This is a genomic window from Treponema socranskii subsp. buccale, assembly GCF_024181585.1.
In the GTDB taxonomy this organism is placed as follows: domain Bacteria; phylum Spirochaetota; class Spirochaetia; order Treponematales; family Treponemataceae; genus Treponema_D; species Treponema_D buccale.
Genome location: NZ_CP054258.1, coordinates 1,441,241 through 1,556,583, shown reverse-complemented (window position 1 = coordinate 1,556,583; position 115,343 = coordinate 1,441,241). Strand labels below are relative to the sequence as shown.

Here is a 115,343-nt window from a genome sequence, read left to right as displayed (position 1 = left end):
TACAACGAGGATCGACATACGGATTGGTCGGAGAATCGGGCTGCGGCAAAACGACGACGGCACGTCTTTTGGTCGGCATGTACTCACCGACATCGGGGGAAATACGCTATGCGCCGGAAGCGGGAGAAGCGCGGAACATCGCATCGTACACGAAAAGCGAAATGCGCGCTTACCGCGAAAAAGTAAAATATATTTTTCAGGATCCCGCACGTTCGCTCAATCCGCGCATGAACGTTTTTGAAATTATAACTTCTCCGCTTCGCTATTCGTCCGAATGGCGCGGAAAAGACGACGCAAAAGAAAGGGCGGTAAAAATTATTAAAGAAGTCGGCATGAGCGAAGCAGACCTTTTCCGCCGTCCGTCGGAATTTTCAGGCGGACAGCGGCAGCGCATTTCGATTGCGCGCGCACTTATCATGGAGCCCGAAGCGCTCATCTGCGACGAAGTGATTTCGGCGCTCGACGTTTCGATTCAGGGACAGATCATCAATCTGCTCGACGATCTTCGAAAAACGCGGAGTTTAAGTTTTTTATTCATCACGCACGATTTGAAAGCCGCTTCTTATTTTTGCGATGTGATCGGCGTCATGTACCGCGGCATCCTCGTCGAAGAAGCCCCTGCCGCCGATCTGTACGAAACGAAATTGCATCCGTATACGAAGCTTTTGTTCGACGGCGCGCTCGGAAAAGAAGCGGCATCGAACGCGGAAGTAAAGACGACGCTCGAAGCCGAAAAGGGCTGCCCCTTTGCGTACCGCTGTCCTCATGCGGAAAAGGCGTGCTGCCAAGCGCTTCCCGAATTGACGAAAACGGAAAGCGGTCACCGCGTGCGCTGCCTCCTCGTACAATAGAGGACGTTGCGCAATTTTACGCGCGCTGTACTAGGCAGGCGTCGTGCGATTTTGTGCGCCGGTATGTATGCGATGGGCTAAGCCGTCCGCCGATTTCCTATTTCATTTATTCGCTTTTTAATTTTTCGAGCATGCGGCGGAACGCGCTTCCGTCTTTGTGCAGTTCGCGCGATCCCCGCGTGATTTTGCACAGCGACATACCGAATCTTCTTGCGATTTCCCGCTGCGTCGTGCCCTTGTCGATTTCTTTGACGAGGAGCCACCTGTTTGCAAAATCCTTCCGTTCCGCAGGCGTAAAAAGACAGCCGAAAAAATCGCGGATAAAGCGCTCGTCGTCCGTTTCGGCGATGAGGCGGCAGAGCTCCAGAAAACTTTCTTCGAGCGCTTTTTGTGCCGCGCCTTTTTTTGTTTTTTTCACTGCCTGTGTGCTCATAACTCGTTTCCGCTCTGCATTGGAATCATACTATGGGGAACTTCTAAAAACTGCGGTTTTTAGAGATAACTTTGAAATGTATAGTATCACGAAAGCTTGTAAAAGTCCAATATCTTGTGTAGTATGTACCCATGACCGATGCTTTGACTTCTCTCGAGCGGCAGTACGACGAATGTTTTGAAGGCGAACTGCGTATGCTCGCCCGCCGTCGTGAACAGGATAAAGATTTGACGATCGAAACGCTCGAGATGACGCTCAAGGTGCTGTATGAAATCGACGGAAACAATTGGGAAGGGCGCAGCGCCGTCGTTCAGCGCGCCCTCGACGCGCAGATCGACGCATACGAAAAATTTATCAACGATTGGAAAAAAGAAAAAGATAGCGGGCAGGCTCATTCGGGGTAATGTGAATACAGCTTGTATTTGATTATATTTTCTTAAAGAAACATAATTCGAGTTTATTTTTGTGTTAAAATCATCTAATAAAATATATGTGCCCTTTATAATTATTTCTTAATTAGTATTATCCAATATTCTTTTTTGAAATCCTAAACCTCCCCCAAAAGCGATAATAGCGATTCCTAAATATATAATTAAATTATAAGTATATAATTAATGGATGATTTTCTATTTAATCTAACAACATTACCTTTATTAAACATTTTTTCCTCTTTTCTTATTATGTCATGTGTTAATGACGCATCCGCCTAACTGCCGCTTAACCTGCAACACGGCTTGACTGTGTTGTCAGCATTGAAGCGGGTGTCAGGTTTTATTCATAATGAGTCCACATTCTTAGAATACGAACGGTATTTTCTTTTTCGAAAACTTCATATACCAAACGGTGCCGTATATTAATTCTTCTTGAATATTTTCCTGTCAAATCACCGACTAACTTTTCGTAAGGCGGAGGATTTTCAAAAGGATTGTTCTTTATAATTTCAATTAAATGTTTTACCGTTTGTTTCAGATTTGCCTGTTTAATTTTTTTACTGTCTTTCGCCGCCTGTTTTGAATAAACTACAGTCCACATTACCAGTCAAGTTCCTTAATGCTCTCTTCCAATGGTTCGTTACTTGCTTCAATGATTGATTCTCTCATTCCCGGAATAGAGCACAAGTACAAGGTTTCTTGAATAGCATTCCAGTCGTCCTCTGAAATTAAAACCGCATTATTTCTTTTACCGGAAATTATAATCGGTTCATGACAATCTTTTGTTCTGTCAATTAAATTATAAAGGTTTGTTCTGGCTGCCGTCGCTGTTATTACTGCCATTTACATACCTCCCTCATAGTATAAACGTACGAATAATCGTACGTTATGTCAAGAAGCTGTCTCAAAAGTCGATTCCCTTTTCGGCAGCCCCTTATGCGTATGCTTCTATTTCCGCGACCGCTCTTTTGATTGCATAAATATATTATACTGATGCATATTTATACAATCAAAAAATTCGACAGAAATAGCGACGATCCCGTTAAAACAGGTCGATTTTCAGCGTTTTTTTACAAATTTACAAAAAAAATTATTAATTTTTGATGTTCGTAAAATTGCATAAATATGCATCCTACACTCGGCTTATAGGGTAAACGGTTTTTATCCTTAATACCTTGTATTTATCAAATTTGAAAACTGCGTTATGTGTTTTTACAATCAAATCTAATTTATGTCATCAGATACATAAATTGCTTTTCCTGAAACATTTTTTGCAGTAACGGGAATATACACACCGTAGCTTATAATACCACCGCTGTTTGAAGTACCGATATTTTCCAAAATTATCCCATTCGCCCCTATCTTTGCAGCTTGTTTCTTTAATTCCGCTATTGCATAATTTAAATCACCTTGTTCGGTCCATCCTAAATCGCTGGAAGCCGTCACAATTCCAATGACTTCATATTTTGGCGGTGCTTCCGTATAAATTACGACATTTTCAGGATTCGTTGCTGTTCTTTTGGTTCCGGTAATTAATGCGCTTCCGGTTGCACAAGAAAATAAAACCGTAACTGAAAAAATACAAAAAAATAAAACAATAAACATTTTTTTCATTTTTCTTTCCTATCGCTTTACGTTTTCCGCAGCTTTCAGTACGGCCGCCGCATCGTTTCGCTTCCAGCGGAGAGCCGTCATATACGGTGTTTCGCCTGAAATATTTTTTGCGTTTGCGTCGAGTCCGTATGCGAGGAGTTTTCGTATGGTGTCCGCCGATGCCGTGCGTGCCGCGTAGTGCAGGAGCGTATTGCCGTGTATGTCCGATTTAGTTCCGGCATATTTTGCTATATCGGCAAGTATGCGCTCTTCGCTTGCAAGCGCGATCGTCGCCGCGTTCCGCCCTTTTTTGTCGATCGATGAAAAAGGATTCGCGCCGTTTTGCAGTAAAATGCGCGCATAGTTTTCATCGTTGTTTTCGACCGCATAACCGAGCGGTGTCATGCCTTCGGCATTGCGCGTGTCGAGGGGATAGCCGAGAGAGGCGAGCAGGGAAAGAATTCGAAGCGGTCCCTTTGCCTGAACGATTATGTGAAAAGGCGTATTGCCGTCGCTGTCGGTTATCGTCTTGTCGTTTCCGAGTACGGTTTTTACGATGCCGTCGCTTTTGTCAAACGCAAGTGAAAAGGGCGTGGTTCCGTTTTTGTCGCGGGAGAGCGCTTTACCTCCTGCATCGCGCACTAAAGCGATGATGCGCGCGTCTCCTGTCAGCACCGCTTCGTGATACGCGTTCCGTCCGTTGATTTCCTGAATCTGGGGATTGGCTTTATTTGAAAGCAGCATCGCGATGACGTCGGCATTTCGGCTTCGAATCGCATCCATGAGAATCGTTCGTCCCGTGTTGTCGCTTGCGTTTATATCGGCTCCGGAATCGATTAATACTTTCGCCGTCGAAAGTTTTCCTGCAAGCACGGCTTCCGAAAGCGCGGATTTACCTGCGACGTTTTGTGCATTTACGTCGATGCCGAGGCGCACGAGCTCCCGCACGGACGCATCGGCATCCCAACGGACGGCGGTATGAAGCGGACTGCTTCCCAGATTATCCCTTGCTTTTATCGATGAACCGCCCTTTACAATGAGGGCTATCATAGCCGGATCGTTCGTCTTTACCGCGCTGAAAAGCGGTGTTTCTCCGTTCGCGTTTTTTGCTTCGGGGTTTGCACCCTTTTCGATGAGCGAAAGCGCGGCTTTTTTTAAATCCCATTCGACCGCATAATGCAGCGCCGTGTTGCCGCTTCCGTCGGTCGCACTGATTGTGCGCGATGTGATGAGCCAGCCTTGCGTATCGCCTCCTTTTTTCAGTGCAAGGTGGAGCGGCGAATCGTTGGCGTTGTTTGTCGAAAATATATCGGCATTTTTTGCAAGCAAAAGTTCGCCGATTTTTTTATTGTTCCTTTCGACTGCGAGATAGAGCGCGTTGTTGCCGTCGCTGTTTCGCGCGTTTATATCGTCGGTGAGACTTATGAGGTATCGGATCTGTTCGATCGATGCGTTGACGATAACCGCCGTGTGAAGCGGCGTGTTGCCGTTCGAATCGTGTGAAAGCGCATTCGTCCGGTTGACAAGCATTTCAAGCATGGCTTGTCCGTCTTTGAGCGCGAGTGAAAGGGGAGTGTTCCCCGCTTTATCGGCGGAATTGATATCGGCTCCGCGTTCGGCATAGAATTTGACGTGGCTTAAATTGCGTTTTTGCACCGCTATCAAAAGAGGTGAAACGCCGTCTTTATTGCGAGCGTTTACATCGGCTCCTCCCGCGACAAGCAGTTCGAGAATAGAGGGAGCAAGGGATGTCATCGTTGCCGTGTGCAGCACGGTATCGCCGTATGCGTCTTTTTTTGCGACATCGGCTGCGTGTTCGATGAGGAGGCTATACATCGCTTCGCGCTTATCTTCGGGTATGACGAGCATGACGGGCGTTTTTCCGAGATTGTCTTCGGCGTTTACATCGGCACCGCTTTCAAGCAGCGCTTTTGCGATATCGATATCGCCGTAGCGGACGGCTTCGTGAAGCGGAGTCGCTCCGGTTATGTCCTGAGCCGATGTGTGCGCACCGTTTGCAAGGAGATAGCGCGCGATGCTTTTGTGATGTTGTATCGCCGCTATGTGGAGCGGCGTCTGTCCGTCGCCGAATCGGTAATTGAAGTTCCGCTCAGAAACCGCCGTTTGAAAATACGAAAATTGACTATCGTTCGTTTCGGCTCCCGCCGTTATTAAATCGGCTGCGATTGCGACGGATTTTTCGTCGCCGGAATCTTCGAGCGCGATGTCGAGCGGCGTTTTTCCCGCATTGTTTTGTATGGAAACGGGAATGCCTTTTTTGATGCATTCGCGTACGGCGCCCTCGTTTTGCATACGGACGCAGTAATGGACGATCGTGTTGCCGTCCGAATCGCGTTCTCTTCCGGTATTTTGCGTGATAAGAGCCGCAACGTACGCATCGCTTTTTTCCAATCCCGCTTCGAGCGCCGTTTTTCCGTCAGCATTGCGTACGAAAACGCCGCTGCCGTTTTCCGCAAAAACGCGGACTGCACCGAAGTTGTCGTTTTTGATTGCAGCGTGCAGAGGTGTATCTCCGTCGGAATTGACTCTCGTGTCGTCGGCGCCTTTTATCAATAAAAAGTGCGCCACATCCGCATCGTCGACGAGCGCGGCTGCATGGAGCGGCGTATTTCCCGATGCGTCGGTTTCGTTTATATCGTATTTCGATTGGAAAAGGCTTTTCGCTTCGTTTCCTTTGCCGCTTAAAATCAATGTGATGACGGATCTTTCTTTCGGAGTCGATGCGCATCCGAATATAAAACAACAGAAGATAAACGCCGAAACGTATGTGATTGTCTTTTTAATCATTGTGTTTTCTCCCGAATTTGATTATCGGGAAAAAACGAGGGACGATTGAGCGAAATCGCCTCAGCGCTTTGCGCAGTCGCGGCAGATACCCCACATATTGGTCTGCATCTTTGTCATGACAAAACCTTCGGGAAGGGCGTTCGTGCTTTTGAGCGTGTAGTCGGCGATATTCGTATCGTCGAATACGTCGAACACTTTACCGCATTTTTCGCATTTAAAATGGATGTGCGGTCGTATGTCCGCATCGTAGCGCAGTTTATCGTCTTCGATTTTGAGAGAGTGTACGAGATTTTTTTCTTCGAATAATTTCAACGTATTGTATATGGTCGTCTTCGACAGCGTCGGATATTCGGGCGACAGGGAAGCGTAGAGCGTTTCCACTGTCGGATGTACGGGATGCTCGCACAGATAGGAGTAGACCGCAACGCGCTGTACCGAGGGTCTGACGCCGGCTTCGCTGAGTGTCGTATGGTAATTTTTCATAATTGCACCTCTTCCTGTTTTATATCCGGTTGATTTCTATATCTATTTAATTACTATAGCCGTTTTTAAAAAGAATGTACAGTCCCCGATTGTAAATATGGATTATCTGTAAATCGGTAACGAATATAATTTACGGCTGCTATGCGCGTTTTATAATCGATCGGCGAAGAAAAAATCGGTGCAATAAAAACGGATTCGAATTGAAGCGGAAGGCGGGTGTGCCGCGCGGTAACGGCGGCGTTTATTTCAGCTTTTCGGCGGCGTTTTCGGCACGGTAGCGGTTTGCATAGATCGTGACGGCGGAGTCGGGAAGCCAGCCGTCTTTAAATTTGTACCATGTGCCGCTTTCTTTTACGGCGGCTTTTCCCGTCACTTGTAAAATATCGCCTTTTCGGCAATAGCCCTCGGCGGCATCATCCCACGACGGGGAGTGCCGGTATGCGGCGTAGGGATCGAGCACGACAGCCCAACTGATGTCCGGTGCGAGAGCGAGAGGATCGGATACATCGAGCCGAATCGATTCCGAGGATTTTTTCGTACATGAAACAAAAGAAACGAAAGCTGCAAAAAGCAGCGCCGCACTTACAACGCGCATCGATATACCTAGAGCAAAAGCACGTCGGGAAAACTGAAGTGGAGAACGGCGGCCGCGATACACGCATAGCCGACGTACTTCCGCTTTTCGAGAAAACAAAAATCGATCCAATGAGGAAGGGCGAGTTCGGATGCGGAATTCGTTTTGTAGAATTCGACGAGGAGGCAAAAGCCTCCGAACAATCCTGCCGCCGCCGGAAGCAAATCTCCGACGACCGGCACGTCGGTGCGCACGACTGAAAGCAGTTTCATAATGCCGACGAAGACGGTCAAAATGCCGAGTACGAGACGGAAGTTTTTATCGTCGAAAAACGCATTTTCGCCGAGAATGCCCCGTGCTTTACTTTCGGGACTTTCGCCCGAGATGAGATTTTTACCGTAGACGAGGATGATTCCCGTAACGAGATTTAATAAAATCGATAAAAAATAAAACTGCAGCATAGCATATCCTTCCTTAAAGTGCGGCATTGCAGAAAATGTCAGTTTTCGAAAATGCCGCATCAGTGCGCGATCGCGCACAGGTATATGGGCGAGTTTTCCGCAAGAAAACTCGAAGTTAAAAGCGCCGCGCCATTTCAGCGGCGCTTTTAAACCTTCGGCGTTTTACTCGCGCACGACGCGCGCGACGAGCGTTTTCGTTTCTCCTCGAAACCGTATTTCCGCCCGTACCGCTACTATATCATAATCGGGAAACTTTGTCCGCACCGACAGTTCTTCTCCCGTATAATTTTGCACATCTTCGGACTCGCCGACAATCGCCTTTTGCACGTCGATCGACGAAAAGCGCACCGTAACCGTGCCGTGCTTTATCGCGTCAGCTTTATCGTTTCCGTTTCGGACGGTGAGGCTTGCGTAGATTTCATCCGCATACGAAAAAGCCGCAAGCGTCGCTTCTGCTCCTCCTACGGTTTTGCGGTAAGGCTTTTCGCTTACAAGCGAATAGACGTAAATAAACGCGCAAAAAATCGCGACGGCGAAAAGACCGAAGCGGTTCGCTTTCGTCGCAACGAGCGATTTTAAAATCCCTTTCGGGCTTTGAATTCCTTCTCCGCTGTAATAATCCCGCACGATTTTCGGCGCTCTCTTTATGCGCTCTTCGTGATTGAAGTAATAATGCAGCGCTTCTTTTCCGTCTTCGTGTCCTTCGTCCATATTGCTGAAATCCATCGTCCGATCCTTTTTTCGCCTTGCCTCTCGAGCGAGCGGAAATCCGCTTTTACGATTTTACGATCGCGGCTGTAAGCGAATCCGTCCGCCACCATACGACGCGCGCTTTTTCTTTTTCGATAAACAGTGCTGAAATGATGCCGCTGTCCGACAGCGAAAGCACGTAGTAGAGGATGTCGTCGTGCATCACAGTGAAATGCCGCTTGATAACCTTTTGACCGGAAGGCTGCACCATTTCGATACCGAAACCCGTATCCGTCGAAATGATAAAAAATAACCAGCCGCTGTTCGAAACGCCGAGGAAATCATAGGGCAGGCGGAACACGAGTTTGCCGTAATCGGCGGAAACCGTCTCTTCGTAGGGAGGGACTGCGACGGGGCTGCCGTATTTGCCGGTTTCCACGGTGAGCGGAAATATATAGGTTTTTACAAAATCGATGCCCGCTTCGGTTTTGGAATCTTCGTCGATGCGCGGCTCATAGTAATCGACTTTGACAAAAAGCTTCCTCGACGTACAGTCGGGTATGACGTCTTGCAAAACGGAAATACCGTTTGCGCCCGCTTTGGCGTCGGGCATCTTCGGCGCGTCTTTTGTTAAAATCGGAATTTGATACATGAGAAATCCCGCTTCGGAAAACCAATAGACGATCGTTCCTTCCGTGGTGAGGCAGACGACGACGAGTTCGTCGCTCGATGTCGTATAGATGTTTTTTATAAACGGAAAGGGAGTACCGCCGATGCCCTGCTGTCCGATATAATCTTCCGACGTACCGTCGCTTGCAAAGCGCAGGATGATTTGGCTGTACAAAAGCGTTCCTTTTTCGTTTTCTTCCTGCCGCTCTTTCGGCATCGTGCTTACGACGTACATGCGTTTTCGCGAGTCGACGGCGATCGCACCGGGATTGTTGAAAGGGTAGGCTATCGCTTTGCGTTTGCTCGCCGCACCCTCGTGAGTTCGGGGTTCGGATGCGTCTTCCGTTTCGTTGTAGTACAGCGTCAAAAGATCGCCGTACGAATTGAGCTCCATAATCTTTTGAGCTTCACCGTTTGCGATGTAAAAAAAACCGTCGCGCATCGTCATGCTCGTATGTACGTTTCCGATATCCGCAAGGTCGAACATATTGAGCTGGTCTTCAAAGCGTCCGTATGAAAGCGAAAAGAGTTCGTCTTCTTTTACCGATTCGACCGACGGCGAATTTTTGCAGGAAAAAAAGCAGACGGAAACGACGATCATACATGCGGCGATTTTTTTCATCATGCGTCCAGCATAAACATTGATTTTCGTCTTGTCAATGCACTGCAAAATATCGTATATTTATAGGTATGTTTATCGATAAGATCCTTACGTTTTTCTTCGGCTCTCAAAACGAACGAGATGTCAAAGCGCTCGCTCCGATCCTCGCAAAAGTGAACGAAAAAGAGAGCTGGGCAAAATCTCTTTCGGCGGAAGATTTTCCGAAACAGACCGCGATTTTTAAAGAGCGCCTTGCAAAAGGCGAAACGCTCGACGACATACTTCCCGAAGCTTTTGCGCTCGCGCGCGAAGCGTCGTTCCGCGTATTGGGCGAACGTCCCTACGACGTGCAGATCATGGGTGCGCTCGTGCTGCATTCGGGGCGCATTTCCGAAATGAAAACGGGCGAAGGCAAAACGCTTATGTGCGTCGCGGCCGCCTATTTGAACAGCCTTTCGGGAAAGGGCGTGCACATCGTTACGGTAAACGACTACCTCGCAGGGCGCGATGCCGAATGGATGCGGCCCGTGTACGCGTACATGGGGCAAACCGTCGGTACGATCCTTTCGGATATGGACAACGCTGCAAGGAAAGCGGCGTACGACTGCGACATCACCTACGGGACGAACAACGAACTCGGTTTCGATTATCTCCGCGACAATATGCAGATAGAGCTTTCGCAAAAAGTGCAGCGCGGATTCAGCTTTTGTATCGTCGACGAAATCGACTCGATTTTGATCGACGAAGCGCGCACGCCTCTTATCATCAGCGGGCAGGGTGAAGACGACACGTACAAGTATCACGAAGTCGATAAATATGTCGGGCAGCTTGTCGAAGTGGAAAAGGATCCCGTCACGGGGCTCTATCCCGACGAAGTGAACATGGAGCCTGAGCAGCGGAAAAATATCAAAGGCGATTACACGCTCGATGAAAAATCGAAGCGCGTGTCGTTTACCGACGCGGGTATGAACCACATCGATGCAATTCTCCATCAGCACAATTTGATAACGGGAACCGTCTTCGATGAAAATAATTTCGAATACGTGCACTATTTTACGCAGGCGGTACGGGCTCACCGCTTGTACAAAAACGACGTCGATTACCTTGTCAAAGACGGACAAGTGCAGATCGTCGACGAATTTACCGGCCGTATCCTCGAAGGCAGGCGCTACGGCGACGGGCTGCATCAGGCGATCGAAGCGAAAGAGCATTTGCGCATCGCACAGCGAAACCGAACGCTTGCGACGATCACCTTTCAGAATTTTTTCCGCATGTACGACAAGCTTTCCGGCATGACCGGAACGGCGGCGACGGAAGCGGTCGAATTCAATAAAATTTACAAACTCGACGTCGTTTCCATTCCGACGAATAAACCGGTTATCCGAAAAGACGAAAACGACGAAGTCTACCTCAACGAAAGCGACAAGTGGACGGCGATCTGCGACGAAATCGCCGCGGCTCACGCAAAGGGACAGCCCGTACTCGTAGGTACCGTTTCCGTAGAAAAATCGGAACACCTTTCGGCGATGCTCACGCGCAAAGGAGTCCGCCACGAAGTGTTGAACGCAAAAAATCACGCGCGGGAAGCGCTCATCATAGCCGAAGCGGGTGCAAAAGGCGCGGTGACGATCGCAACGAATATGGCCGGACGCGGTACCGATATCAAACTCGGAGGCAATCCCGAATTCCGCGCACAAAAAAGAGCCGGAACGAATGCAACGCCCGAACAATACGATGCCGCTTACAAAATCGAAAAAGAGCAGTGGAAAAAAGATTACGAAGACGTAAAAGCTTCGGGCGGATTGTACGTCATCGGCTCCGAACGTCACGAAAGCCGGCGTATCGACAATCAGCTGCGCGGCCGTTCCGGACGTCAGGGTGATCCCGGTCGCAGCAAATTCTTTATTTCGATGGACGACGATCTCATGCGATTGTTCGGCGGCGAGCGCATGAAAGTGATGATGAGCAGGATCGGCATGAAGCCCGGAGAGCCGATCGATCACCCGTGGCTGAACCGCGGCATTAAAAAAGCGCAGGAAAAAGTCGAAGACAGAAACTTTGAAATCCGCAAAAACCTGCTCGACTACGACGATGTTTTAAACGAACAGCGCGGCGTCGTCTACAAACAGCGAGACAGCATTCTCGCCGACGAAAACCTTTCCGTGCGCGTTATGAACAATGCAAAAGACGCCGTAAACGATATCTTCGACGAATACGAACTGCACACGAAAAAGCAAAAGGACGCCGCTTTGGCGGAGCTCAACGATCGCATCAGAAATATGTTCGGTATTCAATTGGCGTCCGAACAGCTTTCGCGCGAAACGCTCGAATCGATGCTGCAAAACGATTTGACGGAAAAGGAAACGCTCGCCGGCAAAGAAAACCTCAACATGTTTATCCGCTACCAGTACGTGCAGACGATCGACAAAAAATGGCTCGATCAGCTCGAAGAGCTCGAAAGTCTGCGCGATGCGGTGCACTTGCGCTCCTACGGCAGCAAAAATCCGCTTACCGAATATAAGATCGACGGTTTTAATATTTTCGACGAAATGATGGATTCGATCCGGACGACCGTTATGTCGCGCGTATTCAAAGTGCGCATCCAGCTTTCGCCGGCTGCAGCAGAAGCGCGAAGGAGGATGAGCTCTCGCGATATGAGCGCGCAGCATTCCGAAGCCGCGTCTTTTGCAGGAGGAGCGTCGGGCGAAGCGCAACGGGAAGCTTCCATGCAGATGAGCGGAGATGCCGCTCGGAGGGCCGCCGCAGGCGGTGCGATGCAAAAGCACACGCAGGGGCAATCGGTAACCGTTCGCCGCACGATGCCGAAAATCGGCCGAAACGATCCCTGTCCCTGCGGCTCCGGGAAGAAGTATAAAAATTGCCACGGGCGTAACGGATAGTAAAAGCACGGGGCAATTTTCATCAATTGATGCGCGCCGGCGCATCTCCTTTGCATGGGCGTAACTGATAACAGAGTCCGTGACAGTTCTCGTCAATGATGCGCGGCAGCGCATCTCCCTTGCACGGAAGAAACGGATAGTAAAAGCACGGGGCAATTTTCGTATATGATGCGCGGCGAGCGCATCTCCTTTGCATGGGCGTAACTGATAACAGAGTCCGTGACAGTTCTCGTCAATGATGCGCGGCAGCGCATCTCCGTCGATGAGTACTATCGTAACTATGACTTTAGATGAGATAAAAAAATTGCCTCCTTTGTCGGAAAAGAGAAAAAAAGAAATGGAAGATTTTAAAAATAAAGATTTTTCCGATTGTCCCAAGCTGACACGAGATGAACTCTCGGAATTCAAGCCGTGGTATACAATTCATCCCGAATGGGCGGAAACGGAAAAAGCCGATAGCGAAAATTTAAAGATATCCGTTCCGCGATAAAAAATCGCTTCTTAAATTTTCGGAACACTTTTACATGTGTACCGTCTAAGGACGCGCAATTCCTCGCTCACCGGCGGTACACGATGTCTTCCCAATCGACGCCTGCTCCAGCGCGGACGTCCCGTGAAAGGCGCGCGTTTACAATCGTTTCAAAGTATTCCGGAGAAATGCCGGGCGTGAGCGTTTTTTCGGTACGGAGGACTGCGATATCGTTTTCTTCGACGACGCTGCCGGCTTTCATCGCGTGCATAAAATGGAGCGAGCGGTTCGTCCTTCCGTAGTTTTCGATTTCCGACAGCGCAAGCGTTTTGATTCCCGTGCCGAGAACTTCACGTACTTTTTTTCTGCCGTATTGTTCGCGCATCTCTTTGAGTATGCGCGCCGCTCCGCGTTTATCGCCGTAGCGTCGTTTTGCCGCTTCACATTGGCGGAGTGCACGTACCATCAGGGCGAACTGTTCGGCTTCAAGCGCGACGGGGTCGTCGAGTCCGTCAGTCTTTTTGCTCAGCGTGATGTGCTTTTCGGTCATAACGCTTCCGTATGCGGCCGCCAGGACGGGAACGAGGACGGGATCGAGGGAGTGATCGCTGATGCCGCAGGGCACGCCGAATATATCGTGCAGCGTGGAAACGAGGCGCACGTTGTATTCGGTTTCGGGAGCGGGGTAGCTTGTGATGCAGTGTAGCAGCGTGACGTTTTCTTTTCCGACGATGTCGAGAGAGCGTTCGATGTCGGCGAGCTTTGAAACGCCGCTTGAAAGGATGACGGGGACGACGGCATCTCCGAGCGCTTTTTGCACCGTACGGAAATCCGACAAAGCTCTCAAAAGCGGGATGTGATTCAATTCGGGAGATGCGATTTTTACGGCGTCGGGTTTAAGCGCAAGCAGTTCGCGGAGGCTTTTGAGACCGAACGGCGAGCAGATGAAAAGGAGTTTTTTTTTGTGCGCATACGCCATCGCCGATTTAAAAAAATCGATCGGCACTTCGAGCGCTTTAAATCGATCGTAGAGCTTTATTTTTCCGCCCGGCAAATCGACCGTTCCCGTATCGGGGTGCAGGATTTCATCCGCATACACCCATTGAAATTTTACGGCATCGGCTCCTGCAAAAAAAGCCGCGTCGATGAGCTTTTTCGCCTTTGCAAGCGAGCCTCCGTGTGCCGTTCCTATTTCCGCGATGATCATACCGAAACTATAGCGATTATCGAAGCGGCTGTCGAGAATGAAAAAATATATGATGCACCGGTTTTTAGAGAATATAATTTCCGGTACCCCCTTTGCCTGCAAACGATTTTCATATCGTTGACAGACAGGTTCGTTTTATGCTATAGTTACAAAACAATCATTATTCAGTAATTTTTTTTCAGAGGAGTTCGATAAACCATGTCAGGACACAGTAAATGGTCAACGATTAAACATGCAAAGGGAATCGCCGACGCAAAACGCGGTCAAATGTTTACAAAATTCATTAAGGAAATTTCAATCGCTGCGCGCATGGGCGGCGGAGACCCGAACTCGAATCCCAGACTCCGCACCGCCATCTTAAAAGCGCGTGCGTCGAGTATGCCGAAAGACAATATCGAACGCGCGATCAAAAAAGGCACCGGCGAAACGGACGGAAAAACCTACGAAGAGCTCGTCTACGAAGGATACGGACCGGGCGGAGTTGCCGTCCTCGTCGAAACGCTTACCGACAATAAAAACCGCGCGGCAGCCGACGTGCGCAACATCTTCGACAAAAACGGCGGAAAGCTCGGCGTAACCGGTTCGGTTTCCCGTATGTTCGCACGCAAAGGCACGATCGAATACGACGCCGAAAAAGTATCGGAAGATACGGTTATGGAAGTCGGTCTCGAAGCAGGCGCCGACGATATCGTAAACGACGGCGGTATCATCACCGTAACGACCGATCCTTCCGCTTTCGACGGCGTGCTCGAAGCGCTTCAGGAAAAGGGACTCGAGTCGCTTTCCGCGCAAGTGGGCATGGTCGCCGATACGAACGCGCAAGTCGACGCGGCGACGGCCGAAAAAGTGCAAAAGCTCATCGACAAGCTTGAAGAAAACGACGACGTACAAAACGTGTATACGAACGTCGAATACCCCGAAGATTTTGAACCTGCAGAGTAAAATCGATTCGATTTTTGCCGCTTGCTTTTTCATCGCGAGCGGTATGCACGAACCTCTGAAAACCGTATCCGGTTTTCGGAGGTTTTTTTGTTAGGAAACGATTATGTTTTTGAAGCAGGAGATAGAGTTTGATAAAGTAGTTGCAGCACTTATTGTTCGGACTGAAGGAGTAATATGATGAAACAGCCATTATCGGTTGTTACAATTTTTTTATGTACATTTCAAATCATATTTGCACAAGCGCCCGAACTGAAAAACATGATGCCGAACAGTTGGCAAAAATTAACACGATTGAGCGAACAGGAAGAAAAAGAGTTTTTTGAAAAAGATGAAGTAAGAGAAGCAATTCTAAGTATTGATAATTATTTTTTCAGAAAAAAGAAAATTGAAGAAATGCACTATCAGGTCTTTACGGAGACAAATTGCGGATTGCAGTTTTACAGATTTTTGATCAGCGTCAGCCCATTGGAAAGTATTTATACTACAGAGTATAAAAATAAAACAATAAGTAAAGAAGAATGCTTCAAAATGCAGGGGGAAGAGAACTGTATTTGGCAGATTGTATTTTTAAAAAATAAGAATACTGTTCTACAAGAAATATTGATCCGCCCATATTCGCAGTATTGGGTTTCTCAGGGAGAATGGGAAGGCTATCTTTTTAATGATTTGATGATAAAACCTCTTAATAAAAACGGAATAGGATTTTTCATAACGGAAGTTAGCGTCGCTTTTATTGCAGACAGGAAAAAAATAAATGAAAACATTGTTCCTATAACGTATCATACCTGTAAAAAGCAAATAGATGCATCATCTTCTACATGGTTTTCAAAATATAATATAAACGACGATATCACAAGTGCTTGGAGTAAAGAAGGTATAAACATACAGGCTTCAGAATCTCTGTTTGACCCGAAATGTCCGCTCAAATACAGTATACAAAATGCTTTTGACGGAAATCCTGCAACAAGCTATGTAGAAAATACCGAAGATGATTTATTTTTAATTGAAATAGGTTTTTCTGGAAAATTTGAAAAACTCGCAATAATAAACGGTTATGCATTGAATACTTCCTTATACAAAGCAAATAATAGGGTAAAATGTTTAAGTGGCGATATTGAATTTTCAGATGATAATATGAATTATCAGATTATAAAATGCTTAGGCAATTATCTTCCGTTTGATGGAATATACAATGGCGAAAAATATAACGATACATGTATTGCAGAATTAAATTTATATGTAAATAAAAGTTGGCTTTTTGGAAAGATAAATGAGTGAAATATTTTATAAACGGAACTTAGCCGTTCCTTTTTTTACGCAACGAGATAATACGTATCAAGCCGCCGTCTTCGGTGACGGCATTTGACTTGATTCGTTTTCAAAATTCGCCGTTCATTGATGTATGATACGGTGCGTATATCGGGAAAATTTGCCGATATGATAGATATGGGTAAATCTCTTAGCCTCCTGCCGCTTTTTGTTTTTTTCTCCGCTTTTCTTTTTCCGCAGACGGAACTCGATGCGCGCACGATCGCCGCTATGTACGGCTGGGACTACGTGAGCGTTCCCGAACGGGAGACGGTAAACTTTCCCGTATTGCTCGAAGGCATTTGGACGGGCGGCGACCGCTACGTATTTTTTGTGCCGAACGGTTCAGACGAAACGGAGAAAGACGGCGAAAGAGCTGCTTTGCGGGGTGAAATTTCGACCGAGATCGCTCGTGGTGCACAAAGCTCGTCGAAAAATGCGAAAATTACGCCGACCGATATCGCCCTCATCTTAAAAACGTATTACGGCTGGTTTTACGACAGGGCTGCAGAGCCCGAGGCCTTTGCATCTCAGTCCGAACGATTTTTGTGTACGGCGACGACAAAAGAAGCCGAGCGCCTTACGGTGACGGCGGAAGACCTTTTAAATCGTCCCCCGCGCTACGATACGAACGGAAATGCCCTGCCTTACGAGAGCGGCGCGTGGGAACTCGTCGTCAAATACAACGGCAAAAAGAAATACGAAACGCGCATCCCCGTCGCCGTCATCGGAAACGAACTCTATCTCGATTTCGTGCTCCGTTTCGATTCGGAAGACCGTCCCGCCCCCTCCGGCGGCGAGCTTAGGGGCTATTGGCAGGGCGTGTGCAAGCGGGAGAGCATAGGTCTTGCACCCTATCCGAGGGCGCCTGAAATACGCTCGTACTATGTAAGCGATGACGGTATGTACGTGCTCCGCTTTTGGGAAACGACGATGCCGTACACGGACGCACTCGCGTCCTTCGACGACACGGATAAAACTTTTTCCGTCGCAAAGCATATCGTTTCGAGTGCGAGCGTTTTTACCTGCGTGACGGGACGAAGCAATCGCATCAGAAATATCGTAAAGACGCCGCTCGATTTCGGCGATTACAAGCTCGATGAAACGGGGACGATCTGTGTTTTCGGAAAACCGTATATGACGAAAGTGCTCGGCAAAGACAGCGCGCCGCACTTGATGCAAATCGTCGCCGAAGCGAACTCGCGCCGAAAAGATCCGCCGCCTCCGCTTTTTCCTCCGAGCGATTTGAATTGGCATTGGGATCTCATCGCCCTTCTTGAAAAAGACAATACGCTCGTGAAGGAAGTCCGCTTGAGGCAGCGCGCATTTGCCGAAACGAAAGGCGAGGGCGGGAAAATCGATGCGCTTGCGGCATCCATGTACGGCACGCATTTGAAGCTTCAGGAAGACGCGCTGAAAATTTCCGATGAAGCGCGAAAAAAGGCGCAAAAAGAAGCCGGACGGTGAGCTCTGAATACCGCGGGCGTGCGGCGATTTTTACTTCGTCCTTGTGAGCTCTTTTTTCCCCTGAAGCTTATTTTTTATCCCCAGCACGCTCCGCTTTGCGTTATACGATTCGACGCGCGCTTTTATATCGCGGTAATTTTCGGGATAATACGCATACTTACGGACGAGGCGGCGCACTCCGTCTTTTACGCCGTAAAGGCGCAGTTCGTCGAAAGGCGGGTCTGAAGCGAATACGCTCCCGTCGACGATCGACGAAAGACCGTTTATCGCTATCCAATTTTCTTTGAGCTTCCGCCCTTCGCGCATCGGAGCGTCGAGCGGCACGGCGATATAATCGCTTTCGCTTCGATAGGTTCTGTGATGCGATTTTGCGCGGTATCTTTCGAGGATGAGTTTTTCGTAGCCGAGTTTATCGAGCTTTTTTGCGCCTTCATACGTTTGAATATCCGCACGCCATTTGAGTTCCCGAACGTTGATGACGACCGAAGCGGCTGCGGCCGAAAAAACGAGAGAGGCGATAATGCCGAGCAGTACCGTCACGCTTCGAGTCCCGGAATCTTTTGCCTGAGCGATTTTAAAAACTTCGCGCCGTTTACCCCTTCGCGAAGACATGCAAAGAGACAATTGTCGCCTGCAACGGTGCCGAGTATATCGTCCAAGTCCATATTGTCGAGCGCGTTGCTGACCGTATTCGCGTGTCCCGGAAAAGTTTTAATGACGACGATATTGCCCGAACAGTCTATGCTGATATAACCGCGCAAAAAATCCTGAATGTAAATCTTTTCCGCTTCCGTGCGCTCTTCTTCTTTTTCGAGCGTGTAGATATAGCCGCCTTTTCCGTCGCTCATTTTTCCGACTTTGAGCAGTTTCAAATCGCGCGAAAGAGTCGCCTGCGTCACATCGTATCCCGCTTTTTGCAAGTGGGCGAGCAGCGATTCCTGACTTTCGATCCTGTTGTTTTTAATAAGTTTTTCTGTCGCGGCAAGCCGCGCACGCCTTTCTTTTACAGCCATCGTATATTGTATACCTCATTTTCGCCGAACATACAATCGGACAATTCAGGGCGACTTTTTGCGATTGCATCGCAAAAACCGGGCTTTGCGGGGTTCCGGCTTTCGCCTTCATTCCTCCTCTCGCCTCCGGCTCGCTTCGGAACTTTCGCCCCTCCAATCCCTGTCGCATTAAAACCCGCATTCGACCAATACTTTTTCAATGCAGTTCGACGTAGGTTTTTCCCGCTCCTCCGTCTTCGGGAGGTGCAAAACGGAACGCTTTTACGCCCGCACAGTGCGAAAGATAATTTTGCACCGCCTGCTGCAGCACGCCGTTTCCCTTTCCGTGTATGACGCTGAAGCGCTTAAAATCGTGAATTGTGCAGAGGTCGAGCTGCCGTTCGAGGGCGGCGATCGCTTCGGCTTCGCGGAGTCCCAAAAGACGCAGTTCGAAGGCCGGATGTTCGCCCGCATCTTCACGATTCGTTTCGACGGTGACAAGCGGTGCGGATGAAAGCGAGAGCGAAGCGGCGGGCGTCAAATCTTTTTGCTTCATTTCGATTTTTATCGAACCGAACTGTACGAGAAATCTTTCCTTGCCCGTGCGCGAAAGGATCGTGCCGCTCATACGTTTTTCACCTGCAATGACGGCAGTCCCCGGTTCAAAAGACGGCGCTTTGCTTTTCGTTTCGTTTGCATTGCCCGCGCTTCGGAGCGCGCGGAGCGCTTCGGCGTTTTTCACGCGGCGTTTTGTCGGTTTCGCGCTTTTCGGGTGCGGCATCGGAGTGATATTTTTAAATGCGTTTTGCGCATCGGAAAGTTTTTCGCCTTTTTCGTCGAGCTCTTTTTTTTGCGAGGCGACCGCTTCCGTCAATTCGTCGATATAGCGTTTTACCGCGAGCGTTTTTTCCCTCGTGATTTCGCCCTCTCTGATGACGCGAACGAGATTTTCAAGGCGTTTTCGGCTTTCCGAAAGAAAAGCTTCGGCTTTTTCGTGCGCCGCCTCTTGCAGTTCCTGCTCCTTTTGCCGGTTTTCGAGCTCTTTTGCATCGAGAACGTATTGTCTTTCCGCAAGTTCCGCTTCTTTCCGACGGCAGTCTTGCACGAGAGCATCGGCTTCGGCGTGCTTTGCCGTAAGCCCCGCGATAAGGGCGGAAATATCGGCCGTATTTCCCGCGATATACTCTCTCGCTTTTTCGACGACGGAAGGAGGGAGACCGCTTTTTTGCGCGATGTCGAGGGCGCGGCTTTCGCCCGGAACGCCCATGAGTATGCGATAAGTCGGCGCGAGGGTTTTCCCGTCGAACTCGGCCGACGCGTTGATGCAGCTTTCGTGCGTCCATCCGTAATTTTTGAGTACGCCCTGATGCGTCGTTACGAGCGTAAACGCTTTTTTTTCGATAAGCGCGTCGAGAACCGCCATGCCGATCGCAGCACCTTCCTGCGGATCGGTACCGCTTCCGAGTTCGTCGAGGAGGACGAGGCTTTTTTCGCCGCATTCGGCGATCGCGCGCGCGATGTTTTTCATGTGAGAGCCGAACGTCGAAAGCGACGAGTCGATCGATTGTCCGTCGCCTATGTCGGCAAACACTTTATCGAAGATCGCAAGACGTGAGCCTTCCGCTGCGGGAATCGGAAAGCCGCTTTGGTTCAAAAGCGAAAAGAGCGCTATCGTTTTGAGCGTAACCGTTTTGCCGCCGGTATTCGGCCCCGTAATTATTAAAACTCTTTTTCCGCTCATAAAGCGCACGTCTATCGGCACCGCTTTTTCTCCGAGCAGGGGATGGCGCGCTTGAAGCAGCGTGAGCGCATCTTTTTTTCCGCAGGGAAGCGCATAGGTCGCGTGGTGTTCGCCGCCCCATTTCGCCCTCGCATAAGCTTCGTCGATCGCGATCATAGAAGGAAGAGCCGCTTCAAATAGGGGCACATAAGGCGCAAGCGATGCGGTAAGCTTTTTCAAAATCGCTTTGACCGCGATCTGAAGATTCGCCTCTTCTTCGAGCAGTTCGTTTCCCGTCCGAACCGATTCTTCCGGTTCAATGTATACGGTTTGCCCCGATTGCGACACTTCGTGCACGATACCCGCAATGCGACTTCTGTGAGAAGCTTTGACCGCAAGCACTTGATGACCCGAACGGAGAGCGGGCACCGTCGATTCGAGGGCGGAGGAAAGCTTTTGATTTCCCGTATACGAACGCATGATGCTTTGAATTTTTTTATTGAGGTTTGCGATTTTGGTTTTTATTTCGCGGAGTTCGGGAAGATCTTTCAGCTCTCCGTCGGAAGCTACGACGCGTGCGATCTCGGACGCGGGCTTCGCTAAATCGGGAAGGCGTCGGACGGTTTCGGAAAGCGTTTCTATCGAAAGCTCTTTTTCGGCTCCCTCGATGGATGACGAAAGTTTTTTGACCGAAGCGCAAAAGAGCGAAAGCGTGTGAAACTCTTCGACGGAAAGAGAAGCGCCAGGAACGCTTATACGAGAAAAAAGAGGAGCGACCGGAGGCCACGAAAAAAGCGCGATTCCGAACGAAGATGAGTTGTATGCGCTCCAATCGCGGCTTATATTTTTCAGCGCTTCGATTTTCGCTTCGTCCGTAAGCGGAAGCCGCTGGCAAAAACTCTTTTTCCCCTCTTCGCTTACGCAGTAGACGGACGCTTCGTCTCTGATACGGAAATAGTCGAGCTCGGAAAGTGCTGATGCGTCCATGTTAATCTTCCCAGCTTTGCGATTTTATTTCATCCTTTATACGCATCCAGCTTTCATAGCGTTCTTCGGTGATGACGCCCGCGTACACGGCTTCGAGGATTTTGCAGCCGGGCTCCGCCGTATGCGTACAGCTCATGCCGAATGTACAGCTGCCGACGATCGGTTTGAACTCGCGAAAATAAAGCGCCAAATCTTCCGCTGCAATGTCGTGCAGCACAAAGCGGCGGATACCCGGCGTATCGATGATCGAAGCCTCATCTCCCTCTCGTCCGGTAAAGCGCTTATCGATGGCGATCGTATTGAGCGAACCCTTCGTCGTCGTATGAGCGCCGCGCTCGTATTTTCGGCTTAAATCTCCCGTGCGGAGCGCTTCGTTTCCCGCAAGCGCGTTTATAAGGCTCGACTTTCCGACGCCCGACTGCCCGACAAAGGCTGCAACGCGTCCTGAAAGAAAGCGCGCCAATGCATCGAGACCCGCACCCGTTTTTGCCGAAACATACAATACCGCATATCCGAGGTCTTCCCATATTTTCGCTCTCGCTTGAAAATCGATGTCGTCACCGGCTGCGAGGTCGCATTTATTACATACGATAATCGGTTCGAGATTTTGACATTCGGCTTGCGCGAGTTCGCGGTCGATAAAACGCGGGCGAAACGGCGGTTCGTCGGGCGTCGTCACCAAAACGATAAAATCGAGATTCGCCGCAAGAAGCTGCGGACATTTGCGTTTGACGTTCCAGCGCACAAACGAGTTTTTACGCGGCACGAGCGAGAGTATCTGCCCCTTCGAAGAATCGAGCTTATCGGTTTCGACTTCCACAATGTCGCCGGGAGCAAGCGGGTTGTAAAACCGGTCTTCGCTTTTTAATATCTTTCCTTTGAGCGAACACGAGCGCGGTTTTCCGTCAGTGCAGCGCACCGTAAAAAAATTATTCGTTCCGTCGACGACCGTTCCCTGCATAAAAATATCGTAATAAAAAGGACGCGATTTTGCAAGCGGGGTATATCGTTTTACCCGATCCGCCCGCAAAAAGCCGCCTGCACGGTAAAAGTCTTTTTTATATCCCCTCCGGTTTCCCGCCTGAACGAGCCGAAGCGATCGTCGCATTTCGTACAGTCGTCGCATATGACGACGTTTTCATCGAGTATGCCTGCTTTTTCGAGGAGAAAAAGATTCGCTTTTTCAAGCGAAAGCCGGTAGCGTTTTGTCCCGTCGTATTCGCTTACACAGTCTTCACAAAAGTTCTTTTTAAAATACGAAGCGCGTTCTTCGTCAACGATATAACAGCAGTTTCGTATATGAGGTCCGAGTGCGACCGAAATGCGGCGCGGATTTCCTTTGTATATCTTTTTTATCATGTTTATCGCTTCGCTGACGATGCCCGTTCCCTTCCATCCCGAATGAACGACGCCGAATACGCCGCATTCGCGTTCATAAAAAAATATCGGCATACAGTCCGCTGCCGTAACGACCGGCATGAGCAGTGCGTTTACCGTCAATATGCCGTCGCCCTGCAAGCCGTAAGTATCGCCTGCGGAAGAGACTGCGTATACGGTTTTTGAATGGATGAGTTCGAGCGGAACGATTTCGTACCGAACGTTTTCCTGAAAATCGCTTCGCTTTGAAACGATTTCTTTTAGAAGAGCATCGCGCGCTTCATTCGTTTCATCCCATCGGAATCGCATGCTTCCCGCCTTTTTGAGCGTCATGCCCCAGCGAAACGCATCACCGATAAGGGGGTTTCCGCCCGCATAAAAAGGTTGTATGGCGTAGCGATCCGGGCAGGCGAGGGTGATGTGTTTCATTGTCTGCCTGCCGTACCGGAAGATGCTTCACTCGGCAGATCGAAGGGTTCTATTTCCGCCAGAAGTTTGAACGCGTTTTGCAGCAGGTTTCGCACGTCGAGCATTTTATCCCGGAAATCCTGATTTTCCCGTCCTTGGATCGTCATAAGATTTTGCAAGGCATCGTATTCGCCGCTTTTACTTTCGTTAAAGATACCTGAAAAGATATTTTCGATAGTACGGCAGGACGAACAGAATGTACGTGCGAGGGTGCGGACTTCGCCTTCCATCCTGATCATGAGAGAATCGATGCGCGCCTGTCCCTGCAGCGAGCGCAGATGTTCCGCTGCCGTATCTTCGAATACGATTCCCCTTGTACCGCGCGGTGAAAGCGAGTCGGCAAACGCTTCGATTTTTTTGTTTACCGCCGAAAAATCGTTGACCGCTTCGGAAAACTCGATACGGTTTTCATTTTTTAAAAATATTCCTTCGAGCATCAACGTCGTAAGCGTCGGGATCGCATCCTGATATTTATGTGCGGCGAACCACGCTAAAAATCCCGCCGTTGTTTCGCAGCGGAAGGGAATGCCGCCCCACAACGAAGTCCACGGACGATAGGGCAGTTCGGGAAATTCTTTGAGATCGAAGTATGCCGTAAGCGTATCGAGAAGCTGATGTTTTTTTCTGTCCGCAAGCCATGCATTCCATCTCTCGTCAAAGGCCGCTTTCCACTGTCCGCGGAATTTTATCATCCAGTCTTCCGCTCCTCCGAATGCATCGGGAAACCACGTGCAGTTTCCGTATATGATGCGCCCGAGCGCAACGATGGGAACGGTTCCCATAAACATTCGTATTCCCGAAAGCATTGACGCAGATTTCGTTAAAAATTCCCGCAGTGCATTTTCCGCATCGATATCGAGTGAAATCGCTCTCATCGTTTTTTTTCGTACAAAGAAAAAGATGCATTGCAGGAGTTCGTTTGAAATCGGAACACCGTTCGAAAGTACACGGGCAAAAGCGGCGTAATCGACGAGGGCGTTCGCAAAGGGGCAGGTATGAGAGCTCGATGCAATTGCGGTAAATTGTGCGATAAAGTGGAGATAGGGCAGGGCGGTAAACTGCCTGAGCCATTCGGTACTGCGTACCGCTTCATACATTGCAGCTTTCGATTCTCTTGAAATATCGCGTACGACGGCGTCGAGTTTTCGCATGAGCGAAACGCGAAGTTCATTTGTCAGCGGACGGTCGAACGAAATCGTATACGGATCGGCTTCATTGTCGATGTGTTCGGCAATTTCGGGTGCGATAAAAGTGCTTAAAAACACATAAAATTCGCCGAGTGCATCGTAGACTACGGCGAGATGGGGTTTAAAAAAGGACGCGCAGTCGTGAAGGTCTTTAAGTTTTTCATAAAAGACCGATTCCAAAACGCTGTGAGAAAAATCGATGAGACCCGGATGTGCCCGTGCCGTTTTATGTGCCGTGTCCGCGATAAAATCTTTGTTGTAGAGCGTTTCCCGGCTTTGCGTTGTAAATAAAGATCGCAGCCACAACATAAAGCGATAAAAAAGCGGTTCGGTTTGTATGCGCGCTTCCAGCGTTCTCGTATCCGATATTTCGACTTCGACAGGTTCAAGCGTTTCGGGCGGTGCGGCAAGGTTTTCTTTTTTCAGCTTTTCAAGTAAAAACCGACGTTCTTCGGCGCTTATACCTGAAACGAGTTTATCAAAAGAATTGCCGAATGTTCCGTCTTTGAACATAACTTTGCCAGTGTACTTTATATTCGTTTAAATGTCGAGTTTTCGAAAGTGCCGTTTTGTAATTTGCAAGCGGCGGAAATGATGCGGGGAAGGGGGTACGGTTACCCGTATACCGTTTATATGCAGATATTTCCGGTGCCTTGCTTTGAAAATCGATATGTTCCGTTTACGTTTTTGCTTCGACGGGGGAGCGTATTGTAAGGCCGGCTTATCCTTTCGTACATGCGGTTTTTTGCGTACAGTTGTCGCAATGCGTCGCGCTGCCGCTTCCGACGGATTTGTTTTTGTCGAACATTTCCATCATCGTCCGCCAGCCGAGCACGGCGCATTTGACGCGCGCGGGCATTTTCGAAACGTCTTCGAGGGCGGCCGCTTCGTCGAGTTGTTCTATGTCGGATGTGCTCGCATCGCCTTTTATCATATTCATAAAGATGTTTGCGAGGCGGAGCGCTTCGGTTTTATTTTTTCCGATGACGAGATCGAGCATCATATCGACCGACGCTTGGGAGATGGCGCAGCCGCTTCCCGTAAAAGAGCCGTCGGTGATCGTTCCGTCATCATCGATCTGCAAACTGAGCGTGATATTGTCCCCGCAGCTCGGATTGATGCCGTTTAAAACGAGAGACGGGCGAGCCATCGGCTTTTTGTGCGCGGGATTTAAATTGTGTTCGTTGAGAATTTCACGATAGAGTTCTTTCGTTTCCATACCAATGCCGTCCTTGTGTATTCGCGTGTATGCGCCGTCTCTTTCGTCCGAGCTTTTTTGTTCCGCAGCCGAAAGCCTTTGCTGTCAGTCTTTAAATCCCATCCACGAACGGATGTTTTTTACTTTGCTTAAAAAAACGGCGGCTTCGTCTTCGGTGTTGTAAAAGTAGACGCTTGCGCGCGCCGTTGCGGGAACGCCGAGGTAGGCACCGAGCGGCTGAGCACAGTGGTGTCCCGCCCTGATCGCGATGCGTTCCGTGTCGAGCACGGTTGCGATGTCGTGCGGGTGCACGCCGTCTATCGTAAAGGTTACGATGCCGCAGTGCCGGTTTCCGTCGGGATTTCCGATAAGGTGCACGTGCGGAATCTCTTTTAGGCCTTCGATGAGGCACGAGGCGAGCGCGTTGTCGTGCTTCGTTATGTAATCGTAGCCGACCGATTCGATGTATTTGACGGCGGCTTCAAGACCTACCGCTCCGCCCGCATTTACCGTACCCGCTTCGAATTTTGCCGGGAGAGGCGCCCACGTCGCGTCTTCTCTCGTAACGTATTCGATCATCTCTCCGCCGCGCAAAAAGGGCGGCATATTTTCGAGGATCGATTTTTTTCCGTACAAAACGCCGCAGCCTGTGGGGCCGGTGAGTTTATGTGCGCTGAACGCGTAAAAGTCCGCATCGAGAGCGCGTACGTCGGTTTTGATGTGCGGTACGGCTTGCGCGCCGTCCGCGACGATGACGGCACCCGCTTTGTGAGCCGCCTTTGCAATCTTTTCGATATCGTTTGTGATACCGAGCACGTTGCTCACGTGTGCGACGGCGACGAGCTTTGTGCGGCTTCCGATCTTTGCCGCGATTTCTTCGTCGGAGATGACGCCGCTTCCCTTATCGCATTCCAAATACACGAGCTTTGCACCCTTCGCTTTTGCGACCATTTGCCACGGAAGGATATTCGAATGGTGTTCCATGATCGAAACGGCGATTTCGTCGCCTTTTCGTATATTCGCCATACCGTAGGTATAGGCGACGAGGTTCAGCGATTCGCTCGCGTTCCGCGTAAAGATCACTTCGGCATCTTCCGCCGCGTTGATAAAACGGGCGACGGTATGTCGGGCATTTTCGTAGGCTTCGGTTGCGCGCACGCTTAAATCGTAGAGGCCGCGAAGCGGATTCGCATTGTTTTCTTCGTAAAAATGCCTTATCGCATCGATGACTCGGCGCGGCCGCTGAGAGGTCGCCGCGTTGTCGAAATAGATGATGTCTTTATTTTTTTCATTAGAAAAAAACGGAAAATCGTTTCGAAAATCATTCATGTGAAAGCACCTCGTCCAAATACGCGTTGATTTTTTCGACCGTCGCTTCGTCGGGGATGTCTGAGGCGACACGTGCGATTTTTGCGCGTGCCATAAGCATTTCCGCTTCCCGTTTTGCGATGCCGCGCGACTGCATATAAAAGAGCGTATCGTCTCCGAGCTTTCCGATCGTCGAACCGTGTTCGCCTGCGATGTCTTCTTCGCCGCAGAGGATGAGCGGGATCGATTTATTGACGACGTAGGGAGAGAGCAAAAGCACTTCTTCGTATTCGTTTCCCGTAGAACCCTCCGAGCCCTTTATAAAATCGATCGAACCGCGGTAGGTTTTTACCGCTTTGTCCTGCAGCGTTCCCTGCGCGGTCATCCGACAGTCGGTTTTTTTGCCGATTTGGCGCACAATGTAATTCAAATCGAGTTTTTGCCCGCCTCGGCAAAAGTACGCCGTGTCGGCTTTGAACGAGCCGCCGAAAGCAGGAAGCGCTCCTGCAGCTCCCGTGTACGTTTCTTTTCCGCCGAGAATTACCTGCGTCACTTCGACGCGGCCGCCTTCTGCGCATATTGTGCCGATGTCATCGACCTGTACAAAACCGTCGCCTAAAAGCTGTACTTTTATCAAGTGAATGCACGCGTCTTTTTGCGCGTCGCAGATCGTGCGAAGAATTTGCGTGCCCGATGAAGCTCTCGCCGATTCGTATCTCATGATAACCGTTACGGCGGCTCCTTCTTCAGCTTTGATGATGTGGAATGCCTCTGTAGCGCTTTTATCGCCCAAATCGAAATCGATACGGACGGGCTCTGCAGCGTGCACGCCTTTTTTTACGGTGATGCGTGAAGCTTTCGCATCTTTAAAAAAATGCTCTCCGAGCGCTTTTCCGCAGCCCGTTTCGAGATCGCGATAGGCATCCGCATTTGCGTTTCGCTCGTATTCGACGCCGCGGGGCAGGGCGCTTATGCGGGGATCTCCGTCGCCTGAAAAGAGAGCATCGGTTGAAAAGGGTGTCGAATTTATTTTAAGCCAATTCCACGTGAGCGTCGGCAGATTGTTGATTGTCAATGTATCGGTCATACGCGGTCCTTACAGAGTGCCTTTCATTTCGAGGCGGATGAGATTGTTCATTTCTACGGCGTATTCGAGCGGCAATTCTTTGCTGACGGGATTTGCAAACCCGCTGACGATCATGCTTCTCGCTTCGTCTTCGGGAATACCGCGCGACATGAGGTAAAAAATCGCGTCGCCCGAAATACGTCCGATCTTCGCTTCGTGGCCGACGTCCGCGTCGTCGGTGTGAATTTCCATAGCGGGTACGGTATCGCTTCGCGAGTTCGGATCGAGCATGAGCGATTCGCACGAAACGGATGCTTTGCTGCCGTGCGCTTTTTTATCGATATAGATGGCCGAGCGGTATGTGCTTACGCCGCCGCCTTTTGAAATCGATTTTGTCGTAATGACGCTCGACGTATGCGGCGCGCTGTGCACCATCTTCGCACCCGTGTCGAGGTTTTGGCCGCTTCCCGCAAAGGTGACGCCCGTGAATTCGGCTCTCGCTCGTTCGCCGACCAAATCGCTTTCGGGGTAGAGATAGGAAATGTGTGAGCCGAAAGAACCGGATATCCATTCGACCGCGCCTCCTTCTTCGACCCGTGCGCGTTTCGTGTTTAGGTTGTACATGTTTTTCGACCAGTTTTCGATCGTCGAATAGCGCAGGTGCGCGTTTTTTGCGACGTAGAGTTCGACGGCTCCCGCGTGCAGGTTTGCGACATTGTATTTCGGCGCCGAACACCCTTCGATAAAGTGCAGATCGGCTCCTTCATCGACGATGATGAGCGTGTGTTCGAATTGGCCGGCTCCCTTCGCGTTTAAGCGGAAATACGACTGCAGCGGAAAGGAGAGGTGAACGCCTTTGGGCACGTACACGAACGAACCGCCCGACCACACCGCTCCGTGGAGGGCTGCGAATTTGTGTGCGCGCGGAGGAATCAGGCGCATAAAGTGCTCTTTAACGATGTCCGCGTATTCGCCCCTGAGCGCGCTTTCGAAATCTGAATAGACGACACCCTGCTTTGCAACTTCGTCGCGTATATTGTGGTAAACGAGTTCGCTGTCGTACTGTGCGCCGACGCCCGCAAGCGAAGTGCGCTCCGCTTCGGGGATGCCGAGCTTTTCGAAGGTTTCTTTTATGTCTTCGGGGACTTCTTCCCAATTGTTTTTCATCTTCGTATTCGGGCGCACGTAGGTCGCGATGTGTTCGATGTGCAAACCGCTTATGTCCGGCCCCCAGTTCGGCACGGGCATTTCGTTATAGATTTTAAGAGAGGCGAGACGGAAATCTCTCATCCACTCGGGATCGTTTTTGTCTTTTGAAAGTTTTAAAACGGTTTCTTCGGTCAAGCCCGGATCGTTTCGGTAAAAATCTTTTTCATCGTAGCGAAAATCGTACATCGACGTGTCGATATCGATTTTTGCGGCGGAATTTCTGTCTATGACTTCGCTCATTGTCCGCCGTCCTTTTCAAATCGTTCGAAGCCGTTTTTGTTGATTTCATCGACAAGAGACGCATCTCCCGTTTTGACGATCTTGCCTTTGACGAGCACGTGTGTAAAATCGACGGCAAGACTTTCGAGAATCTTCGTCGAATGCGTGATGATGAGCAGTGTGCCGCCGTTTTGCTTGTATTCTTCGATACCTTTCGATACCGTGCGCACGGCGTCCACGTCGAGTCCCGAATCGGTTTCGTCGAGTATGGCAAATTTGGGTTTCAGCATGAGCAGCTGCAGGATTTCGCTTTTTTTGCGCTCGCCGCCGGAAAAGCCGACATTCAAATCGCGCGAAGCGTAGGACGCGTCCATGTTTAACAATTTCATCGCAGCCTGCAAGTCTTTTTGAAATTGGAACAGTTTGACCCGCTCGCCCGTACGCTGCTGGAGCGCGCTTCTGATAAAAGTTTCGAGGGAAATACCCGGCACTTCGAGCGGATTTTGAAAAGATAAAAACATGCCTTCTTTTGCGCGCACGTCCGCCTTTTCTTCGGTTACGTCTTTGCCGTCGAATATGATCTTCCCTTCGGTCAGCGTGTAGACGGGATTTCCCATAAGCGTGTTGCCGAGCGTCGATTTACCCGCACCGTTCGGCCCCATAAATACGTGCGTTTCGCCTTTATTGATTTTCAAATCGATACCGTACAATACGGGCTTTTCATTTATATCGACCGAAACATGTCGGACGTCGAGCAGCAGATCACTCATAAATACCGGAACTCCTGATTGATACGGAATATAAAAAACTTAATTATCTACAAAACAAGTAGGTAATTATGCTCTCGTTCAATATAACGATATTATATCAAAAAAGCAAGCGTGCATACAGCGTCCGGGAGCATCGTTGAAATACGGTACGTGTGTGTATCGTCGTTATATGCGCGGAAAAGCGATACGTCGTTATACGGCAAATATATCGATTTTGAAAACGATATGTTCGGTTTTGCATTCAGGCGATGTTTAATACAGCTCTTTCATCCGGTAAAAATCGTCGTACATCTTTTGCCAGCGCGGATTGTTTTGATGCGGAACGCAGTCTTCCTGCCAGTACCACCAAAAGTATCCGCCGACATAGCGGTCGTTATACGGAGGCATGAGGTAATACGCATCGGCTTGTTTGTTAAAATCGTTTCCCGCCTTGTGCGGAGACGCAAAGCCGCATTCGCCGAAGGCGAGCAGCGAATCGGGAAAAAGCCGGTACAGGTTTTCGAATACGGTGTTCCAGTCTTCGTGTTCGCCGTCGTTGTCTTCGTCGTAATAGCTGACAAGCACGTAATCGAGCGCGGCTTTCATATCCGCGGGAACGTACTTTGCAAGCCACGCTTCCATCGTCATACTCTGATCGCCCGGCTTGAACATATATGCCGTAAGCGCCGTCTTATATCCGCGCGAATGCAAATATGCCCACGCCGCGTAGACTTTTTGCGCATTCAATGCGTTTGTACCGCCGAGCCATCCTTCACCGTTGATTTCGTTGCCGACTTCCCAAATATCGACATACGGAGCGAGGTGTAAAGCGCAGTCGGCAAAACGCGCGGTATACGCTTTGACGGTTTTATAGCGTTTCATATCTTCGGAATCGCAGGGACACAACATGATGTACGCGGCTTCGTGCAGGCGGGAAAGCAGCGGAATAAAATCAGCCGGCTTTGTATCGGCATCGATAACGACGCGCGCGGCGGGCTTTACGGGAAGCGCCCGTACGGCATCCGTAACGGCATCGATTGAAGAGGACGAAAGCGCATCGAGCGTTATACCGTACAACGGCGCGGATTTTTTTTGCAGCTTCTCTGCCGCAGTCGGATAAGCGCAAAGGCTCACCGCCGCGATAATCAAAAACAGCGTATGTCGCATCATAATTTTCCGCCTTAATTTAAAAAACTATACAGGTAAAAGATACAAGGGTCAATCATCGTCTTGACAGGATCGGCGGAAAAGCATATCGTTAGCAACTGCTAATTATCTTTTTTCTGCGAGGTATGTTCGTGAGAAGGATTGCAATTTACGGAAAAGGCGGTATCGGAAAATCGACGACAACGTCGAATCTGTCTGCCGCGCTGAGTACGATGGGATATAAAGTGATGCAGATCGGCTGCGATCCGAAATCCGATTCCGTAAAAAACCTTATGGGCGGGAAAAAGATCGTGACGGTACTCGATCGGCTGCGCGAAGATGAAGAAGCCGAACTGCACCTCGACGATATCGTATTTAAGGGCTTTAACGATATTTTGTGTGTGGAAGCGGGAGGACCCACTCCGGGCATCGGCTGTGCGGGACGCGGCATCATCACCGCATTCGATAAATTGGAAGAACTCGGCGCGTATACGACATACCGGCCGGATATCGTATTTTACGACGTTCTCGGAGATGTCGTATGCGGCGGCTTTGCGATGCCGATCCGAAACGGCTATGCGCGCGACGTGTTTATCGTTACCTCGGGCGAGATGATGTCGCTGTATGCGGCTTCGAACATCGCACACGCTATTTCGAATTTCGGCTCTCGCGGTTATGCGCGGTATTCCGGCGTCATCCTCAATTCGCGCAACGTTGAAAACGAACTCGAAACCGTAAATGAGGCGCTGAAAGAAATCGGCGGCAGTGTCGTTTCCGTCATTCCGCGCGACGGCGTCGTACAGCAAGCCGAAGATCAGGGCAAGACGGTGATCGAAGCCTTTCCGGAATCACATCAGGCCGATTGTTATCGTAAGCTCGCCGAAGCAATCCTTGCGAGAAGCGAAGACGTCGCTCTTGAAAACGGGGTTGCGTGATGGAGTGCCGTTCAGCCTGTTTTACGACGACGCTGCACTACGAATCCCCCGCTCACGGCGGCTGGGGCGTCATCCGCGTTGCCGCCCTCGTACCGGAAGTGTATATGCTTTTCGTTTCTCCCTTCGCCTGCGGCAGACACGGCGCGCTCGGAGGAATCATCAACGGCGTAAAGGATAAAGTATCCTATCTTTTTATCGGCGAAAAAGAGATCGTCTCCGGCGATTACGAAGCGCAGGTTTTCCGTGCAATCGAAGAACTCTTTGCGTTTTTGAAAAAAAAGCCGCGCGTGTTGTTTTTATTCGTGTCCTGCCTTGACGATATGCTCGGCACCGATCATGCGGCGCTCGATGAAAAACTTGAGCAAACATATCCGGACGTCCTTTTCCGTTCCTGCCACATGAATCCGATTCAATCGGATACGCCGCTTCCGCCGCTCGTGTCGCTGAATCGAAATATGTACAGTCTGCTCTCTTCTCCCGACGGAAAAGAAGCCGAACACTTTAAAAATTATGTAAATCTCATCGGAAACAATGTGCTTCCGGTAGCCGGTTCCGAACTCTACCGCATCATGGGCGACAACGGTATCCGCGTACGCCATATAAGCGAATGCAAAACATTCGACGAATACTATGCGATGCGGACGAGCGGTATGAATATCGTACTCTCTCCCGCCGCTGCTTTTGCCGCCCGCGACATGGAAAAAAATCCGGGCATTCCGTATTTTTTATCGTACGTCACCTACGATCCCGACGGCATAAAAGATATGTACGGAGAGCTCGCGAAAAAACTTTCCGATGCGGGTATGAACGTATCGTTTGACATCGAGCGCGAGTATGAAAATGCAAAAGCATCTCTCCGTGAAACCGCGGCTTTTTTAGACGGTACGCCCGTCGCGATCGATTTTCAAGCGGTAAAGCAGCCGTGTGCGCTCGCGAAGACGCTCATCTCTTACGGTTTTACGGTAAAGCTGCTCGCCGTCGATAAAATCCTTCCGTTTGAAAAAGAAAGTTTCGAGTGGCTTAAAACGCACGCTCCTCATTTGGAAATTGCAAGTCCGCTGCATCACGACTCTCCGAAATTCGCGTACCGATCGTACTCCGACTGTTTGTGTATCGGTTTCGACTGCGGCTATATGACCGGATCGGAAAAGGTCGTCAACATCATGGACGACGAGGGCAATTTCGGTTTTTCAGGCGTCGCCCGCCTTATGGAAATGATGCGGAGTGCAAATGCCCGCCGAGCCGATGTCGCCGAAATGATAAGGGAGGCAAAGCTTATTATATGAATAATTTGTGTTTGGTCTTGCCGCCCTTCGCGCCCGATTATTCGGGAGTCGCTTCTTCGCTCTTTGAGCTCGGAGGTATGATCGTTATCCACGATGCGTCCGGCTGTACGGGAAATTATTTGGGATACGATGAACCTCGCTGGATGAATTCGAAATCGATCGTGTTTTGCTCGGGGCTGCGCCATATGGACGCGGTACTCGGAAACGATAAAAAACTTGTCAAACGGATGATTGAAGCCGCCGAAAGTTTGCAACCCGCTTTTATCGCGCTGCTCGGAAGTCCCGTTCCCATGGTCATCGGTACGGATTACGACGGCATCGCTTCGGAAGTGGAAGAAGCGACGGGGATTCCGTCGTTCGGCTTCGACACGAAGGGTACGGTGTTTTACGATAAAGGCGTCTCCATGGGGACGATTGCGCTTTTAAAGCGTTTCGCTCCGGCTTCAAAGCGCTGTGAAAAGCAAAACAATGCGATCAATCTCCTCGGCTTGACGCCGCTCGATTTCGGCAACAGCGGAAACGCAGAAGCTGTACGCGCCCTGTTTGAAAAAAGCGGTATTGAAATCATTGCAAGCCTTTCGATGGGTCTTTCGCTCGACGATTTGAAACGCAGCCCCTCTGCGGCCTTGAACGTCGCGCTTTCGTATGCGGGGATCGAAATCGCAAAATATATGGAAAGGGTGTATCACATTCCCTACATTGCAGGCGTTCCCCTCGGAGACGGAAAGGCGATGCTTACGGTCGTACGGCGCTTTCTTTCCGGCGAAAAAAGCGATTCGGGGAGCGTATGGGAAATCGCTTCGAAAGCGAATGCGGCGCAAACTTCGCACAAACGGATTTTGATTGCGGGAGAGCAGGTTACGGCATGTTCGATTCGAAACGAACTCAGGCGCATCTCTCGAACGGCGGACATAGAAGCGGCATACCTTTTCAATTCGTTTCCGGAATACGCCGAAACATGCGATCATAAAGCCGTGTGCGAACGGGAACTCATGGATCTTGTAAACGGCGGTTCATATACCGATATCGTAGCCGATCCGCTTGTCGGAGAATTGATAAAAAATTCTTCCGTCAGGTTTCACGGTTTGCCGCACGTAGCCGTTTCGAGCAAAGTGTGCTGGGACGACACGAAGTGCGTCATAGGCGATGACATGACGCGCTTTCTTTTTGGAATCGCGGAAGAATAATTATTAATTGTTAATAGGTAATTGATAATTTTACAGTAGAGAGCATTATCGGTTTTTATTTTTGAGTAAACTGAGAATTGATACATAAAATCAATAGGAGGATATATGAAAAAGATGATCATAAAAGTCTGTGCCGTACTCTGTCTCTTTACGGCATCGCGTGCTTTTGCCGCGCCGAAAACGCATACCGTTGTCGACCACGCGGGCAATACCGTTGAAGTGCCGAATAAAATCAACAGGATCGTTATCGCAAGTCTCTATCCGCTGCCTTCGGTCTATTGTCTGTATGCGGATTCCGCAAAAAAACTCGTCGGAATTCCTTCGAGTTCCATGGCGGCTGCAAAAGCATCGTTTCTTGTAAAAGCCTATCCCGAAATTGCAAACGCGAAGACGGGATTCGAAAAGGGCGGCGTCATCAACGCGGAAGAATTGATGGCGCTCAAACCCGATGTCATCTTTTACAACGCCGGAGCGAAAGCGTCAAAAGCGATATTCGATAAAACGGGGATCCCCGCCGTCGGCTTTTCAACGTCGATTGCGAAGTTCAATACGATCGAAACCTATGCGGCGTGGATCGATCTTTTGGCAAAAGTGCTCGGTGAAACGGATCGTTCGAAAAAGCTTATCGAGTACGGAAGAAAAATCGAGCAAGACGTAAAAGCGCGCGTTGCATCGATCCCCGAAGGGAAAAAGCCGAGTGCGATGATCATCTATTCGTACGATAACGGAAAGATCACGACCTACGGAAAAAAGATGTTCCCCGAATATTGGATCACGACGGCAGGCGGGATCAATGCTGCGAAGTCGGAAGGCGGAGTCGTGGAACTCAATATGGAGCAGATTTACGCATGGAATCCCGATATCGTGATTTTAACAAATTTCAATACCAAACTTCCCGAAGATTTCGACGACGGCATTGTCGACGGCAACGACTGGTCGAGCGTGAGCGCTGTACAAAAAAAACAAGTGTATAAATTTCCGCTCGGTATGTACCGCTGGTGTCCGCCGTCGTCCGATTCGCCGCTTTCGCTCGTATTCCTTGCAAAGACGATTCAGCCGAAATTATTTGAAGACTACGACCTCGATAAAATCATCGTCGATTATTATAAAGAATTCTACGGAATAACGCTCACTTCCGGCGACCTCCATACGATTTATCATCCGTCGAGATCCGCCGCAGGTTTGTAAACGAAAAGGAAAACGCAATTATGAATTATACTGCAGGGCAGCGCAAAATCATCTTTGCAGCTCTCGCCGTGCTGCCGCTTTTTACCGCCCTCATCTGTCTCGGATTCGGACGCTATGCGCTCGGTGTTTTCGATACGGTGCGCATCCTCTTTTCCGGCGTGACGAAGGCGGAGATAACTGCGGTTGAACGCTCCGTCATCTTCAGCGTCCGCTTACCGCGCATCATTTTGGCGGCTTTTGTCGGAGCGGGTTTAAGCTGCGCGGGTGCCGCGTTTCAGGGTTTATTTACGAATCCGCTCGCGACGCCCGATACGCTCGGAGTGGCAAGCGGCGCATCCTTCGGCGCGGTATCGGCGCTTCTTTTTCGAAGCAATTTGATCGTCGTGCAGCTTTCAGCTCTTGTATTCGGACTCGCCGCCTGCGCCGTCACGTATTCGGTGGGACGATTTCGCGGACGCAGTTCGGTCGTCATGATCGTGCTTTCGGGCATGGTCGTCTCGGCACTCTTCCAAGCCTTTGTGTCGCTCGTCAAATACGCCGCCGATCCGCAGGATATTTTGCCGTCGATCACGTATTGGCTTATGGGCAGTATGTCGGGCGCAAGCTGTAAAACGCTTTTGCTCGGTCTTCCGTTTATCGTTACGGGAACGCTCATCATCTTTGCGCTCCGCTGGCGGCTCAATATTTTATCGCTGAACGAAGACGAAGCTCGTTCGATGGGTATGAATATCCGCGTGATGCGCCTGCTCGTCATCGTCGCCTCATCTCTTATCACCGCGTCCGCCGTGTCGATGTGCGGTTCGATCGGCTGGGTGGGCTTGCTCGTTCCGCACATGGCGCGTATGCTCATGGGCAGCAACAATCGCACCGTCATTCCCATAAGCATCAGTTTGGGTTCGGTCTTCGTTATCGTTATCGATACATTTGCAAGAAGCATGAGTGCGGCCGAAATCCCGATTTCGATTTTGACGGCGGTTATCGGTGCGCCGTTTTTTATCGCGCTCTTACGAAAGACGGGAGGTTCGTGGACATGACTTTTTCCGTACGGGGCGGCTCGTTCGCCTACGGTACCGAGCGCGTGCTCGATCGCATTTCGTTTTCCGTCGAAAGCGGAGAAGTGTTGTGCATACTCGGTCCGAACGGTGTCGGCAAAACAACGCTGCTCAAATGCATGATGGGATTATTAAAATGGGATAAGGGCGAAACCCTTATCGACGGGAGAGCGCTTGAAAGCTGGAGACAAAAAGATCTGTGGCGGCGCGTCGCATACGTTCCGCAGGCGAAAGGTGTCGCGTTCGGTTTTACCGCCTTCGACATGGTACTGCTCGGCCGCAGCGCTCACTTGGGTACTTTCGAACAGCCGGATGAAAAAGACAAACGCATCGCCCTTCGCGCGATGGAAGACACGGGTATCGCTTTTCTCCGCGATAAGCTCTGTACCGAAATGAGCGGCGGGGAACTGCAGATGGTGCTCATCGCGCGCGCTCTTGCGGTAGAACCCGAAATGCTCGTATTCGACGAGCCTGAATCGAATTTGGATTTTAAAAATCAATTGATAATTTTAAATACGATTTACCGTCTTGCAAAAGAGCGGCATATTTCGGCTGTCGTGAACACGCACTATCCCGCTCATGCGATGAAGATCGCCGACAAAGCGCTCATCCTGAACAGGGACGGTGAAAGCACGAGCGGCGCGATCGAAAAAGTCATCACCGAAGATTCGATGAAAAAGACGTTCAGCGTGCAAGTACACATCAACGAGTTCGAATATCAAAACACAAAATACAAGGACGTCGTCCCGCTGTATTTAGTGTGAATTATGGAAAAACGCGTGCGCTTTCGCGCACGGCTAAAAACTTTTTCGAAAGTTGTAACTTTCCGCAAAAGTTTTTTTGGAGGAATTATGAAAAAGAATATTGTCCGTATCGGAACGCTTTTCGCATGCCTGGCGCTTTCGACCTTCGCCATTTCCTGCTCGAAGTCGGGGGCTGCGAAAGAGGCGGCAACGCGCACCGTTATCGATCACGACGACGAAAGCGTCGTCATCCCCGCAAAGGTCAATCGCGCCGTCGTTGTCGGCGTGTGGCCGCTTCCGTCCGTCATCACGGTATTTTTGGGAAGCCCCGACCGCCTCGTCGGCATTCCGCCCGCATCGATCGGAGCTGCAAAAGCGGGACTGCTCGGAGAACTTTTCCCGTCGTATTTGCATATCGATTCGCACTTTCTTGCAAACGATACGCTGAACGTCGAAGAAGTGCTCGCGCTCAAACCCGACGTCGTCTTTACAACGGCGCATCGTTCGCAGCAAAAAGAGGAAATCAAAAAAGCGGGACTGGCCGCCCTTGCCGTCAGTGTGAACAAATGGGACTACAATATCCTCGATACCTATGACGGCTGGATAGACCTGCTCAGTCAGGTTTTTCCGGAAAACGATAAAAAAGACGCGGTGAGCGCATACAGCCGAAAAGTCTACGAAACGATTCAGTCCCGCGTTTCGTCCATCCCCGAAAACGACCGCAAAAAAGTGCTGTTTTTGTTTATGTGTAATGAAAAAACTATCGTGACGAGCGGCAAACACTTTTTCGGACAATTTTGGTGCGACGCCGTCGGCGCGAAAAACGTTGCGGAAGAAGTAGGCGCTGAAAACAGCAACGCCGTCATCAATATGGAACAGATATACAAGTGGAATCCCGATATCATTTTAATAACCAATTTTACCTCCCAGACAGCCGACGATCTGTACAACAACAGGACTGCAAATTACGATTGGTCGCCGATCAAAGCGGTGCAAAACCGTACGGTGTACAAAATGCCGCTCGGAACCTACCGCAGCTATACGCCGAGCGCGGACACGCCGGTAACGCTGTACTGGATCGCAAAAAAAGTCTACCCCGAACTCTTCGGCGATATCGACGTCGAAAAAGAAGTGAAGTCGTATTTTAAAGATATGTACGATATCGATTTGACCGACGAGCAGATAAAGCGTATGTACAATCAGGATTCGAAAGGAGCTGCCGGAACGCGGGGCGCCTAAGGATCCTTATCCTGTGCACGGAAAGCGCCGATAATTACAGTATGAAAGATATGTTTTCGACGCTTTCACTCGCAAAAGCCGTGCTCACGGACGCGCGCGTCATCGGCACGGCGATCGCCGTATTTTTGGTGATGGACTTCGCCGTCTTTGTCGCAAATTATACGAAAAAACCCAAACGAAAAAAACGGCGGCGGGTCGAATCGAATGCGGTAAAGCAAAACGCGGAAGCGGCTTCGGAATCGGGGAAAACGGAATCTTCGTCCGCATAGTACAAAAAAACGATTACTATCGGCGCAATCATTTTTTTCGTGTGCGGATGCATATACTTATATATAGCATACGATATATAATTTACAAGCTGCTATACTATCGGGCAAGCTCAGCTTCGTTTTTCACAGCCTATGCGCGCAACGGAATCGCGCAAAATCAAACGCACGGGAAAACGAATATTGTTTTCTTCTACGGGCTGCTTTTTCATCAGCTTTACGAGCATATCGACGGCGGCGCATCCGCGCCGGAATACATCCTGATAAACCGTTGTAAGAGAAGGATTTACGACTTGCGCATAAATATTGTCGTCGAATCCCGCTATGGAAAGGTCTTCGGGAATGCGCAAACCCTGCTTTTGAAAGTACGCCAAAGCTTCGGCGGCATAATAGTCGGCGGAAAAAAATAACGCCGTAAAAGGCCTTTTATCCGCGCATAAAAAATTATAAACGTCCGTCCGCTCGGCGCAGTCTTTCGACAGCGGAACGAAATGCTTTTCGGGATTTTTTATGCCGCTGTCCGTCAAAGCCTGCATAAAACCTTCCAAACGGTCGCGATCGCCTCCGACGGGATCTTTGCGGTCGGCTAAAAACGCTATCGCCGTGTGTCCCATCTTGCGCAAATACCAAGTCATCTGATAGGTTCCCTGCCGGTCATCCAAGCCGATATTGTGATAAACCAATCCGTCATCGGCAAAATAACAATCGATAAAAACAAGGGGCACATCGGTTTTTTTCCGGACAACGGAACAGATTTCGGTCGGAACCCAAAAAAGCAGCAAGCCGTCGAGCTTCCAATTTTGGATGAGTTTAAAAATTTCCTGCGGCTCCCGCGCCGCATAGAGCATCATATAATAACCGCTTTCCCGAATTTTCTTTTCCAGCGCGCCGATCATCGCTCCGGTAAACGGATCTTCAAAAACGGTTTCGTTGCTTCGCGGATCCATATAAACGATTACACCGATGATACGCGAAACACTGTGGGCAAGCAGTGCGGCGCCCATATTCGGCGTATATTTTTCGGCTTCGATTGCGGATTGAATTTTTTTAAGCGTTGCGGCGGAAACCTTTGCCGTCCTTCCGTGTAAGACATTGGAAACGGTAGTCGCACTGACTCCGGTTTTCGCCGCAATTTCTTTTATTGTCGCCACGTTTTTATTTTAAATAGCCGAGCCACTTTCGCTGCGCGTTAATCATATGGTCAACCATAGGCTTAACGACGGACGCCGTGTTGACGACAGGGTTTGCAAGCAAAGCCTGAACGACAAGGTTTTTATCCTTTTTCAAAACGGCTTCGGCCGTCAAATCGTACACGCCGCAGTAATTCCGAAGCAAAGCCGCATACCCTTTGGGCAGCTTTTTAATCGGAATTCCGTTAACACCGTTTTTATCGATAACGGCGGGAACTTCAACCGTAATCCACGAAGGAAGCTCTTCGATAAGCCCGTTGTTTTGAATATTGACAGCCGATTCTTCGTAGCCGGAATTCGTGAGCATACCGTCGATTATCGGAATAACGCGCTCGTGCGTTTCAAGCTTTATTTGTGCGGGTTTTTCGCGCAGTTCGACTTTATAAAAATCGTAAAAGTCGAGAATTCCGCGATGATCGACAAGATCCCACGCCCAGCCGATGTATTCGCCGAAGTGGCTGTCTACCGTTATCGGAAGCAGGCGGTAGGTTTCCAAAATGAATTTATGCAGGCGGCGGTCGGCCCATTCGTACGCGCTTTTTCCTTTTGACTGTTGGCGGTAAAAGCGTTCGGTTTCTTCGAATTTTCCCGTTTTGCGATACATGTCCCACACATCGCTGTAACCGGATTCGTAATGGAAAAACTTATCGGCTTTTCTAAGCACTTCCGGATACAGGTTTTTGCCCGTTTTTTTGTTTTTAATTTCGAGCATGCAGCTGAAGTGATTCAAGCCGGCCGCTTTAAAATAAATATCGTCGAGCTTCATATCGAGCATCGGCGGAAGCCATCTGCTGAGCCAGCCGATTTCGTGGCACATGCCGACAAAATGCGCTTTTGGGAACGCTCTGTTTACCGCCGTACAAATCGCGGTCATCGGATTTGAATAGTTGAAAATCCATGCGTCGGGGCAGATTTCAACCGCGTCTTTTACGATTTCCAAAATCGGCGGAATAATGCGCAGCGAATGGAAAACGCCGCCGGGGCCGCCGTTTTCGCCGTATACTTGGTGAATACCGAACTGCTGCGGCACTTTCCAGTCCTGATCCCACAGTTCAAAACGGTTGCCGACTTCGATCGACGAAATAATAAAATCCGCGCCTTTAAAAGCGGTTCTTCTGTCGAGTTCGGCTTTTACTTTAAAATCAAGTTTCTTTTTTTGTATAAAAGCATGCGCCGTTTCGTATACCGTTTTCAGCGTGTGTGCATTTATATCGTGCAGTACGACTTCGGCTCCCTTTAATACTTTGCTGCAAAAAATGTCGCCGAGCGTACCGTACCCGAATTGGGCGCTGCCGGCACCGACCAACACAATCTTCATATAAAAACCTCCATAGAGATACCTGTTTTATTTATTTTATTGAACCTTCAACCATTCCCTTGATAATATAGCGCTGCGCAAAAAGATACAATATGATGATCGGAATCATCGCAAGCAGGGTCGACGTTAAAATCAAATCCCACTGTTTTAAGTAAGCGCCGGCAAAAGTCGTTACCGCAATCGGAATCGTCTGCACTTTTCCGTTGGAACCCAAAACCAAAATCGGGAGCAGGTAATCGTTCCATATCCAAATGCCGTTCAAAATGAGCACCGTAACGATGATCGGCTGCAAAAGCGGAAAAACGATTTTGAAAAAAATCATACCGCGCGAACAGCCGTCTATCGTTGCCGATTCTTCAAGCTCGTACGGGATATTTTTTATAAATCCGTGAAAGATAAAAATCGAAAGCGGACAGCCGAAGCCCAAATAGGCGAAAGCGATGCCGTGAACGGTTCCCAAAAGCCGTATGTGCAAAAAATCGCCTATAACCCGCAGCCAGCGCACTAAAGGATACATAAGCACTTGAAAGGGAATAACCATCGCCGCAACGAAGAGCATAAAAATAAGGGTCGACCACTTGGTTCTGTTGCGCACGAGCACCCACGCGCACATCGACGAAAAAATCACTATAACCGTAAGCGATACGGCCGTAATAACGACGCTGTCTACAAAGGCGCCCGGATAATCGACGGTGGCATTGCCGAAAATACGGCCGATATTCGTAAACAGCTGTTTCCAGTGTTCCGGCCGGCTTAACGCATTGCTTATAATTTCTTTTGACGTTTTTGCCGAATTGAGCACAACCATTGCAAACGGCACCATAAAAAGCACAAAAAGCAGGAATGCAAAGAGTTCAGCCAAAATCCGGCGCGTATATTTTTCTCCGCCGCGTATCACAGTTCCACCTCTCTGCGCTTATTCACATTTACCTGCAGCAACGATACGATTACCAAAGCCAAAAATAAAATCACCGCTTTCGCCTGCGCTTCGGCCATGCGGTTTGCCGTCGCCGTATCGAAAATATTCATTGCCAAAAGCTGACTGGCTTTAATCGGCGAACCGAGAAAGCGGGTAGCGGGTCCTCCGTTTGTAAGCGTAAAGTTCATATCGAATTGTTTAAATGACGAAGTGAGCGTTAAAAAAAACGAAATCGTAAACGCATGCGCCATCATCGGAATGAGTATGCGGAAAATCCGCGTAAAATAACTTGCGCCGTCGACATTCGCCGCTTCCAAAAGCGAAGAAGGAATTCCCTGAATCGCCGCAACGAAAATGAGCATAATGTATCCGGCGTACTGCCAGGTATTTACAAAGGACATAACCCAAATCACCGTGTTCGGGCGGCTCAAAAGCGACGACTGCAAAAAACCTATAGAAAGCTTGTTGCCGAGCATTACCAGCGCATTATTTAAAATAAACTGCCAAATATAACCTAAAACGATTCCGCCTATAAGATAGGGAACGAAAAAGCCCGCCCGATAAAAGTTGCGGAATCTGACTTTCGAAGTTACAAGAAGCGATAAAATAAAACCGACAACATTAACCGAAACGATGTTTATAAGCGTAAAGCCTATCGTAATTAAAAACGAATATAAAAAGTCGGGAGCGGTAAAAAGATATTTAAAGTTTGCCAAACCGACAAACTGTACGCTGCTGCGAACCCCGTTCCAATCGGTCAGCGAATAATACAAACCGAATCCGAAGGGAATGACGATTATCATTATAAACGCAAACAGGCAGGGGGCAATAAATAAAATATTTACTGTGCGGCTCTGTTTCATCGGTATTTCCTTAAACTTAAACTGAAATCGGCGGCCGTCCGAAAATTGCAACTTTCGGACAGCTTCCTTAATTTAATATGTAATATACACGGGGCCGAAAAAACGAATTTTCGACCTCTCCGTTTTTTTTACATATTCGGCAAACCCGCAACGGCCTTTTTCATGTCGGCTTTAAATTGATCGATGGCGTCGGGGTTTTGGGCAAACAGATCGAAGACGGGGCCGAATACGTTCCGTCCCGCACCGTCGGGCAGCATACCGAAAAATACGCCGTAGTTGCCGCCTCTGGCGTTCGCTTCCATAAGCGCGCGGCTCAACTGGCCTTCCGGCTGCAGTTTTACGGATTTAAAGGCGGGAATCATGCCCGCTTTTTTTACCAAAAATTCGTGTCCCTGGGGAGTTTCGGCCATGGACGCCAAAAAGGCTTTTGCGGCTTCGGCGTTGGGGCTCTTCGCGTTAACGCACCACCAGCTCGGAGCGAACAGGTACAAACCTTTTTCTTCGGTATCGAGGAAGGCGTGCGGCGCATAGCCGATTTTAAACGTAACGCCAAGCTGCTTCAGGTTCGGATCCACCCAGTTGCCCTGATGCAAAAATGCCGCCTTGCCGCGCGCAAAGGCCGATACCTGATTGTCGTAGCTGCCGTTTTGCAAAATGTTTTTGTCGGCGTATTTAAACAAAAGCTGCAGGTATTTCGCGTATTGGTCGAAGCGTTTTTCATCCAGCTTGCCTTTCAGCGCCATCTCGATAATCGACGTATCGTCAAAAGCAAGACCGCCGCCCCAATAGCAGGCCAAATTGTGCTGAGCCGTGACCCACCACATACCGCCGGCAACGGAGGCCGCCATCGATACGACCGAATCAAGACCGAGTTCCGCTTTTTTCGAATCAATCAGTTTAAAAGCGTCTTCATACGCTTTGCGGGTCGTCAGCTTTGCGGGATCGACGCCGGCTTTTTGCAAAATATCGGCATTGTAAGCCAAGCCGTATCCTTCGATTGCAACCGGAAAACCGTATACCTTTCCGTTTTGTTTAAATGCAAGGTCGGTATCCTTTACCCAGCTTTGATCGCTTAAATCGGCAATATAGTCTTTCCAAAGATCGTAGCCGCCCTGTCCTTCAATTTGAAAAATATCGGGCATGTTTCCGGACTGAGCCTTTGCCTTCAGCGTTCCGGCGTAATCGCCGCCGCCTCCGAGCGTTTCGACGCTTACCGGGATTCCCGTCGCAGCGGTATAGTCCGCCGCATAGGAGTCGATCGCATCTTTTATTTCAACTTTCAGCTGAAACATTTTGACCGATGCTCCTTTTTTGGCGTCCTGCTTGCCGGCAGCTTTTTTCGTGCATGCCGCTAAAAGAAAAGCAGCGGCAAAAACAAAAATGAAAAGTACGGTGCGTAGCTTTTTCATCACAACCTCCTGTTTTAAACTTTTGCAGGTGTTACGTAACACCTATTTATAAAAAGGATAAACCCGTTTTTCGGCTTTGTCAAGAAAAATGTCCGTGTTCACGACAAATATTCCATTTGTGTACGATTTTATACAAGTCTTATACGGTACTTGTACATACGTGCTTATTGCCGCGCGGGATGCCGACTTTTCCTTTCCACGGAAAAGTTTTTATGCAAATGCGGCCGCTTTTTTCAAGCTGAAAGACGAGTTCGGAAACGGTATCGTGTTCCCACGTATTGAGGCCGCAGATTTTCTGAGAGCGTTCGTTTAAGAGCGCGAGCAGCATTCCTTCAAGTTCGATTTTCGTGTATGCGTTCCGGTGATTTGCGATAAAACGCAAGGCGAAGTCTTCGTCGCGCTCCGCAGGGAAAAAACGATTTCGTACAAGGCGGTATATTTTTTTATACGGCGGCATCGTTCGGAACGTCTTTTCTTTCGCTTCGGCTTTCTTTTGGGCGTCGCAGATGTCGCAGCCGCTGCACACCGCCTCCTCCGCGCCGAGTGCGTCGAGAAGCACTTGCCTGCGGCAGTTTTTCGTTTCGGCGAATTCTTTCATCGCGTATTCGCGGCTCCCTTTCGGAAAGCGTGAAAAGCGGGCAGTATCCGCGGGACTCCACAGCAAAATCGCGTTCGCATCTTTTCCGTCGCGTCCGCTCCGTCCCGCTTCCTGAATATATTGTTCGGCCGTGTTCGGCGCGTCGATGTGAACGATCGTGCGGATATCTTTTTTATCGACCCCCATACCGTAGGCGCAGGTCGCGCAGAGGACGGCATCGGTTTTATCGTAAAACCATTTTTCGATTTCATCTTTTTCCGATTTTTCCAAACCCGCGTGATAAAAACGCGCCGATTCTTTTCCGTAACAGAGCATAAGATCGCGCGCGACGTCTTCGGCGCAGACTCTCGTGGGGCAAAAAATTATCATCGGCCTTTGTTCGGTGTAAGCGAGCATGAGCGCCGTATGCTTTTTACAGCAGCTGTATTCGACGCGGTAGCGGATATTCGGACGATCGCTTTCCGATCGCACGATGCGCGCGCTTCCGTCGAAAAGCACGTCCGCTATGCGGGAGAGCACTTGGGGAGAAGCCGTCGCGGTAAAAGCGGTGACGAGGGGCGAGCCGAGTTTTTTGATGATGTTTCCGAGCGTCAAATACGAAGGGCGGAAACTGTCGCCCCATTCGGAAACGCAGTGCGCTTCGTCGATGGCGACGTGCGCGATTGCGCATTCGGAAAGACGGGTGACCAGTGCTTCGTTTTGCAGCACTTCGGGATTTGCCAAAATGATCTTCGCACCCGCTTTTATTTTATTGAAATTTTCCGCCCGCTCTTCGGCGCTTTGGCTGCCCCGAAACGTAACATTGCCGATATTCCCTTCTTCCATACGCCGCCTTTGATCGGCCATGAGCGCGAGGAGGGGATAGATGATGAGCGTCGGCCCGTCCAAAAGCAGGGCGGGAACGAGAAAGCACAAGGACTTTCCGGCTCCCGTCGGAAGGAGGACTATCTGCCTGCCGTATTCGGCCGTGTCTTCGCTGCCCGCATCGTTTGTACTGTTCTTCGCTTCGGCCGCAATGCCGTCCGCTTCCGCAGCGCTGCCGTCGTCCGTTTCCGCCTTCCTGCTGCGATACGCGTCGATGATGTTCGCGATGACGAGGCGCTGCCACGGATAGAGATAGCTTATGCCGAAAGCGCGTTTTGCCGCACCGAGCGCGTCGTCGTCCAAGCCCGCTTCGCCGTCGCTGCAGATTTCTTTTTCGAATTGCATGGTTTTTCCTTTTATTTTTTGTACCGGGAGAATGCCGAACTCGACATTAAGCCACAATAATAATCGGTTTAAAAAGCAAATTTACGCGGAATTGCGGAGCACTTTTCGGACACACCGCTTGCAAACGGCGCGAAGTTCCTTGCGCAACTTGCAACGAGCGCGAAGCGCGAAGTTCCTTGCGCAACTTGCAACGAGCGCGAAGCGCGAATTTGTGCAGCATATTGAGATTTTGCTGTACGTTCTTACTCTGCACCTGCATCTGTCCTCGTCAAAATGTACATCCAACAGCCAATGCACCGATTCCACCGACCATTCAGTTCTTGCATGATGGAGCAGCTCTTCCGCTCGTAACGCTTTACTTGAAATATAATAATGCCATTCTTCCGTCACGCCTTTGTTCGTCTCAAATCGTGTATGAAGTGCTCCAATGCATTTGAGTTCCGGCCGTATTATTGCAAGTAGACTTAACAGCCGCCAATAGCACGGTATCCGTTTGATTCCGAAGGTTTCTGCTAAGAATGTTCTGATATATTCGGTCGTTGCCCACTCGTGGATTTTTTTCACGCTTTGCAAATCGCACAGGCTTCCCAAAATCACGATGATAACCGCATCTTTTATGCTGCAAAAATATCCGTCGTATTCCTGCTCCGTCTCAAGCACTTCGAGTGCGTCTTCCAGTTCTTCCCACCTCATGCACTTACTTTAGCACCTTATCAACTTTTTAAATAATGCTTCTGAAAATTGATTTCCGTGCTCTTATTCGTTTTTACCTTGACAAATACTTCTGTTTAGCATTAGTATAGAAATATGATAAGAAGTTTTGATGATATAGAAACAGAAGCAATATGCAAAGGTAATAAAAGTAAAAAATTACCGATGACGATTCAGAATATTGCAAGAAGAAAACTTCGAATGATTGAAGCTGCAAAAGTTGTAGAAGATTTAAGGATCCCTCCAGGTAATCGTTTGGAAAAACTCGTTGGGAATTTAGACGGATTTTATTCAATCAGAATAAATGATCAATGGAGAATTGTATTTAAGTTTGAAAATGGAGGTGCAGAAAATGTTAGAATCACAGATTACCACTGATGAAAAATTACCAAATATTCATCCTGGAGAAATTCTCAAAGAAGATTTTTTAGATGCGATGAATATTTCTGCATATCGTCTGGCAAAAGAAATCAATGTTCCTGAAACAAGAATCTCAGAAATAATTCATGGAAAGCGTTCAATTACTGCGGATACCGCTATCAGATTTTCAAAATTCTTTGGAACAACAGCTGAATTTTGGCTCAATCTTCAGAATTTGTATGATCTAGAAGAAGAAAACAAGAATCACTTCCTAGAATTTGAAACAATAAAAATGTACGCCTATGCCTAAATTATCTAACACCCGCTTCAACGCTGACACTGCTTTGCAAATGCAGTTTAGGCGAATGTTAGCCGGACGCCCGCATTGGGGCGCACATTGGATATAAAATGAAAAAAGTACCGCCTTGTAAAACCGACATTCTCACTATATGGAGGTGTGTTATGCAGGCAGTAGTTCAGAAATGGGGTAACAGCCTCGGTTTTAGGATTCCTTCTTTTTGGGCAAAAGATAACAATGTAAGAAGCGGCAGTAAAATTGTATTGGACAATCATGCTATCAACGGCTGTATTTTGAGCGACCAAGTAAAAAATCTTGACTGGACTCAAAGAAACTGTGCCTTTATCGAAAAGGCAACGGAAGATGAAATAAATTCTGTCGTTGATAATATAAAATTGATGATTGAGTAGAGAAATCACATAATATGGTTTTCAAAGCGGGCGGCGGTTCAAGCCCACCGCCGTTTTAACGTTTTAAGGTTGGACAATGAAAAAAACTTATGTATTTTTAATTTTATGTAATATCTGTTTGTTGAATTGCAATGCTCAGCAAAATTTCAGTTCATCTTATAAATACTCGCAGATGTACTATAAAGATGATATTGAAAAAATAACGTTTACAATACCGAAAGAAAAAGCTGTTGAAGGAACGGCAAAACTTTTATTTCTCGATAAGAACAATAATGAAACCGTATGTTACGAAATGCCGGTTCAAATAAAAAACAATAAATGTAAATATGTTCTTAAGAAAATTCCGTCGGGCAGAATCGGAGGAATTACAAGAGAATTATATGAGGAATATTACGGTTCTGAATATGAATGGTTAATTCATCTAAAAATAATTTTTGAAGACGGTTCCGAATATATCTACGAGGATAATTACTTGTGTATCGGTGCGATGTTTGATGATGAAAACACAGGTTATACCGGCAATTACAATTTTGAAATTCGCGGTAAAATAAAAATAGAAGAGGATGATTTTTCATTTATTTTACCGGCCGGATATAAGGAATTTACCGCAATCCGAAACAAACTTTTTCCCGCTCAGAAAAACTTTGCAAAAGTATATTCAACGGTCGATTATTCTTATTGGGCAGGTTTTTCATTTGAAAAACCATTTAAAGAATTTTTTTCAATAGGCTCATTTCAACTTATTGAATTTTCGACATATTACGATACATGGACGGATTTTTTGATTGCTTTCGGGGATTTTCTAAAGGAAACACATTCGGTAAAAAAATCGGATGTTGTAAAAGTGAAAACTGCAAACGGCCTTGAGGGTGTAAAAGAGACTGTTAAAACCGGATCGAATTCATTCAGAGAAGTATATCTGTTTCCTTGTAAAGATAAAATTCTATACATTGCAATTGATAGAAAAATTAAAGATTCTGAATTGGAAAAAATAATTCCTTCAATTTTGGAAACTCTGGAAGAACAAACTATAGAGTATCAACGCGATACGCTTGAGGCAAAGCTCATAGACAAGAGGTGATTTACCTTTGTCTATTTTATGATAACAATAAAACCTGTCTCAGATATTCAAGGCGAGATTGCATAAGAATTTTGTTTGAAAAAGATTCGATAGAAAAAATCATCTTCGGCGAAAAAGATATACCGATTCCGAAAACTCCCGCCGATACAATCGATTTGTAGACACCGCTTCGCTTTGCAACGGGCGCGAAGTTCCCTGAGCAACTTGCAATATGATTGGCTGATTGAAGAAATGAAGAATACGGGTATAATAAAAAGAGGGCTGATATATGTTATACGGACGCTCCGCGCAGGGGAGAATGTAAAATTTGCTTTGTCTTATCGTATACTATCTATAAAAATCCATATTATTCGATTAATATAATTATGGAGGAGGTTCTATGATTTCTATTGAAAAAACATTAACGATATTGAAAATTGTTTTTTCTGTTTTTATGGTTTTCCATATTGCTATAATAATTTCAATAATATTTTTAGATATTATACCTGTAGACTACTTATGGGGCGGACAACTGAAAACAAAAGGTGAACTTTTTATATTCGAATTAATTTCAATTTTAGTACAAACAATTTGTCTTCTATATGTGCTCTTATACAAAAAATATTTCTCGGAAAAAACAACCGGTAAAATTATTGCGTGGATTTTGTTTATAATATTTTCTTTTAATATTGTTGGAAATATACTTGCAAAAACACTTTTTGAAAAAATAATATTTACACCGGTAACTTTATGTTTAAGTCTGCTGATGTTACGCATAGCATTGACAAAAAAGACCGAGAAATAAATAGTGAGTATTGGAAAAGCCGTATTTAATTATCAATAACAGGTTAAGCAAATGTCAGGCGGACGCTCCGCCGGGGCGAAGCGCCGGGAGAAATTATGAAATTTGATATTGATGAAAGTTTGCTTTGGAAAGGAAAACCTAAACAAGGCATTGTATTTACAAAAGCAGATATTTTTATAATTCCTTTTTCTGTACTATGGGCGGGATTTGTTGTTTTTTGGGAAATAAACGTATTACGAATAAAGGATGCTCCTGTTTTTTTTACGTTGTGGGGCATACCTTTTATTTTAGCGGGAATTTACATTACGATAGGACGATTTATACATGATTATTTGAATAGAAAAAATACGGAGTATTTTGTTACGGATAAACGAGTAATAATTGTAAAATACAAAAGAATCGAAAGCATACCGAAGGGGAAATGGACTACATTAAGACTGATAGAATATGTAAACGGAACAGGAACTATTCTGTTCGCCGAACAGCCGAGTTTTTTTCACCGATCCGGATTTACGTCATACGGATTATCCTCTGAATTAAGCGTTCCGGGGTTTTACAAAATAAAAGATGCCAAGAACGTAATGAAATTATTAGAGGAATAAACCGCGCGGTGCAATTTGGAGAATATATGATTTTTAGTAAATTTGAAGATACGATATTAAAAGAATATAAGAATAAATTATATTAAAATATTTTCAAAAATGAAGTCGGAAGCGTCTGATTACGATGAAAAAGAATAAGCAAAATACAAAAGCGGAAGAGAGCGGTAATCGATTGAATTTTTATACTTATAAGATGCCGAAATCAAGAACTGCAAAATATTGTTTAGGTTGTTATGAAGGAAGCGTTTTTATTGATTTTAATCAAAAAAATAATTTGATTTATTTGGAAAGAATTTCATTTGATGAATTCGGTTGTTTAAATATCGGTAATTCCGAAAATACACTTTCAAAAGCGGAAACAAATATTTTCGAAAAAGAAATTAAAAAAACAAAAATAGATGAAAAGAAAATGAAACCTTTAGTGTTAAAATTAATTCGGATGAATCAAGAAAAAATCGGCAGTGATATTTTTGAAAAGTATAAATTATTAAAATAATTTAATGGAAAAAATCATCTTCGGCGAAAAAGACAGGGCCGGGCTGCCGAGTGCGCAAAGCCCGCATGAAAATGCGATCCGTTGCCGTTTAAGTTTTTTTCGGATAGAATAGTAAAGTACATTTACTTATTATGGGAGGCGGATGCATGATTGCCGCGATTTTATTCGGATTGCTTGCAGCGATTACAGGATTGTTGTTTTGGATTTTTATCGTCATGCTGATCGTAAAAGCGATAAAAAAACAGCCGAAAAAAAATACGCTCATAGGTTCGGGCGTTTCCGGATTGTTGTGGATCGTCTTTTTTTCATGCGCGATAGTTATCGGAACGAAAGCTTTGATAAACGGCGATCCGCTCGTAAATAAAATCGCCGAAAGCGCCGGAGAAACGACGGCGACTATTGCGGAACATTCATACGAAGGTATAAAAAAAGGCTGGAACAAAGCGCTGCTCAATAAAATTAATAAACTTTCCGTTTCTTTCGTTTCCATACGGGAAATCGATAAAGACGAACGGGACACGTTCGATTTTGCGGATACGAACGGGAAAAAAATATTCGAAATACTGTTGTCGATCGACAACCCTTTGGACGCTTCGAAAAAAATTCCGTACCGAAAAATAAATAAAGAACAGCTGATTTTCGGAAAAGATGTAAACGGAAACTACATACCCGTGTTTATCATCGACGATTCGGGGCTTTCAACCATTCCGTGGATTTTTACGTTTTTTCTTCCGACGTACAGAAAAGACGGAGCGTCGGTGAATATTCCGACGGGTAAATCCGAACTGCGCCTCAGGCTCGACGCGACTGAAAAAGATTCGATAGAAAAAATCATCTTCGGCGAAAAAGACATACCGATTCCGAAAACACCCGCCGATACAATCGATTTGTAGATACCGCTGCGCTTTGCAACGGGTGCGAGGTTCCCCGCGCAACTTGTGAAGATGCGTATAATAAAAAGAGGGTTGATACAATACGTCATACGGATTATCCTCTGAATTAAGTGCTGAGGGATTTTACAAAATAAAAGATGCCAAGAACGTAATGAAATTGTTAGATTTCCAAAATAAATTTTAGTCACGAATAAAAAAATATACTTGCAAATATACTTGCAAATATACTTGTATCGGTATATAATGTGGTTAATTGGAGGAACATAATGCCACAGTTATCCTTATATCTGACACAAGAGCAACTTGCAAAACTTGAAGCGGAAGCGCATGCAGAAAAAATGTCTCTTTCAAAATGGGTTGTTTCTAAAATTATAGAAAAGGTCGAGCCTCGCTATCCTGAAGGTTGGGCGGATTTATTCGGCTCTGTAACCGATGAATCTTTTATCCGCCCGGAGCAGCCTGTTTTGGAACAGAGGGAGACGTTATAATGTATTTTGTAGATTCCGACACCTGCATCTATTTTATGAACGGAAAATATCCTTCTGTAAGAGACAAGTTCCTTTCAATATCGCCAAAAGAGATAAAAGTTTCTTCTGTGGTAAAGGCGGAATTATTGCTTGGGGCGTATAAAAGCCGGAACCGAGAACAGACAACAAGAAAAGTTCTGAATTTTCTAAAACCTTTTGAAATTGTTCCGTTCACTGACGAAATGACAGATGATTATGCTGAAATTCGTTCCGAATTGGAAAAATCGGGAAAACCTATAGGTGCGAATGATTACTTTATTGCGGCAACAGCCCGCTATAAAAAGGGAATTATCGTCACAAATAACGCAGATGAGTTTTCAAGAATTAGTAAATTGGAATTAGTGAACTGGGTAAAATAACCCAACACAGTTTTCAAAGCTGACAGCAGGTCAAGCCCGCTGCGGTTTAAAATTAGGCGCATACGTATATGGGGCTGTCTCAAAAGTGGTTACTTTTTCGACTGCCTGTCGAGTTTAAAATTAAGTCTTTATATTTGAATGACTTAATTTTAAACGTCGCATAGTATATAATGAATGAGAAAGAATATTTAGGAGGTATTTTAAAATGAAACGAATAATAGTATTTGCAACAATTGTAATAACATTTGCAAGTTGCCGCTTTGTTTCTTTTTACGGATTGGATTATCCGAATATTTCCGGAAAAATTGTGGATAGTAATAATCAGCCTGTTAATAATGTAAAATTATATATTACCGATCATTACGGTAAACGATTTAATGATTTGTCTTATTTCAGTAATTCCGAAGGATGTTTTTTTATAAAAGCTTATACATCAAAAAAAGAAGGTATAGGCGGTTGTATTGCTTTTGATGGTCACTGGATTTATGTACATACGGAAAGGGCAGGGGTAATGAATTACTGTCAAGCCTTATCATAATGGTTGCAGTACAATTATCTCCGTTGATAGCAACTTTGATTTTTAGAAAAAAATATAATGAAAAAAAATCTTATTCTTATAAATTGGATAAGTACTCGGCAATGAGTATTGTATTCCCCATAATACTGGTTTTACTGTCTTCATTTATACTCGGTTTAACGGGAAGGCACTATGTTAAGTCGGAGTACACGGGATATTTATTGATAATCGGTATTATACTGACTATTGTCGGATCTGTCAGTGAGGAAATCGGCTGGCGAGGTACATTATTATCAATTTTGGAAGATAAATATACTGCTTTTACCGGTTCATTATTTGTCGGAGTATTTTGGGGTGCATGGCATTTTTTCAAAATAATGAATGTCGGATTTGTAGGATACGTATTATTTATTCCTACGGTTATTATGCTCAGTATTTTTATTACATATTTTTATACAAAATCAAAAAACAATATTTTAAATGCGATTTTTTATCATGTTTTTTTTAATATATCGAATCTGGTTCTTTTGTTTGCCAGAGAATCAATACAACTGTATGTAACCGTATTGGGTGTATCCATAATCTCATTACTATCATTATTTATATATGATAGAGATTATTTTAAATTAAAGAAATGACGAGCCGTTCATATGTGCGATGCGCTTCGGCTCTTGCAGTCTTGGTTTTGCGGTTGAGAAAGACATCGTTTTATTATATAGTATGGCTATGAAGCTCATACAAAAAGCGGCTTTCGCATCGCTCGTTCTATCCGCATTGCTGTTGCTTTCGTGCAAAACGCTCGTCGGCAATGCGCTTTCCACGGCGCTCGCGGGTGCGAACGGCAAGGGCGTTCCGCAAAAGAAAAAAGCGTCCGCCGCCGATCCTATGCTCGCGATCACCGGCGAAACGGACGTAACGCTCGTCGGAGAATTTTTTCCGACGGTGCTCAAAAGCTATGAAATCCTGCAAGCTGCGAATCCCCGCCATATCGGTTTGATGACGATGACGGGTTCGCTCAATATCATGTATGCGAACGCGTTCGTGCAAACTCCTGCGGAAACGCTGCCGAATGAAGAATTCGATCGCCAGCACGAAGCGTTCGAACGCGCAAAGCTGCACTACCTGCGCGGCCGCGATCTCTGTCTTAAAGCTCTCGACGGAAGGCACGCGGGTTTTCGCGCCTCCGTTTTGAGCGGAGACGAAGAGGCGGTCAAAAAGGCATGTGCAAAGCTCGGTAAATACGACGTGGAAGCTGCTTATTGGGCGTGTGCGGGCTGGCTCGGCGCGTTCAGTCTCGATCCGCTCAGCGCCGATCTTCTCGGCACTATCCGTTCTCCCGCTCTCATCCTCGAACGCGCTGCTTTTCTCGCTCCCGATTACAATGCGGGTGCGATTTGGGAGCTTTTGTGCAATTTTTACATGAGCGCTCCTTCCGAGTTCGGGGGAGATACGGAAAAAGGTCTCCATTGTTACAACGAAGCGCTCCGAGCATCGGGCGGAAAAACGCCGGGACCCTATGTCACTTATGCCGAGGCGATATGCGTTCCCGCGGGAGACAGGGGAGGCTTTGAAGACTCTCTTCGTAAAGCGCTCGCGATCGATCCCGATGCGGATCCGTCGAGCCGTCTTATGACGACGATCGTGCAAAAAAAAGCGAAGCGGCTGCTCGAACATGCGTCGGATTATTTTCTTGAATGGTGATTTCCGCAGCTTTCGTCTGCCGTTTTTATTAAATCGATTTGAGGGATCTGATATGAAATTACGTTTTATTGTTTTTTCGATACTGTTTGCGTGCGCTGCCGCATTGCCGGCGCAGCAGGTTAAAACGCTTAAAATAGCGACCGTCGCGCCGAGCCGTTCCGCATGGGATGTGCAGGAGCGCATCCTCGCGCAGGATTGGGCGAAGGGTACCGGCGGGGCGATCCAAATGCAGTTTATGGGAACGAACGCGATGGGAGGAGAGACGGGCGTCGTCCAAAAACTCAATGCCGTTCGACCGGGGCAAAAGGCGCCGATCGACGGAGCGATCTTTACGAGCCTCGGTATCGCAACGCTCGCGCCTGAAACGCATATTTTGACGACGGCCGTTCCGTTTATGTTTCGGAATCAGGAAGAAGTCGATTTGGTACTGAATACCTTCGCACCCGGTTTTCAAAAGGCGATTGCCGCAAAAGGGTATGTGCTGCTCGGCTGGTTTAACGTCGGTTGGGCGTATTTTTACACGAAAAAGCCGGTGCATACGCCTTCCGATTTAAAGACGCAAAAACTTTCAGTTGCGGGCATGGGACTGCCAAAGCTTTCCGATGCATTCAAAGCGGCCGGTTTCCGTACCGAAGACATTTCGCCCGATAAGCTTTTACAGAGCGTTAAAACGCCCGGCGGCGTCGAAGGTTTTTATTCCATTCCGATGTACGCTTATGCGGGACAGTATTATAAATCGCTTCCGTACATTCTCGACGCTCCCATTTGCCCCGTTATGGCCGCGCTCATTTTATCGGAGCAGGTATGGGCGGATATTTCCCCTGCGCATAAAACGGCTATGCTGAACGGAGTCAAAAAAGCGCAGGCGAATTTTATTGCGGCACAGAATACTTCCGATAAAGAATATCTCGACCGCTGCGTCGAAGGCGGCTGTACCCTCGTCAAGCTCACCGCCGCGGAGCGAAAAGTCATGGAAGAAACGCTCAACAAAGACGCCGCCGCGATGATAAAAACCGGTCTCCTCGACGAAAAATTTTATGCCGATATCGAAGCGCTTTTAAAACGCCGCCGCGGTGAATAACCGGTGAATACTATGCTGCGAAAAATCGAAAACGTTTTAGCCGTCGCTCTCATTGCGATCGTCGCTGTGCTCCCGCTTTTTTTGAAATTTATGCAGGGAGTGTGCCGCGTGCAAGTGCCCGGCGCCGATATCGCCGTGCTTCACTTCGTGTTTTTATTTGCAAGCGTTGCGGGTCTTGTAACATGGCGCGAAGACAGGCATTTGAGCCTCGCCTCTCTGACTTCGGCGTTCGGCGAAAAGATCCGCCGTCCGATCGAAGCGATTAAAACGGGAGGGGCAAGCTGTATCCTTTCGGCGCTTTTTATCGATGCCTTTTGTCAGCTTGTCAATCCCGCTCAGTTCGACGCTCACTTTTGGGGCATGAGCGTTCGGATTTTTTTCGCATCTCTTCCGCTGTGCTATTTCGGCATCATCGCCATGATCGCATGCAGAAAAGGCAATCTCATCGCTTCACTCATCGGTATGGCGTTCGGCCTTTTTATTTCGATGGGGCCTTTTACCGGCATTCTGTATTATCTTTTCGGCATGGAAAACGCTCCGTCTCTGTACGCGATAAACGATGCGTGGCTTTCGTTTTCGAAAATCGCGCTTTTGCCGATCATCGTCATTCTTTCAGCTCTCGCATTTTTCGGCATGCCGCTCTTTCTCGTGCTCGGCGGTATCGCATACGTGCTCTTTTCCGCGAGCGGCGGCTATGTTGACGTCATCCCGCTTGAAACGTACCGCATACTTACCGACCGAAATATCGCGGCAATTCCGCTTTTTACGATTGCAGGTTACATTCTTTCTCAAAGCAGTGCGGGAAATCGTTATGTCGCCGTGTTCAAATCGCTCATGGGACCTTTTCGCGGCGGAACGGTTATCGCGGCCGTCATCGTGACGACGTTTTTCAGCACTTTTACCGGCGTTTCCGGCATAACGATCCTTGCGCTCGGCCCGCTGCTTGCCGTCGTACTCACGGGTTCCGGCTATTCCAAAGACAGAGCCGAGTCTCTCGTAACCGCATCCGGTGCGATAGGTTTGCTTTTTCCGCCGAGCGCCGCCATCATCATGTACGCGACCGTCAATTATTTTTCCGTCGACGTGTTCGACCTTTTCAAAGGCGCGATTATTCCCGGCTGTATTATGGCGATTTCGATGATGGCGACGGGCGTCGTGCTGGATAAGAGGGGAGAGCGGCCGAAGTTTTCCGGAAAAGAAGCGCGCGATGCCGTCCTTCATTGCATTCCCGAACTGCTCATGCCGGTCTTTATTTCCGTGTTTTATTTTAAAGGCGTGTTCGATCTCTTTGAAGTTGCGGCTTTCGCCGTCATTTACGCGTTTTGTCTTTCGGTATTCGTCCGCCGCGATTTTACTTTAACAAAATCGGCTCGTGTCGTCGCTTCGAGCGTTCCCGTTTCAGGCGGCGTTTTGTTTATCCTCGGTGCCGCATCGGGCATCTCCTATTTTATGCTCGATGCGAACGTTCCGGCGATCCTGTCGGGTTTTATCACGCAGTACGTAAAAAATCCGTACGTGTTTTTGATATTGATGAACCTCGTCCTGCTCGTCGTCGGCTGTCTCATGGATATGTTTTCCGCGATCCTCATCGTTTCCCCGCTTTTGCTGCCGCTCGCGGAATCTTTCGGCGTGAGTGCGGTCAGAGCCGCCGTCATATTTTTGATGAACCTATCAATCGGATTTTTAACGCCGCCGGTCGGCATGGATCTGTTTATTTCGTCCTATACTTTCGATAAGCCGCTTTCCCGCGTCGTAAAAGGCATCCTTCCGTTTTTGATCGTACAGTTTGCCGTCCTCATGCTTGTCACCTACGTGCCGTTTTTTACGGAAGCGCTTTTGTAATAGAATCGGGGGGCGACAAGCCCGGCAGCTTGAGATTTTACATGCTTTTGCCGATATTTGAATTAAGGAAATTATACTCCGCATATACGCGTTATTTAAAGATTCGGCTCGGATATCGCGTGAACTTTGAGCGGTATTTTCAATTTTCTTCGAGGACAATATGGCGGATGAACGGACGGTAATGCAGAGTGCGGAAAGTGCGGTAAAGACGAAGCGCAGCTATACGGCGGGCGAATTCGAAGGCCCGCTCGATTTATTGTGGACGCTTATCAGAGAAAGCAAAATCAATATCTACGATATCCCGATTGCCGAGATCACCGATCAATATCTTGAATATCTCGATTATGCCGTGCAGACCGATTTGGGCGATCTGTCGGAATTTTACAGTTGGGCGGCGAAGCTTCTCTATATTAAAAGCCGTATGCTGCTTCCCGTTGAAATCGAATACGACGACGATGACGAAGACCCGCGGCAGGAGCTCGTCGACCGCCTCATCGAATACCAAAAATTCAAACGACTGTCCGAACTCATGGAAGCGCAGGAAGATACGTCGGAGTGGAATTTCGAACGCGCGAAAATTCAGCGCGTGCTGCCTTTCGACAAAGACGACGGTATTTGGGAACGGATCGATACGTGGGATCTCCTCCAACAGATGCAGCGTATTTTCCGCGACATGGTTTCTCAGTATTCGAACGAAAAGATACTGAACATGTACGAAGAGATTTCGATCAACGAAAAGATTACGCTCATGAACGAAAAGCTCGAAGAATCGGGCGAGTGTATGTTTACGGATTTGATTACGCGGCCGGGAAACGAAATGGACGTCATCTGTTCGTTTATGGCGCTGCTCGAAGCGGTAAAAGACCGGATGATCGCGGTCTTCCAAAACAGGCTGTTTGGTGATATAAAGATATGCCGGATCAAAGAAGAGCACGCGGCCTCCGAAACGGCCGCCCTCGATGCCGGCAATACAAATACCTAAGGTGACCGAAGCGGTATGGAGCTTGAAAAAGAAACTGCATTGATCGAAACGATTCTCTTCCTCGAAAGCGAGCCCGTGAGCGAGCGTTCGCTTGCAAATATTTCGCAGCTGTCGAGCGAAGTCGTCAAAAAGTGTATCGACGCTTTAAAGGAACGCCTCGCCGAAAAGTCGAGCGGCATCGAACTGCAGATGATCACCGGCGGCTGGTCGCTCGTCCCCAAAAAAGAATTGTGGCTGGCGCTGAGAGAACGTTACGGCTCCAAAAGCGAAGGAAAGCTTTCACGCTCGGCTATGGAAACGCTTTCGATCATCGCGTATTCGCAGCCGATCACCCGCGGTGAAATCGAAGCGATCAGAGGCGTATCCGCCGACAATATGATCCGTCTGCTTTCGGAGCGAAATTTAATAAAAGAAGTCGGCAAAAAAGACGTGCCGGGAAAACCGGTGCTCTTCGGTACGACAAAAGAATTTTTAAAATTTTTCCGCTTGAACAGTATAGCCGAATTGCCGAAGCTCGACGAAGACGAAGCCGAGAGGTTCGAGCTTGCCCGCTGATTTTTCGTTTCCGATGAGGCTGCAGGCATACCTCGCGCGATCGGGTGTCGCAAGCCGCCGCGCGTCGGAAGAGTACATCGCGTCGGGGCGCGTTTCGGTAAACGGAAAAGTCGTTACGGCGACCGGTACGAAAGTGTCGTCCGGCGATGAAGTGGCGGTCGACGGCAAAATCGTTTCGCCCGAAAAAGAGTTCCGCTACGTGCTTCTCAATAAACCTGCCGGTTACGTGTGCTCTCTTTCCGATGAAAAGGGGAGACCCGTCGCATCCGATTTGTTAAAATCCGCATACGCCGAAAGATTGTACAATGTCGGACGTCTCGACATGTTCAGCACCGGTTTAATAATTTTTACGAACGACGGCGGCTTTGCGGCAACCCTTTCTCATCCTTCGGCGGAACTCGAAAAAGAATACGCCGTCGAAACGAGTACGCATATTCCTCGCACGCTTGCAGCCGATTTTGAAAAGGGCATCCGCATAGATAATATATTTTACCGCTGCATCAAAGCCGAAGAACGCAATGCGCGCAAAATGCACATCGTTTTGATCGAAGGTAAAAACCGTGAAATCAGGCGCGTGTTCGAATATTATCAAGTCGGTATCAAATCGCTTGAGCGCGTGCGGATCGGAAACGTAACGGCCGACGGCCTTAAACGCGGCGAGTTCCGCAATTTAACGAAGAGCGAAGTGCAAGGGCTCCTCGCGCTTTGCAAAAACAACCCTGCCGAAAGATTTTAATAAATTTTACGGAGAACTGCGGGGAAATCCCGCCGTGAGGATACATGAGGATAATGGAGGATTATGGTTATTGCGATAGACGGACCTGCGGGTACCGGTAAAAGTACGATTGCATCTCTTCTTGCAAAAAAGCTCGGCATTACGTTTTTAAACAGCGGCAGTTTTTACCGCGCGCTCACGCTCGCGCTTTTAAAAAACGGCATCGATTTGAATGACGAGGCGGCGGTCGTCGATTTTTGCAAAAAACAAAAACTCGATTACGTCGATTCGCATTTGATTCTAAACGGCGATGACGTCGAATCCTTACTGCACTCGGACGAAGTGAGCGCTCACGCGGCAGGCGTGTCCGCGTTTCCCGAAGTACGCCGCATTGTCAACGATCGCCTTCGCGAATTGACAAAATCGCTCGATATCGTTTCTGAAGGGCGCGATATGACGACCGTCGTATTTCCCGATGCCGACTGTAAATTCTATCTCGACGCGTCGCTCGACGTACAAGCCGAGCGGAGATTTAAACAGGGCGTGAGCGGTATGACGCTCGAAGAGATCAAAGAAGCGATAAAAAAGCGCGACGAAATCGACAAAAACAAAAAAGAAGGCGCGCTCGTCGTCGCTCCCGACGCCGTATATATCGATACGTCCACCTTGACGATAGAGAAAGTTTGTGAGATAATATTAAATCAAATTCACGAAAAAGGGTCAAAGATGGAAACACAGGAAGTGGAAAAGGAACAAAACCGGGACTCCAAGGATAAGTTCCAGACACAATTAGAAGAATCTCTGAACAGTTTGAGCACGCCGGAAAACGGACAGCTCGTCGACGGGACGGTCGTCGCGGTTACCGACGATACCGTATTTGTCGATGTAAACTGCAAATCGGAAGGCAGAATCCCCAAATCGGAGTTCGGTTCAAAAGCGCCGGAAGTCGGGGATACGGTTACGGTTAAACTCGTCAATAAATTCGGCAAAAACGGTCCGGAGATTTCCAAACGGCAAGCCGATGAAAAGCGTTTGTGGAAAGACATTACCCAAGCGTTTAAAGATAAAATACCTATAGACGGTACCGTCGCGAAAGTCGTCAAAGGCGGTTTCGAAGTCGATTTGGGAGGCGGCATCCACGCGTTTTTGCCGATCAGCCAGTCCGACAGCCAAAAGGTTGAAAAGCCCGAATCGCTGGTCGGTACCGAAAGCAAAATGTATATCGAACGGCTGTATTCGGACAACAAAGCGAACGTCGTCGTCAACCGCAGAAAGTATCTCGAAGAACAGATCGGTAAAGCGAGAGACGAATTTTTTGCGAACGTAAAGATCGGCGACACGGTAAAGGGTACCGTGAAGAGCTTTACGAGTTTCGGCGCCTTTATCGACTTGGGCGGATTCGACGGACTTTTGCACATAAACGATATGAGCTGGGGACACGTCGCCCGTCCGAAAGATTTCGTCAAAAAAGGGCAGGAGATCGAACTCAAAGTGATCCGCATGGACGAAGCCGAAAAACGTATCAATCTTTCACTGAAGCACTTTACCGAAGACCCGTGGATGCATTTTGAAGACACCTATCACGTCAACGATGTCGTAAAAGGCAAAGTGACGAAGCTTACCGACTTCGGCGCCTTTATCGAACTGGAAGAGGGCATCGAAGGGCTCGTGCATATAAGCGAATTTTCGTGGACGAAAAAAGTCAATAAACCGTCCGACATGGTAAAAGTCGGGGACGAAGTCGAATGTATGATCCTCGGCTACGATATTCAAGCCGGCCGCGTATCGCTCGGTTTAAAGCAGGTGACGGCGAACCCGTGGGATACGATCGGCGAAAAATATCCGGTCGGCAGCCGCGTAAAGGGCAAAGTCATAAAGATCACGAATGCGGGCGCCTTTATCGAACTCGAAGACGGTATCGACGGGTTTTTGCACGGAGACGATATTTCGTGGACGAAAAAAGTCAAGCATCCGGGCAGCGAACTCGAACAGGATCAGGAAATTGAAGCGGTCGTCATCGAAAACGATGCGGAAAGTCACCGTATCCGGCTCGGCATTAAGCAGCTTACCGACAATCCGTGGAAACTCTTTGCCGAAACGCATAAGCCCGGTTCGACGCTTGAAGGTGAGATCACGTCGATCACGGAGTTCGGCATTTTCGTCAAAGCGCCGGAAGGCATCGAAGGTCTCGTTAATAAAACGAATTTGAGTGAAGACCGCAACGTACCCTTTGAAGAGGCGGTAAAAAATTATAAAGTCGGCGATAAGATCAATGTGTACGTCGTCGATGTCAACGTCGAAAAAGAAAAGATCGCTTTTTCCGTGCGCGAATTTAAAAAAGCGCAGGAGCGGGCGGCCATTTCGCAGTATATCGCAAAGCCGGATGAAAACGACGGCGCGTATACCTTCGGCGACTTTCTGCAGACGCAGAAAAAAGACTGACAATCTTACCGAAAACCGAGATGACTTCGATTGGTTTAGATGAACTCAATACGCTCATCGAAATCAACAACAGGATCAATTCGAATTACGCCGATTTGGACGCGCTGCTCGTCTACATCCTCGAAGCGGCGATGCGTCTCGTTCACTGCGAATCGTCGTCGCTGCTGCTCGTAAACGCCGACGATACGCTGCGTTTCGTCATCGCGCTCGGGCCGAAAGGGGCGGAAGCGAAAGACATTCCCGTCGATAAAAGCAGTATTGCCGGCTGGGTCGCATCTCACCGGCAGCCGCTTATCCTGCGGGATGTCGTAAACGATCCGCGTTTTTCCGATCACGTGCAGCATAAGACAGGCTATGTTTCCAAAACGATGATAGCGGTTCCGCTGTGCGTCGGCGACGAATGCATCGGCGTCATCGAATTGATAAACAAAGCGGGCGGAGAGTATTTCGACGACGACGATCTCGAAATACTCAATATGCTGTGCAGTCAAGCGGGCATAGCGTACAGGAATGCGGCGAAGTATCAGTCCGCGCAGAATAAAATTTCCGCGCTGCAAAATACGCTTTCGGCGGGGAGCGATTACCATCCGTTTATCGCAAAGAGCCCGGTCATTTCGGATCTGCTCAAGATGATCGACGGCATCGCGAAGACGAATCTTTCGATCATCATCACCGGCGAAAGCGGTGTCGGAAAAGAGCTCGTTGCCGAACAGATACACAGAAAAAGCGATCGGGAGGGAAAGCCTTTCGTGCGGGTCAACTGCGCAGCTCTTTCTCCTTCGCTGCTCGAAAGCGAGCTTTTTGGGCACGTGAAAGGCGCGTTTACCGATGCAAAAGCCGATCACAAAGGCTATTTTGAAACGGCAGACGGCGGAACGATTTTTCTCGACGAAATAGGAGAGATGCCGCTCGAACTGCAGGCGAAACTTTTGCGCGTCATACAATCGAAGCAGTTTCAAAAAGTCGGATCGAGCAAAACCGTGTCGGTCGACGTGCGCGTCGTCGCTGCGACGAACCGCGACCTCGAAGCGATGATGAGCGAGCAAAAGTTCCGAAGCGATCTGTACTTCCGCTTGAGCGGCATACCTTTAAAAGTTCCTCCGCTTCGCGAGCGGAAAGAGGATATTCCCGCTCTTGCCGATTTCTTTTTGCAAAAGTTTTCGGGAGAAACGAAAAAGAATTTTACCGGCTTTTCGCGTTCGGCGATGGATGCGCTGTATTCGTATTATTGGCCGGGAAACATCCGCGAGCTCGAAAATTCGATCGAACGCGCATGCGTGCTCGGTACGCCTCCTCTTATCAATGCGTTCGACCTCCGCATCGGTTATGAAGAGCGCGGGAGCGGGAAAAACGAAATCGAACGTATGGCGGAGGAATACGCGTCGGACGCGAGCGGCGACCGCTCTCTCAAAGAAGCGGTGAATAAATTTAAAAGCGCCTACGTGAGGAAAATTTTGGAAGAAACCGCTTGGAATAAAACGAAAGCGGGAAAAATACTCGGCATCCAGCGGACATACGTTTCGCGCTTGCTGAACGATCTTCGCGACCGCGAAGAAGAATCGGAAGAGATGTGAATACGGGAGTAGATATGATTGAAAAAAAATTTGAAAAAGCGACTGCGGGCGAACGCCTTTCGCAGTTTATGCTGAAATACCGCATGCAGATCATCATTTTGACTGCGGCAGTCGTTACGGGTATAGTAGTATACGGCATATCCGCCGCCGTCGTTTCATCTTTGACGGTAAAGGGTATTTCGTTCGTTGATACCGTCGAATACGATTTTATAAAGGGTTCCGATTCTCTTTCGGAAGCGGAAATCGAAACGCGTAGAAGCGATGCGATGACGAAGCTCACACCGTATCTTTCGAAAGGCGGCATCGTCGGTGTTCGGGCGAATATGTTGGCGGCGGATATCGCATACGCTCGTAAAGATTATGCTGCGGCAAAATCCTATTGGACGGCTGTCGCAGCGAAGGGCGCGAAGTCGTATACGGCACCGCTTGCTTATTACAATATGGCCGTCTGCGATGAAAACACCGGAAACCTTGCGGAAGCGGCTGCAAACTACGGAAAAGCTTCGGGCGCAAAGGATTTTCCGCTTGTATCTCACGCGCGTTTTTCCGAAGCTCGTACTTACGAAGCGCTCGGCGATTATAAAAAAGCGTCGGAAGCGTATACGAAGCTTACCGCGAACGCGCTCGGAGATGCGTGGACGAACCTTGCGGAGACGCGCCTTATCGCGTTGAAAGCCGAGGGTAAAATCGAGTAACGGATACGGCGATATATTGTTTTTTTTGTATGATGTCGGGCGGCAGCGTGCGGAGAAAATATCACTTATACGAATTGTTTTCTCTTGCAGCGTGCTGTCTTTGTTTTTTCGGCTGCGGGCTGGAAACGATATATGCGCTTGATGAACCGATGCTTTTGCATTCATCGACATATTCTACCGTACAATTTGAAGAAAAATATTTCGAATTTGAGACGAATGAAGTTAAAAATTCGGATCCGCTTATCAATCCTCCGCCTTTTAAATTTTTGGGAACCGACGTCTATTATAAAATCTACAACCGATACGACTCCATAACGAGCGTTACTTCGGCGCTGAGTTCGGCGAACAATTCTACCGATCCCTCATCCGCCGCGAATCTTCTTAAAAAGAATTATAAATATGTACAGCTCGGAAGCACATCGGGGGCGGCTCACCTTATTGAATCGACCCAGGTAAACAGGCGGATTTATATCCGTTTGACGAATTATCAGACCGACCGGCGCTATCAGGCAAAGATTATCGTCGGTTATGCGGGAGACAGCAGCATTGCGCCGACAAATGTTCCGAAGCGGGCGGGGAATCGGTACTCTTTCGATTTCGGCCGCGACGGTGATAACGACAGTGCTTCCAAAACGCTTTCTTCGACCGACACCGACTACAATTATTCGAGTTCCGGTTTTTCAAGCGGCTACGACAATACGTATTTTGTCGATATGTATGCCGTTTCCGTCGGGCTGGATGAAAATTATACGGAACAGTACAGCAAAGTGCTGCATCTCGGCACGGTTGCAATCAACGCTTCATCAAAGGATAACTGACCTGAGCTTTCCGGAACACAATCGATTTTTTGCATTAAAACCGTTTTTTAGAAAATGCGGTTTTCGGCGCGGTTGCTCCTCATGCCGTCTTTGTGCTATTGTATGACGTATGAAATTATGTATACACAATGCGACGGTGCTGAACGGCATTTCGCAGATGGACGACTGCGCCGTTTTAATCGACGGCGGAAAGATCGCCGATATATTTTCCGAAAACCGTTTCCGTCAAAAAATATTCGACAATGACGTTACCGTTATCGACGCGCACGGCATGTACGTCGCACCCGGTTTAATCGACACGCATATACACGGATTTAAAGGGCACGGTACGGATGATTGCACAACCGAAGGCATACTCCGTATGTCGGTCGACCTTGCGGATTACGGCGTCACCGCTTTCAATCCGACGATGTATCCTTCCGACGAAGCGACGATGATTTCTTCGATCAAAGCGATCGTGCGCGCTATGGGACGGGAAGAGGGTGCGAAGATTATGGGGATCCATCTCGAAGGCCCCTTTATCTCGCCGCATAAACTCGGTGTGCAGCGGCCCGAAACGGTAAGGAGCGTAGACCTCGATTTGATGGAGCGGCTTTGGGAAGCCTCCGAAGGGCACATCGTCAATATGACCGTCGCTCCCGAATTGAAAGATATGCGGCGTCTCGCGCTTATGTGCATCGACAAGGGGATCGTGCTGCAGGCGGGACACACCGATGCCGCTTACAGCAATATGGTCGAAGGCATGCAGGCGGGTATTTTTCACTCGACGCATTTTTTCAACGCGATGAGCCAAATGCATCACCGGAACCCGGGCGCGGTCGGAGCGGTTCTCATCCATCCGGAAATGACGTGCGAAATCATCGCGGACGGAGTGCACGTACATCCCGATCTTTTTAAACTTTTGCAAAAAGATAAAACGAGCGATCAAATCGTGCTCGTTACCGATGCGCTCACTCCGACGGAAGAAGCGGGCGATCATCTTACGGCGAACGGAGAAGAAGTCGTTTTCAAAGACGGCTGCTTTCATCGGAAGTCCGACGACGTCATTGCCGGTTCCGCGCTTACGATGATTCGCGGATTGAAAAATCTCGTATCGTTCGGCTTTCCGTTGAGCGATGCGGTAAAATGCGCGTCGGCGAATCCCGCGCGTATTATGAAGTTTCAAAAAAAAGGTATGCTCGTACCCGGTTACGACAGCGACGTTATCGTTTTCGATAAGGATTTTGCGCTGCGTTTTGTCATGGTGCAGGGACGTATGATAAAAAATGTATTTTAAGGTAGTACTTTTTAATAATCAATAATAGGAGCTTAGTATGCGTGTTGTTGTTAAAAAAAATTACGATGAGTGTTCCGTATGGGCTGCGCATCATATTGCGCGGCGCATAGTCGATTATAATCCGACCGAATCGAACCCCTTTGTGCTCGGTCTTCCGACGGGCAGCACGCCGCTCGGAACGTATAAAACACTTATCGAATTGTGCAAGGCGGGAAAGGTTTCGTTTAAAAACGTCGTTACGTTCAATATGGACGAATATGTCGGTCTCGACGATAGGCACCCGCAAAGCTATCATTATTTTATGTTCGACAATTTTTTTAATCACATCGATATAAATAAAAACAATATCCATATATTGAACGGGCTTGCAAAGGATACGGAAGCCGAATGCGCCGCTTATGAAAAAGCGATCGAAGATGCGGGCGGCATACGTCTTTTTTTCGGCGGTATCGGAAGCGACGGACACATCGCGTTCAACGAACCCGGTTCCTCTCTCGCTTCTCGTACCCATGTTGCGATACTGACAAAAGAGACGATCGGAGCAAACGCCCGTTTTTTCGGCGGCGATCTTTCGAAAGTGCCGACGCAGGCGCTGACTGTCGGTGTCGGAACCATCTGCGATGCGGATGAAGTCGTTATCATGGCGACGGGCAGGGTGAAAGCGCGCGCGGTTGCCGAAGGCGTCGAAGGCTCCGTTTCTCACCAATGGGCGGTAACGGCGCTTCAACTGCACAAAGACGCGGTGATCGTCTGTGACGATGAAGCGGGCGAAGAGCTGAAAATGAAAACCGTGCGCTATTTTACCGAAATCGAATCGCATATCGAAGAGAAGGCGCTGTGACGGACCGGAAGATATTTTCGATGCGCTCCAAGCGAGGTACGGGAACCTTTTCTGCATTTTAATAATTTTTTTACAATTGACATTTTCCCGTTTACTTTCTATCATCTGCGTATGACTGATATACAAGCCGTATCGCTTTTTCATATGTATTGCGCTATTTCACTGATCGCGCTCGTTCTCTATATACCGCGCTTATTGTATTACGTCAGCGGTTTTAAAAAGCCGAAACGCCTGTTCAATCCCGTACAAAACCGCTTTGCCGTCATTGTCCCCGCGCGAAACGAAAGCGCCGGTATCGGGCTCCTGCTCGACAGTCTCGCACGCCAAACCTACGACCGTAAAAAATTCGACACCTTTGTCATAGTCGATTCGGAAGACGATCCGACCTGCACCATAGCGAAAAAATACAAGGGTACCTATGTGCAAGTTGTCGAAAATCAAAGGTGTAAAGGAATGGCGCTCAACGGTTCGCTCAAAGAGCTGCTTTCGGGTACATACGGAAGTTACGATGCATATATCATCATCGACGGAGACAATATCGCTTCGGACGATTTTATCGAAGAGATGAACAACGGCCTCGCCTCCGGCGCTCAGATCGTGCTCGGAAAACGGGAAGTCAAAAATTATCTCCTCGGCGGGAAAAAACTCCGCTCGCTTGCGACGAACTGCAGCGCGCTTACGTACACGTTTCTCGACAAAATGGGAAACGCGTTCAGAACGAAAGCGGGTATCCCGTGTACGATGTGCGGGACGGGCGTTATGATCAGGCGCGACGTCATCGAAAAGCTGGGCGGATGGCCGTACCGCAGTTTTACCGAAGACCTTGAAATGACGATCAATGCGATCCTGCACGGCTGGTCGTCGTGCTTTTACGAATACGCAGTTGTCTATACCGAAGAAGCGATTTCTCATAAAATGCTCGATCGCCGTCGCGCGAGATGGCTCATCGGCTATATGCAGATCTCATTTAAATATCGCAATAAAATCGCAAAGCAAACCTACGCATCGCTTCACGACCGATCGCTTTCGGTTGTACAAAAGATACGGGGGATCCGCATACGAAATTTCGATTTTTTGTACGGATTCGGGCCGCTCTTTTTATTTTTCGGCAATACCGCCGTTTGTTTTGTACTGTACATGATCGCTTCAGGCATCGATTATTGTAATCGAGGGTTTATTAATTTTTCCGCTTTAAAATACGGCCTCGTCATCATGCTCATACTTTACGGAGCGCTCGTCTTCTATACGTTCATCGCGCTCATAATCGATCCGAAAGCGCTCAAGATCACGTTCGGCGAAAAGCTCGCCGTGCTTTTGTACAATCCGTTTTTTATAGCCGAATACGCATATTTTTACGGCATGGCGTTTTTTACGCTGCTGCGCGATCCCCATTACGGTGAAGATGTATCGTGGCAGCAGATCGAGCGCATCGAAACGGTGATAAAGGAAGCCGAATGACGGATATCGGCGGCATCAAAGGCGATACGCAGCGCGAAATACAAAATCGCATCCGAGCGCTTGAAAAAAAAGGCGAGTTCGACGGAAACGTTCAGCCGATCGACTATGATGCGATGATCCGGGTAACCGACGATTATGTTTTTCTTCCGCGTACGCTTTCGTTTTTTTTATGGCGCGTTTTTATCCGCACGGCGGCGGCGGTACTCGGTCCCGTTTTGACAAAGTTCGTGCTCGGCGCGCGCGTCGAAGGGCGCAAAAATCTCCGCGGCGTAAAGGGCTTTGTCGCCGTATGCAATCACGTGCATTCGCTCGACAATATGATCGTGCGGCGGGCGGTTTTCGGTCATACGCTGTATATCACGGTTGCGGAATTTAACAATATGAAAGGACCTATCGGAACTATCATGCGCGGGGCGGGAACGCTGCCGTTCAGCGGAAATGTAAAAGCGATGAACGAGCTGCAAAAGACGCTTTCTCTTTTGCTCGAAAAGGGCTGCGCCGTACTCGGCTATCCGGAGCAGTCGCTGTGGCTGCGCTACGAAAAACCTCGCCCTTTGCACACCGGCATGTTCCACATCGCTTCGGCAAACAACGTACCCGTCGTTCCGATGTTTATCACCTTTTCCGCGCCATCGAAGCTGCGCTCGCTTTTCAGTAAAAAAAAGGTTGCGACGCTCCATATCCTTCCGCCGATCCGTCCCGATGAAAATCTTTCGCGAAAAGCGAATGCCGCGTTTTTGGCGGATAAAGCGGCGAAAGCGTGGCGCAGCTGCTATGCTTCGGTTTACGGTCGCGAAAGCGACATTCGCTCGAATCCCTGTTGATTGTATAATAATTAAGGACATGTATGAAAAAAATTCCGATACTGATTGATTTGTATGTTTCCCTTGCCAAAATAGGTTCGGTTACATTCGGCGGCGGCATGGCGATGATGCCGATTTTGCAGCGCGAACTTATCGAAAAAAAGAAGTGGATGACCGAAGATGAACTGCTCGATTATTATGCGATAGGGCAGTCGACTCCGGGCATCATTGCGGTAAATGTCGCAACCTTTGTCGGCTTTAAGCAGGCGGGGATAGCAGGCGGCATCGTCGCGACGCTCGGTATGATAACTCCGTCCGTCGTCATCATTTCGCTTATCGCACGCTTTATCAGTTCGGTCGATCACTTGCCGCTTGCGCAAAAAGCGCTTCGCGGCATCAACGTGTCGGTCGCGGCGCTGCTCACGTCGGTCGTATTTCAGTTTTCGAAAAAGACCGTAAAATCGATTTTGGGATTTTTGTGCCTCGCCGTTTCGTTTGCGGCGATATGGTTTTTCAAAGTGCCCTCGTATTGGATGATCATCGCGGGGGCTGCGACGGGAGTCATCGTTTCGGTATTTTCCCGAAAAACAAAAAAAAGTGAGGATAAGTGATGGAAACGACGTATTCGCTTTTTCAGCTTTTCTGGATTTTCTTTTATATCGGTGCGTTTACGATCGGGGGAGGGCTTGTCGCCGTAACGCTCATGCAGCAAACCCTCGTCGACAAGGGGGTCATCTCCGCCGAACAGTTTTACAATATGGTTGCGATTTCAGAGTCGACGCCCGGGCCGATCGGCGTGAATATGGCGACGTATATCGGCTATTCCCAGTACGGCGTTTTCGGCGGCATCGTTACGACGCTCGGACAAGTGCTCCCGTCCGTTATCTGTATTTTAATAATCGCGCATTTTTTTATGAAATTTCACGACACTCCGCTTGTCAAAGCCGCTTTTTCGACGCTTCGGCCGACGACGACGGGGATCATCCTCGTTGCGGCGATTCAAGTGTTTATAGTCGCGCTTATGAATACACCTTTTTCGTTCGCTTCGCTTTCGACGCTCGAAGGCTGGAAAAATCTTTTCGTGTGGCCGAGCTTTGCGTTTTATATCGCAGCGCTTATCGTTTTGATGAAGACGAAGATACACCCCGTATTTGTCATGCTGCTCGGAGCGGTGTTCGGCATCCTGTGCCTGTAAACCGATCCGTTTCGCCTTTTTTCATTTAATTATATGCTCCGTTTTTGCATATACATTTCCGGCGCGCCCGTCCTGAAAACAATAATCAGGGATTACGCATGAAAAATGTATACACAGAACAGAGACATAATATAAAATAAAAAAGGCGGAACGCGAGGCAGCGGCAATGCCGCCGAGCCGCTCAGACCGATGGCAAGCGAACTTTTTGGTAAAAAAGTTCGCGCAGTCCGATTCCAATCACGGTCTGCCGCGGCGAACGGCAGGGCTGCTGCCGGGAGTGCAGCCGATTTTTTACGGTAATGGTTATTTTTTGAGGAATATAGATTCTCATGCGTAAGCCCTGAAACAATAATTAATAAACGTTGTGAAAAGCGATGAAATATGTTATAATAATCATAGGATAGCGGAAGTGTTCGACATCGGAAGACGTGCATCCTGCAAAAGTCTTTATGGGAGGTTTATGATGACTGTAAACAAGATGAACCCTGTACATCCGTATAGGGGGGGGTATTCGGTAAAGCCCATTTAAAAAAGATACCGATTGCCGCGGGCGCTTTGCTTTTTGCCGCAGCGCTCGTTTTTACCGGCTGCTCGAACGGCAGCGATTCGGGAGGCGAAACACCGCCGCCGGTAACAAAGTACAAAGTAGAGCTCGACCGCAATATAGGCGGCAATGTAAAAGTAACACCCGCACTGAGCGATGACGGCATGGTAGCCGAAAACACTGTGCTTACCTTTACGGCAGAACCGCTTCAAGGCTACGAGCTTGAAAAGTGGGAGCTTGACGGCACAGAAGTAAACGGCACAGCACTTACCTACACGCTCAAAGTTACGGCAAACGCACAGGTTTTTGTATTCTTTAAACGGAACGGTGAGCCGCCTCCTGCCATGCACACGGTAACACTTACCGATCCGGAGCACGGCAGTGTAGATACTGTGCCGGTAATCCCGTTCGGCCATCACAAAGTGCCCGAAGGTACCGAACTTATCTTTAGGGCAGAACCGGATGCAGGCTATGCGGTTGATAAGTGGACGGTTTCGGCGGGCTCATTTTCAGCAGGCGGCACCGACGGAAGCACGAGCGCGACGCTTAAAATCACCGAAGCCGTTACTGTAACGGTTACCTTTAAGCAGGTTCAGTGTAAAATCGAGTTCGGCGTGGATGGCGGACACGGCACGCTCAAGGCGGAAGTTGACAGCGCCGAAATCGCCTCTCCTGCGCAAGTAGAGCTGAATAAAACGATTGTCTTTACCGCAACGCCTGATTCAGGCTACATGGTAGACACATGGACGATTACAGGCGGGCAGCTCCTTGCAGGCGGAAATCCTGAAAATACGACGGCTATGGTAAAAATAACCGAGCCGATAACGGTTGCCGTCTCCTTTAAGCTAAGACCGCCTACCACCTATGCCGTAATCTTCGGCGTTGCAGGTACACCGCCGAACGGAAGCATAAGCGCAACATACAAGACGGGCGGAGCAGCCTTTACTTCCGGCACTGCGGTTGCCGAAAACACCGTACTCGTCTTTACGGCTTCTCCTGCAACGGACTACAAGGTGGAAAAGTGGACGGTAAACGGTGCGGCCGTTCCGGGCAATACCTCAAACACCTACGAGCACACCGTAACAGAGGCGGCGGATATACGGGTATCCTTTATATCTTCAGTAACGGCTCCCGATACTTTTACGCTCTCAGACGGCGCAGAGTACGAGATAACCGACAAAGCGCAGAAACTGGTGATAATGACAAAGCCGGAAGACAGTTCTGGCGGCACTGTCTGTACCCTTAATGTAAAGCCCGAATATTCGGGTATTACGTACACCCTCACCGGTTTGAGCGAAGACTGTATAATCATCTACTTCACGAATTGGGTGATGTTAAAAGCTTTTGCGTTAAGCGGTCCGAGTAACTTTTTAAGCGTAGAAGACGGGGTTTTATTCGATAAGCATAAAACAAAGCTGATTCGCTATCCGTGCGAAAAAACCGGCTCTTATACGGTGCCTCCTTCCGTTAAAGTATTGGGAAATAACTCTTTTTACCGCAGTGACAATCTTACTTCCCTTATTTTGCCTGACGGTCTTACAACGGTAGAAGATTTGGCTTTGTACTTTTGCCGGAATTTAAAAACTGTCTACATTCCTTCATCGCTTACTTCTATAGGGAGATGCTTCCTTGGCAACAGCAAGGTTGAAGATGTTAAGATTCCCGAAGGCGTTACCGAATTAAGTTACGAGTTCCTTGAGAAATGTTCGGCGCTAAAAACGCTTGAACTGCCTGCAAGCCTTACTAGGGCGAAAGATGATTTCTGCAGGGACTGTACGGCACTGCAAAGCGTTACCTGTAAGGCGGCAACTCCTCCGACACTGGAAAGCAATGCTTTTAAGAACATAATCTTAGCCGGCGTAACATTAAAAGTGCCCGCCGCCTCGGTCAGCGACTACCAAAATGCCCCGATCTGGAAAGACTTCAAAAAGCCGTTCGTGGGGCTTTGATGAATTAGTAATGCGCTAATGGATAATTGGTAATTGTTTTGTACCCCGCCTCAGGATGGCGGTGGTACAAACTTGAAAGTTTTAGACGAAGACTAAAACTTTAAGCTGAAAAATGTACTCTGGATGTACATTTTTCAGCAGTTTTTTTGTGTGCGGTGAAGCGCTTTCTACTCTTAAATATTTACATCGCTCCCTTTTAAAGTCCTTTAAACTGTGGTATAATATGACAAGTGAGGGGGCAGTTTTTTTGTGTGCGGGATGAGCCAATGCCAAAACGCCTCGCTTCCGGTACCTCGCCCGCCGCCGGTTTTATACGCCAATTATGGGGAAAAATAATTGCAAAAATTTTTCCCTTTTGTTCCTGTTTTTGTACCGTCTGCGCCTATAATTAGGGGTGGAGGTATGTATGAGAAAAAGTTTTGATGAATTAACCATCGCTGACGATTTTATGTTCTGTTCCGTTATGCAAGACCCTCAACTATGCAAAAAACTTTTAACCCTCGTTCTTGCAGACACAATCGGCACTATTACGGAACTAAAATATCAAACGGCATTCGAAAAAGGCAGCAGTAAGGGTGTTCGCCTCGATGTGTGGGCAGGCGATGATAGCGGTAAACTCTATGACATTGAGGTACAAACCACCGACCAAAAGAATCTTGCAAAACGATTACGTTACTATCAATCTGCAATCGATGTAAGTACGCTGAGCAAAGGCGGCGACTATAACGACCTACCCGACACCTTTATTATCTTCTTTTGTCCGTTTGATTATGTGAAGGCGGGGCTGCCGATGTATACTTTTAGAACGGTTTGCACGCAAAACGCACATTTACAGTTGCCTGACGGCACAACAAAGGTTATACTTAACAGTAAAGCAGCCGGCAAAGAAAAAAATCCGGAACTTAAAGCGTTTTTGGAATACATGAACGGCAAAACGAGTGAGAACGCGTTTGTCAAAGAGTTGGAACAGAGAATAACTGAAATAAAACACAACGACCAAAGGAGGCACGATTATATGATAATGACAGCCTTTGAAGCCGATGCAAAACGAATGGGTAGATTGGAAGGCAGACAGGAAGGTATAGCGCAAGGCGAAGCAAGAGGCTTTGCCGACGGCGCATACCAAACAAAACTTGAAACGGCAAAGTTAATGAAAAATGCAAATTGTGAACTTGATTTTATTATGCAGATGACCGGCCTTTCCCAAGAAGAAGTGGAATCGATTAACTAATTGGTAATTCGGTTTGTCCACGGCTTCCGTGCCGGGAATTACACTAATCCGACCGCTCTCAAGCCTGACAAACATCCGGCTTCGGGGGCGGTTTTTTTGTGTGCGGGATGAGCCAATGCCAAAATGCTTCGTGTCCGGCGCCTCGCCCGCCGCCGGTTTTATACGCCAATTATGGGGAAAAATAATTGCAAAAACTTTTCCCTTTTGTTCCTGTTTTTGTACCGTCTGCGCCTATAATTAGGTACGGAGGTACGATAAAAGCGCCGTCTGAAATATCGCCGCCGCTTTTTATCTCGAGTTTGCTTTGCAAACTCGATTATTGAACGTGTGCGCGTACGCGCACGACTAAAAACTTTTTCGGAAGTTGCAACTTCCTGCAAAAGTTTTTATGGGAGGTATGTATGAGAAAAAGTTTTGACGACTTAACCATTGCCGATGACTTTATGTTCTGTAAGGTTATGCAGGATGAAAGTATTTGCAAGCAATTTCTTGAAATGATTTTGGCGGGGCAAATCGGAGAAATAATCTACCTGTCGCCGCAAAACAGTGTTGCAGCCGGCATTGAAGCAAAATCGGTACGTCTTGATGTGTTTGTAAAAGACGAAGCCGGTAAATCTTACGACATCGAAATGCAGGTAAGCAATGAGTATAATCTTCCGAAACGCATGCGCTATTATCAGGCGGCAATCGACATTGCATTTTTAGACAAGGGTGTGCATTACAAAGCATTAAACGACAGCTATATCATTTTCGTGTGCTTGTTTGACGCGATAGGAAAAGGCAAGCCTCTTTACACGTTTGAAAATATTTGTATCGAAGACCGACAAACGCCCTTACGCGACGGGACAAAAAAGGTTATAATAAATGCGGAAGCATTCAGTAAAGCCGAGAATAAGGAACTCAAAGGCTTTTTGGAATACGTTAAAACCGGAACGGTGAATACGGAGTATACCGGGAGGATAGAAACGATGATACAGGCAGTAAAACAGAACGAACAGGCGCGGCAGGAATACCGCTTTATGTCGGGGTTTGAAATGGATGCACGGGAAGAGGGCATACAACAGGGTATACAACAGGGTATACAACAGGGTATACAACAAGGTATACAACAAGGTATACAACAAGGTATACAACAAGGTATACAACAAGGTTTGCGGCAAGGAATACAACAAGGTAAATCGCTCGGTCTTGCGGAAGGTTCCCGTCAAAAAGCTCTTGAAACGGCACGGATTTTAAAACAGCTTGGCGATTCCGTAAAAAAGATAATGCAAGCTACCGGACTTTCCAAAGAAGAGGTGGAAGCGATTAATTAATCGGGAATTCGGTTTGTCCACGGCTTCCGTGCCGGGAATTACACTAATCCGGCCGCTCTCAAGCCGGAGAAAACTTCGGCTTCGGGGGCGGTTTTTTTTGTGCGATTTTTGTGCGCTTCTGCCCTTACAATAGTTACAGGAAAATCCGATTTACTTTTTCGGCCGTACGCTTTATAATCGATAAGTATGAGTACTCACATCAATGCGCCTGAAGGCGCGATCGCGGAATCGGTTTTACTTCCCGGCGATCCGCTTCGGGCAAAGTATATCGCCGAACATTTTTTGGAAAAACCCGAATGCTATAACGAAGTGCGCAATATGTTCGGCTATACCGGCACATATAAAGGAAAGCGCGTGTCGGTGCAGGGGACGGGCATGGGGCAGCCTTCGCTTTCGATTTACGTAAACGAACTTTTTCAATTTTACGGCGTACAAAAAGCGATCCGCGTCGGTACCTGCGGCGCGATTCAAGCGTCTTTGAAATTGCGCGATACGATCCTCGTAAACGCCGCTTCGTCCGATTCTTCTCTTATGACGCAGCGTTTCGGCAATCTGCATTTTTCCGCTTCCGCCGATTTTTCGCTTTTGCTGTCGGCTTATGAAAGCGCCGAAAAGCTCGGCATAAAAGTTGCCGTCGGCCCCTGCGCATCGAGCGATCTTTTTTACGATGAAAACGAAAATTGGAAAACGTGGGCGCGTTACGGCGTGCTCGGCATAGAGATGGAAGCGGCGGAACTGTATACGCTTGCGGCGAAGTTCGGACGTAAAGCGCTCGCGATCCTTACCGTGAGCGATCACATCGTTTCGGGCGGAGAGACGACGGCGGAAGAGAGACAGACGACCTTTGACAATATGATTAGGCTTGCGCTGGAAAGCCTTTTGTAAGCGGCGATTCGGGAGGTAAAGATGAAACCGACATTATTGGTTCTTGCGGCGGGAATGGGAAGCAGATACGGCGGCGTCAAACAGATCGACGCGGTAGGGCTGCACAACGAATGCCTGCTCGACTACGCGACGTACGATGCAAGGGATGCGGGCTTCGGAAACGTCGTCTATATTATCAGAAAAGATATCGAACACGATTTCCGCGAACGGCTGTTCGACCGCGTTGCGCGCAATTTCGATGCGAAATACGTTTTTCAAACGCACGACAGTCTGCTTACCGAAGAAGAAAAGCGATTGTCTGTAAACCGTAAAAAACCGTGGGGTACGGTGCACGCCGTGCTCTGCGCAGAAGATGCGATCGCCTCTCCCTTTGCCGTCGTCAATGCGGACGACTATTACGGGCGGTCCGCTTTTAAAACGATCGGCACCTATCTTTCAGGCCTGACAAACGACAGCACCGCCCACGCGATGGTCGGCTATGTGCTCGGCAACACGATGAGTAAAAGCGGTTCCGTTTCCCGCGGCGTCTGCACGGTAAAAGACGGCTGTCTCGATTCCATCGTCGAAAATCTGAAAATCTATTATGAAGGAGAGGGCATCGTAAGCGAAATCGGCGGCGAAAAAAAATCGATGACGGGAAAAGAATGGGTAAGCATGAATCTTTTCGGCTTTTCTCCCGCGGCATTCGATTCGTTTAATAAATTCTGGAAAGATTTTATCGCGCACAACGCCGAAAGCGAAAAAGCCGAAGCGCTTCTCCCCGTCGCCGCAGGCGAAATCGTCAAAAGCGGCAAAGGAAGCATTCGATTTTTTACGTCGGATGAAAATTGGTTCGGCATGACTTACCCCGAAGACAAAGCGATCGTCAAAGCGGAAATCGCAAAAAAGATCGAAGCGGGCTACTATCCCGAAAAACTGTGGGAAAAATAAAGGTCGGTCGGAGCTGAACGTCCGTATGACTTTTTCTTACCGTTTGCCGCTTCCCGAATATACGACGCTGTGCGTTTACAACGAAGATACGCTCATCTTTTCGAACGGCGGCAAATGGCTTATGCCGCTTTTTGCCCTTGAAGATTTTTTTAAAACCTACGACGGGGCGACCAACGATTTGCGTGCGCACGATACGGCTGTGGGAAAGGCCGCCTGCGTTTTGATGAGCCGCATGGGCATCAAAAAAATACATGCGGATATCGCAAGCGTTCTTGCAAAAGAGTATATTGACGAACTCAATGCTTTTCGCGGCGGACACGATCCGATTGAACTTTCGTACGATACCTGCGTGCGCCGTCTTTTGTGCGCGACCGAAGATCAGCTCGAAACGATGCACGACAGCGATGAAATGTATATGCACCTCCGTCGTCGTGCAAAACTCGTGCAGGGCGTCGACGTGCGCGTTCAAAACCTGTGTTCGCCGTACGGGTTTATTAAAAATATTTCTTTTTCCGTAAGCGCGGGCGGACGTTTTATCGTCGCAGGTGAAAACGGTGCCGGAAAGACGACGCTTTTAAAATTGCTCATGGGCATAAGCGTTCCGGAATCGGGGACGATTTTGATCGATACTGTCCCGCCTTCAAAACTTTCCAAACGGACAATCGGCTACATTCCGCAAACTGCGGAAAATTCGGAGTACGGTCTTTCGGTCGAAGAAGTCGTTTCTCTCGGTTTACCGCCATTCGTAAAAGAAAAAAAAGCGCGTATTCGAAAAGCGCTTTCGCGTGTCGATGCGCAGCATCTTACGGGCAGAAGTTTTTTGAGCCTTTCCGGAGGGGAAAAGCAAAAGGTGTCATTTGCGCGCTGCCTTGCGCAAAATGCAAAACTGCTTTTACTCGATGAGCCGACTGCAGCTTTGGATGCGGAAAGCCGGTCTTGCGTTGTTGAAATTCTTCATTCGCTTTCGGTTTCCGAAATTCCGACGATCATCCTTGTTACGCACGACGACTCTCTTTTGCGTATGCGGGGATGGGATGTTTTTCACATGAAATCGCACGGTGCCGAGTCGGGAATAAGAGGGGACACGGATGGATAGGCTCCGTATGCTTTTTATGCTTCCGCCCGTGCTTCGCGGAGGAGCGGCTCTCCTCATTTCGGGCGCTTCTTTTCCCCTGTGCGGAGTTATGCTGCTGCGCTTGCAGCTTGTGCCGCTTCGTTATATGCTCATGCACGGCGTTATCTTGGGAGGTGCGCTTGCCGTCGCGCTTTCGCTTCCGCTCGTTCCGCTGACCGTTGCGGTAAATCTCGCACTTGTTTTTGCGATGACATATTTTTCGAAAAACGAAAGCTTTTCTTTCGGAGGCGTAAGCGCCGCTTCTATGGTTTTCAGTATGGCGCTTGCTTCCCTTATCACGCGCATTGCGGACGTTCCCGCAAAAGACACTCTCAGTTTGCTGTGGGGGAGTCCCTTTGCGCTCGGTACGGCGGATATCGCGCTTCTTGCCGCACTCGCGATTTTTCTCGCCGCATATATTATTATTAATTTTAAAAATATTGCAGCGCTCTTTTTCAGCAGAGACATCGCATATTCACTCGGTATACGCGTACGTACTCACTATACGATCATGGTATCGATTATCGCACTCACCGTAGCGGCTGCGATGAAACTGCTCGGCGCATTTTTAATCGATGCGCTTCTCATATTGCCGGTGCTTTCGGCTTCTTCTTTTTTACGGCGGAGAAAAAGGGGGCAGGGAATCCGCTCGCTGTTTTTTTTAAGCGCCGCACTGGGATTCGTCTTTTCCGTTTCAGGATATGTGATTTCAGTCGCGTTCGATTTGCCGCCCGGAGCCGTAATCGCGCTTATTGCGGGAATTGCGTATGCCGCGTTTAATGTGATATAATAATTCCTGTTTTACAAACGGAATATCGACTATGACAAATGAACTGCTGCTTATCATTTCTCTTGCCGCTTCTTTCGGCGGTCTTCTTTTATTTTTTTCTTTTTTCGGAAAGGCGGGCTGCACCGCGTGGATCGTGCTGTGTACGGTTTTGGCAAATATCGAAGTCGCCGTTTTGATAAAAGCGTTCGGTATGGAACAGACGCTCGGCAATACGCTTTTTGCATCGAGCTTTCTTGCAACCGATTTTTTAAGCGAACTTTACGGCAAAAAAGAAGCCGACAAAGGAGTTAAAATCGGCATCGCGACAACCTGCGTTTTTATGCTGTTTTCGGCGCTGTGGCCGCACTATGCGCCCGCTTCCGGCGACCGTGCTATGTCTGCCGTTAAAGCGCTTTTTTCGAGCACGCCGCGCATCCTTACGGCAAGCCTCGCCGCGTATGCCGTAAGCGAACTGCTCGACGTACGTCTCTATCATGCGCTGTGGAATGTAACAAAAAAGAAAAGCGGCAGCGAAACAAAATACCTGTGGCTCCGCAACAATGCGGCGACACTCACATCTCAAGCGGTAAATATCGTCATCTTCAATTTCGGTGCGTTTTTCGGCGTCTACGATATGAAAACGCTTTCTGCGATAACGGCATCGTGCTATATGATCTATATCGTTACAAGTCTTGCCGATACGCCCTTTTTGTATATCGCGCGGAAAATACATGCACGGCGCGAGTTGTGCGGCACGGCGCGTTGACGATTTGCAAAAGGGAGCTTACGGATGCGCCGTATCGCTTTCTTTTTCCGGGACGGTGTCCTTTATTAAACCGTCTTCCTCTTCGTATGTCGTAAATTCGAGCCGCGTGTCCTGCGGTTTATTGCCGAGCAAAATCGCAACGGGATGTAAAAGCGGTATATTTTCGCAGATGATTTTTATGATGACGGTGAGCGGAACTGCGAGGATCATGCCGACAAAGCCCCACATCCAGCCCCACAGAGAGAGCATGACGAGGATGACGAAGGGCGAAATACCGAGGTTGTGCCCTTCGATGCGCGGCTCGATAAAATTGCCGAGCACCGTATTGACCGTCGTCGTCCCGGCAACGATAAAGATAATCGGCGCCGGATGCGGAAAAAATTGAAGGAGCGCAAATACGGACGTCGCCGCAACCGAAACGATCGAACCGAATGTCGGAATAAAGTTCAGCACGAATGCAAAAAATCCCCACACGACCGCAAAGTCGAGGCCGACGATTTTTGCCGTCGCATAGATAAGCAGTCCCGTTGCAAGCGAGATGAAGAATTTTATCGAAATGAAACGGACGACTTGAGTCATAATCCGTTTGACGATTTGGAAAAGCCGGTTTTTCATCCTCCCTTCAAAAGCTTCTCTGAGTTTTTCGCCCGTTATGTGCATTTCGACGAGCAAAAAGATAAACATCAATACGATGACGAGGATGTTGCGGGCGACGGACACCATATTCGCCGAAAGCGAAAAGAGCATGCGGCGCATCATAATGCCGATATTGAACTGCTCGCCGAGCGCGCTTTGTAAATTGTAAAAAAAACTTTTATCCGCGTCGAAACCCAAATTGAATCTGTTTGCAAAAAATTTGTAGATCGAAAGAAACTTCGATTCGTATTTCGAATATTCGGAAAGAATCGTGCGCAGACTTGCGAATACGAGAGTGCCGAGAACCGCTATGCCGACGACGAATAAAATCGTTACGACGACGATGTTGAATATCCACGGCAAGTGAATTTTATTCATGCCGCGGACGATCGGCAAGAGTACGAATGAAAACATGATCGCGAGGATGACGGGGATGATGACGCTCGCCGTTACTTTCAAAACGACAAAAAGCAAAATCGTCGCGATAAAGATCAATAAATACGCGATCTGCCGTGAAATCTGTTCTCTGCCGGTCATCGCTTAGGCTCCGTGCTTTGCGCTTATCGTATCGAAGCCGCATATCGCTCGCAGCACTTCGGGAACGGTAACGGAGCCGTCTTCATTTTGATAATTTTCGATGATCGCGAGCATTGCGCGGCCGGCCGCGATCGCCGTTCCGTTCAGCATGTGGACGTATTTGTTTTTGCCGTCGTCGTCTTTGTATTTGATGTTGAGCCGCCTTGCCTGGTAGTCGGTGCAATTCGACGTCGATGTCACTTCTCCGTAGTCGCCTGCGGGATGCGCTTCATCCGATCTGCCGGGCATCCACGCTTCCAAATCCCATTTGCGGTATGCGGGCGCTCCCAAATCTCCGGTGCACGTGTCGACGACGCGAAAGGGAATGCCGAGTCCCGTAAATATTTCTTCTTCGATCAGGCGGAGCTTTTCATGTATCGCATCAGATTCTTCGGGCAGGCAGTACACGAACATTTCGACTTTATCGAATTGGTGAACGCGGTACAAGCCTTTGCTGAAATGTCCCGCCGCTCCCGCTTCGCGTCTGAAACAGTGCGAAAGCCCGCAGTAAAAAAGCGGCAGCTTCGATTTGTCGAGTATTTCGCCCGAATGATATCCGCCGAGCGTGATTTCCGCCGTCGCGACGAGACAGGTACCTTCGTCTTCGATGCAGTAAACGTTCGATTCGTTTCCGCGAGGGTTGAAGCCGATGCCCTGAAGCACTTCCTGCTTTGCGATATCGGGCGTTACAAAGGGCGTAAACCCGTGCTTTCGCAAAATGCCGAGCGCGTACATGATGAGCGCCTGTTCGAGAAAAACCGCTTCGTTTTTGAGATAATAGAATTTGGGGCCGGAAACTTTCGTCCCTCGGTCGAAGTCTATGATATCGAGCGCTTCTCCGAGCGCCACGTGATCTTTCGGCGGGAACGAAAAAACGCGCGGCGTGCCGACTTTTTTTACTTCGAGGTTTTCCGTATCGACTTTGCCGATCGGAGCTTGAGGGTGCGCCATATTCGGGATTTTCCGCGCAGCTTCTTCGAGCTTCGCTTCTGTTTCCGTCAATGTTTTTTCCGCATCCGCGATGGCATCTTTGAGCTCTTTCCCTTTTTCGATGAGCTCCCGGCGCTTTGCCTCTTCGAGCTTTCCTTTCATCAACGCGGCGTTTTCATTGCGCTTTTCCCGGAGCTGCTGCAGACGCGTGACAAGAGATGTCCGCTCGTCGTAAAGGCGCACGACTTCATCGGCGTCGGCCGTCATATTGCGGTTTTCGATATTTTGTTTTACCGCTTCGAGATTGTCTTTGATAAATTTATAATCGAGCATATGTTATTCCTTGTTAATTAATAGATCGAATGTTGAGTTTCGAAAGTATTTCCAAATAAAGCGATACTTTCGGCGAGAACCCGTCCGCTTAGCCGCGGTCGAGCTTTTTAAGACAGGCTTCCGCAAGCTTAACGCTCGAAACGGCACGCAGCCGGAACCTCGCCGCAAGCACAATTTTATTTATTTTCGAAACTCGTCCTCCGTTATTGTAAAGTATAGGTGATCGTGACGGTCGAACTCACTTCGATTTTTCCGGACGATATCGTTGTTGTTGCCCCGCTGCTCATTGCCGCCGGCGCGTCGTAGTACCCCGTACTGACGTCGCCCGCATCGCTTTTTTCGATAATCGTAATCGCTTCTCCGATCTTACAGCCGGCAGCTCCTGCCAAAAGGGATGCCGTCTCCTGCGCTTGTCTCACGGCGAGCGTGCGCGCTTCACGAACGAGAGCCGTGTCGTCCGCGACGGTAAACGTGAGGGACGTCAGTTCGCTTGCTCCTGCCGAAATCGCCGTATCGATGACGTCGCTTAGAAGGGCGGTATTGTGCACGACGATCTTCATTTCGTTCCGCACACGATAGCGCCCGATCGACTGCCTCCCGCCTTCCCACGATTCCTGCCGATATATGCTGTAGTTCGTCGTCGTAATATCGTTTGCGTTCACTCCCGAAGCGACAAGCGCATTGCGTACGCGCGTCATGATTTCGGCATTCCTATCCGCAGCGGTTTTCGCGACCCACTCCTGCGTTACGACCGAAACGACGACGGAGGCTTTATCGGGTTCTGCTTCCACGACGCCGCGGCCTGTTACGGTGATCGTCCGAGAGGAGGATTCCGTTTTTTTTACGAGCGAACACGACAACGATGAAAACAGCACGACAGCCGCTATGGAAATTTTAATAAAGCATTTCATATATATTTCTCCAGTTCCTCCGTTCGATGTATCAACAATCGCCGCTTTCGATTTTTATTAAAATCAAAAGCCGTTCGTTGTTTCCGCTTACCGGATATCGATGTACATGCGTTTTAAATAAATGCTGCGCTTGCGTGCGGGCTGCCACTGTTTGCTCTCCGGCCACTTTTGCAAAAGCTCATCGTATGCCTCGATCGCGCCTTTAATGTTTTGCAGCGCGGATTTTGCTTCGAGCGTTTGCCCCTTGAGATAGAGCCCTTCGTCGATACGGCTTGTCGCACGCGCAAAAAACAGATCGAGGAGAGCGAGAGCTCTCGCGTAGTTTTTTTCATCGTATGCGCTTTTCGCTTTTTCAAGCAAATCCGATTCGCCGAGCGCATAATCGCCCGCGCTGAGAGCGGCTGCCGAAGCCGATCCCGTTTGCTTGTGTGCGCTTTGAGAAGATGCGGAATCGTTTTCATCCGCCGAAGCGCTTATGCCGCCGGCTCCGCTTTCGGAATCCGCCGTTCGTCCGGAAACCGAAGCGCTGCCTGTTTCCGCTTCCGAAAAACCTTCCGCTCCGTTTTTTGCAGTTTCGGAAAATCGATCCGTATCGTTTTCTCCGGCTTCGGAAAAATCGATTCCCTCGTTTTCTCCTCCCTCGTCGCCTGCCGAAGGAACGGGGCGGGGCGGAACTATGTCTGCATACGAAGGAGCTGTGATGCGTTCGGCCGCGCTTCCGGTTTTGTTTTCGACGATCACTTCGAGCCAGTCGTCGATGGCGGCTCCGGTAAGTATATCGTTTTTGTAAAAATGCAGCATCGATCTTCCCGCATTTTTTGCGCGGAGCGTAAAAATCGTGTCGGCTTCTCCGAACCTTTTGCCGAAAAACGAAAACAGTTTCGTACCGTCCGTCTCTCCGAGATATATCCATCCTCCTCCGGGATAGACGACGTCGAGGTATTGATTTTTTGCGATATGCACCGATCGCGACGGAAGTATTTTCGTGCCGATTTCGTCCGATCCGCTGTCTTCCGCCGCTTTTCGCAAAGCTTCCGAATTCTTTGCCGATTTATCGGCCCCTCCGACATCTTTGTCTTTTGCGCTCCGCGCATCGGCTGCGCTTTTTGCGGGATTTATCGTTTTTTCATTTGTACCGCCCTTCGTTTTTTGCGCTGCCTCCGCGCCGCGGGCATTTTCCGCCGAGCGTGAAGTTTCGTCTGAAGCGTTCGTTGTCTTTGCACCTTTTTGTGCCGCGTTCATACCGGCTCGTTTCGTATTTCCGCCTGCCGCGTTTACATTTGTTTGCGCCGAGCTTGTGCCTGCCTGCGCAGCATCGTTTACAGCTTTCGTCGTCGGATCTTTTTTGCCTTTCGGTGCGGCATCTTTTTGAGCCCGACTTGGAGACGCTTTGTTTCGCGCGGTAGAACCCGCGCCTGCGTTTTCCGAAAATCCTTCCCGTACGACAGGTTCGTCTATGGAGGAGCTTCCGCGCATTGCTTCTTCGCTTTTTTCGGGGAGATCGCCCCGAACGCGCTCGGAAAGATTTTTCGTATTCGAAGCCGTATCTTCGTTATTGCCCGACTTTTCATCCGGCGGCAAAGCACCGTTGTTTTCATGCGGCGATGCAGTGTTTGCGTTTTCCGCTGCGTTTTCTTTTTCCGCCGATTTCAAAGCGTCGTTGTTTTCGTGCGTCGTTGAAACGTTTTCTTTTTCCGCCGATTCCGAAGCGCCGTCAGGATTTTCCGATTGGCGGGAAGCTTTTTCGCTTTCGGTTTGCATAGGGTTGTTTCCCGCTCGTCCGCTTTTCGGAAGAGACGCGCAGGATACCGATACGAAAAAAATCGACAGACAGGCGATCGCCGAGAGAGAGACTTGTATCGGCTTCCATACAAAAGTTCGTTTTATTGATTTTTTCACGGAGCAGCCCCCAATATATCCGAAACGATTTTATCGTTTGCGCGGCGCAGATCTTCCATCTCTTTGCCCTCAGGCGGCGTAAACCACCGCTCCGTATCGGCATCGTTCCACGCATCTTTCGCTTCGCGCGAAGCGATGTAATCCTTTTGCTCCTGCGGACCGTCGGGCGCAAGGAGCTCCTGTGTCGGCGAAAAGGTGCGTTCGGCGACGGGCGCTTTGCGCGTCTTTTTCGATTTTTGTGCGATAAAAAGAGTAAGCGCGATGCACGTCATCAAAATGAGCGTACCCGAAATGAAGGCGACGTATTTTTTCCTTCCGGAAAAGAGAGAGCCGATACCGTCGAAAAAATCACTTTTCCCGATCATCGCTTTTTTTCTCCGCGGCTTTCGCTTTTTGCGCCGCTTCTTTTTCGAGGCGTTTTTCTTCTTTCACTGCGCGCTCGCGGTCGGGATCGGTTATCGTTCCGTCGGGGTTGTGAATGCGTTTTGCGGGCCTCGGCGGAACGGTCGCCTCTTCGGGCGGCACGTCCTCTTCGATAAAGTCGTCATTGCTTTCGGAAATGACCGCGCCGAGCTTTATGTCTTTGTCGAGGCGGAGCGAAAGTATTTTCGACACGCCGGATTCTTCCATCGTGATGCCGAGCATCGTCGTAGCTCCCATAACCGTTTTTTTGTTATGCGTGATGACGATGTATTGACTTACGTTTGCAAAAGAGCGCAGCGTCGTCACAAAACTTGAAACGTTTTTGTCGTCGAGCGCCGCATCGATTTCGTCGAGGAGACAAAACGGAGAAGGGCGCACTTGGTAAGTCGCAAACAAAAGCGCGACGGCCGTCATCGTTTTTTCTCCGCCCGAAAGAAGGGCGATATTTTCGAGCTTTTTTCCCGGCGGCTGCGCGTAGATATCGATGCCGCTCGTGAGCACGTTTTCCGGATCGATGAGACGGAGTTCGGCTCTTCCGCCGTTGAAAAGGCGGCGGAACATATTGTGAAAATTCTTTTTGATTTTATTGTACGTGTCGAGAAACATTTCGGACGATTTCGATTTGATTTCTCCCGAAACGCGCTGCAGATTTTCGAGGCTCTTTTTCGTGTCGTCGCAGTTCGTCTGCTGCCGCTCGTAGCGTTCTTTTTCTTCGGCGAATTCTTCGACCGCCATCAAGTTCACCTGTCCGAGCGCTTTCAGCCGTTCTTTCGCGTCGGAAAGTTTTTCCCGAATTTCCGAAGCGGGTTTTGTAATTTTATACATGCGCTCTTCGAATTCCATAAGATCGCGCGAATGCGTATCCTGAAAATTCTGTTTGACGTTTTTGATTTCCGTATCGGAGGAAACGAGCAAAAGCGAAACGCGCTCGTACTGCGCCTGCAGCTTATTTTGTTCCTCCTGCTTTTGACGGAGCGCGTTTTGTTTTCCCGACACGCTCGTATTGCACGCGGCTATCGCATCGTCGAGTTTTTTCAGTTCGTCCGCGAGAGAGAGACCGCGCTTTTCTATTTCCGAAAGCTCTTCTTCGGCGCCGGATATTTCCGCATTCAAATTTTCGGCGCGCTTGTTTTCCGAAGCGATCTCTCCGTCGGTATCGGAAAGCGTTTTTTGCTGGCTTATCAAAGTGCGGCGGAGCATCGATACCTGCTCTTCGGCCGCCGTAATCTGTTCGTGCATCTGCGCTTCGTTTACTTTGAGCTTTCCGAGCGTTTCTTTATATTCGTCGATTTTTTTCGAAAGGTTTTCGTTTTCCGCATGCAGTTCGGCTATGCGTTCGTTGATCCCGGCAACGCGGGAACGGTTGTCGGAAATCTTTTGATCGATGGCGCGCTTTTTCGTCATGATCCCTTCGGGCGCAAGGAATTCGGTGATAAAGGCGGGGGAGGCTTTCATATAATCGTCGAGCGCTTTTTCAAGTTCGGCGACAAGCTTTCCCGTTTCGGAAAACGCGTCGGATGCTTCCTTCACCGTTTTGACGCATTCGTCGGCGGAACGCGATGGAGAGGCTGCAAAATCGGCAAAGATGTTTTTGCGTCCCGCCGTAAAAATTTTCAGGCGGGCGATGACGTTGTCGAGCCGTTCTTTCGCGTTTTTCATCGCATTTTCGGAAAAGCCCGCGCCTTTTAATTTTGCGTCGAGCTTCGTGACGATGTCTTCGGTGATCGCCGTCAAATCTTTTTGCAAAAGCGTGCGCGCTTCTCTCAGCGCTTCGATTTGCGATTGCGATTCGGAGACGAGTGTATCGTTTTCCTCAATGCGGCTTCCCGCATCGGAAATATGTTTGTCGAATGATGCGATATTTTTTTTGATGTCGTCGAGCTGCTTTGTCTTTTCGTAAAGCTGAGCGTTTTTTTCGTCGATTTCATCGTTCAGCGCATCGATCTGAGCCCCGATCGCTTTTTTGTGCGCTTCGAGCTGTTCGAGTTTTTCTTTCGATTCGGAAAGGCGCACGTTGAACTGCTGAATCAAATCCTGTTTGCCGCTTTTTTCTTTTTGAATGCCGATTAAATCCGCCTGCTTGGCATACACTTCTTCCTGCATGGCTTTTACTTTGTCCATGTTTTCCGAAAGCGTATTGCTGATCGCTTCGATTTCGTTTCGGATATCGCTTCGTTTTTTTTCGACTTGTTTGAGCTGCTCTTCGTTTTGCGCTTTCGTCTGCACGAAGTTTTTTAATTTTAATAATGTTAAATCGAGTTCGTCGTTGAATATTTCGTCTTTGACCGCGCGGTATTTGACGGTCTTTTCGGACTGCACTTTGAGCGTGTCGTATCTCCGCTTGATTTCCGAAAGCGCGATTTCGATTTGCTGAAGATTGCTGCGCGTGCGCTCGAGTTCACGTTCCGCTTCCGCGCACTCGGCTTTGCTCCGGCTTATGCCCGCCGCTTCTTCGAAGAGATAGCGCCGGTCTTCGGGCTTCGACGAAAGCACTTGATCGATCTTTCCCTGTTCCATGACGGAATAGGCAGCTTTGCCGATACCCGTATCCATAAAAAGCGAGCGAATTTCCTTTGGGCCTGCCTGCCGGTTATTGATAAAATATTCGTTTTCGCCGGAACGGTAGAGCCGCCGTTTGATCGCGATTTCGGGCGCTTCGAAGGGGATGAGCCCGTTTTCGTTCATGATCGTGAGCGTCACTTCTGCGACGTTGAGGGGAGGGCGGCGTTCGGTACCGTTGAAGATGATGTCTTCCATCTTGTCGGCGCGCAGATTTTTCGAGCGGTTTTCGGCTAAAACCCATTTTATCGAATCGACGACGTTGCTTTTGCCGCAGCCGTTCGGTCCGAGCAGAGCCGTGATGCCGTCCGAAAAATCGATATGTGTTCTGTCGGCGAACGATTTGAAGCCGAATATGTCGAGACTTTTAAGAAACACCTGTCCCCTCGCAAAGTGAAAGCTGTTTTTCTATTATACACGATATGACAGCCTCAATCAACTGTTCGGAACGGCTGTGTAGAAACGGACTGTTGCGAAACGACTGTGAAACGACGTCATTCGGAAACGGCGTCCGGCGCGACGATTTCTCCTCGGTAGAGCATTTTCGGGTAGACGACGATTTTAAGTCTCTTTTCGAGTGCGCTGTAGCGCCGCATTTCGTACTCGTCTCCGATGACGATATTGATGCCGGTTTTGCCCGCGCGCCCCGTGCGCCCCGCTCTATGAACGAAAAAATCGTCGTCGTCGTTTAAATCCATTTGAACGACGTGCGAAACGTTTTGAAAATCGAGTCCGCGGGAAGCGACGTCGCTCGTAATCAAAATGCGGCAGCTTCCGCTTTTAAATCGGTCGATCGCGCGTTTGCGCCTTCGTTTGTCCTCTTTTGCATAGAGGGCTTCGCAGTCGATGTTTTTATATTTGAGTTTCGATGTGATGTTTTCGACTTGATCGCCGCGGCTTGTAAAGACAAGCGCTTTTTGCATGTCGAGGGCGGCAAAAAGCTTTTTCAGCGTATCGATTTTATCGCGGCTTTCGGCGTAGATCGCCCAGTGCGAAATGCGCTTCCGGAGCACGTCTTCTTCCGGCATCGAGAGCGATTCGCATTCGGCAAAAAAGGTTTTTACGGCTTTCGTCACCGTAGCCGAACATCCGATGATTTGCACGTTTTTCGGAAAAAGAGAAACGAGGGAAGCGAGGTCGTCTTTGATTTCTTTTTTGACGAGACGATCGACTTCATCGAACACCGCAGCGCGCAATCCGTTCAGTTTTAATTTTTTTAAACGTACAAGTTCCAAAAGGCGGGCGGGATTTCCGACGACGATAGCGGGATTCCCTTTTAAAAGCTCGGTTTGCCGCCGTATCGGTGCGCTTCCTGTAAGCAGTGCGCATTTTGCGCTTGAAATCGACATGGCGGCGTCTCTGATTTGGGAAGAAAGTTCGAGCGTCGGGGCGACGACGAGGACTTTTACGCCGTTTTTTTCGTCCTTTTCGATATTGTCGGCAAGCGGCAAAAGATAAGCGAAGGTTTTCCCGGTACCCGTTTCCGACTGAAAGAGAAGATTTTTCCCCTCGATAATGAGGGGGATCGTTTTTTGCTGTACGGGCGTCGGTTGTGTGATCGAAAGCGCCTGCAGTTTTGCGCGTATTTCGGGAGAGAGGAGCGAAAATGCGTTTTGCGTGTCCATGCGCAAACTATAGCGCAAAAACGGAATTGCTGCTATAATAATCGGCTATGAAGGCAGGCATAGATACATTCGGCTGTGATCACGGACGCTCCGGGATCGGCTCATACCTCCATTCTTTTGCGGCTAATCTTCCGCTTTCAAGCGATGTCGAATTCGAACTGTTCGGTTCCGAAATCGATCGGTATACGTACAATTCGGTGCGTGAAATTCCGTTTCAAGCGCTTTCCGTTCCCGACAGCCTTGCAGCCGAGCGTTTATGGCATTTTTTTCGCCTGCAAAAATTCGCACAAAACGCAAAATACGATGTCGTGCTCTATCCCGCCATCGAACGCGTGCTGCCGCTTTCGTTTAAAACGCCCGGCGTCGCCGTCGTCAATTCCATCGTTTCCGTCATGCTCAAAGAAAAGAGCGACCGCATGATGCGCATGCAGATAAAGCGGGGGCTTACAAAGGTGCAAAAGATCGTCGCCGCGAGCGAGTTTTTGCGAAACGATTTGATAGGGCTCGGCATCGACGAATCGAAAATCGAAATCATCCACAACGGCATCGACCACAGGCTTTTTTTCCCGCAGCTGCAAATCGATGCGGAAACGGTAACCATAAAGCCCTTTGCGATAAAGCGGCCCTATTTTATCTACGGATCGCGTCTTTCCGGGCCTGAAAAAAAGCACATCGAACTTATAAAAGCCTTTGCGCTTTTTAAAGAGCGCACGAAATCTCCGCACCGTCTCGTTATCGCGGGCGCCGAAGGACCCTCGTCCGAAGAAGTGCACCGAGCGGCATCCCTTTCTCCCGCCGCATCGGATATCTTTCTCACCGGCTTTTTTCCGCACGAAAGTTTTCCGCTTTTATACGCGGGAGCCGATGCGTGCATTTTCCCGTCGGTGAACGAAGGAGTAGGCCTTCCGATACTCGAAGCGATGGCGACGGGCATTCCCGTCGCGTGTGCAAAAGCCGGTGCGCTTCCCGAAATGGGCGGGGAGGCGGCGCTCTATTTCGATCCGAACGATATCGAAGAAGTCGCCTCTGCGATGGAAAAACTCGTTACGGATTCCGCTTTCCGCGAAACAATGGTCGCATCGGGTCTCCGTCGTGCACAGCGTTTCAGCTGGGAGACGACGGTGTCCGAAACGATCGAAGTTATGAAAAAAATCGTACGGTGAGAGAGCATACTGTATACTTTTATATACAGTATAAGAAAGTTTCGAAGATAAGAGTTTGAAAATACCGAGGAACCGCCTACTTTTGTAGACGACTTGAGAGGGATTCTATACCCGGTAATTGCCGACTAATTACAAATTGCCCGTTACCGATTATTAATTGATTTTCCCCGCGGAAATTAAAAGGCCGGATGTCGAGCTTCACAGCAAATACCGTTACAGTTTTTCGATTTCCGCTTCCGAGAGACCGGTCGCTTTCGCTATCGCTTCAAGACTCAGCTGCATACCCGATAAAATTTTTGCCGTTTCCCGTGCTTTTTGATACGCTCCTGCGGCAATACCGTCGCGTCGACCTCTACGTATTCCCGCGGCAACGCCCCGTTCAAAACCGATCTTTTCACCTGCCATGCGTAAGTCATCTTCCCGTATATTTAACGACATATATATGCTCCTGAACTTTTCGTTCCGTTTCGCTTTTTCGACAAGCTCATCGATGTGCTGTGTAAAACCGCTCGTCGCCCGCCTCTCGCAAAGATACTCCAACAAAGCGCTCAATTCAGCTTCTCTCTCTTTACCGTAGGCACCCACATTATAAAACACCTTAACGCTTTTGTCATCAAGGAAAATACTGCCGTCAGCGGTACATACGTTGCGGAACTCGTAGACGGGTAAGCCTTTGCCGAAGGGATCCTGGGTACAGATAAAGATGACATAGCTCTCTTTTAATTCCGCATAACTCTGTCCGCGCAAGAGATTGTCGACATCCATAAGGCTTTGGTAAAAGTTCAAATTTCGAGTTTGCTAGAACTCGAAATTTTCCAACCATTTCATGCATCAATGAATGGCGAGTTCGAAAATAAATAAAAGGATGCGAAGACGAGGTTCCGGCTGCGTGCCGTTTCGAGCGTTATGCTTACGGAAGCCTACCTCAAAAGCTCGACCGCGGCTAAGCGGACGGGTTCTCGGCGAAAGCATACATTTATTTTGAAATACTTTCGAACTCGCATTCAGGCTAATAGCGCGTACGTTTGGGAAGAGAAGGCGGGATCGACGTTTGTATTTCGATATCGAAAACGCGATCGGGATCGGAAACGTAGACATCGAGACGTATACCCTTGCTTTCGTAAAAGGGCGTTATCGTTTTTTGCAGGGAGGGATATTCTATTTTGCCGACTTTGATATGCAAAAGCCGTTCCAATACACCTTTACAAATTCCTTTATTTTTCATGATCGTACCGAACATAAAGTCATCGGTAAAGGAGAGTTCTTCGACGGGTTTATGGGTATATTCCATAGCTGCACCTTCGATTATTGAGATAGCACGGACAAAAAATCGCTTCACCTATATATCGCCCGTAAATTAACAAATTACGCGGTTTTTTATGAAAATAAACGGGAACATCGTTTCCTGCGCGGGGAACTTCGCACTCCGTGCTCGTTGCAAGGTTGCGCGGGGAACTTCGCACTCCGTGCTCGTTGCAAGTGGCGCGGGGAACTTCGCACTCCGTGCTCGTTGCAAGTGGCGCGGGGAACTTCGCACTCCGTGCTCGTTGCAAGGTTGCGCGGGGAACTTCGCACTCCGTGCTCGTTGCAAGGTTGCGCGGGGAACTTCGCACTTCGTGCTCGTTGCAAGTGGCGCGGGGAACTTCGCACTTCGCGCTCGTTGCAAGGTTGCGCGGGGAACTTCGCACTTCGTGCTCGTTGCAAGTGGCGCGGGGAACTTCGCTCGATATACGGCACATGCCAGGGCTTACGCATGAGAATCTATATTCCTCAAAAAATAACCATTACCGTAAAAAATCGGCTGCACTCCCGGCAGCAGCCCTGCCGTTCGCCGCGGCAGACCGTGATTGGAATCGGACTGCGCGAACTTTTTTACCAAAAAGTTCGCTTGCCATCGGTCTGAGCGGCTCGGCGGCATTGCCGCTGCCTCGCGTTCCGCCTTTTTTTTTATATTATGTCTCTTTTCTGTGTATACATTTTTCATGCGGAATCCCTGCGGCGCATGCCGCCTCGCGTTGAAATTCGCACAAAAACAGGTTATACTGTAACTGTGATGGCAGAGAAACGCATCGATAAAAACAGTACACGTTCTCACAAAAAACCGCACAAAAGTTTTGCAAAAGCACTTGACATAAGACGGCGTATCGGGCAAAATTCGCAGCCTCGCAGCCTCGCAGCCTCGCAGCCTCGCAGCCTCGCAGCCTCGCAGCCTCGCAGCTGAAGGCGAACTATACCCGAATAAATTTACATTCACACACAATTTTCCTCACCCCATAAACGCACAAAGGACGCACCGTTCCCGTGCGTTTTTTATTTTTTGAAGTTCTACGGATTCGAACGGATCAATGCAATGGATAATCGGTAATTGATAATTACCAATTAAAACGAGGAGGTGTTTATATGAAACACAAAACAAGAGGAGCGGCGCTCGCAACAGCCGCGTTGGTGGCGCTTATTGCGCTCTTTGGCATGACAGGCTGTCCGAATAACGCGGGCGGCGGCGGAACCCTGCAAGCATCCCTTGTTTCAGGCGGTGCATCGCTCATCTTAAGCGCCGACAAGCTCACCATCAAAGTTACGGTAAAAACCGCCGACAGCTCTTCTGTTACGGTGGAAGGCTGCACCGAAACAACGCTTACAAGCGATTCGGAAACGGAACTGCACGCAAAGGGTACAACCGTTATCTTAAAAGGCCGTATCATCAAGCTGGTCTGCAGCGACAATCGGCTCATCGCCCTTAACGTACAGGGTTTAAGTGCTTTGGAAGAGCTGGTCTGCAGCGACAATCGGCTCACTGCCCTTAACGTACAGGGCTTAAATGCTTTGGAAGTGCTGCTTTGCGGCAGCAATCGGCTTACCGAACTTAACGTGCAGGGGTTAAGTGCTTTGAAAAGTTTGGGTTGTCAGGGCAATCGGCTTGCCGAACTTAACGTGCAGGGTTTAAACGCCTTGAAATTACTGGACTGCTTCAGTAATCAGCTTACCGATCTTAAGGTGCATAACTTAAGTGCTTTGGAAAGTCTGAGCTGTCATAGCAATCAGCTTGCCGAACTTAACGTGCAGGGATTAAGCAATTTGAAAAAACTGGGCTGTCAAGGCAATAAGCTTACCGAACTTGATGCGCAAGGCTTAAACAAGTTGGAACGGCTGGACTGCTACAATAATCGGCTTACCGATCTTAAGGTGCATAACTTAAGTGCTTTGGAAAGTCTGAGCTGTCAGGGCAATCGGCTTACCTCTCTTAACGTGAGCGGCTGCACTGCTTTAAAGACGCTGAACCGCAGCAGCAATAAGATTGCAGGGAAGTTTGCGGTTCCCGCGTTTTTTAACTCTTTACCGGATCGCCTGCCGGCCGATGATGCACGGTGTTATCTGTATACCGAAAAGGCCGGCGTTCCCGAAGGCAACTTGACGAACTTTACCGGTTCCGGTGTGGCCACAGCTTTTCAAAACGCAAAAAACCGCAACTGGAAGATGTATAAATACGATGCAAACGGGGATCCCGTTGAGATTTAGTTTAATCGGCAACGGCTAATCGGTACTCACCGATTAAAATAACTGACCGGAAAGGTCAAACCGCCCTCAAGTCGAAAAAACCTTCGGCTTCGGGGGCGGTTTTTTTATGCGGGAGAGCGTCCTCGCTTCGCACTTACGCCGTCAAAAGAGATCCTACGTCGAGATGGGTTTTATTTTGCACGATATCTTTCGAAATGACGAGCTTTTTTTGCTCGCGGTCTTTGATCGACGGGAGTTCGTACATGATATCCTGCAGCATTTTTTCGACGATGCTGCGAAGTCCCCGCGCGCCGGTTTTTTGGCGGACGGCTTCGTCGGCGATTTCCCCGATCGCTTCATCGGTAAATTCGAGCTTGACGTTGTCGAGGGCGAAAGACGCTTGAAACTGCTTGGTGATCGCGTTTTTCGGTTCGGTAAGGATGCGCACCAAATCGTCCCGCGTGAGCTCTTTGAGCGCGACGGTGATGGGCATCCGTCCGATCAGTTCGGGGATGATGCCGAATTTGACGAGGTCGTCGGGCGTGCAGCGATTGAGCAGGTTCATGCGCTCTTCTTCGTTCATCATACCGACGTTGCTGCCGAAACCCATCGCGCGCTCCGCGGTGCGCTGTTCGATGATCTTTTCAAGGCCGACGAAAGCGCCGCCCAGGATAAAGAGGATGTTCGTCGTGTCGATATCGATCATCTCCTGATTCGGGTGCTTGCGTCCTCCCTGCGGCGGAACGCTCGCATGCGTACCTTCGATGATTTTTAAAAGCGCCTGCTGTACGCCTTCGCCCGACACGTCGCGCGTGATCGACGTATTTTCGCTTTTGCGCGAAATTTTGTCGATTTCGTCGATAAAGATGATACCGCGTTCGGCGGCTTTGATGTTGCCGTTTGCGGCGTTTATCAATTTTAAAAGCACGTTTTCGACGTCTTCTCCGACATAACCCGCTTCGGTGAGCGTCGTCGCATCGGCGATGGCAAAGGGTACTTTGAGTTTTTGCGCGAGCGTTTTTGCAAGCAGCGTCTTTCCGCTTCCGGTCGGCCCCATGAGCAGTATGTTCGATTTTTCGATGAGCACATCGTCGTCTTTGCGCATGCTTTTCGGAACCGACATGCGCTTATAGTGGTTGTACACGGCGACCGAAAGCGTCTTTTTCGCTTCGTCCTGTCCCACGACATATTGATCGAGATATGCTTTGAATTCTTTCGGAGTAGGGACGTCGTTCATCGTAATCGGCGCGACTTCTCCTTCTTCCTGATCGAGCATACTTTGGCAGACGGCGACGCACTGATTGCAGATGTGGATATTGCCCGAAGGCGCTCCTACGAGATGACGCGATGCGTCTGCGGGCTTTCCGCAAAACGAACAAAACTGCGCGTCGCTTCCGAATCGTTTCATTGCTTTTTTCTCCCCGGCATAACGTGATCGACGATGCCGTACGCGAGCGCGTCTTCGGCCGACATATAAAAATCGCGTTCCATATCGGATGCGACCTGTTCGGGCGTTTTTTTCGTGTGGTGCGCAAAATAATCGATCGTCAATTTTTTCAAGCGCACGATTTCTTTCGCCTGAATGGAAATGTCGCTTTCCTGTCCCTGCACGCCGCCCCAGGGCTGGTGAATCATAACGCGCGAAGAGGGAAGGGCGAATCTTTTTCCCGCAGTGCCGCCTGCGAGGAGGATTGCGCCCATGCTTGCAGCCTGTCCCATGCAGATCGTTTGGATGTGGCACTTGACGTACTGCATCGTATCGTAGATCGCAAGTCCCGCAGTGACCGATCCTCCGGGACTGTTTATGTACATACTGATATCTTTATCGGGATTTTCCGATTCGAGAAAGAGAATCTGCGCGACGACCAAGTCCGCCGTAACGTCGTTTATCTCCCCGTCGATAAAGATGATTCTGTCTTTGAGCAGCCGTGAAAAAATATCGTAGGAACGCTCGACGTTTCCGCTCCGCTCGATGACGGAGGGGACGAGCGTGTTCATCCGTTCATTCATAGTCACATCCTGTATTACTACAATATACTAAAAAAACGAGGCGGCGTGGGTTCAGTTGCTTTCCCCTTTAAACAAATCGGCGAACGACATCGCATCTCCCTTTACCGTTTTCACTTCTTTATACAGTTCGTCGTAGAGTTTTTGCTCTTTTGTGTCGTCGATGAGGTATTCTTTCGCTTTTGCGTCTGCGTAGTGCTTTTTCACTTCGTCGACGCTCATGCCGCCGCGATCGGCGATTTCTTTATAACGCGCTTCGACATCTTCGGGCGTAACGGAAATATTGCGCGCGCGGATCAAATTGTCTACGATGATTCTGCTTTTAAGCATTTTTTCGCTTGCGGGCGCCCACTCTTTGAGTATGTCGGCTTTCGTCTGTTTTGCCGACGAAAACATCTTTTCAAGCTGTTCCGGCGTCGTCTGAAACTGCTGCGCCATCGAATACCAGCGGTTTTCGAGTTCCGCGTTGAGCATGGAAGAAGGGATATCGAAGGGATTTTTTTCGACGAGTTGGGAAAGCAGTTCGTTGTTTTTGATTTCTCCGATACGCCGCTCCTTTGCGCTTTCCATATTTTTTACAATATCTTTTTTTAAGTCGTCGAGCGTTTTGTATTTTTCGCTCACATCCTGCGCAAGTTCGTCGTCGAGTGCGGGAAGATTGCGTATTTTAATTGCGGTAACCGTTACGCTTATCTTTTTCGTCGTACCCGCCAAACTTTCGTTTTTATCGTCTTTCGCGTAGGTTTTCGTAATCGTTTTCGTTTCGCCTTTTTTCATGCCGATGACGTCGTCGTCGATGCGGTAGAACGTACCGTCCGATCCCGCCGTAAAGACGAAATCTTCGCGCTTTGTCCCTGCGATTTCGTTTCCGTTTTCGTCGAGTTCGGCATAATTGATCGTAACGATATTGTCCTTTTCGACTTTTTCATCGTCTTTTTTGTCGATGACGACCGCATTGCGCTCCTGCACGGCTTTGAGCTCTTCATCGATCTCTTTGCTGCCGATCGTGACCTGCGGCTCTTTTATCGTAATGCCCGAAAAATTTTTAACGTCGACTTTCGGGTACACGTCGTAAGTGAGAGAAAAGCTTAAATCTTTTGCAGTGTCGAGTTCCGGTATTTTTTCCATGACGGGCTGCGCGTAGGGGAGCGGACGGTTTGCCTTTTCCGCATCGTCTTCAAAGATTTCGTTGAGCGCTTTGTCGATTATATCGCTTACCGTGTCGGCTTTGATGCCCTCTCCGAATTTGCGCTCGAGAATATTCGCAGGTACGTGGCCTTTTCTGAAGCCCGGAATCTGCGCCTGCTTTAGATATTTGCCGAGCGTTTCCGCGTATGCGGCCGCGACGTCTTTTTGTGAAACGGTGACGGTGAGTTTTACCGCCGATTTTTCAAGGTCGGTGAATTCTTTTTTGAGTTCCACGCTTCGCTCCTTACCAGTGATCTCCGTACGAATAAAAAAAGCGATTCAGATTGCTCCGAATCGCTTTGGCTTTTAAGCGGGAAACGGGAGTTGGACCCGCGACATCCACCTTGGCAAGGTGGCGCTCTACCACTGAGCTATTCCCGCAAATAATTCTTTGCGTTTTCCGGCGCTGTAAGCTTCGGTACTCGAGCGGGAAACGGGAGTTGGACCCGCGACATCCACCTTGGCAAGGTGGCGCTCTACCACTGAGCTATTCCCGCAAATCTGTATGTCGCAACACCTCAGGCATCGGAATTGCGAGAGAAGGGACTTGAACCCTTACGCCGTAAAGGCACCGGAACCTAAATCCGGCGTGTCTGCCGTTTCACCACTCTCGCATAAAGAGTGCGTGCCTTCTCGTCTCACACAAGGCTTGAGCCATGCCGGCTTCGAACCGACGACCCACAGATTAAGAGTCTGTTGCTCTACCAGCTGAGCTAATGGCCCGTACTCAATCCACGACAGTGGCTGAATGTTATAACTATAGCAAAAATAAAATAAAATGGCAAGTATGTTGAACGATTTTTTAGGGCTTACGCATGAGAATCTATATTTCCTAAAAAATAATCATTACCGTAAAAAAATCGGCTGCACTCCCGGCAACAGCCCTGCCGTTCGCCGCGGCAGACCGTGATTGGAATCGGACTGCGCAAAATTTCTTCGAAATTTTGCTTGCCATCGGTCAGAGCGGCTCGGCGGCATTGCCGCTGCCTCGCGTTCCGCCTTTTTTATATATTATACGCTTTTTTCCGTGTATACATTTTTCATGCGTAAGCCCTGACGATTTTTTTGTAGCACGGCAAGAATCGGCGAAGACGGTGCGGATGAGGGAAAATTGCGTTTAGCGTGACTCGAACACGCAACCTACGGATTCGAAGTCCGTTGCTCTATCCAGTTGAGCTATAAACGCTTTCGGAAGGATTCGAAGCCGCGAACATTCAGGCAATCGGCGGCGTCTTTTTTATTAATTTTTATAAAAGCGGGTGCCTGGTGGGGATTGAACCCACGACAACCAGATCCACAATCTGGCGCTCTACCGCTGAACTACAGGCACCGTAAGCGCATTTGCAATGCCCGAAAACTATAGCAAATTTTAAAGCGTTACGTCAAGAGCGTGCGATTGACAACCAGGGATTCCGCATGAAAAATGTATACACAGAAAAGAGACATAATATAAAATAAAAAAGGCGGAACGCGAGGCAGCGGCAATGCCGCCGAGCCGCTCAGACCGATGGCAAGCGAACTTTTTGGTAAAAAAGTTCGCGCAGTCCGATTCCAATCACGGTCTGCCGCGGCGAACGGCAGGGCTGCTGCCGGGAGTGCAGCCGATTTTTTACGGTAATGGTTATTTTTTGAGGAATATAGATTCTCATGCGTAAGCCCTGGATTGACAACAATGTAATTCGAAATTACAATCGAAATCGTTATACGATATGAAGCGGGGAGCGAAGCATAGGGGTTTTGGGGCGGCATCAATGACGGAAATTCTTATAAACGGAAATTTTTTATGCCGGAATCTCACCGGTATCGAGCGCTTTGCATGGGAAATATGCAAGCGAATCGATTCTCTGCTTAGCTCATCCGATCGCGTGTCGATACTGGTTCCCGCAAATGCGCCGAAAGTTCCGTCTTATGCCCGTATTGCCGTCATACGATCCGATAAAGAAGCGCGCTCGTTTCCTTTTTGGGATTTGGGCGTCTTTGCAAGAACATGCCGCAGACGAAATGCCTGTGCGCTTTCGTTTTCAAACACCGCACCTTTAGGCAAAACCTGCGGCATCGCATTTATCCACGACGTATACGCAAAGGATTTTCCGAACGATTTTACATCGTTTTACGACAAACTTATCGGCGCGTACAGCCGTTTAAATTATCGGAATATCTGCAAAAATGCGCGCTTTGTCTGTACCGTATCGAACTTCAGCAAAAAACAGATTATCGATTACTATCGCGTGCCCGAAAAAAAGATACGTGTCATTTATTCCGGATCGGCCCACATGAAAAAAATCCGTGCCGATGAAAACATTTTGAAAAAACTCGGTCTCAAATCCGGAGAATTTTATTTTACGCTCGGAAGTCTTTCTTTGCGGAAAAATCTCAAGTGGATTATGCAGCATGCGGAGCTTTACCCGAACGAACTTTTCGTCATTTCCGGTACGATGCTCAAAAACGTCGTTCCGAGCGAACTTGAAAAAATAAAATCATTGGAAAATATTATTCTCGCAGGCTATCTTTCCGACGAAGCAGTGAAAGCGCTCATGCAAAACTGCAAAGCTTTCGTATTTCCTTCGTACTTTGAAGGCTTCGGTCTTCCGCCGCTCGAAGCGCTTTCCTGCGGCGCGCCCGTCGTCGTTTCGAATGCCGCGAGCTTACCTGAAATATACGGAAGCTGCGCGCATTACATCGATCCATTTAAGCCCGACGTCGATTTGGATGCGCTCCTTGCCGAGCCCGTTTCATCGCCCGCACCTCTTTTCGAAAAATATTCGCTCGACGATTCCGCAAAAAAATTATACGCTTTGTTCAAAGCAGTGTAGTGCGTTTTACGGTATGAAAGCGTATAGGCGGAAATGCGTTACGATCGAATAAAACTGCTGCCGCTCCCGTAAAAAAACCGTAAAGTCGTCGTTTTTCCGCACCGATAATCAACATGAGGTAATCTGTATATGGCGGACATAAGCGAAATGGAGCGGCTTCTTTTGCGCGAAAACGAAATTCTCGACACTATGCTTACCCGGCAGGCGGAGCTGCGCGCTGCGGTGCTGCAAAAAAAATGGGACGGCGTGCTCGAATCGATTTCCGCGATCACGAAACTTACCGAAGCTTTCGAAAAAACCGAAAAGACGAGAAACGCGATTTCGGATGTGCAAAGCGACGAAGTGAAAAAGGCATCGTTGCCGCTTTTGACGCAAGTGCGCGGAAAGCTCGTCAAATCGAAGACGGCAAACAGAACGCTCGGCAATTACATAGCGGTTGCGAGGGATTTTATTCAAAGCGTGCTCGACGAAGCCTTTCCTCAAAGCGGGGCGACGGTGTATTCGAAGGCGGGAAAGATCATGCGTTCAAAGCCGTCGAGCGTCGTCGTCAATACATTATATTAAATCAATAAATAGTTTGTATCGTTTTTGTGAGGTGATATATGGGTTCGACATTTTCCGGAATAGAGCTCGGTAAGCGCAGCATTATGGCGCATACGACGGCGATTACGACCGCCGGTCACAATATTTCAAATGCGAATACGGAAGGCTATTCGCGCCAACGCGTCGCATTTAAGGAATTCGATCCGCTGTATCTGCCGGAACTCGAGCGTCCCGAAGAGCCGGGCATGATCGGGCAAGGCGTTATCGCGTCCAGCATACGGCGGATCCGCGACGAACTGCTCGATCGGCGCATCGTCGAACAGGCGAATCAGGAAGCGTATTGGGATACGCGCAGCAAATACTATACGATGCTCGAGCAGATTTACAACGAACCCGACGACGTTTCGATCCGCAGCACTATGGATAAATTCTGGGAAGCGTGGCAGGAACTGTCGATTCATCCGGAAAACATCGCATCCCGTCAGGCGATCGTCACGCGCGGCATTTCGCTCACCGATACGATAAACCAGCGCTACGAAAGTTTGCAGGGAGTGAACACGATCATAAACGGCGATATCGATGCGACGGTAAAGCAGATCAACAATTATGCCGAACAGATTGCCGCTCTCAACGGAGAGATCGTGCGTTCGCGCGGTATGGGAGACAATCCGAACGATTTGCTCGACCAGCGGGATCTCCTCGTCGATAAGCTTTCCGAGCTTGTCAATTGTACGGCGAGCGACCGCGACAAAGACGAATTCATGGTACACGTCGACGGGCGCGTGCTCGTTCAGGGCAGCATTCCGCGCAGTTTCGACCTCCGTACGGTTATCGACAATAACGGAAATCCCCGTCTCATCTGGGGCGATACGAAAAACGACGCTGTCGTAAAAGGCGGGAGACTCGGTTCCCTCATCGAACTGCGCGATGTCGATATCAGAAATGAAATGCAGTCGCTCAACACGATGACGATGAACTTTTCCGATTTGGTAAACGACGTGCACCGTAACGCAACCGGCATGAACGGTACGACGGGTCTCGACTTTTTTACGTCTCATCCCTTTGTCGAAAACGTGCGCGGTAATTACGATTACGATGCGGACGGCGTAATGGACAGGTCTTATATTTTCCGTTTTACCGGGCGACATACATTGAACTCGCAGGAGCAAATAGGACTTGCCGGTACGATGACCTTTTCCGCGCCCGAAGGTACGGTCGAAGTCGCATACAACGCTACCGACACGGTTGCCGATGTCATCGACCGGATCAACGATTCGAACGGAGAAGTAAAAGCTTATCTCGACAGAAACAACAATCTCGTGCTGAAAGCGACGACGGCTCTTTCGCAATCGAACCCCGATTTTGTCATACGCCATGTCGAAGACAGCGGAATGTTTTTGACCGGCTATGCGGGCATTTTGCGCGAAAGCGGAGAAGAAGGCGCATACGATTATCTTCGCGCGGACGCGGTCGACGGTCTTGCCGACGGCGCTCAATTTGCGGTGACGCCGCAGGTAAATCCGTCCGCGTATATCGCGGTAAATCCGCTCATCAGAGGAGACGTCAAAAGCGTCGCTGCGGGCTTTGCCGATACGCGCGGCGCTCTCGCGTCGGGCGACGGGCGGGCGGCGATCGAAATCGCTTCGATCAGAAACACTCAGGTGATGATAGGACACAAGCGCACTTTCGACGATTATTTTGCCGACAGCGTGACGAACGTCGGTTTGAAAGGAGAGCAGGCTGCAACTCAAACGACAAATCAAAATAAAATCATGGGAGATTTGCGCACGCTGCGGGAGTCCGTCAGCGGCGTAAACATAGACGAAGAGCTTGCGGATATTATTAAATTTCAGCACGGCTACAATGCCGCCGCTTCGTTTATCAGTACGTGGGACAATCTCGTCGATACGATTATCAACAGAATCAGAGCATAAAATCGGGGTAAAGCCGAATACGGAGGTGCGATATGCGCAGGGTGAGTTCACAAATGAATAATATGGATGTGCAGTCGAATCTACGGCTGCAGGAATCCCGTCTCAATAAAATCAACAATCAAATCGGCAGCCAGCGCCGTATTCAGGAACTGCGCGACGATCCGATCGCCGCGGGACATTTGGTGCGTTATCAGTCCTATGCGGCGCGTATCGAAAACTTCGAAAAAAACGCCAAAACGCTTTCCGAGCTTTTTATGCAGCGTGAAGGCTACATGACGAATTCGCTCGACGTGTTGCACCGCGTGAGAGAACTCGCCGTTACCGGTGCGAACGGCATCTACACGGGCGACGATATGAAAAACATGGCGGCGGAAGTCGACGAACTTTTAAAAGAGCTCGTGCAAAATGCGAATGCGATCGGCGAAGACGGAAACTCGCTCTTTGCCGGTACCGAAACGAAAGTGAGGGCCTTCGACGTCGAAATGGGAAATGTCGCAGGTTCGGGCGTGCCGCTTATCGAAGGCGTGCGCTATAACGGAAACATTTCGGAAACGCAGGTCGAAATCGACGAAAATAAATATTTGACGACGGACAACGCGGGCGTGCGCACTTTTTGGGCGGAGCCTCAGCAGATTTTCGGCGCAAGGGATGCAACCGGCTGGAGAGCGGGGGAAGATTCGGTTATCGCCGTAGACGGTGCGGAAATCAAAATCAACGCAGGCGACAACGTGTATTCGCTTATTGCAAAGATAAACGACAGCGAAGCTGCGGTAAAGGCGACGCTCGATCCCGTAACTCGCGCTTTGAACTTTACCGCAACGGACGCGCGGCAGCTGTGGCTCGAAGATATTTCGGGTTCCGCACTCGCCGATCTCGGCATTATCAAAGACGCAAGTCAAAAGCCGCCGTACAATCTCGCAGCCGGAGTGCGCGCTTCCGGCGGTTCCATGTTCGATGCGGTTATCTCTCTCCGCAATGCGCTTTTGGCGGGCGACCACGAAGCGATCGGAGGCCGCGTGCTCGGTTCGATCGATCAGGGACTTAACAATTTGACCACACGAATCGCGAAATCGGGTTCCGAATACGAGCGGGCGGAGCTCAACGTAAAGCGCAATTCGGGAACCGCGCTCAACGTAACGCAGCGCATCTCAAGCGAGGGCGATCTCGATTTGACGAAAGCCGCATCCGATATGAAGATGATGGATTTTACGCATCAGGCGACGCTGAGTACGGCCGCGCGTTTGTATTCGAGTACGCTGCTCGATTATTTGAGGTAAGCCTCGATGGACGTTAAGACAAAGGCGATGGGCGTAAAGAGCGTCGAAGAAAATCACATCGTTACTTTTCCCGAAGGGCTTTTCGGTTTTGAAGAATATAAAAAATACGCGACGATAGAATCGGAATGGGCGCCGCTTATCTGGCTGCAGTCCCTCGACGACGAGCGCCTTGCGTTTTTGCTCATCGATCCGTTTTTGATCTGCGACGATTACGAAGCGGACATCGACGACGAAAGTTTAAAAAAAATCGACGTGCGCTCTCCCGAAGACCTTATCGTTATGGCGGTCGTCACCGTTCCGTCCGACGGGAGCGCCGTTACCGCAAATTTGCAGGGGCCGCTCGTCATCAACAAAAAAAATAAGCTGTGCGTGCAGGTGATTTTGAGCGACGGCCGCTGGACGACAAAACACGCGATACTCGACGCGCTTAAAAAACGCGGAGGAAAGTGAAATGCTCATCCTTTCGCGTAAAATCGACGAACAGATTAAAATCGGCGACAATATAACGATTACGATCATCGAAGTCCGCGGCGATCAAGTCAAAGTCGGGATCGAAGCGCCGAAAAGCGTTAAAGTGTTCCGCGAAGAAGTGTTCAAAGCGATTCAAAAAGAAAACAAAGCGGCTTCTTCTCCCGATACGGGAGCACTCGCATCGATATCGGAACTTTTAAAAGGGCGGTGAGCGCTTCGGGCCGCGGCCAAAAAAATCGGCTGCTGCATTTACACAGCGAGTTTGCAGAGAAAACTCGCCGGTGAGGCGGAGCCGACCGAAGCATCGTAAGCACGGCTTTATCGGCACAACTTTTAAAAATCGCAATTCGTCCGTTTATTTTTTTTGCACCGATTCTGTGTCTTTCAAACAGCGTAAAAATATTTTGCGGCAGGTTTTCGCATCGTCCGATGCGCGGTGTGCGTTTTCCGCATCGATTCCCATAGCGGCTGCGAGGTACTGCAGCGAATGATGTTTTGCCGAAGGGTATGCCCATCGGCTCAAATTCAGCGTATCGATCGCTTTATTCGACATGGAAGGCATACCGCTCCGCTCCAATTCTTTATTGATAAAAAGCAAATCGAAAGGCGCGTTGTGTGCGACGAGGATCGCGCTTCCGATAAATTCGATAAAATCCGGAAGCACCGAAGATGCGGGCGGAGAGAGGGAAAGCATATCGTCGGTGATGTGCGTGAGTTCTTTCGTAAAAGCGGGCAGAGCGATTCCCGGATTTACGAGAGAGGCGAACGTGTCGAGTACGCCCGTTTTATCGAAGAGCACGGCGCCGATTTCGATGATGCGGCAAGTGTCGGGAGTAAGACCCGTCGTTTCGGTATCGATCGCCGCAAAAACCGCCCCGCCGTTTACGAGGCGGAGCAGTTTTTTGTAATCGCGGAAAAGCTTATTCGGCAGCCGCATCGAGTGTGGATTTTATTTCCGAAGCGATCGCATCGCGGAGGAGAGCAGCTTCTTTTTTTGCTTGTGCAAGGCCCGCGTCATTATGGCCTGAAACGGGAACCGTGCAGTTTATGTAGAATTTGATTTTCGGCTCCGTACCCGACGGCCGCGCGCTTACGATCGTTCCGTCGTCGAGGAAAAACTGCAGCACATTGCTTTTCGGAAGATCGAGCGGTTTTGTCGTCGCCGGATTTGCCGGATCGAACGAAACGCTCCGTTCGATGTCGCGAATTTCTTTTACGCGTTTCCCGCCGAGCGTCTTCAATCCTTCGTTTCTGAGCTTCGTCATGATGCCGCGCATCGCTTCTCCGCCCGTAGGACCCGGGAAATACTGTTCGATCGTTTTGTCTTCGAAGTAGCCGTATTCTTTATACATGTCGTCGAGGTGTTCGAGGAGGCTTTTGCCCTTGCTCCTCCAATAGAGCGTCATCTCCGCGCACATCGCGGAAGCGGAAATGCCGTCTTTGTCGAACACTTCTTTTTCGATTTTATAACCGTAGCTCTCTTCGAAGCCGAACACGTAGCTTGCCGAGTTGTCTTTTTCCATCGAAGCTTCGACGGCTGCAATCCATTTGAAACCGGTTAAACATTCGAAAACTTTGACGCCGTATTTTTTGCAGATGTAGTCGATAAACGGAGAGGTGACGATCGTTCTGACGGCAGCGGGTTTTTCGGGCATTTTGCCGAGTTCTTTCCGTGAAAGCAAAATATATTCGAGAAAAAGCGCGCCCATTTGATTGCCCGTTATCAAAACGAATTTTCCGTCTTTATCGGGGAAAGCCGAGCCGAAGCGATCGGCGTCGGGATCCGTTGCCATAATGCAGTCGGCTTTTTCTTTTTCGCCGAGCGCAATCGCGAGTTTCATCGCAGGCGCTTCTTCGGGATTCGGTTTTTCGACCGTCGGAAAGTTTCCGTCGGGGTCGCGCTGTTCGGGAACGGTGATCACTTTGAGTCCCAAATCGCCGAGCACTTTTTCGACGTGCATGCCGCCCGTTCCGTGAAGCGGAGTGTAGACGATTTTGACGTCTTTCGCGTGCGCTTTGATGAGATCGGGCCGGAAAAGCTGCGCTTTGCACATATTCCAGAATTTTTCGTCCATGTCTTTGTCGATGAGGACGATTTTGCCGGCTTTTATCGCTTCGTCTTTCGACATCGTTTTGATTTCTTTGACGGCGTTCACTTCGCCGATGATACCCTTGTCGTGCGGCGGAATCACTTGCGCGCCGTCGTTCCAATACACTTTGTAGCCGTTATAGATGCGCGGGTTGTGGGAAGCCGTTACGATAACGCCGGTGTCGGCACCGAGCGTGCGGACGGCGAACGAAAGTTCGGGCGTCGGCCTCAGCGACGAAAAGAGATAGGCTTTGATGCCGTTCGCCGCAAAAATGCACGCCGCTGCTTCCGCGAATACGTCGGAGTTTTTTCGGCTGTCGTAGGCGAGTACGGCAGAAAGCGTGCCCGCCTTTGCCTTTTCGGGAAAAGCTTTGATCACGTAAGAAGCGAGCCCCTGCGTTGCGCGGTTTATGACGAGCGGGTTCATGCGGTTCGTTCCGCCTCCCATGATGCCGCGAAGTCCGCCCGTGCCGAATTCGAGCGATTGATAAAATCTGTCTTCGAGTTCTTTGATATCGTCTTTTGCGATGAGCGCCTCGACTTCGCTCCGAAAGTTTTCGTCTTTTTCTTCGGCGATGTACGCATTCGCGCGTTTTAAGATTTCCGATCTTTCCATATCACACTCCCATAAAAAATTTTAAGGGGAGAGCCCCCTTAGATCCCGTTTTCTTTTGGAAGGGGGAGCGACACCCCGTTCAAGTATAGCAGGTTTTACGCAGCGCTTCAATTTCGCGTTTCAAGGAATGTCGCGTTTCAAGCGAAGTAAACCTTCCGCACTTCCGCCGCTTTAAAATACCGCCGCCGTGCTTTTTCCGCATTTACGCTTTGTCGGCCTCGTTAAGCATTTTCGTTTCCCATTCGATGAGCATCCGCTCTTCGTCGTGCGCGTCTCCTTTTACGTCGCAGAGTATGCGGAACACGGGCTCCGTACCCGAACCTCGCATCCACATAAACGATTTCGGATTTTTATCTTTATCGAAAAAGATGATGCGGAGCCCGCCTTTACCGCTTTTTGAAAAATCGGAAGCGTTCCGAGTCTCTTTCGTTCCGTTCGTCAAAACCGCTTCGTATGAAACGATGCCGTATTTTTTTTCGAGTTCCGCTTTTTTCGACTTCCATTCGCGCTCGAAAATACGCTGAAACTTTCCTTTGAGCGCCGCATTGTCTGTAGTTTTGAGGCGGAGTACGGCGCAGGGTTCGGAAACGCCGGTTGTCGTGTAGACGGGAAGCGTTTCGAGAACGTCGGTGAGCGTAAAGCGTTCTTTGTATATGTGATGCGATTTTTCGCACCACGCTTTATACAAACCGTCCATAGTCAATAATTTAATAATTGCGAACAGCGTAGAAAGCGGATCGCGGACGGCGGACGGGTACGTGATGTTCCCTCCGTTTCCGCCTTCGCCGCAGATGCGCACCGTAAAGCCCTTTTCACGAGCGATTCGTGCGGTATTGACGACGTTCGCTTCTCCGACTTCTCCGTGAAAAACTTTTGCGCCGAATGCCTTTGCGATGTCGTCGACGCGCATGGACGTGCAACAGTTGACCGCAACGGCGGGCTTATAGCCGCTCTTTGCAGCGTAGAGCTTGTCGGCGTATGCGAGTTCGGCGAGGACTGAAAGCGCAAACACTTCCTGTGCTTTCAGAGGCAGCGCTTTTTTTTGTTTTTCATTCCAATAGACGATATTGCCCCGATCTCCGTCGCAGTCGGGCATATAACCGAGTACGGCGTCTCTTTTGCCTTCCGCTTGCAGCCTTGCCATCTCTTGTGCGCACCACACGAGGTTTTCCGGTTCTGGGATGATTTCGTGCGCGATGGCGCCCGCTTTGTCGTTTATCGCATAAAAGCCGATGCCGTTTTCGGCAAAAAAATCTTTATCGATCGAAAGCGTTCGCGCCGAACCGTTCATATCGCACACGATGCCGATGTGCGCTTTTACGGCCGCGTTTTTGATGTTTGAAAAAATCGCATCCTGTTCGGCGCCTTCGGGAAGGGCGGTGACGACTTCTTTGATAAAGGCTTTATATGCGGCAAGCGAATCTTTTTTGCACCCGGGGGATTCCGCGTATACCCATTCCGCATCGCGGGTACTGCACGAATTGAGCAGCGCAGCCGCTTTTTGCATCGCGTCGTTATCGGCGCATTTTTCGGTAAAGGCTTTGACCATCTTTGCGTTTTCTTCCGCGTTTACGACTCCTCCGTCGTTCAAGCCGACTTTGAGCCCGTTGTGGCCTATGGGATTGTGGCTTGCGGAGATGTAAATAAAGCCGTCGAATTTCCGCGCATACGCCATGATTTCCGGAGCGGCGACGATGCCGGGATAACGCACGATAGCTTTCCGCGCGAGAAGCGTACGCACGATCGCCGATGCGACAGCCGCTCCCGTCGGGCGCGTGTCCGTACCGCATACGATGACGGGATTTTTCTGCCCCGTTGCGGCGCTGATATAATCGAAAAAAACGTCGGCTGCGATGACGGCGAGCGCCGTATTTTCAAAACCGATTTCGCTCGTCGTGTCCCGTTCGTCGCCCGATTTTGCGAAAACTTTGCGCCAGCCCGACGCGGAAAGAATCATATTGTGTTCCATAATTTTCATTTTATCACAAAGCGCTTTAAAATGAAATGCTTTATAAATATGCGCTGCCGCTCTGCAATGCAGTTACACAATATCCGTTTTGTAATATCCTTACAAGAGAGTCTTGATTTTTTTGAAATTTGTACAGTATCTTTGTAACACGGAGGTATAAGTATGAATGTATTTTTTGGTGAAGTTCCCTTGTGTTACACAAATTCGGTTGCTATGACATTAAGTTCATACGGATATGATTTTCATCCGGAATATTTGGAAGCGATAATGGCTATGGGGAATGGGGCGAATTTTGTTAATAATGACCGAGCGCATCCGATAGTTTTCTTTGATAATGGCGAACCTGATATTTCTATTAGTAATTGTTTACGAATTCTCGGTTTTGAGTATGAAGAGTTTTTCTTGACTGCTCCGGATGAAGTCAATGTAAATATGATTAAAGAAAAGCTGAAATTTTATTTAAAAAACGGTTCTATCATTGCAGGTCCGTTAGATATGGGGTATTTAACATACAACCCTAATCATGTGAATTTGAAAGGAGTTGATCATTTTGTTGCAATATATGATTTAGTTGAAAACGATATCTATTTACATGATCCGGCCGGATATCCTTGTATGAGGATGGATTTAAATGAATTTTTGCAAGCGTGGAAAGCTGAAAATATTTACTATAAAAGAGGCTCATTTTCAATGTGGGGAAATTTGGAGCGAACGAAAGTACCGGTGTCAACGCAAATTTATCATGATGTATCCGTCGTTATGAAGAAACGTTATGAGAATGGCGATGCGAGTGTTATTGAAAGCTATGCCATATCAATTAGAGATAACGGTTTAAATCAACAGCAAAAACAAATACATCAATATTTTTCTTTTCGACTAGCCGCTGCAAGAAATATTTATATGAGCAGGTTTCTTCAAGAACACGACCGTAAACGAGCAGAATTGAAAGAGCGGATTGCCGTATTATTCGGAAGAGCGCATTTGGATAGTTTAAAAGACGATTATATGGGTTTATCAAATACTCTTATGAGTATCTCTGAGCTGGATAAAGCCTTTAAAGAACTGTGTATCGGGTATGAAAGAAAATAATACGGGGCAGCGGTATTATAAATTTTAAAGAACATAAAAGATTCCCTTATATGTTTGCAGCGGATTTTTTTAGCCACTGTCGTCAATTCTCGTCGAAATATGCAGAATTGTATTTGCTTTGAGGATACCGTTCGAAAACAAGTTGCAAAGTGTGCTGTGGCCGCTGCCGTAAATGCCGTAAAAAATTATTTGTGTTTTCATATTTTAAAACGCTTACCGCGCGATGAATCGCTTGACAGAATTTAAAAAAAATCATACTATATCGATGTACATTTTAATTATCTTTTAAGATGGACTCGTGACACACGGGTCTTTTTTTTTGATACCGGGAGAAGATGGAGTATATTGCATTTGACGACATTCCGCATTATTCGGAATGCGCCCCGCTCGTGGAAGGGCTGGGCTATCATCTTATCGAATTGAAAATCGTTCCGGCAAAAACGATTACGAAAATTCTTGCGGTCATCGCGCCGAAAGAGCCGGATAAAAACATAAGCGTAAACGATTGTTCGCGCGTTCACCATGCGCTGCTTCCCCGCCTTGAAGCGCTGCTCGGCACCGACAATACATCGATGGAACTTACTTCGCCCGGCATCGACCGCAATGTAAAAAACGCTGCGGAATTTTCTCTGTTTGTCGGACGAGCCGTGCGCGTGTGGAGCAAAAAGATAAGCGATTGGATCGGAGGAAAAATCGTAAGCGCCGACGAAACGGTTCTTACGATGGAAACGGAAAAAGGAGAAATCGTTACAGTGCCGTACGGAGAGATGGCAAAAGCGAAATTTATACAGTAGACGGTTTATACCGTATTTTATTAATTATTAATTTGCGAGGACAGTATTAGGAGGTTTTCCATGTCGGAAATGGCAGAGGCAATCCGTCAGTTGATACAGGAAAAAGGATATTCGGAAGACTCGGTAAAAACGATCATCGAAAACGCGCTCAAAGCCGCATATAAACGCACGTACGGGACATCCGACAACGCTATCGTAAAGTTTAACGACGATATGTCGGACGTGTCCATCTATTCGCGGAAAACGGTCGTCGACGGAGTGTACGATCCGGTGACGGAAATCGAATTCGAAGATGCGAAAAAACTCAGCGACGAAGTGGAACTCGGCGACGAAATCGATATCCTCGAAGACCCGAAATCCTTCGACCGGTCGGCCGTCACGACGGGAAAACAAACCGCTCATCAGGAACTCAACGAAAGCTACCGCGACACATTGTACAACGAATATAAAAATAAAATCGGCGAAATCGTCGTGTGCTATTGTCAATATGAACGCAACGGAGACATCTACGTCGATCTCGGAAATGCGGGGAAGCTCGAAGGCGTGCTCCCGCTTAAATTTCAATCGCCGAGAGAACACTACGAAAAAGACGACCGCATCAAAGCGCTCATCGTCAATCTCAGGCGCATATCGACGGGACTGCAGGTTATCCTTTCAAGGAGCGATCCCGAACTCGTGCGTTCGATTATCGAAATGGAAGTGCCCGAAATCGCCGACGGCACGATCGAAATCGTTAAAATCGTACGCGACGCCGGGCACCGCACAAAGATTGCGGTTTCGTCAAACCGCGAAGACGTCGATCCCGTCGGTGCCTGTGTCGGCTTAAAAGGCGTGCGTATCCAAAACGTCATACGGGAACTGCTCGGCGAAAAAATCGATGTTTTAAAATTCGATCCCGATCCGGCGGTATTTATTAAAAATGCGCTTTCGCCGGCACAAGTCAATCGCGTGTTTATCCTCGATCAGGAAAAACGTCAAGCGCTCGCGATCGTCGAAGAAAGCCAGTTTTCGCTTGCAATCGGAAAGCAGGGACAAAACGTACGCCTCGCAAACAAACTGTGCGACTGGAGCATCGACGTCAAAACCGAAGAGCAGGCGGCCGAAATGGATCTGTCGGAATCGGTTACGATGCAGACGGCGCAAAATCTTTTCAACGACGATACGGGCGACGACGATTACGACGAAATCAAAACCGTCGCCGAACTGCCCGGTGTCGATATGCGTGTCGCCGAAATTCTTAAAAACGCCGGTATCGAGGATATCGAACAGTTTGTCGAAGCTTACGACAACGGCGGCTTAAAACACATCGAGGGGTTGACGGAAAGCGATCTCGACGGCGTCGATGCGATTATTAAAAATACCGTTGAGTTCGTAGAAGATGATAACGCTTCACGGGAGAGTGCGGAAGAAGCGGCCGACGATGAAGAAGTATATCACTGTCCGGAATGCGGCGCGGTGATTACACTCGATATGACACATTGTCCCAAGTGCGGTGTCGAGTTTGAATTTAAAGAGGACGAGGAATAGAAACATTTATGGCGGATGAAGTAGAGAAAAAGCCCGAATTCGTAATTCATCACAAAAGACAGGCGTCGACCGATAAAGCTCCCGCATCTCCTGCGGAAAAAAAGCAAAAGAGAGTCATCATCGTTAAGCGCGCTCCGAAAGCTGCCGACGGTGCAAAGACGGAAAAGGTGCGCGTCGTGGCAAAACAGGATAGGAAAACTGCGGCCGCGCAAAAAACGGTGTCCGAAACATCCGATATCGTCGAAAAAAAGACTCCTGCCGATTCGAAGACTTCCATACAGCAGACGCCGGAAGCGCCGGCTAAAGCGGCAAAAAGCACCGCCGCTCCGGTAAAAAAAGCGTACGATTTTAACGCCGTCCGCCCGAACGTAAAAGCGGGAAATCTTTCAGACAGAAGTCGTTCCGCCTACCGCGCGTCCTCTTCGCGTTCGCAAACGGGAGGATTCGGCTCCCGTCCGTATCGCGACAGCACGGGCTTTACCGGAGCGCAGGCACGTGCGGGATATCAAAACAGAGAACGCGAAAATCAGCAGGGCGGTTATACGCAGGGAAGGGGCGGTCGTACCGGATTTTCGGGTACGCGTACGGGCTTTCAGGGCAGAAGCGCTCGTCCCGGTTTTCAAAATCGTCCGGGATTCGGCGGAGCGAGACCGGGAGGATTCGGTTCTCCTGCAGCGGTTCCGCCTCCGAAGGGACCGGCAAAAAAATCGTTTAAAGGCAAAAAACAGGTTTACCGCAAAACCGACGAACAGCTCGAAGACGATAAATTTTTTGCGCAAAAGAAAAAAACCGAAACGCCTGCGAACGTCGTTCCGAAATCGATCGATATCATGGAATCGATTTCCGTTTCCGATCTCGCGCGTAAAATGAATTTAAAAGCGTCGGACATTATCCAAAAGCTCATGTCGCAAGGCATGATGGTCACGATCAATCAATCGATAGATTCCGATACGGCAACCCTCGTTGCAGCCGAATACGGCTGCGATGTGCATCTCGTCAGTTTGTACGACGAAACCGTTATCGAAAGCGAAAAAGACAATGCGG

At 48.8% G+C, this 115,343-nt stretch carries 107 protein-coding genes and 6 tRNA genes (2 of these 113 running past the window's edge); 63 read left to right on the top strand and 50 right to left on the bottom strand.

Annotated elements, in window-relative coordinates:
* Positions 1–851 carry the 3' portion of an oligopeptide/dipeptide ABC transporter ATP-binding protein gene (locus HRI97_RS07050; protein WP_253724781.1) on the top strand. Its footprint begins 115 nt before the window's first position, so 851 of the gene's 966 nt are visible here — the last part of the coding sequence; its start codon lies beyond the left edge, outside the window; the stop codon is at positions 849–851.
* Between the two features lie 106 nt (positions 852–957).
* Here HRI97_RS07050 and HRI97_RS07045 read toward each other — a convergent pair whose 3' ends face one another.
* Complete coding sequence (locus tag HRI97_RS07045; protein WP_253724780.1) at positions 958–1,284, bottom strand: Trp family transcriptional regulator; 327 nt, start codon at positions 1,282–1,284, stop codon at positions 958–960.
* Between the two features lie 131 nt (positions 1,285–1,415).
* On the opposite strand from HRI97_RS07045, the gene HRI97_RS07040 reads away from it, so the two are divergent.
* Positions 1,416–1,688, top strand: coding sequence for a hypothetical protein (locus HRI97_RS07040; RefSeq protein ID WP_253724778.1), 273 nt, complete (start codon positions 1,416–1,418; stop codon positions 1,686–1,688).
* A 367-nt stretch (positions 1,689–2,055) separates the two neighbouring features.
* Here HRI97_RS07040 and HRI97_RS07035 read toward each other — a convergent pair whose 3' ends face one another.
* From HRI97_RS07035 to HRI97_RS06995, 9 genes are all read right to left on the bottom strand, one after another.
* Positions 2,056–2,316, bottom strand: coding sequence for a Txe/YoeB family addiction module toxin (locus HRI97_RS07035; RefSeq protein ID WP_253724777.1), 261 nt, complete (start codon positions 2,314–2,316; stop codon positions 2,056–2,058).
* Complete coding sequence (locus HRI97_RS07030) at positions 2,316–2,558, bottom strand: type II toxin-antitoxin system Phd/YefM family antitoxin (RefSeq protein WP_253724775.1); 243 nt, start codon at positions 2,556–2,558, stop codon at positions 2,316–2,318. Before HRI97_RS07030 ends, HRI97_RS07035 begins: the two co-directional genes overlap by 1 nt.
* A 381-nt stretch (positions 2,559–2,939) precedes the next feature.
* A complete protein-coding gene (locus HRI97_RS07025) occupies positions 2,940–3,329 on the bottom strand; it encodes a hypothetical protein (protein ID WP_253724774.1) in 390 nt (129 codons plus the stop codon).
* A 9-nt stretch (positions 3,330–3,338) separates the two neighbouring features.
* Positions 3,339–6,116, bottom strand: coding sequence for an ankyrin repeat domain-containing protein (locus tag HRI97_RS07020; protein WP_253724772.1), 2,778 nt, complete (start codon positions 6,114–6,116; stop codon positions 3,339–3,341).
* Between the two features lie 60 nt (positions 6,117–6,176).
* Positions 6,177–6,599, bottom strand: coding sequence for a Fur family transcriptional regulator (locus HRI97_RS07015; RefSeq protein WP_253724770.1), 423 nt, complete (start codon positions 6,597–6,599; stop codon positions 6,177–6,179).
* Between the two features lie 241 nt (positions 6,600–6,840).
* A complete protein-coding gene (locus HRI97_RS07010; protein WP_253724767.1) occupies positions 6,841–7,194 on the bottom strand; it encodes a hypothetical protein in 354 nt (117 codons plus the stop codon).
* Between the two features lie 8 nt (positions 7,195–7,202).
* Positions 7,203–7,634: a hypothetical protein gene (locus HRI97_RS07005; protein WP_180486057.1), complete on the bottom strand. Its 432-nt coding sequence runs from the start codon at positions 7,632–7,634 to the stop codon at positions 7,203–7,205.
* 162 nt (positions 7,635–7,796) lie between these two features.
* Positions 7,797–8,360, bottom strand: coding sequence for a hypothetical protein (locus HRI97_RS07000; protein ID WP_253724766.1), 564 nt, complete (start codon positions 8,358–8,360; stop codon positions 7,797–7,799).
* Between the two features lie 49 nt (positions 8,361–8,409).
* Positions 8,410–9,618, bottom strand: a complete 1,209-nt coding sequence (locus HRI97_RS06995) for an LIC_12708 family protein (RefSeq protein WP_253724764.1) — start codon at positions 9,616–9,618, stop codon at positions 8,410–8,412.
* 65 nt (positions 9,619–9,683) lie between these two features.
* On the opposite strand from HRI97_RS06995, the gene secA reads away from it, so the two are divergent.
* Both secA and HRI97_RS06985 read left to right on the top strand, forming a co-directional pair.
* A complete protein-coding gene (gene secA / locus HRI97_RS06990) occupies positions 9,684–12,494 on the top strand; it encodes a preprotein translocase subunit SecA (protein ID WP_253724763.1) in 2,811 nt (936 codons plus the stop codon).
* A 280-nt stretch (positions 12,495–12,774) separates the two neighbouring features.
* Positions 12,775–12,984 (top strand): hypothetical protein, encoded by a 210-nt coding sequence (locus HRI97_RS06985; RefSeq protein ID WP_205074969.1) that lies wholly within the window; start codon positions 12,775–12,777, stop codon positions 12,982–12,984.
* Positions 12,985–13,051: 67 nt separating this feature from the next.
* On the opposite strand, the gene HRI97_RS06980 is transcribed toward HRI97_RS06985, so the two are convergent.
* Positions 13,052–14,170, bottom strand: a complete 1,119-nt coding sequence (locus HRI97_RS06980; protein ID WP_253724761.1) for an N-acetylneuraminate synthase family protein — start codon at positions 14,168–14,170, stop codon at positions 13,052–13,054.
* Positions 14,171–14,368: 198 nt separating this feature from the next.
* On the opposite strand from HRI97_RS06980, the gene HRI97_RS06975 reads away from it, so the two are divergent.
* From HRI97_RS06975 to HRI97_RS06965, 3 genes are all read left to right on the top strand, one after another.
* The gene (locus tag HRI97_RS06975; RefSeq protein WP_180486068.1) at positions 14,369–15,112 is read left to right on the top strand and encodes a YebC/PmpR family DNA-binding transcriptional regulator; all 744 of its coding nucleotides are present in this window, start codon (positions 14,369–14,371) and stop codon (positions 15,110–15,112) included.
* Between the two features lie 177 nt (positions 15,113–15,289).
* Complete coding sequence (locus HRI97_RS06970) at positions 15,290–16,390, top strand: NADase-type glycan-binding domain-containing protein (protein ID WP_253724760.1); 1,101 nt, start codon at positions 15,290–15,292, stop codon at positions 16,388–16,390.
* 168 nt (positions 16,391–16,558) lie between these two features.
* Positions 16,559–17,887 carry a hypothetical protein gene (locus tag HRI97_RS06965; protein WP_253724759.1) on the top strand — a complete coding sequence of 443 codons (1,329 nt, stop codon included), beginning with the start codon at positions 16,559–16,561 and terminating at the stop codon, positions 17,885–17,887.
* A 30-nt stretch (positions 17,888–17,917) separates the two neighbouring features.
* Here HRI97_RS06965 and HRI97_RS06960 read toward each other — a convergent pair whose 3' ends face one another.
* The 12 genes from HRI97_RS06960 to HRI97_RS06905 form a co-directional block, all read right to left on the bottom strand.
* Positions 17,918–18,427, bottom strand: coding sequence for a hypothetical protein (locus tag HRI97_RS06960; protein WP_253724757.1), 510 nt, complete (start codon positions 18,425–18,427; stop codon positions 17,918–17,920).
* Positions 18,424–18,900 (bottom strand): arginine repressor, encoded by a 477-nt coding sequence (locus tag HRI97_RS06955; RefSeq protein ID WP_253724756.1) that lies wholly within the window; start codon positions 18,898–18,900, stop codon positions 18,424–18,426. The genes HRI97_RS06960 and HRI97_RS06955 overlap by 4 nt, the downstream gene beginning before the upstream one ends.
* 196 nt (positions 18,901–19,096) lie before the next feature.
* Positions 19,097–21,586 carry an endonuclease MutS2 gene (locus tag HRI97_RS06950; RefSeq protein ID WP_253724755.1) on the bottom strand — a complete coding sequence of 830 codons (2,490 nt, stop codon included), beginning with the start codon at positions 21,584–21,586 and terminating at the stop codon, positions 19,097–19,099.
* A gap of 1 nt (position 21,587) precedes the next feature.
* Positions 21,588–22,547, bottom strand: coding sequence for a ribosome small subunit-dependent GTPase A (gene rsgA, locus HRI97_RS06945; protein ID WP_253724754.1), 960 nt, complete (start codon positions 22,545–22,547; stop codon positions 21,588–21,590).
* A 50-nt stretch (positions 22,548–22,597) separates the two neighbouring features.
* Complete coding sequence (locus HRI97_RS06940; RefSeq protein ID WP_253724753.1) at positions 22,598–23,392, bottom strand: purine nucleoside phosphorylase YfiH/LACC1 family protein; 795 nt, start codon at positions 23,390–23,392, stop codon at positions 22,598–22,600.
* Positions 23,389–25,131, bottom strand: a complete 1,743-nt coding sequence (locus HRI97_RS06935; RefSeq protein WP_253724752.1) for a DUF5312 domain-containing protein — start codon at positions 25,129–25,131, stop codon at positions 23,389–23,391. The genes HRI97_RS06940 and HRI97_RS06935 overlap by 4 nt, the downstream gene beginning before the upstream one ends.
* 208 nt (positions 25,132–25,339) lie before the next feature.
* Entirely contained in the window at positions 25,340–25,837 is a 498-nt protein-coding gene (gene sufU, locus HRI97_RS06930; RefSeq protein ID WP_253724750.1) for a Fe-S cluster assembly sulfur transfer protein SufU, read from the bottom strand.
* Positions 25,838–25,921: 84 nt separating this feature from the next.
* On the bottom strand, positions 25,922–27,145 hold the full coding sequence (locus tag HRI97_RS06925; protein WP_253724749.1) for an aminotransferase class V-fold PLP-dependent enzyme: 1,224 nt from the start codon (positions 27,143–27,145) through the stop codon (positions 25,922–25,924).
* Positions 27,138–28,211, bottom strand: coding sequence for a SufB/SufD family protein (locus HRI97_RS06920; protein ID WP_253724748.1), 1,074 nt, complete (start codon positions 28,209–28,211; stop codon positions 27,138–27,140). Before HRI97_RS06920 ends, HRI97_RS06925 begins: the two co-directional genes overlap by 8 nt.
* Positions 28,212–28,220: 9 nt before the next feature.
* Positions 28,221–29,639 (bottom strand): Fe-S cluster assembly protein SufB, encoded by a 1,419-nt coding sequence (gene sufB / locus HRI97_RS06915; RefSeq protein WP_253724747.1) that lies wholly within the window; start codon positions 29,637–29,639, stop codon positions 28,221–28,223.
* On the bottom strand, positions 29,636–30,388 hold the full coding sequence (sufC, locus tag HRI97_RS06910) for a Fe-S cluster assembly ATPase SufC (protein WP_180486094.1): 753 nt from the start codon (positions 30,386–30,388) through the stop codon (positions 29,636–29,638). The genes sufB and sufC overlap by 4 nt, the downstream gene beginning before the upstream one ends.
* A gap of 252 nt (positions 30,389–30,640) precedes the next feature.
* The gene (locus HRI97_RS06905; protein WP_253724746.1) at positions 30,641–31,537 is read right to left on the bottom strand and encodes a glycoside hydrolase family 113 protein; all 897 of its coding nucleotides are present in this window, start codon (positions 31,535–31,537) and stop codon (positions 30,641–30,643) included.
* Between the two features lie 128 nt (positions 31,538–31,665).
* Between HRI97_RS06905 and HRI97_RS06900 the strand changes: the two genes are divergently transcribed.
* The 8 genes from HRI97_RS06900 (at position 31,666) to HRI97_RS06865 (ending at position 39,412) form a co-directional block, all read left to right on the top strand.
* Positions 31,666–32,448: a nucleotide-binding protein gene (locus HRI97_RS06900; protein WP_253724745.1), complete on the top strand. Its 783-nt coding sequence runs from the start codon at positions 31,666–31,668 to the stop codon at positions 32,446–32,448.
* Positions 32,448–33,734, top strand: coding sequence for a nitrogenase component 1 (locus HRI97_RS06895; RefSeq protein ID WP_253724744.1), 1,287 nt, complete (start codon positions 32,448–32,450; stop codon positions 33,732–33,734). The genes HRI97_RS06900 and HRI97_RS06895 overlap by 1 nt, the downstream gene beginning before the upstream one ends.
* Complete coding sequence (locus HRI97_RS06890) at positions 33,731–34,921, top strand: nitrogenase component 1 (RefSeq protein ID WP_253724743.1); 1,191 nt, start codon at positions 33,731–33,733, stop codon at positions 34,919–34,921. The genes HRI97_RS06895 and HRI97_RS06890 overlap by 4 nt, the downstream gene beginning before the upstream one ends.
* Positions 34,922–35,026: 105 nt before the next feature.
* A complete protein-coding gene (locus HRI97_RS06885) occupies positions 35,027–36,109 on the top strand; it encodes an ABC transporter substrate-binding protein (RefSeq protein WP_253724742.1) in 1,083 nt (360 codons plus the stop codon).
* A 20-nt stretch (positions 36,110–36,129) separates the two neighbouring features.
* A complete protein-coding gene (locus HRI97_RS06880) occupies positions 36,130–37,143 on the top strand; it encodes a FecCD family ABC transporter permease (protein ID WP_253724739.1) in 1,014 nt (337 codons plus the stop codon).
* Positions 37,140–37,925, top strand: a complete 786-nt coding sequence (locus tag HRI97_RS06875) for an ABC transporter ATP-binding protein (protein ID WP_253724738.1) — start codon at positions 37,140–37,142, stop codon at positions 37,923–37,925. Before HRI97_RS06880 ends, HRI97_RS06875 begins: the two co-directional genes overlap by 4 nt.
* Positions 37,926–38,012: 87 nt before the next feature.
* A complete protein-coding gene (locus tag HRI97_RS06870; protein ID WP_253724737.1) occupies positions 38,013–39,143 on the top strand; it encodes an ABC transporter substrate-binding protein in 1,131 nt (376 codons plus the stop codon).
* A 41-nt stretch (positions 39,144–39,184) separates the two neighbouring features.
* Positions 39,185–39,412, top strand: a complete 228-nt coding sequence (locus tag HRI97_RS06865) for a hypothetical protein (RefSeq protein ID WP_253724736.1) — start codon at positions 39,185–39,187, stop codon at positions 39,410–39,412.
* Positions 39,413–39,522: 110 nt separating this feature from the next.
* Here the strand turns inward: HRI97_RS06865 and HRI97_RS06860 are convergent, their stop codons facing one another.
* The 6 genes from HRI97_RS06860 to HRI97_RS06835 form a co-directional block, all read right to left on the bottom strand.
* Positions 39,523–40,560 carry a LacI family DNA-binding transcriptional regulator gene (locus HRI97_RS06860; RefSeq protein WP_253724735.1) on the bottom strand — a complete coding sequence of 346 codons (1,038 nt, stop codon included), beginning with the start codon at positions 40,558–40,560 and terminating at the stop codon, positions 39,523–39,525.
* Between the two features lie 4 nt (positions 40,561–40,564).
* Positions 40,565–41,917 (bottom strand): family 4 glycosyl hydrolase, encoded by a 1,353-nt coding sequence (locus HRI97_RS06855; protein ID WP_253724734.1) that lies wholly within the window; start codon positions 41,915–41,917, stop codon positions 40,565–40,567.
* A 31-nt stretch (positions 41,918–41,948) separates the two neighbouring features.
* Positions 41,949–42,815 carry a carbohydrate ABC transporter permease gene (locus HRI97_RS06850; RefSeq protein WP_253724733.1) on the bottom strand — a complete coding sequence of 289 codons (867 nt, stop codon included), beginning with the start codon at positions 42,813–42,815 and terminating at the stop codon, positions 41,949–41,951.
* Positions 42,812–43,699 (bottom strand): carbohydrate ABC transporter permease, encoded by an 888-nt coding sequence (locus HRI97_RS06845; RefSeq protein WP_253724732.1) that lies wholly within the window; start codon positions 43,697–43,699, stop codon positions 42,812–42,814. The genes HRI97_RS06850 and HRI97_RS06845 overlap by 4 nt, the downstream gene beginning before the upstream one ends.
* Before the next feature lie 128 nt (positions 43,700–43,827).
* Positions 43,828–45,108 carry an ABC transporter substrate-binding protein gene (locus tag HRI97_RS06840; protein WP_253724730.1) on the bottom strand — a complete coding sequence of 427 codons (1,281 nt, stop codon included), beginning with the start codon at positions 45,106–45,108 and terminating at the stop codon, positions 43,828–43,830.
* 139 nt (positions 45,109–45,247) lie between these two features.
* The gene (locus HRI97_RS06835; RefSeq protein WP_253724728.1) at positions 45,248–46,915 is read right to left on the bottom strand and encodes a RecQ family ATP-dependent DNA helicase; all 1,668 of its coding nucleotides are present in this window, start codon (positions 46,913–46,915) and stop codon (positions 45,248–45,250) included.
* A gap of 807 nt (positions 46,916–47,722) precedes the next feature.
* Between HRI97_RS06835 and HRI97_RS06830 the strand changes: the two genes are divergently transcribed.
* From HRI97_RS06830 to HRI97_RS06655, 36 genes are all read left to right on the top strand, one after another.
* Entirely contained in the window at positions 47,723–48,004 is a 282-nt protein-coding gene (locus HRI97_RS06830) for a type II toxin-antitoxin system RelE/ParE family toxin (protein ID WP_253724727.1), read from the top strand.
* Positions 47,979–48,296, top strand: a complete 318-nt coding sequence (locus tag HRI97_RS06825) for a HigA family addiction module antitoxin (protein WP_253724725.1) — start codon at positions 47,979–47,981, stop codon at positions 48,294–48,296. The genes HRI97_RS06830 and HRI97_RS06825 overlap by 26 nt, the downstream gene beginning before the upstream one ends.
* A gap of 152 nt (positions 48,297–48,448) precedes the next feature.
* Positions 48,449–48,694: an AbrB/MazE/SpoVT family DNA-binding domain-containing protein gene (locus HRI97_RS06820; protein WP_253724723.1), complete on the top strand. Its 246-nt coding sequence runs from the start codon at positions 48,449–48,451 to the stop codon at positions 48,692–48,694.
* 172 nt (positions 48,695–48,866) lie between these two features.
* Positions 48,867–49,775, top strand: a complete 909-nt coding sequence (locus tag HRI97_RS06815; RefSeq protein ID WP_253724722.1) for a hypothetical protein — start codon at positions 48,867–48,869, stop codon at positions 49,773–49,775.
* A gap of 379 nt (positions 49,776–50,154) precedes the next feature.
* Positions 50,155–50,559, top strand: coding sequence for a hypothetical protein (locus tag HRI97_RS06810; RefSeq protein WP_253724720.1), 405 nt, complete (start codon positions 50,155–50,157; stop codon positions 50,557–50,559).
* A gap of 95 nt (positions 50,560–50,654) precedes the next feature.
* The gene (locus HRI97_RS06805) at positions 50,655–51,161 is read left to right on the top strand and encodes a hypothetical protein (RefSeq protein WP_253724718.1); all 507 of its coding nucleotides are present in this window, start codon (positions 50,655–50,657) and stop codon (positions 51,159–51,161) included.
* Between the two features lie 124 nt (positions 51,162–51,285).
* Positions 51,286–51,657, top strand: a complete 372-nt coding sequence (locus HRI97_RS06800) for a hypothetical protein (protein WP_253724716.1) — start codon at positions 51,286–51,288, stop codon at positions 51,655–51,657.
* Positions 51,658–51,788: 131 nt separating this feature from the next.
* A complete protein-coding gene (locus tag HRI97_RS06795) occupies positions 51,789–52,550 on the top strand; it encodes a hypothetical protein (protein ID WP_253724714.1) in 762 nt (253 codons plus the stop codon).
* Positions 52,551–52,816: 266 nt separating this feature from the next.
* Positions 52,817–53,038: a hypothetical protein gene (locus HRI97_RS06790; RefSeq protein ID WP_253724712.1), complete on the top strand. Its 222-nt coding sequence runs from the start codon at positions 52,817–52,819 to the stop codon at positions 53,036–53,038.
* A complete protein-coding gene (gene vapC / locus HRI97_RS06785; RefSeq protein WP_253724710.1) occupies positions 53,038–53,436 on the top strand; it encodes a type II toxin-antitoxin system tRNA(fMet)-specific endonuclease VapC in 399 nt (132 codons plus the stop codon). Before HRI97_RS06790 ends, vapC begins: the two co-directional genes overlap by 1 nt.
* 205 nt (positions 53,437–53,641) lie before the next feature.
* A complete protein-coding gene (locus HRI97_RS06780) occupies positions 53,642–53,974 on the top strand; it encodes a hypothetical protein (protein WP_253724708.1) in 333 nt (110 codons plus the stop codon).
* On the top strand, positions 53,974–54,591 hold the full coding sequence (locus tag HRI97_RS06775; RefSeq protein WP_253724707.1) for a CPBP family intramembrane glutamic endopeptidase: 618 nt from the start codon (positions 53,974–53,976) through the stop codon (positions 54,589–54,591). The genes HRI97_RS06780 and HRI97_RS06775 overlap by 1 nt, the downstream gene beginning before the upstream one ends.
* An 88-nt stretch (positions 54,592–54,679) precedes the next feature.
* Positions 54,680–55,654, top strand: a complete 975-nt coding sequence (locus tag HRI97_RS06770; protein ID WP_253724705.1) for a TRAP transporter TatT component family protein — start codon at positions 54,680–54,682, stop codon at positions 55,652–55,654.
* A 52-nt stretch (positions 55,655–55,706) separates the two neighbouring features.
* Positions 55,707–56,735 carry a TRAP transporter substrate-binding protein DctP gene (dctP, locus tag HRI97_RS06765; protein WP_253724703.1) on the top strand — a complete coding sequence of 343 codons (1,029 nt, stop codon included), beginning with the start codon at positions 55,707–55,709 and terminating at the stop codon, positions 56,733–56,735.
* 12 nt (positions 56,736–56,747) lie between these two features.
* Positions 56,748–58,577, top strand: coding sequence for a TRAP transporter large permease subunit (locus HRI97_RS06760; protein WP_253724701.1), 1,830 nt, complete (start codon positions 56,748–56,750; stop codon positions 58,575–58,577).
* Positions 58,578–58,758: 181 nt separating this feature from the next.
* Positions 58,759–59,559, top strand: coding sequence for a segregation and condensation protein A (locus tag HRI97_RS06755; protein WP_253727307.1), 801 nt, complete (start codon positions 58,759–58,761; stop codon positions 59,557–59,559).
* Between the two features lie 15 nt (positions 59,560–59,574).
* A complete protein-coding gene (gene scpB, locus HRI97_RS06750) occupies positions 59,575–60,114 on the top strand; it encodes an SMC-Scp complex subunit ScpB (RefSeq protein ID WP_180486119.1) in 540 nt (179 codons plus the stop codon).
* Between the two features lie 13 nt (positions 60,115–60,127).
* The gene (locus tag HRI97_RS06745) at positions 60,128–60,850 is read left to right on the top strand and encodes a pseudouridine synthase (protein ID WP_253724700.1); all 723 of its coding nucleotides are present in this window, start codon (positions 60,128–60,130) and stop codon (positions 60,848–60,850) included.
* A gap of 63 nt (positions 60,851–60,913) precedes the next feature.
* Positions 60,914–63,271, top strand: a complete 2,358-nt coding sequence (gene rpsA, locus HRI97_RS06740; RefSeq protein WP_253724698.1) for a 30S ribosomal protein S1 — start codon at positions 60,914–60,916, stop codon at positions 63,269–63,271.
* 20 nt (positions 63,272–63,291) lie between these two features.
* The gene (locus HRI97_RS06735) at positions 63,292–64,845 is read left to right on the top strand and encodes a sigma-54-dependent Fis family transcriptional regulator (protein ID WP_253724696.1); all 1,554 of its coding nucleotides are present in this window, start codon (positions 63,292–63,294) and stop codon (positions 64,843–64,845) included.
* Positions 64,846–64,859: 14 nt separating this feature from the next.
* Positions 64,860–65,540 carry a tetratricopeptide repeat protein gene (locus HRI97_RS06730; RefSeq protein ID WP_253724695.1) on the top strand — a complete coding sequence of 227 codons (681 nt, stop codon included), beginning with the start codon at positions 64,860–64,862 and terminating at the stop codon, positions 65,538–65,540.
* A gap of 29 nt (positions 65,541–65,569) precedes the next feature.
* Complete coding sequence (locus HRI97_RS06725) at positions 65,570–66,358, top strand: hypothetical protein (RefSeq protein ID WP_253724693.1); 789 nt, start codon at positions 65,570–65,572, stop codon at positions 66,356–66,358.
* A 109-nt stretch (positions 66,359–66,467) separates the two neighbouring features.
* On the top strand, positions 66,468–67,634 hold the full coding sequence (gene nagA / locus HRI97_RS06720; RefSeq protein ID WP_253724692.1) for an N-acetylglucosamine-6-phosphate deacetylase: 1,167 nt from the start codon (positions 66,468–66,470) through the stop codon (positions 67,632–67,634).
* Between the two features lie 37 nt (positions 67,635–67,671).
* Positions 67,672–68,475 (top strand): glucosamine-6-phosphate deaminase, encoded by an 804-nt coding sequence (nagB, locus tag HRI97_RS06715; RefSeq protein WP_253724690.1) that lies wholly within the window; start codon positions 67,672–67,674, stop codon positions 68,473–68,475.
* Positions 68,476–68,586: 111 nt separating this feature from the next.
* Complete coding sequence (locus HRI97_RS06710; protein WP_253724688.1) at positions 68,587–69,933, top strand: glycosyltransferase family 2 protein; 1,347 nt, start codon at positions 68,587–68,589, stop codon at positions 69,931–69,933.
* Entirely contained in the window at positions 69,930–70,757 is an 828-nt protein-coding gene (locus tag HRI97_RS06705) for a lysophospholipid acyltransferase family protein (protein ID WP_253724686.1), read from the top strand. The genes HRI97_RS06710 and HRI97_RS06705 overlap by 4 nt, the downstream gene beginning before the upstream one ends.
* 23 nt (positions 70,758–70,780) lie before the next feature.
* The gene (locus tag HRI97_RS06700; protein WP_253724684.1) at positions 70,781–71,347 is read left to right on the top strand and encodes a chromate transporter; all 567 of its coding nucleotides are present in this window, start codon (positions 70,781–70,783) and stop codon (positions 71,345–71,347) included.
* Positions 71,347–71,931 (top strand): chromate transporter, encoded by a 585-nt coding sequence (locus tag HRI97_RS06695; protein WP_180486131.1) that lies wholly within the window; start codon positions 71,347–71,349, stop codon positions 71,929–71,931. Before HRI97_RS06700 ends, HRI97_RS06695 begins: the two co-directional genes overlap by 1 nt.
* Before the next feature lie 555 nt (positions 71,932–72,486).
* Positions 72,487–74,424 carry a leucine-rich repeat domain-containing protein gene (locus HRI97_RS06690; RefSeq protein WP_253724682.1) on the top strand — a complete coding sequence of 646 codons (1,938 nt, stop codon included), beginning with the start codon at positions 72,487–72,489 and terminating at the stop codon, positions 74,422–74,424.
* A gap of 406 nt (positions 74,425–74,830) precedes the next feature.
* A complete protein-coding gene (locus HRI97_RS06685) occupies positions 74,831–75,655 on the top strand; it encodes an Rpn family recombination-promoting nuclease/putative transposase (protein WP_253724680.1) in 825 nt (274 codons plus the stop codon).
* A gap of 401 nt (positions 75,656–76,056) precedes the next feature.
* Positions 76,057–76,968 carry an Rpn family recombination-promoting nuclease/putative transposase gene (locus HRI97_RS06680; RefSeq protein WP_253724678.1) on the top strand — a complete coding sequence of 304 codons (912 nt, stop codon included), beginning with the start codon at positions 76,057–76,059 and terminating at the stop codon, positions 76,966–76,968.
* A gap of 186 nt (positions 76,969–77,154) precedes the next feature.
* Positions 77,155–77,853, top strand: a complete 699-nt coding sequence (deoD, locus tag HRI97_RS06675; RefSeq protein WP_253724676.1) for a purine-nucleoside phosphorylase — start codon at positions 77,155–77,157, stop codon at positions 77,851–77,853.
* Positions 77,854–77,874: 21 nt separating this feature from the next.
* Positions 77,875–78,783 (top strand): nucleotidyltransferase family protein, encoded by a 909-nt coding sequence (locus HRI97_RS06670; protein WP_253724675.1) that lies wholly within the window; start codon positions 77,875–77,877, stop codon positions 78,781–78,783.
* 25 nt (positions 78,784–78,808) lie between these two features.
* Positions 78,809–79,879 (top strand): ATP-binding cassette domain-containing protein, encoded by a 1,071-nt coding sequence (locus tag HRI97_RS06665; RefSeq protein WP_253724674.1) that lies wholly within the window; start codon positions 78,809–78,811, stop codon positions 79,877–79,879.
* Positions 79,872–80,687 carry a metal ABC transporter permease gene (locus HRI97_RS06660; RefSeq protein ID WP_253724673.1) on the top strand — a complete coding sequence of 272 codons (816 nt, stop codon included), beginning with the start codon at positions 79,872–79,874 and terminating at the stop codon, positions 80,685–80,687. Before HRI97_RS06665 ends, HRI97_RS06660 begins: the two co-directional genes overlap by 8 nt.
* Before the next feature lie 31 nt (positions 80,688–80,718).
* Entirely contained in the window at positions 80,719–81,432 is a 714-nt protein-coding gene (locus HRI97_RS06655; protein ID WP_253724672.1) for a queuosine precursor transporter, read from the top strand.
* An 18-nt stretch (positions 81,433–81,450) separates the two neighbouring features.
* Here the strand turns inward: HRI97_RS06655 and HRI97_RS06650 are convergent, their stop codons facing one another.
* From HRI97_RS06650 to HRI97_RS06620, 7 genes are all read right to left on the bottom strand, one after another.
* Positions 81,451–82,605, bottom strand: a complete 1,155-nt coding sequence (locus HRI97_RS06650; protein ID WP_253724670.1) for an AI-2E family transporter — start codon at positions 82,603–82,605, stop codon at positions 81,451–81,453.
* Between the two features lie 3 nt (positions 82,606–82,608).
* Positions 82,609–83,907: a serine--tRNA ligase gene (gene serS, locus HRI97_RS06645; protein WP_253724668.1), complete on the bottom strand. Its 1,299-nt coding sequence runs from the start codon at positions 83,905–83,907 to the stop codon at positions 82,609–82,611.
* 203 nt (positions 83,908–84,110) lie between these two features.
* On the bottom strand, positions 84,111–84,818 hold the full coding sequence (locus HRI97_RS06640) for an SIMPL domain-containing protein (protein WP_253724666.1): 708 nt from the start codon (positions 84,816–84,818) through the stop codon (positions 84,111–84,113).
* Between the two features lie 87 nt (positions 84,819–84,905).
* A complete protein-coding gene (locus HRI97_RS06635; RefSeq protein ID WP_253724665.1) occupies positions 84,906–86,717 on the bottom strand; it encodes a DUF8523 domain-containing protein in 1,812 nt (603 codons plus the stop codon).
* Entirely contained in the window at positions 86,714–87,082 is a 369-nt protein-coding gene (locus tag HRI97_RS06630) for a hypothetical protein (RefSeq protein WP_253724663.1), read from the bottom strand. The genes HRI97_RS06635 and HRI97_RS06630 overlap by 4 nt, the downstream gene beginning before the upstream one ends.
* Positions 87,066–90,077: a chromosome segregation SMC family protein gene (locus HRI97_RS06625; protein WP_253724662.1), complete on the bottom strand. Its 3,012-nt coding sequence runs from the start codon at positions 90,075–90,077 to the stop codon at positions 87,066–87,068. Before HRI97_RS06625 ends, HRI97_RS06630 begins: the two co-directional genes overlap by 17 nt.
* 116 nt (positions 90,078–90,193) lie before the next feature.
* Positions 90,194–91,324, bottom strand: coding sequence for a DEAD/DEAH box helicase (locus HRI97_RS06620; RefSeq protein ID WP_253724660.1), 1,131 nt, complete (start codon positions 91,322–91,324; stop codon positions 90,194–90,196).
* A 47-nt stretch (positions 91,325–91,371) separates the two neighbouring features.
* Between HRI97_RS06620 and HRI97_RS06615 the strand changes: the two genes are divergently transcribed.
* Positions 91,372–92,487, top strand: a complete 1,116-nt coding sequence (locus HRI97_RS06615; protein WP_180486143.1) for a glycosyltransferase family 4 protein — start codon at positions 91,372–91,374, stop codon at positions 92,485–92,487.
* Between the two features lie 213 nt (positions 92,488–92,700).
* Here the strand turns inward: HRI97_RS06615 and HRI97_RS06610 are convergent, their stop codons facing one another.
* On the bottom strand, positions 92,701–93,273 hold the full coding sequence (locus HRI97_RS06610) for an Rpn family recombination-promoting nuclease/putative transposase (protein WP_253724658.1): 573 nt from the start codon (positions 93,271–93,273) through the stop codon (positions 92,701–92,703).
* A gap of 223 nt (positions 93,274–93,496) precedes the next feature.
* Entirely contained in the window at positions 93,497–93,778 is a 282-nt protein-coding gene (locus HRI97_RS06605; RefSeq protein ID WP_253724656.1) for a hypothetical protein, read from the bottom strand.
* Between the two features lie 1,109 nt (positions 93,779–94,887).
* Here HRI97_RS06605 and HRI97_RS06600 point away from each other — a divergent pair.
* Positions 94,888–96,003 carry a leucine-rich repeat domain-containing protein gene (locus HRI97_RS06600; RefSeq protein WP_253724655.1) on the top strand — a complete coding sequence of 372 codons (1,116 nt, stop codon included), beginning with the start codon at positions 94,888–94,890 and terminating at the stop codon, positions 96,001–96,003.
* Positions 96,004–96,136: 133 nt separating this feature from the next.
* Here the strand turns inward: HRI97_RS06600 and clpX are convergent, their stop codons facing one another.
* From clpX to HRI97_RS06555, 9 genes are all read right to left on the bottom strand, one after another.
* Entirely contained in the window at positions 96,137–97,390 is a 1,254-nt protein-coding gene (clpX, locus tag HRI97_RS06595) for an ATP-dependent Clp protease ATP-binding subunit ClpX (RefSeq protein ID WP_253724654.1), read from the bottom strand.
* Complete coding sequence (locus HRI97_RS06590) at positions 97,387–97,992, bottom strand: ATP-dependent Clp protease proteolytic subunit (RefSeq protein ID WP_277056614.1); 606 nt, start codon at positions 97,990–97,992, stop codon at positions 97,387–97,389. Before HRI97_RS06590 ends, clpX begins: the two co-directional genes overlap by 4 nt.
* 51 nt (positions 97,993–98,043) lie before the next feature.
* Positions 98,044–99,411 (bottom strand): trigger factor, encoded by a 1,368-nt coding sequence (tig, locus tag HRI97_RS06585; RefSeq protein WP_253724652.1) that lies wholly within the window; start codon positions 99,409–99,411, stop codon positions 98,044–98,046.
* A gap of 75 nt (positions 99,412–99,486) precedes the next feature.
* A tRNA-Gly gene (locus tag HRI97_RS06580) sits at positions 99,487–99,558 on the bottom strand.
* A 44-nt stretch (positions 99,559–99,602) separates the two neighbouring features.
* Positions 99,603–99,674 (bottom strand) — tRNA-Gly (locus HRI97_RS06575).
* Positions 99,675–99,709: 35 nt separating this feature from the next.
* Positions 99,710–99,791 (bottom strand) — tRNA-Leu (locus HRI97_RS06570).
* A 36-nt stretch (positions 99,792–99,827) separates the two neighbouring features.
* Positions 99,828–99,900, bottom strand: a tRNA-Lys gene (locus tag HRI97_RS06565).
* Between the two features lie 389 nt (positions 99,901–100,289).
* A tRNA-Arg gene (locus HRI97_RS06560) sits at positions 100,290–100,363 on the bottom strand.
* A 72-nt stretch (positions 100,364–100,435) separates the two neighbouring features.
* A tRNA-His gene (locus HRI97_RS06555) sits at positions 100,436–100,507 on the bottom strand.
* 421 nt (positions 100,508–100,928) lie between these two features.
* Between HRI97_RS06555 and HRI97_RS06550 the strand changes: the two genes are divergently transcribed.
* The 6 genes from HRI97_RS06550 to csrA all read left to right on the top strand — a co-directional run bounded on the left by HRI97_RS06550 (position 100,929) and on the right by csrA (position 106,426).
* Positions 100,929–101,990: a glycosyltransferase family 4 protein gene (locus tag HRI97_RS06550; protein ID WP_253724651.1), complete on the top strand. Its 1,062-nt coding sequence runs from the start codon at positions 100,929–100,931 to the stop codon at positions 101,988–101,990.
* A 129-nt stretch (positions 101,991–102,119) separates the two neighbouring features.
* Positions 102,120–102,554, top strand: coding sequence for a hypothetical protein (locus HRI97_RS06545; RefSeq protein WP_180486151.1), 435 nt, complete (start codon positions 102,120–102,122; stop codon positions 102,552–102,554).
* A 38-nt stretch (positions 102,555–102,592) separates the two neighbouring features.
* Entirely contained in the window at positions 102,593–104,467 is a 1,875-nt protein-coding gene (gene flgK, locus HRI97_RS06540; RefSeq protein WP_253724649.1) for a flagellar hook-associated protein FlgK, read from the top strand.
* A 32-nt stretch (positions 104,468–104,499) separates the two neighbouring features.
* On the top strand, positions 104,500–105,744 hold the full coding sequence (locus HRI97_RS06535) for a flagellar hook-associated protein 3 (protein ID WP_253724648.1): 1,245 nt from the start codon (positions 104,500–104,502) through the stop codon (positions 105,742–105,744).
* A gap of 6 nt (positions 105,745–105,750) precedes the next feature.
* On the top strand, positions 105,751–106,194 hold the full coding sequence (gene fliW, locus HRI97_RS06530) for a flagellar assembly protein FliW (protein ID WP_253724646.1): 444 nt from the start codon (positions 105,751–105,753) through the stop codon (positions 106,192–106,194).
* A gap of 1 nt (position 106,195) precedes the next feature.
* Complete coding sequence (csrA, locus tag HRI97_RS06525) at positions 106,196–106,426, top strand: carbon storage regulator CsrA (RefSeq protein WP_016519981.1); 231 nt, start codon at positions 106,196–106,198, stop codon at positions 106,424–106,426.
* Between the two features lie 144 nt (positions 106,427–106,570).
* Here csrA and HRI97_RS06520 read toward each other — a convergent pair whose 3' ends face one another.
* The 3 genes from HRI97_RS06520 to HRI97_RS06510 form a co-directional block, all read right to left on the bottom strand.
* A complete protein-coding gene (locus HRI97_RS06520; RefSeq protein WP_253724645.1) occupies positions 106,571–107,152 on the bottom strand; it encodes a 3'-5' exonuclease in 582 nt (193 codons plus the stop codon).
* On the bottom strand, positions 107,136–108,920 hold the full coding sequence (locus HRI97_RS06515; protein WP_253724643.1) for a phospho-sugar mutase: 1,785 nt from the start codon (positions 108,918–108,920) through the stop codon (positions 107,136–107,138). The genes HRI97_RS06520 and HRI97_RS06515 overlap by 17 nt, the downstream gene beginning before the upstream one ends.
* Before the next feature lie 202 nt (positions 108,921–109,122).
* Positions 109,123–110,889: a phosphohexomutase domain-containing protein gene (locus HRI97_RS06510; RefSeq protein WP_253724642.1), complete on the bottom strand. Its 1,767-nt coding sequence runs from the start codon at positions 110,887–110,889 to the stop codon at positions 109,123–109,125.
* A gap of 162 nt (positions 110,890–111,051) precedes the next feature.
* Here HRI97_RS06510 and HRI97_RS06505 point away from each other — a divergent pair, with 162 nt between their 5' ends.
* The 4 genes from HRI97_RS06505 to infB all read left to right on the top strand — a co-directional run.
* Positions 111,052–111,978, top strand: coding sequence for a YobF C-terminal domain-containing protein (locus HRI97_RS06505; protein WP_253724640.1), 927 nt, complete (start codon positions 111,052–111,054; stop codon positions 111,976–111,978).
* 335 nt (positions 111,979–112,313) lie between these two features.
* Complete coding sequence (locus HRI97_RS06500; protein ID WP_253724639.1) at positions 112,314–112,772, top strand: LSm family protein; 459 nt, start codon at positions 112,314–112,316, stop codon at positions 112,770–112,772.
* A 60-nt stretch (positions 112,773–112,832) separates the two neighbouring features.
* Positions 112,833–114,299: a transcription termination factor NusA gene (gene nusA / locus HRI97_RS06495; protein ID WP_180486159.1), complete on the top strand. Its 1,467-nt coding sequence runs from the start codon at positions 112,833–112,835 to the stop codon at positions 114,297–114,299.
* A gap of 8 nt (positions 114,300–114,307) precedes the next feature.
* Positions 114,308–115,343: the 5' end (the start) of a translation initiation factor IF-2 gene (gene infB, locus HRI97_RS06490; RefSeq protein ID WP_253724637.1), read on the top strand. The gene runs 1,586 nt beyond the window's last position; 1,036 of the gene's 2,622 nt are visible here — the first part of the coding sequence; it begins with the start codon at positions 114,308–114,310; the stop codon falls past the right edge of the window.

Coding starts and splice junctions, on each gene's coding strand:
- HRI97_RS07045 (WP_253724780.1), bottom strand. CDS start 1,284: ATGAGCACACAGGCAGTGAAAAAAACAAAAAAAGGCGCGGCACAAAAA.
- HRI97_RS07040 (WP_253724778.1), top strand. CDS start 1,416: ATGACCGATGCTTTGACTTCTCTCGAGCGGCAGTACGACGAATGTTTT.
- HRI97_RS07035 (WP_253724777.1), bottom strand. CDS start 2,316: ATGTGGACTGTAGTTTATTCAAAACAGGCGGCGAAAGACAGTAAAAAA.
- HRI97_RS07030 (WP_253724775.1), bottom strand. CDS start 2,558: ATGGCAGTAATAACAGCGACGGCAGCCAGAACAAACCTTTATAATTTA.
- HRI97_RS07025 (WP_253724774.1), bottom strand. CDS start 3,329: ATGAAAAAAATGTTTATTGTTTTATTTTTTTGTATTTTTTCAGTTACG.
- HRI97_RS07020 (WP_253724772.1), bottom strand. CDS start 6,116: ATGATTAAAAAGACAATCACATACGTTTCGGCGTTTATCTTCTGTTGT.
- HRI97_RS07015 (WP_253724770.1), bottom strand. CDS start 6,599: ATGAAAAATTACCATACGACACTCAGCGAAGCCGGCGTCAGACCCTCG.
- HRI97_RS07010 (WP_253724767.1), bottom strand. CDS start 7,194: ATGCGCGTTGTAAGTGCGGCGCTGCTTTTTGCAGCTTTCGTTTCTTTT.
- HRI97_RS07005 (WP_180486057.1), bottom strand. CDS start 7,634: ATGCTGCAGTTTTATTTTTTATCGATTTTATTAAATCTCGTTACGGGA.
- HRI97_RS07000 (WP_253724766.1), bottom strand. CDS start 8,360: ATGGATTTCAGCAATATGGACGAAGGACACGAAGACGGAAAAGAAGCG.
- HRI97_RS06995 (WP_253724764.1), bottom strand. CDS start 9,618: ATGATGAAAAAAATCGCCGCATGTATGATCGTCGTTTCCGTCTGCTTT.
- secA (WP_253724763.1), top strand. CDS start 9,684: ATGTTTATCGATAAGATCCTTACGTTTTTCTTCGGCTCTCAAAACGAA.
- HRI97_RS06985 (WP_205074969.1), top strand. CDS start 12,775: ATGACTTTAGATGAGATAAAAAAATTGCCTCCTTTGTCGGAAAAGAGA.
- HRI97_RS06980 (WP_253724761.1), bottom strand. CDS start 14,170: ATGATCATCGCGGAAATAGGAACGGCACACGGAGGCTCGCTTGCAAAG.
- HRI97_RS06975 (WP_180486068.1), top strand. CDS start 14,369: ATGTCAGGACACAGTAAATGGTCAACGATTAAACATGCAAAGGGAATC.
- HRI97_RS06970 (WP_253724760.1), top strand. CDS start 15,290: ATGAAACAGCCATTATCGGTTGTTACAATTTTTTTATGTACATTTCAA.
- HRI97_RS06965 (WP_253724759.1), top strand. CDS start 16,559: ATGGGTAAATCTCTTAGCCTCCTGCCGCTTTTTGTTTTTTTCTCCGCT.
- HRI97_RS06955 (WP_253724756.1), bottom strand. CDS start 18,900: ATGGCTGTAAAAGAAAGGCGTGCGCGGCTTGCCGCGACAGAAAAACTT.
- HRI97_RS06950 (WP_253724755.1), bottom strand. CDS start 21,586: ATGGACGCATCAGCACTTTCCGAGCTCGACTATTTCCGTATCAGAGAC.
- rsgA (WP_253724754.1), bottom strand. CDS start 22,547: ATGCAGGGAACGGTCGTCGACGGAACGAATAATTTTTTTACGGTGCGC.
- HRI97_RS06940 (WP_253724753.1), bottom strand. CDS start 23,392: ATGAAACACATCACCCTCGCCTGCCCGGATCGCTACGCCATACAACCT.
- HRI97_RS06935 (WP_253724752.1), bottom strand. CDS start 25,131: ATGTTCAAAGACGGAACATTCGGCAATTCTTTTGATAAACTCGTTTCA.
- sufU (WP_253724750.1), bottom strand. CDS start 25,837: ATGGAAACGAAAGAACTCTATCGTGAAATTCTCAACGAACACAATTTA.
- HRI97_RS06925 (WP_253724749.1), bottom strand. CDS start 27,145: ATGAATGATTTTCGAAACGATTTTCCGTTTTTTTCTAATGAAAAAAAT.
- HRI97_RS06920 (WP_253724748.1), bottom strand. CDS start 28,211: ATGACCGATACATTGACAATCAACAATCTGCCGACGCTCACGTGGAAT.
- sufB (WP_253724747.1), bottom strand. CDS start 29,639: ATGAGCGAAGTCATAGACAGAAATTCCGCCGCAAAAATCGATATCGAC.
- sufC (WP_180486094.1), bottom strand. CDS start 30,388: ATGAGTGATCTGCTGCTCGACGTCCGACATGTTTCGGTCGATATAAAT.
- HRI97_RS06905 (WP_253724746.1), bottom strand. CDS start 31,537: ATGATGCGACATACGCTGTTTTTGATTATCGCGGCGGTGAGCCTTTGC.
- HRI97_RS06895 (WP_253724744.1), top strand. CDS start 32,448: ATGGAGTGCCGTTCAGCCTGTTTTACGACGACGCTGCACTACGAATCC.
- HRI97_RS06890 (WP_253724743.1), top strand. CDS start 33,731: ATGAATAATTTGTGTTTGGTCTTGCCGCCCTTCGCGCCCGATTATTCG.
- HRI97_RS06885 (WP_253724742.1), top strand. CDS start 35,027: ATGAAAAAGATGATCATAAAAGTCTGTGCCGTACTCTGTCTCTTTACG.
- HRI97_RS06880 (WP_253724739.1), top strand. CDS start 36,130: ATGAATTATACTGCAGGGCAGCGCAAAATCATCTTTGCAGCTCTCGCC.
- HRI97_RS06875 (WP_253724738.1), top strand. CDS start 37,140: ATGACTTTTTCCGTACGGGGCGGCTCGTTCGCCTACGGTACCGAGCGC.
- HRI97_RS06870 (WP_253724737.1), top strand. CDS start 38,013: ATGAAAAAGAATATTGTCCGTATCGGAACGCTTTTCGCATGCCTGGCG.
- HRI97_RS06865 (WP_253724736.1), top strand. CDS start 39,185: ATGAAAGATATGTTTTCGACGCTTTCACTCGCAAAAGCCGTGCTCACG.
- HRI97_RS06855 (WP_253724734.1), bottom strand. CDS start 41,917: ATGAAGATTGTGTTGGTCGGTGCCGGCAGCGCCCAATTCGGGTACGGT.
- HRI97_RS06845 (WP_253724732.1), bottom strand. CDS start 43,699: ATGAAACAGAGCCGCACAGTAAATATTTTATTTATTGCCCCCTGCCTG.
- HRI97_RS06840 (WP_253724730.1), bottom strand. CDS start 45,108: ATGAAAAAGCTACGCACCGTACTTTTCATTTTTGTTTTTGCCGCTGCT.
- HRI97_RS06835 (WP_253724728.1), bottom strand. CDS start 46,915: ATGCAATTCGAAAAAGAAATCTGCAGCGACGGCGAAGCGGGCTTGGAC.
- HRI97_RS06830 (WP_253724727.1), top strand. CDS start 47,723: ATGATAAGAAGTTTTGATGATATAGAAACAGAAGCAATATGCAAAGGT.
- HRI97_RS06825 (WP_253724725.1), top strand. CDS start 47,979: ATGTTAGAATCACAGATTACCACTGATGAAAAATTACCAAATATTCAT.
- HRI97_RS06820 (WP_253724723.1), top strand. CDS start 48,449: ATGCAGGCAGTAGTTCAGAAATGGGGTAACAGCCTCGGTTTTAGGATT.
- HRI97_RS06815 (WP_253724722.1), top strand. CDS start 48,867: ATGTACTATAAAGATGATATTGAAAAAATAACGTTTACAATACCGAAA.
- HRI97_RS06810 (WP_253724720.1), top strand. CDS start 50,155: ATGATTTCTATTGAAAAAACATTAACGATATTGAAAATTGTTTTTTCT.
- HRI97_RS06805 (WP_253724718.1), top strand. CDS start 50,655: ATGAAATTTGATATTGATGAAAGTTTGCTTTGGAAAGGAAAACCTAAA.
- HRI97_RS06800 (WP_253724716.1), top strand. CDS start 51,286: ATGAAAAAGAATAAGCAAAATACAAAAGCGGAAGAGAGCGGTAATCGA.
- HRI97_RS06795 (WP_253724714.1), top strand. CDS start 51,789: ATGGGAGGCGGATGCATGATTGCCGCGATTTTATTCGGATTGCTTGCA.
- HRI97_RS06790 (WP_253724712.1), top strand. CDS start 52,817: ATGCCACAGTTATCCTTATATCTGACACAAGAGCAACTTGCAAAACTT.
- vapC (WP_253724710.1), top strand. CDS start 53,038: ATGTATTTTGTAGATTCCGACACCTGCATCTATTTTATGAACGGAAAA.
- HRI97_RS06780 (WP_253724708.1), top strand. CDS start 53,642: ATGAAACGAATAATAGTATTTGCAACAATTGTAATAACATTTGCAAGT.
- HRI97_RS06775 (WP_253724707.1), top strand. CDS start 53,974: ATGGTTGCAGTACAATTATCTCCGTTGATAGCAACTTTGATTTTTAGA.
- HRI97_RS06770 (WP_253724705.1), top strand. CDS start 54,680: ATGAAGCTCATACAAAAAGCGGCTTTCGCATCGCTCGTTCTATCCGCA.
- dctP (WP_253724703.1), top strand. CDS start 55,707: ATGAAATTACGTTTTATTGTTTTTTCGATACTGTTTGCGTGCGCTGCC.
- HRI97_RS06760 (WP_253724701.1), top strand. CDS start 56,748: ATGCTGCGAAAAATCGAAAACGTTTTAGCCGTCGCTCTCATTGCGATC.
- HRI97_RS06755 (WP_253727307.1), top strand. CDS start 58,759: ATGCAGAGTGCGGAAAGTGCGGTAAAGACGAAGCGCAGCTATACGGCG.
- scpB (WP_180486119.1), top strand. CDS start 59,575: ATGGAGCTTGAAAAAGAAACTGCATTGATCGAAACGATTCTCTTCCTC.
- HRI97_RS06745 (WP_253724700.1), top strand. CDS start 60,128: ATGAGGCTGCAGGCATACCTCGCGCGATCGGGTGTCGCAAGCCGCCGC.
- rpsA (WP_253724698.1), top strand. CDS start 60,914: ATGGTTATTGCGATAGACGGACCTGCGGGTACCGGTAAAAGTACGATT.
- HRI97_RS06735 (WP_253724696.1), top strand. CDS start 63,292: ATGACTTCGATTGGTTTAGATGAACTCAATACGCTCATCGAAATCAAC.
- HRI97_RS06730 (WP_253724695.1), top strand. CDS start 64,860: ATGATTGAAAAAAAATTTGAAAAAGCGACTGCGGGCGAACGCCTTTCG.
- HRI97_RS06725 (WP_253724693.1), top strand. CDS start 65,570: ATGATGTCGGGCGGCAGCGTGCGGAGAAAATATCACTTATACGAATTG.
- nagA (WP_253724692.1), top strand. CDS start 66,468: ATGAAATTATGTATACACAATGCGACGGTGCTGAACGGCATTTCGCAG.
- nagB (WP_253724690.1), top strand. CDS start 67,672: ATGCGTGTTGTTGTTAAAAAAAATTACGATGAGTGTTCCGTATGGGCT.
- HRI97_RS06710 (WP_253724688.1), top strand. CDS start 68,587: ATGACTGATATACAAGCCGTATCGCTTTTTCATATGTATTGCGCTATT.
- HRI97_RS06705 (WP_253724686.1), top strand. CDS start 69,930: ATGACGGATATCGGCGGCATCAAAGGCGATACGCAGCGCGAAATACAA.
- HRI97_RS06700 (WP_253724684.1), top strand. CDS start 70,781: ATGAAAAAAATTCCGATACTGATTGATTTGTATGTTTCCCTTGCCAAA.
- HRI97_RS06695 (WP_180486131.1), top strand. CDS start 71,347: ATGGAAACGACGTATTCGCTTTTTCAGCTTTTCTGGATTTTCTTTTAT.
- HRI97_RS06685 (WP_253724680.1), top strand. CDS start 74,831: ATGAGAAAAAGTTTTGATGAATTAACCATCGCTGACGATTTTATGTTC.
- HRI97_RS06680 (WP_253724678.1), top strand. CDS start 76,057: ATGAGAAAAAGTTTTGACGACTTAACCATTGCCGATGACTTTATGTTC.
- deoD (WP_253724676.1), top strand. CDS start 77,155: ATGAGTACTCACATCAATGCGCCTGAAGGCGCGATCGCGGAATCGGTT.
- HRI97_RS06670 (WP_253724675.1), top strand. CDS start 77,875: ATGAAACCGACATTATTGGTTCTTGCGGCGGGAATGGGAAGCAGATAC.
- HRI97_RS06665 (WP_253724674.1), top strand. CDS start 78,809: ATGACTTTTTCTTACCGTTTGCCGCTTCCCGAATATACGACGCTGTGC.
- HRI97_RS06660 (WP_253724673.1), top strand. CDS start 79,872: ATGGATAGGCTCCGTATGCTTTTTATGCTTCCGCCCGTGCTTCGCGGA.
- HRI97_RS06655 (WP_253724672.1), top strand. CDS start 80,719: ATGACAAATGAACTGCTGCTTATCATTTCTCTTGCCGCTTCTTTCGGC.
- HRI97_RS06650 (WP_253724670.1), bottom strand. CDS start 82,605: ATGACCGGCAGAGAACAGATTTCACGGCAGATCGCGTATTTATTGATC.
- serS (WP_253724668.1), bottom strand. CDS start 83,907: ATGCTCGATTATAAATTTATCAAAGACAATCTCGAAGCGGTAAAACAA.
- HRI97_RS06640 (WP_253724666.1), bottom strand. CDS start 84,818: ATGAAATGCTTTATTAAAATTTCCATAGCGGCTGTCGTGCTGTTTTCA.
- HRI97_RS06630 (WP_253724663.1), bottom strand. CDS start 87,082: ATGATCGGGAAAAGTGATTTTTTCGACGGTATCGGCTCTCTCTTTTCC.
- HRI97_RS06620 (WP_253724660.1), bottom strand. CDS start 91,324: ATGGACACGCAAAACGCATTTTCGCTCCTCTCTCCCGAAATACGCGCA.
- HRI97_RS06615 (WP_180486143.1), top strand. CDS start 91,372: ATGAAGGCAGGCATAGATACATTCGGCTGTGATCACGGACGCTCCGGG.
- HRI97_RS06605 (WP_253724656.1), bottom strand. CDS start 93,778: ATGGAATATACCCATAAACCCGTCGAAGAACTCTCCTTTACCGATGAC.
- HRI97_RS06600 (WP_253724655.1), top strand. CDS start 94,888: ATGAAACACAAAACAAGAGGAGCGGCGCTCGCAACAGCCGCGTTGGTG.
- clpX (WP_253724654.1), bottom strand. CDS start 97,390: ATGAAACGATTCGGAAGCGACGCGCAGTTTTGTTCGTTTTGCGGAAAG.
- HRI97_RS06590 (WP_277056614.1), bottom strand. CDS start 97,992: ATGAATGAACGGATGAACACGCTCGTCCCCTCCGTCATCGAGCGGAGC.
- HRI97_RS06550 (WP_253724651.1), top strand. CDS start 100,929: ATGACGGAAATTCTTATAAACGGAAATTTTTTATGCCGGAATCTCACC.
- HRI97_RS06545 (WP_180486151.1), top strand. CDS start 102,120: ATGGCGGACATAAGCGAAATGGAGCGGCTTCTTTTGCGCGAAAACGAA.
- flgK (WP_253724649.1), top strand. CDS start 102,593: ATGGGTTCGACATTTTCCGGAATAGAGCTCGGTAAGCGCAGCATTATG.
- HRI97_RS06535 (WP_253724648.1), top strand. CDS start 104,500: ATGCGCAGGGTGAGTTCACAAATGAATAATATGGATGTGCAGTCGAAT.
- fliW (WP_253724646.1), top strand. CDS start 105,751: ATGGACGTTAAGACAAAGGCGATGGGCGTAAAGAGCGTCGAAGAAAAT.
- csrA (WP_016519981.1), top strand. CDS start 106,196: ATGCTCATCCTTTCGCGTAAAATCGACGAACAGATTAAAATCGGCGAC.
- HRI97_RS06520 (WP_253724645.1), bottom strand. CDS start 107,152: ATGCGGCTGCCGAATAAGCTTTTCCGCGATTACAAAAAACTGCTCCGC.
- HRI97_RS06515 (WP_253724643.1), bottom strand. CDS start 108,920: ATGGAAAGATCGGAAATCTTAAAACGCGCGAATGCGTACATCGCCGAA.
- HRI97_RS06510 (WP_253724642.1), bottom strand. CDS start 110,889: ATGGAACACAATATGATTCTTTCCGCGTCGGGCTGGCGCAAAGTTTTC.
- HRI97_RS06505 (WP_253724640.1), top strand. CDS start 111,052: ATGAATGTATTTTTTGGTGAAGTTCCCTTGTGTTACACAAATTCGGTT.
- HRI97_RS06500 (WP_253724639.1), top strand. CDS start 112,314: ATGGAGTATATTGCATTTGACGACATTCCGCATTATTCGGAATGCGCC.
- nusA (WP_180486159.1), top strand. CDS start 112,833: ATGTCGGAAATGGCAGAGGCAATCCGTCAGTTGATACAGGAAAAAGGA.